Annotated in this window: 106 protein-coding genes and 7 pseudogenes (2 of these 113 cut by a window edge); 52 read left to right on the top strand and 61 right to left on the bottom strand. The window is 71.5% G+C overall.

The features are described 5' to 3' along the window. A protein-coding gene (locus ACRAS8_RS06020) for a lysostaphin resistance A-like protein (protein ID WP_438484736.1) crosses the window boundary here: on the top strand, positions 1-563 show its 3' portion. Its footprint begins 187 nt before the window's first position; 563 of the gene's 750 nt are visible here — the last part of the coding sequence; its start codon lies off the left edge, out of view; it ends in the stop codon at positions 561-563. 120 nt (positions 564-683) lie between these two features. On the opposite strand, the gene ACRAS8_RS06015 is transcribed toward ACRAS8_RS06020, so the two are convergent. Further along, on the bottom strand, positions 684-1,721 hold the full coding sequence (locus ACRAS8_RS06015; RefSeq protein ID WP_438484735.1) for a polysaccharide deacetylase family protein: 1,038 nt from the start codon (positions 1,719-1,721) through the stop codon (positions 684-686). 282 nt (positions 1,722-2,003) lie between these two features. On the opposite strand from ACRAS8_RS06015, the gene ACRAS8_RS06010 reads away from it, so the two are divergent. Then, a complete protein-coding gene (locus ACRAS8_RS06010) occupies positions 2,004-3,593 on the top strand; it encodes a putative glycoside hydrolase (protein WP_438484734.1) in 1,590 nt (529 codons plus the stop codon). A gap of 102 nt (positions 3,594-3,695) precedes the next feature. Here ACRAS8_RS06010 and ACRAS8_RS06005 read toward each other — a convergent pair whose 3' ends face one another. Further along, positions 3,696-4,595 (bottom strand): DUF4436 family protein, encoded by a 900-nt coding sequence (locus ACRAS8_RS06005; protein WP_438484733.1) that lies wholly within the window; start codon positions 4,593-4,595, stop codon positions 3,696-3,698. A gap of 88 nt (positions 4,596-4,683) precedes the next feature. On the opposite strand from ACRAS8_RS06005, the pseudogene ACRAS8_RS06000 reads away from it, so the two are divergent. Then, a pseudogene (locus tag ACRAS8_RS06000) lies at positions 4,684-5,941 on the top strand (cation-translocating P-type ATPase); the annotation flags it as partial. A 39-nt stretch (positions 5,942-5,980) separates the two neighbouring features. On the opposite strand, the gene ACRAS8_RS05995 reads toward ACRAS8_RS06000, so the two are convergent. Beyond that, positions 5,981-6,343 (bottom strand): DUF488 domain-containing protein, encoded by a 363-nt coding sequence (locus ACRAS8_RS05995; protein WP_438484732.1) that lies wholly within the window; start codon positions 6,341-6,343, stop codon positions 5,981-5,983. 196 nt (positions 6,344-6,539) lie between these two features. Here ACRAS8_RS05995 and ACRAS8_RS05990 point away from each other — a divergent pair, with 196 nt between their 5' ends. Continuing rightward, the gene (locus ACRAS8_RS05990) at positions 6,540-7,334 is read left to right on the top strand and encodes a uracil-DNA glycosylase (protein ID WP_438484731.1); all 795 of its coding nucleotides are present in this window, start codon (positions 6,540-6,542) and stop codon (positions 7,332-7,334) included. 16 nt (positions 7,335-7,350) lie between these two features. On the opposite strand, the gene ACRAS8_RS05985 is transcribed toward ACRAS8_RS05990, so the two are convergent. The 9 genes from ACRAS8_RS05985 to ACRAS8_RS05945 form a co-directional block, all read right to left on the bottom strand. Next, complete coding sequence (locus ACRAS8_RS05985) at positions 7,351-7,599, bottom strand: hypothetical protein (RefSeq protein WP_438484730.1); 249 nt, start codon at positions 7,597-7,599, stop codon at positions 7,351-7,353. Positions 7,600-7,607: 8 nt separating this feature from the next. Further along, complete coding sequence (locus tag ACRAS8_RS05980) at positions 7,608-7,790, bottom strand: hypothetical protein (protein ID WP_438484729.1); 183 nt, start codon at positions 7,788-7,790, stop codon at positions 7,608-7,610. Next, positions 7,780-7,962 carry a hypothetical protein gene (locus ACRAS8_RS05975; protein ID WP_438484728.1) on the bottom strand — a complete coding sequence of 61 codons (183 nt, stop codon included), beginning with the start codon at positions 7,960-7,962 and terminating at the stop codon, positions 7,780-7,782. The genes ACRAS8_RS05980 and ACRAS8_RS05975 overlap by 11 nt, the downstream gene beginning before the upstream one ends. A 153-nt stretch (positions 7,963-8,115) precedes the next feature. Beyond that, positions 8,116-9,264, bottom strand: a complete 1,149-nt coding sequence (locus ACRAS8_RS05970; protein ID WP_438484727.1) for an amidohydrolase family protein — start codon at positions 9,262-9,264, stop codon at positions 8,116-8,118. A 62-nt stretch (positions 9,265-9,326) separates the two neighbouring features. After that, positions 9,327-10,769, bottom strand: coding sequence for an MFS transporter (locus ACRAS8_RS05965; RefSeq protein WP_438484726.1), 1,443 nt, complete (start codon positions 10,767-10,769; stop codon positions 9,327-9,329). Then, on the bottom strand, positions 10,766-12,061 hold the full coding sequence (locus tag ACRAS8_RS05960) for an ATP-grasp domain-containing protein (RefSeq protein ID WP_438484725.1): 1,296 nt from the start codon (positions 12,059-12,061) through the stop codon (positions 10,766-10,768). Before ACRAS8_RS05960 ends, ACRAS8_RS05965 begins: the two co-directional genes overlap by 4 nt. Next, positions 12,058-12,840 (bottom strand): creatininase family protein, encoded by a 783-nt coding sequence (locus ACRAS8_RS05955; protein ID WP_438484724.1) that lies wholly within the window; start codon positions 12,838-12,840, stop codon positions 12,058-12,060. Before ACRAS8_RS05955 ends, ACRAS8_RS05960 begins: the two co-directional genes overlap by 4 nt. Next, positions 12,837-13,718, bottom strand: a complete 882-nt coding sequence (locus ACRAS8_RS05950; protein WP_438484723.1) for a dihydroorotate dehydrogenase — start codon at positions 13,716-13,718, stop codon at positions 12,837-12,839. Before ACRAS8_RS05950 ends, ACRAS8_RS05955 begins: the two co-directional genes overlap by 4 nt. 19 nt (positions 13,719-13,737) lie before the next feature. Next, positions 13,738-14,253 carry a hypothetical protein gene (locus ACRAS8_RS05945; RefSeq protein ID WP_438484722.1) on the bottom strand — a complete coding sequence of 172 codons (516 nt, stop codon included), beginning with the start codon at positions 14,251-14,253 and terminating at the stop codon, positions 13,738-13,740. A gap of 693 nt (positions 14,254-14,946) precedes the next feature. On the opposite strand from ACRAS8_RS05945, the gene ACRAS8_RS05940 reads away from it, so the two are divergent. The 8 genes from ACRAS8_RS05940 to ACRAS8_RS05905 are packed head-to-tail and all read left to right on the top strand — an operon-like array spanning position 14,947 to position 21,316. Further along, a complete protein-coding gene (locus ACRAS8_RS05940; RefSeq protein WP_438484721.1) occupies positions 14,947-15,216 on the top strand; it encodes an acyl carrier protein in 270 nt (89 codons plus the stop codon). Then, positions 15,213-16,598, top strand: a complete 1,386-nt coding sequence (locus tag ACRAS8_RS05935; RefSeq protein ID WP_438484720.1) for an aminotransferase class III-fold pyridoxal phosphate-dependent enzyme — start codon at positions 15,213-15,215, stop codon at positions 16,596-16,598. Before ACRAS8_RS05940 ends, ACRAS8_RS05935 begins: the two co-directional genes overlap by 4 nt. Then, complete coding sequence (locus ACRAS8_RS05930; RefSeq protein ID WP_438484719.1) at positions 16,595-17,143, top strand: acyl-CoA thioesterase; 549 nt, start codon at positions 16,595-16,597, stop codon at positions 17,141-17,143. The genes ACRAS8_RS05935 and ACRAS8_RS05930 overlap by 4 nt, the downstream gene beginning before the upstream one ends. Before the next feature lie 7 nt (positions 17,144-17,150). After that, a complete protein-coding gene (locus ACRAS8_RS05925) occupies positions 17,151-17,534 on the top strand; it encodes a 3-hydroxyacyl-ACP dehydratase FabZ family protein (protein ID WP_438484718.1) in 384 nt (127 codons plus the stop codon). After that, on the top strand, positions 17,528-18,637 hold the full coding sequence (locus ACRAS8_RS05920) for a beta-ketoacyl synthase N-terminal-like domain-containing protein (protein ID WP_438484717.1): 1,110 nt from the start codon (positions 17,528-17,530) through the stop codon (positions 18,635-18,637). Before ACRAS8_RS05925 ends, ACRAS8_RS05920 begins: the two co-directional genes overlap by 7 nt. Continuing rightward, the gene (locus ACRAS8_RS05915) at positions 18,634-19,152 is read left to right on the top strand and encodes a beta-ketoacyl synthase N-terminal-like domain-containing protein (protein WP_438484716.1); all 519 of its coding nucleotides are present in this window, start codon (positions 18,634-18,636) and stop codon (positions 19,150-19,152) included. The genes ACRAS8_RS05920 and ACRAS8_RS05915 overlap by 4 nt, the downstream gene beginning before the upstream one ends. Continuing rightward, positions 19,149-20,507, top strand: coding sequence for a class I adenylate-forming enzyme family protein (locus ACRAS8_RS05910; protein ID WP_438484715.1), 1,359 nt, complete (start codon positions 19,149-19,151; stop codon positions 20,505-20,507). Before ACRAS8_RS05915 ends, ACRAS8_RS05910 begins: the two co-directional genes overlap by 4 nt. After that, positions 20,504-21,316 (top strand): TIGR03619 family F420-dependent LLM class oxidoreductase, encoded by an 813-nt coding sequence (locus ACRAS8_RS05905; protein WP_438484714.1) that lies wholly within the window; start codon positions 20,504-20,506, stop codon positions 21,314-21,316. The genes ACRAS8_RS05910 and ACRAS8_RS05905 overlap by 4 nt, the downstream gene beginning before the upstream one ends. Before the next feature lie 86 nt (positions 21,317-21,402). On the opposite strand, the gene ACRAS8_RS05900 is transcribed toward ACRAS8_RS05905, so the two are convergent. The 6 genes from ACRAS8_RS05900 to ACRAS8_RS05875 all read right to left on the bottom strand — a co-directional run bounded on the left by ACRAS8_RS05900 (position 21,403) and on the right by ACRAS8_RS05875 (position 27,011). Continuing rightward, positions 21,403-22,587 (bottom strand): MFS transporter, encoded by a 1,185-nt coding sequence (locus ACRAS8_RS05900; RefSeq protein ID WP_438484713.1) that lies wholly within the window; start codon positions 22,585-22,587, stop codon positions 21,403-21,405. A gap of 104 nt (positions 22,588-22,691) precedes the next feature. Next, positions 22,692-24,179, bottom strand: coding sequence for an FAD-dependent monooxygenase (locus ACRAS8_RS05895; RefSeq protein ID WP_438484712.1), 1,488 nt, complete (start codon positions 24,177-24,179; stop codon positions 22,692-22,694). Between the two features lie 277 nt (positions 24,180-24,456). Then, entirely contained in the window at positions 24,457-25,404 is a 948-nt protein-coding gene (locus ACRAS8_RS05890; RefSeq protein WP_438484711.1) for a LysR family transcriptional regulator, read from the bottom strand. A 79-nt stretch (positions 25,405-25,483) separates the two neighbouring features. Further along, a complete protein-coding gene (locus ACRAS8_RS05885; protein ID WP_438484710.1) occupies positions 25,484-25,975 on the bottom strand; it encodes a cupin domain-containing protein in 492 nt (163 codons plus the stop codon). Between the two features lie 96 nt (positions 25,976-26,071). Continuing rightward, positions 26,072-26,383: a YciI family protein gene (locus ACRAS8_RS05880; protein WP_438484709.1), complete on the bottom strand. Its 312-nt coding sequence runs from the start codon at positions 26,381-26,383 to the stop codon at positions 26,072-26,074. 160 nt (positions 26,384-26,543) lie between these two features. Next, on the bottom strand, positions 26,544-27,011 hold the full coding sequence (locus ACRAS8_RS05875; RefSeq protein ID WP_438484708.1) for a hypothetical protein: 468 nt from the start codon (positions 27,009-27,011) through the stop codon (positions 26,544-26,546). Between the two features lie 178 nt (positions 27,012-27,189). Between ACRAS8_RS05875 and ACRAS8_RS05870 the strand changes: the two genes are divergently transcribed. The 6 genes from ACRAS8_RS05870 (at position 27,190) to ACRAS8_RS05845 (ending at position 33,251) form a co-directional block, all read left to right on the top strand. Further along, positions 27,190-28,437: a sensor histidine kinase gene (locus tag ACRAS8_RS05870; RefSeq protein WP_438484707.1), complete on the top strand. Its 1,248-nt coding sequence runs from the start codon at positions 27,190-27,192 to the stop codon at positions 28,435-28,437. Further along, on the top strand, positions 28,434-29,078 hold the full coding sequence (locus tag ACRAS8_RS05865) for a response regulator (protein ID WP_438490357.1): 645 nt from the start codon (positions 28,434-28,436) through the stop codon (positions 29,076-29,078). Before ACRAS8_RS05870 ends, ACRAS8_RS05865 begins: the two co-directional genes overlap by 4 nt. 255 nt (positions 29,079-29,333) lie before the next feature. Next, entirely contained in the window at positions 29,334-30,062 is a 729-nt protein-coding gene (locus tag ACRAS8_RS05860) for a restriction endonuclease (RefSeq protein WP_438484706.1), read from the top strand. A 54-nt stretch (positions 30,063-30,116) separates the two neighbouring features. Beyond that, positions 30,117-30,716 (top strand): helix-turn-helix domain-containing protein, encoded by a 600-nt coding sequence (locus ACRAS8_RS05855; protein ID WP_438484705.1) that lies wholly within the window; start codon positions 30,117-30,119, stop codon positions 30,714-30,716. 234 nt (positions 30,717-30,950) lie between these two features. After that, positions 30,951-31,949 (top strand): DMT family transporter, encoded by a 999-nt coding sequence (locus ACRAS8_RS05850; RefSeq protein ID WP_438484704.1) that lies wholly within the window; start codon positions 30,951-30,953, stop codon positions 31,947-31,949. 9 nt (positions 31,950-31,958) lie between these two features. Next, positions 31,959-33,251, top strand: a complete 1,293-nt coding sequence (locus ACRAS8_RS05845) for an MFS transporter (RefSeq protein ID WP_438484703.1) — start codon at positions 31,959-31,961, stop codon at positions 33,249-33,251. Here ACRAS8_RS05845 and ACRAS8_RS05840 read toward each other — a convergent pair. From ACRAS8_RS05840 to ACRAS8_RS05830, 3 genes are all read right to left on the bottom strand, one after another. Beyond that, the gene (locus ACRAS8_RS05840) at positions 33,169-34,044 is read right to left on the bottom strand and encodes a class I SAM-dependent methyltransferase (RefSeq protein ID WP_438484702.1); all 876 of its coding nucleotides are present in this window, start codon (positions 34,042-34,044) and stop codon (positions 33,169-33,171) included. The genes ACRAS8_RS05845 and ACRAS8_RS05840 overlap by 83 nt on opposite strands. A gap of 181 nt (positions 34,045-34,225) precedes the next feature. After that, entirely contained in the window at positions 34,226-34,912 is a 687-nt protein-coding gene (locus ACRAS8_RS05835; RefSeq protein ID WP_438484701.1) for an SDR family NAD(P)-dependent oxidoreductase, read from the bottom strand. 243 nt (positions 34,913-35,155) lie between these two features. Beyond that, positions 35,156-36,556, bottom strand: coding sequence for an MFS transporter (locus tag ACRAS8_RS05830; protein ID WP_438484700.1), 1,401 nt, complete (start codon positions 36,554-36,556; stop codon positions 35,156-35,158). 192 nt (positions 36,557-36,748) lie between these two features. Between ACRAS8_RS05830 and ACRAS8_RS05825 the strand changes: the two genes are divergently transcribed. Then, positions 36,749-38,167: an amino acid permease gene (locus ACRAS8_RS05825; RefSeq protein WP_438484699.1), complete on the top strand. Its 1,419-nt coding sequence runs from the start codon at positions 36,749-36,751 to the stop codon at positions 38,165-38,167. 106 nt (positions 38,168-38,273) lie between these two features. Here ACRAS8_RS05825 and argG read toward each other — a convergent pair whose 3' ends face one another. The 3 genes from argG to ACRAS8_RS05810 all read right to left on the bottom strand — a co-directional run bounded on the left by argG (position 38,274) and on the right by ACRAS8_RS05810 (position 40,805). Then, on the bottom strand, positions 38,274-39,731 hold the full coding sequence (gene argG / locus ACRAS8_RS05820; RefSeq protein ID WP_438484698.1) for an argininosuccinate synthase: 1,458 nt from the start codon (positions 39,729-39,731) through the stop codon (positions 38,274-38,276). A gap of 88 nt (positions 39,732-39,819) precedes the next feature. Then, positions 39,820-40,359, bottom strand: coding sequence for a hypothetical protein (locus ACRAS8_RS05815; RefSeq protein WP_438484697.1), 540 nt, complete (start codon positions 40,357-40,359; stop codon positions 39,820-39,822). 209 nt (positions 40,360-40,568) lie between these two features. After that, entirely contained in the window at positions 40,569-40,805 is a 237-nt protein-coding gene (locus ACRAS8_RS05810) for a hypothetical protein (RefSeq protein ID WP_438484696.1), read from the bottom strand. Between the two features lie 1,328 nt (positions 40,806-42,133). On the opposite strand from ACRAS8_RS05810, the gene ACRAS8_RS05805 reads away from it, so the two are divergent. The 4 genes from ACRAS8_RS05805 to ACRAS8_RS05790 all read left to right on the top strand — a co-directional run bounded on the left by ACRAS8_RS05805 (position 42,134) and on the right by ACRAS8_RS05790 (position 45,467). Continuing rightward, entirely contained in the window at positions 42,134-42,640 is a 507-nt protein-coding gene (locus ACRAS8_RS05805; protein WP_438484695.1) for a hypothetical protein, read from the top strand. 296 nt (positions 42,641-42,936) lie between these two features. After that, entirely contained in the window at positions 42,937-43,215 is a 279-nt protein-coding gene (locus ACRAS8_RS05800) for a hypothetical protein (protein WP_438484694.1), read from the top strand. A 683-nt stretch (positions 43,216-43,898) separates the two neighbouring features. Then, entirely contained in the window at positions 43,899-44,726 is an 828-nt protein-coding gene (locus tag ACRAS8_RS05795) for a hypothetical protein (protein ID WP_438484693.1), read from the top strand. A gap of 462 nt (positions 44,727-45,188) precedes the next feature. Beyond that, positions 45,189-45,467 carry a hypothetical protein gene (locus ACRAS8_RS05790; protein ID WP_438484692.1) on the top strand — a complete coding sequence of 93 codons (279 nt, stop codon included), beginning with the start codon at positions 45,189-45,191 and terminating at the stop codon, positions 45,465-45,467. 931 nt (positions 45,468-46,398) lie between these two features. Here ACRAS8_RS05790 and ACRAS8_RS05785 read toward each other — a convergent pair. Beyond that, positions 46,399-46,671, bottom strand: a complete 273-nt coding sequence (locus ACRAS8_RS05785; RefSeq protein ID WP_438484691.1) for a hypothetical protein — start codon at positions 46,669-46,671, stop codon at positions 46,399-46,401. A 320-nt stretch (positions 46,672-46,991) separates the two neighbouring features. Further along, positions 46,992-47,231, bottom strand: coding sequence for a hypothetical protein (locus tag ACRAS8_RS05780; RefSeq protein WP_438484690.1), 240 nt, complete (start codon positions 47,229-47,231; stop codon positions 46,992-46,994). A gap of 743 nt (positions 47,232-47,974) precedes the next feature. On the opposite strand from ACRAS8_RS05780, the gene ACRAS8_RS05775 reads away from it, so the two are divergent. Together ACRAS8_RS05775 and ACRAS8_RS05770 are read left to right on the top strand one after the other, a co-directional pair. Beyond that, the gene (locus ACRAS8_RS05775; protein WP_438484689.1) at positions 47,975-48,589 is read left to right on the top strand and encodes a hypothetical protein; all 615 of its coding nucleotides are present in this window, start codon (positions 47,975-47,977) and stop codon (positions 48,587-48,589) included. Between the two features lie 132 nt (positions 48,590-48,721). Next, complete coding sequence (locus ACRAS8_RS05770) at positions 48,722-49,072, top strand: hypothetical protein (protein ID WP_438484688.1); 351 nt, start codon at positions 48,722-48,724, stop codon at positions 49,070-49,072. Positions 49,073-49,245: 173 nt separating this feature from the next. Here ACRAS8_RS05770 and ACRAS8_RS05765 read toward each other — a convergent pair whose 3' ends face one another. Beyond that, positions 49,246-49,533: a hypothetical protein gene (locus tag ACRAS8_RS05765; RefSeq protein WP_438484687.1), complete on the bottom strand. Its 288-nt coding sequence runs from the start codon at positions 49,531-49,533 to the stop codon at positions 49,246-49,248. 375 nt (positions 49,534-49,908) lie between these two features. Between ACRAS8_RS05765 and ACRAS8_RS05760 the strand changes: the two genes are divergently transcribed. Together ACRAS8_RS05760 and ACRAS8_RS05755 are read left to right on the top strand one after the other, a co-directional pair. Next, a complete protein-coding gene (locus tag ACRAS8_RS05760) occupies positions 49,909-50,088 on the top strand; it encodes a hypothetical protein (protein ID WP_438484686.1) in 180 nt (59 codons plus the stop codon). Between the two features lie 385 nt (positions 50,089-50,473). After that, positions 50,474-50,704: pseudogene (locus tag ACRAS8_RS05755) on the top strand (chaplin); the annotation flags it as partial. 461 nt (positions 50,705-51,165) lie between these two features. Here the strand turns inward: ACRAS8_RS05755 and ACRAS8_RS05750 are convergent. Beyond that, positions 51,166-51,795, bottom strand: a complete 630-nt coding sequence (locus ACRAS8_RS05750; protein WP_438484685.1) for a class I SAM-dependent methyltransferase — start codon at positions 51,793-51,795, stop codon at positions 51,166-51,168. Between the two features lie 118 nt (positions 51,796-51,913). Then, a pseudogene (locus tag ACRAS8_RS05745) lies at positions 51,914-52,018 on the bottom strand (AraC family transcriptional regulator); the annotation flags it as partial. Between the two features lie 213 nt (positions 52,019-52,231). Here ACRAS8_RS05745 and ACRAS8_RS05740 point away from each other — a divergent pair. Further along, complete coding sequence (locus ACRAS8_RS05740) at positions 52,232-52,795, top strand: ArsR/SmtB family transcription factor (RefSeq protein WP_438484684.1); 564 nt, start codon at positions 52,232-52,234, stop codon at positions 52,793-52,795. Between the two features lie 39 nt (positions 52,796-52,834). Continuing rightward, positions 52,835-54,256, top strand: coding sequence for an alpha/beta hydrolase family protein (locus tag ACRAS8_RS05735; protein WP_438484683.1), 1,422 nt, complete (start codon positions 52,835-52,837; stop codon positions 54,254-54,256). 258 nt (positions 54,257-54,514) lie between these two features. Here the strand turns inward: ACRAS8_RS05735 and ACRAS8_RS05730 are convergent. Then, positions 54,515-54,994: pseudogene (locus tag ACRAS8_RS05730) on the bottom strand (sugar O-acetyltransferase); the annotation flags it as partial. 16 nt (positions 54,995-55,010) lie between these two features. Between ACRAS8_RS05730 and ACRAS8_RS05725 the strand changes: the two are divergent. Then, a pseudogene (locus tag ACRAS8_RS05725) lies at positions 55,011-55,115 on the top strand (IS982 family transposase); the annotation flags it as partial. Positions 55,116-55,216: 101 nt separating this feature from the next. Next, positions 55,217-56,092 (top strand): alpha/beta fold hydrolase, encoded by an 876-nt coding sequence (locus ACRAS8_RS05720; protein ID WP_438490356.1) that lies wholly within the window; start codon positions 55,217-55,219, stop codon positions 56,090-56,092. Between the two features lie 190 nt (positions 56,093-56,282). Here ACRAS8_RS05720 and ACRAS8_RS05715 read toward each other — a convergent pair whose 3' ends face one another. Further along, entirely contained in the window at positions 56,283-57,257 is a 975-nt protein-coding gene (locus tag ACRAS8_RS05715; RefSeq protein WP_438484682.1) for a zinc-binding dehydrogenase, read from the bottom strand. A gap of 119 nt (positions 57,258-57,376) precedes the next feature. On the opposite strand from ACRAS8_RS05715, the gene ACRAS8_RS05710 reads away from it, so the two are divergent. Genes ACRAS8_RS05710 through argJ form a run of 3 tightly spaced genes read left to right on the top strand, consistent with a single transcriptional unit; the run spans position 57,377 to position 60,263 of the window. Next, positions 57,377-58,042 carry a TetR/AcrR family transcriptional regulator gene (locus tag ACRAS8_RS05710; protein WP_438484681.1) on the top strand — a complete coding sequence of 222 codons (666 nt, stop codon included), beginning with the start codon at positions 57,377-57,379 and terminating at the stop codon, positions 58,040-58,042. A gap of 46 nt (positions 58,043-58,088) precedes the next feature. Beyond that, positions 58,089-58,991 carry a LysR family transcriptional regulator gene (locus ACRAS8_RS05705; protein ID WP_438484680.1) on the top strand — a complete coding sequence of 301 codons (903 nt, stop codon included), beginning with the start codon at positions 58,089-58,091 and terminating at the stop codon, positions 58,989-58,991. Positions 58,992-59,042: 51 nt separating this feature from the next. After that, the gene (argJ, locus tag ACRAS8_RS05700) at positions 59,043-60,263 is read left to right on the top strand and encodes a bifunctional glutamate N-acetyltransferase/amino-acid acetyltransferase ArgJ (protein WP_438484679.1); all 1,221 of its coding nucleotides are present in this window, start codon (positions 59,043-59,045) and stop codon (positions 60,261-60,263) included. 60 nt (positions 60,264-60,323) lie between these two features. Here the strand turns inward: argJ and ACRAS8_RS05695 are convergent, their stop codons facing one another. Further along, positions 60,324-61,223 (bottom strand): MBL fold metallo-hydrolase, encoded by a 900-nt coding sequence (locus ACRAS8_RS05695; protein ID WP_438484678.1) that lies wholly within the window; start codon positions 61,221-61,223, stop codon positions 60,324-60,326. Between the two features lie 117 nt (positions 61,224-61,340). Between ACRAS8_RS05695 and ACRAS8_RS05690 the strand changes: the two genes are divergently transcribed. Together ACRAS8_RS05690 and ACRAS8_RS05685 are read left to right on the top strand one after the other, a co-directional pair. Beyond that, on the top strand, positions 61,341-61,796 hold the full coding sequence (locus tag ACRAS8_RS05690; RefSeq protein ID WP_438484677.1) for a MarR family winged helix-turn-helix transcriptional regulator: 456 nt from the start codon (positions 61,341-61,343) through the stop codon (positions 61,794-61,796). 165 nt (positions 61,797-61,961) lie between these two features. After that, positions 61,962-63,110, top strand: a complete 1,149-nt coding sequence (locus tag ACRAS8_RS05685) for a HoxN/HupN/NixA family nickel/cobalt transporter (RefSeq protein ID WP_438484676.1) — start codon at positions 61,962-61,964, stop codon at positions 63,108-63,110. A gap of 92 nt (positions 63,111-63,202) precedes the next feature. On the opposite strand, the gene ACRAS8_RS05680 is transcribed toward ACRAS8_RS05685, so the two are convergent. The 3 genes from ACRAS8_RS05680 to ACRAS8_RS05670 are packed head-to-tail and all read right to left on the bottom strand — an operon-like array spanning position 63,203 to position 67,887. After that, positions 63,203-64,774, bottom strand: a complete 1,572-nt coding sequence (locus ACRAS8_RS05680; protein ID WP_438484675.1) for a GMC family oxidoreductase — start codon at positions 64,772-64,774, stop codon at positions 63,203-63,205. Positions 64,775-64,834: 60 nt separating this feature from the next. After that, positions 64,835-66,421, bottom strand: coding sequence for an APC family permease (locus ACRAS8_RS05675; protein ID WP_438484674.1), 1,587 nt, complete (start codon positions 66,419-66,421; stop codon positions 64,835-64,837). Beyond that, complete coding sequence (locus ACRAS8_RS05670; protein WP_438484673.1) at positions 66,418-67,887, bottom strand: aldehyde dehydrogenase family protein; 1,470 nt, start codon at positions 67,885-67,887, stop codon at positions 66,418-66,420. Before ACRAS8_RS05670 ends, ACRAS8_RS05675 begins: the two co-directional genes overlap by 4 nt. 189 nt (positions 67,888-68,076) lie before the next feature. Here ACRAS8_RS05670 and ACRAS8_RS05665 point away from each other — a divergent pair, with 189 nt between their 5' ends. Continuing rightward, complete coding sequence (locus ACRAS8_RS05665; RefSeq protein ID WP_438484672.1) at positions 68,077-68,511, top strand: DUF6314 family protein; 435 nt, start codon at positions 68,077-68,079, stop codon at positions 68,509-68,511. 31 nt (positions 68,512-68,542) lie between these two features. On the opposite strand, the gene ACRAS8_RS05660 is transcribed toward ACRAS8_RS05665, so the two are convergent. Continuing rightward, positions 68,543-69,454 carry a class I SAM-dependent methyltransferase gene (locus ACRAS8_RS05660; protein WP_438484671.1) on the bottom strand — a complete coding sequence of 304 codons (912 nt, stop codon included), beginning with the start codon at positions 69,452-69,454 and terminating at the stop codon, positions 68,543-68,545. 9 nt (positions 69,455-69,463) lie between these two features. After that, positions 69,464-70,207, bottom strand: coding sequence for an ATP-binding cassette domain-containing protein (locus tag ACRAS8_RS05655; RefSeq protein WP_438484670.1), 744 nt, complete (start codon positions 70,205-70,207; stop codon positions 69,464-69,466). A 168-nt stretch (positions 70,208-70,375) separates the two neighbouring features. Between ACRAS8_RS05655 and ACRAS8_RS05650 the strand changes: the two genes are divergently transcribed. Continuing rightward, positions 70,376-70,615: an SAM-dependent methyltransferase gene (locus ACRAS8_RS05650; protein WP_438484669.1), complete on the top strand. Its 240-nt coding sequence runs from the start codon at positions 70,376-70,378 to the stop codon at positions 70,613-70,615. Positions 70,616-70,643: 28 nt separating this feature from the next. Here ACRAS8_RS05650 and ACRAS8_RS05645 read toward each other — a convergent pair whose 3' ends face one another. Both ACRAS8_RS05645 and ACRAS8_RS05640 read right to left on the bottom strand, forming a co-directional pair. Then, the gene (locus tag ACRAS8_RS05645) at positions 70,644-71,552 is read right to left on the bottom strand and encodes a helix-turn-helix domain-containing protein (RefSeq protein ID WP_438484668.1); all 909 of its coding nucleotides are present in this window, start codon (positions 71,550-71,552) and stop codon (positions 70,644-70,646) included. 122 nt (positions 71,553-71,674) lie between these two features. Further along, the gene (locus ACRAS8_RS05640) at positions 71,675-71,917 is read right to left on the bottom strand and encodes a DUF397 domain-containing protein (RefSeq protein WP_438484667.1); all 243 of its coding nucleotides are present in this window, start codon (positions 71,915-71,917) and stop codon (positions 71,675-71,677) included. Between the two features lie 213 nt (positions 71,918-72,130). On the opposite strand from ACRAS8_RS05640, the gene ACRAS8_RS05635 reads away from it, so the two are divergent. Beyond that, on the top strand, positions 72,131-72,658 hold the full coding sequence (locus tag ACRAS8_RS05635; protein ID WP_438484666.1) for an ATP-binding protein: 528 nt from the start codon (positions 72,131-72,133) through the stop codon (positions 72,656-72,658). Between the two features lie 82 nt (positions 72,659-72,740). Here the strand turns inward: ACRAS8_RS05635 and meaB are convergent, their stop codons facing one another. Genes meaB through ACRAS8_RS05620 form a run of 3 tightly spaced genes read right to left on the bottom strand, consistent with a single transcriptional unit; the run spans position 72,741 to position 77,940 of the window. Continuing rightward, a complete protein-coding gene (gene meaB, locus ACRAS8_RS05630; protein WP_438484665.1) occupies positions 72,741-73,772 on the bottom strand; it encodes a methylmalonyl Co-A mutase-associated GTPase MeaB in 1,032 nt (343 codons plus the stop codon). A gap of 11 nt (positions 73,773-73,783) precedes the next feature. Continuing rightward, a complete protein-coding gene (scpA, locus tag ACRAS8_RS05625; protein WP_438484664.1) occupies positions 73,784-76,057 on the bottom strand; it encodes a methylmalonyl-CoA mutase in 2,274 nt (757 codons plus the stop codon). Next, positions 76,054-77,940, bottom strand: a complete 1,887-nt coding sequence (locus ACRAS8_RS05620) for a methylmalonyl-CoA mutase family protein (RefSeq protein ID WP_438484663.1) — start codon at positions 77,938-77,940, stop codon at positions 76,054-76,056. Before ACRAS8_RS05620 ends, scpA begins: the two co-directional genes overlap by 4 nt. 158 nt (positions 77,941-78,098) lie before the next feature. Here ACRAS8_RS05620 and ACRAS8_RS05615 point away from each other — a divergent pair, with 158 nt between their 5' ends. After that, complete coding sequence (locus tag ACRAS8_RS05615; protein ID WP_438484662.1) at positions 78,099-79,385, top strand: DUF4185 domain-containing protein; 1,287 nt, start codon at positions 78,099-78,101, stop codon at positions 79,383-79,385. A gap of 19 nt (positions 79,386-79,404) precedes the next feature. Here the strand turns inward: ACRAS8_RS05615 and ACRAS8_RS05610 are convergent, their stop codons facing one another. The 4 genes from ACRAS8_RS05610 to ACRAS8_RS05595 form a co-directional block, all read right to left on the bottom strand. Continuing rightward, complete coding sequence (locus ACRAS8_RS05610; protein WP_438484661.1) at positions 79,405-79,806, bottom strand: DUF1992 domain-containing protein; 402 nt, start codon at positions 79,804-79,806, stop codon at positions 79,405-79,407. Between the two features lie 97 nt (positions 79,807-79,903). Further along, the gene (locus tag ACRAS8_RS05605; protein WP_438484660.1) at positions 79,904-80,548 is read right to left on the bottom strand and encodes a hypothetical protein; all 645 of its coding nucleotides are present in this window, start codon (positions 80,546-80,548) and stop codon (positions 79,904-79,906) included. Next, the gene (locus ACRAS8_RS05600) at positions 80,545-82,074 is read right to left on the bottom strand and encodes an ATP-binding protein (RefSeq protein ID WP_438484659.1); all 1,530 of its coding nucleotides are present in this window, start codon (positions 82,072-82,074) and stop codon (positions 80,545-80,547) included. The genes ACRAS8_RS05605 and ACRAS8_RS05600 overlap by 4 nt, the downstream gene beginning before the upstream one ends. Beyond that, on the bottom strand, positions 82,071-82,775 hold the full coding sequence (locus ACRAS8_RS05595; RefSeq protein ID WP_438484658.1) for a response regulator: 705 nt from the start codon (positions 82,773-82,775) through the stop codon (positions 82,071-82,073). The genes ACRAS8_RS05600 and ACRAS8_RS05595 overlap by 4 nt, the downstream gene beginning before the upstream one ends. Before the next feature lie 155 nt (positions 82,776-82,930). Between ACRAS8_RS05595 and ACRAS8_RS05590 the strand changes: the two genes are divergently transcribed. After that, the gene (locus tag ACRAS8_RS05590; protein ID WP_438484657.1) at positions 82,931-83,713 is read left to right on the top strand and encodes a polysaccharide deacetylase family protein; all 783 of its coding nucleotides are present in this window, start codon (positions 82,931-82,933) and stop codon (positions 83,711-83,713) included. 157 nt (positions 83,714-83,870) lie between these two features. On the opposite strand, the gene ACRAS8_RS05585 is transcribed toward ACRAS8_RS05590, so the two are convergent. The 3 genes from ACRAS8_RS05585 to ACRAS8_RS05575 form a co-directional block, all read right to left on the bottom strand. Further along, positions 83,871-84,281, bottom strand: a complete 411-nt coding sequence (locus tag ACRAS8_RS05585; RefSeq protein WP_438484656.1) for an SsgA family sporulation/cell division regulator — start codon at positions 84,279-84,281, stop codon at positions 83,871-83,873. 106 nt (positions 84,282-84,387) lie between these two features. Then, positions 84,388-86,019 carry a PH domain-containing protein gene (locus ACRAS8_RS05580; protein WP_438484655.1) on the bottom strand — a complete coding sequence of 544 codons (1,632 nt, stop codon included), beginning with the start codon at positions 86,017-86,019 and terminating at the stop codon, positions 84,388-84,390. After that, positions 86,016-86,534 (bottom strand): PH domain-containing protein, encoded by a 519-nt coding sequence (locus tag ACRAS8_RS05575; RefSeq protein WP_438484654.1) that lies wholly within the window; start codon positions 86,532-86,534, stop codon positions 86,016-86,018. The genes ACRAS8_RS05580 and ACRAS8_RS05575 overlap by 4 nt, the downstream gene beginning before the upstream one ends. Positions 86,535-86,720: 186 nt before the next feature. Between ACRAS8_RS05575 and ACRAS8_RS05570 the strand changes: the two genes are divergently transcribed. Together ACRAS8_RS05570 and ACRAS8_RS05565 are read left to right on the top strand one after the other, a co-directional pair. Beyond that, positions 86,721-87,326 carry a TetR/AcrR family transcriptional regulator gene (locus tag ACRAS8_RS05570; protein WP_438484653.1) on the top strand — a complete coding sequence of 202 codons (606 nt, stop codon included), beginning with the start codon at positions 86,721-86,723 and terminating at the stop codon, positions 87,324-87,326. A gap of 215 nt (positions 87,327-87,541) precedes the next feature. Beyond that, positions 87,542-87,868, top strand: a complete 327-nt coding sequence (locus ACRAS8_RS05565) for a hypothetical protein (RefSeq protein WP_438484652.1) — start codon at positions 87,542-87,544, stop codon at positions 87,866-87,868. A gap of 160 nt (positions 87,869-88,028) precedes the next feature. Here the strand turns inward: ACRAS8_RS05565 and ACRAS8_RS05560 are convergent, their stop codons facing one another. Both ACRAS8_RS05560 and ACRAS8_RS05555 read right to left on the bottom strand, forming a co-directional pair. Continuing rightward, positions 88,029-88,535, bottom strand: coding sequence for a MarR family winged helix-turn-helix transcriptional regulator (locus ACRAS8_RS05560; RefSeq protein ID WP_438484651.1), 507 nt, complete (start codon positions 88,533-88,535; stop codon positions 88,029-88,031). A gap of 120 nt (positions 88,536-88,655) precedes the next feature. Then, positions 88,656-90,914 carry an FUSC family protein gene (locus tag ACRAS8_RS05555; RefSeq protein WP_438490355.1) on the bottom strand — a complete coding sequence of 753 codons (2,259 nt, stop codon included), beginning with the start codon at positions 90,912-90,914 and terminating at the stop codon, positions 88,656-88,658. Between the two features lie 148 nt (positions 90,915-91,062). Here ACRAS8_RS05555 and ACRAS8_RS05550 point away from each other — a divergent pair, with 148 nt between their 5' ends. Then, complete coding sequence (locus ACRAS8_RS05550) at positions 91,063-91,815, top strand: TetR/AcrR family transcriptional regulator (RefSeq protein WP_438484650.1); 753 nt, start codon at positions 91,063-91,065, stop codon at positions 91,813-91,815. Between the two features lie 228 nt (positions 91,816-92,043). Here ACRAS8_RS05550 and ACRAS8_RS05545 read toward each other — a convergent pair whose 3' ends face one another. The 6 genes and pseudogenes from ACRAS8_RS05545 to ACRAS8_RS05520 form a co-directional block, all read right to left on the bottom strand. Next, positions 92,044-92,352, bottom strand: coding sequence for a hypothetical protein (locus ACRAS8_RS05545; RefSeq protein WP_438484649.1), 309 nt, complete (start codon positions 92,350-92,352; stop codon positions 92,044-92,046). A 176-nt stretch (positions 92,353-92,528) separates the two neighbouring features. Further along, positions 92,529-92,723, bottom strand: coding sequence for an acyl-CoA-like ligand-binding transcription factor (locus tag ACRAS8_RS05540; protein ID WP_438484648.1), 195 nt, complete (start codon positions 92,721-92,723; stop codon positions 92,529-92,531). Positions 92,724-92,880: 157 nt separating this feature from the next. Then, positions 92,881-93,039, bottom strand: a pseudogene (locus tag ACRAS8_RS05535) (TetR family transcriptional regulator); the annotation flags it as partial. A gap of 78 nt (positions 93,040-93,117) precedes the next feature. After that, the gene (locus ACRAS8_RS05530) at positions 93,118-93,921 is read right to left on the bottom strand and encodes a DeoR/GlpR family DNA-binding transcription regulator (protein ID WP_438484647.1); all 804 of its coding nucleotides are present in this window, start codon (positions 93,919-93,921) and stop codon (positions 93,118-93,120) included. A 241-nt stretch (positions 93,922-94,162) separates the two neighbouring features. After that, positions 94,163-95,044, bottom strand: a complete 882-nt coding sequence (locus ACRAS8_RS05525; protein ID WP_438484646.1) for a class II fructose-bisphosphate aldolase — start codon at positions 95,042-95,044, stop codon at positions 94,163-94,165. A 170-nt stretch (positions 95,045-95,214) separates the two neighbouring features. Further along, positions 95,215-96,120 carry an SIS domain-containing protein gene (locus ACRAS8_RS05520; protein ID WP_438484645.1) on the bottom strand — a complete coding sequence of 302 codons (906 nt, stop codon included), beginning with the start codon at positions 96,118-96,120 and terminating at the stop codon, positions 95,215-95,217. A gap of 395 nt (positions 96,121-96,515) precedes the next feature. Between ACRAS8_RS05520 and ACRAS8_RS05515 the strand changes: the two genes are divergently transcribed. Continuing rightward, a complete protein-coding gene (locus tag ACRAS8_RS05515; protein ID WP_438484644.1) occupies positions 96,516-97,976 on the top strand; it encodes a sugar porter family MFS transporter in 1,461 nt (486 codons plus the stop codon). 91 nt (positions 97,977-98,067) lie between these two features. On the opposite strand, the gene ACRAS8_RS05510 is transcribed toward ACRAS8_RS05515, so the two are convergent. Continuing rightward, positions 98,068-98,367: a YciI family protein gene (locus ACRAS8_RS05510; protein ID WP_438484643.1), complete on the bottom strand. Its 300-nt coding sequence runs from the start codon at positions 98,365-98,367 to the stop codon at positions 98,068-98,070. A gap of 90 nt (positions 98,368-98,457) precedes the next feature. On the opposite strand from ACRAS8_RS05510, the gene ACRAS8_RS05505 reads away from it, so the two are divergent. After that, positions 98,458-99,180, top strand: coding sequence for an endonuclease V (locus tag ACRAS8_RS05505; protein WP_438484642.1), 723 nt, complete (start codon positions 98,458-98,460; stop codon positions 99,178-99,180). Between the two features lie 324 nt (positions 99,181-99,504). Here the strand turns inward: ACRAS8_RS05505 and ACRAS8_RS05500 are convergent, their stop codons facing one another. Then, on the bottom strand, positions 99,505-100,692 hold the full coding sequence (locus ACRAS8_RS05500) for a saccharopine dehydrogenase family protein (protein ID WP_438484641.1): 1,188 nt from the start codon (positions 100,690-100,692) through the stop codon (positions 99,505-99,507). Positions 100,693-100,941: 249 nt separating this feature from the next. Beyond that, positions 100,942-101,676: an MgtC/SapB family protein gene (locus tag ACRAS8_RS05495; RefSeq protein ID WP_438484640.1), complete on the bottom strand. Its 735-nt coding sequence runs from the start codon at positions 101,674-101,676 to the stop codon at positions 100,942-100,944. Between the two features lie 459 nt (positions 101,677-102,135). On the opposite strand from ACRAS8_RS05495, the gene ACRAS8_RS05490 reads away from it, so the two are divergent. From ACRAS8_RS05490 to ACRAS8_RS05470, 5 genes are all read left to right on the top strand, one after another. Next, positions 102,136-103,272, top strand: a complete 1,137-nt coding sequence (locus tag ACRAS8_RS05490) for a CaiB/BaiF CoA transferase family protein (protein WP_438484639.1) — start codon at positions 102,136-102,138, stop codon at positions 103,270-103,272. Next, a complete protein-coding gene (locus ACRAS8_RS05485) occupies positions 103,272-103,478 on the top strand; it encodes a hypothetical protein (protein WP_438484638.1) in 207 nt (68 codons plus the stop codon). Before ACRAS8_RS05490 ends, ACRAS8_RS05485 begins: the two co-directional genes overlap by 1 nt. A 97-nt stretch (positions 103,479-103,575) precedes the next feature. Next, positions 103,576-104,718: an acyl-CoA dehydrogenase family protein gene (locus ACRAS8_RS05480; RefSeq protein WP_438484637.1), complete on the top strand. Its 1,143-nt coding sequence runs from the start codon at positions 103,576-103,578 to the stop codon at positions 104,716-104,718. Positions 104,719-104,806: 88 nt separating this feature from the next. After that, the gene (locus tag ACRAS8_RS05475) at positions 104,807-106,021 is read left to right on the top strand and encodes an acetyl-CoA C-acetyltransferase (protein WP_438484636.1); all 1,215 of its coding nucleotides are present in this window, start codon (positions 104,807-104,809) and stop codon (positions 106,019-106,021) included. A gap of 33 nt (positions 106,022-106,054) precedes the next feature. Beyond that, positions 106,055-108,250: a 3-hydroxyacyl-CoA dehydrogenase NAD-binding domain-containing protein gene (locus ACRAS8_RS05470; protein ID WP_438484635.1), complete on the top strand. Its 2,196-nt coding sequence runs from the start codon at positions 106,055-106,057 to the stop codon at positions 108,248-108,250. 38 nt (positions 108,251-108,288) lie between these two features. Here ACRAS8_RS05470 and ACRAS8_RS05465 read toward each other — a convergent pair whose 3' ends face one another. Further along, complete coding sequence (locus ACRAS8_RS05465; protein ID WP_438484634.1) at positions 108,289-109,071, bottom strand: MerR family transcriptional regulator; 783 nt, start codon at positions 109,069-109,071, stop codon at positions 108,289-108,291. Between the two features lie 133 nt (positions 109,072-109,204). On the opposite strand from ACRAS8_RS05465, the pseudogene ACRAS8_RS05460 reads away from it, so the two are divergent. Continuing rightward, a pseudogene (locus ACRAS8_RS05460) lies at positions 109,205-109,382 on the top strand (AMP-dependent synthetase/ligase); it runs 1,653 nt beyond the window's last position.

Here is a 109,382-nt window from a genome sequence, read left to right as displayed (position 1 = left end):
GGCTGGGCCGCCGGCGCAACGGCCGGTTCTCGCTGCGCGGAGTGGTGCACTACCTGGACAAGCCGCTCCCGCGCCGGAAACTCGTCGCCCTCGTCATTCCCCTGATCCTTTGGTTCCTGGTGGTGTCGACCGTGCTCACCCCCATGGACGACTTCTTCTACCGGTTGCTGTTCCGGTGGGTTCCGTTCGAGGGGGCGGGCGGTGGCGTCACCGACGTCCTCGGCGGATACCCGCACTCGGTCATGGTCATCTCGCTGGCGGCGTGCGTTCCGATGACCGGGCTGTGCTTCCCGGTCATCGAGGAGCTCTACTTCCGCGGCTTTCTGATGTCCCGTCTGCCCCGGCAGGGCCGGTGGGCGCCGGTGGTCAGCACGGTGCTGTTCTCGCTGTACCACCTGTGGACGCCGTGGGTGTTCCTGTCCAGGGTGATCTTCTTTCTCCCGGGGCCCTGGTGCGTCTGGCGGAAGAAGGATCTGCGGGTGTCGATCGGGATGCACGCCGGCACGAACTTTCTCTTGGGGACGTTGGGCACCGTCGCCCTCCTGCTGAACCTCGTGCCGTGACGCCCGGAGCGGGGGAGATCGGGGGAGGGGGTGCCGTCCACAGTGGACGACACCCCCTCGCGGCCGTCGCCCCTTTGACGTAGGGGGCGGGGCCCGGGCCCGCAGACGGTTCCGTCCGGTTCAGTACGGCCGGGCGGCAGTCCGGTGGGCCGGGGCGAGGTGGGCGGCCTCGGACCTGGGGAAGCTGATCTTCTTCGGGTCGCCGTCCGAGGTGTACCGCCGGACCGTCCCGTCGCGGAGCTTGTCCAGCCAGGCCGTCGAGGTGAACGGGGCATCCGGGCCGGTCGCCGCCTGGGAGCGGATCCGCGGGATGGCCCCCGGGTCGAAGGCGGTCGAGAAGGGGGAGGGGGCCGGGTTGGCTCCCACCAGGTAGACGCCCTGGTGCTGGTAGCGCTCGCCGTCGGCGGCTCCCTTCAGCACCAGTTCCCGGGAGCGGGACATCGAACCGTTGGGAAGTGCCATCGACACCACCGACAAGCCGGGCACGGCTTGGGTGATCGCCCTCTGGTTGTCGGCGATGGCCTGCTGGGCGGTGGCGTCGTCGACCGTCCCCAGCGAGGTGTGCCGCAGGGTGTGGTTGCCGACCTCGAAGCCGTGGGTGACGAGCCAGCCCAACGACTTTCGGCCGCCTGGCTCGCGGAACGGGTCGGCGTTGACGAAGAAGGTCGCCACGGGGCGGAACCCGGGGTGTTTCCGGGCGACGTCCAGCAGGATGCCCACCGAGGTGTCGGCTGCGGGCCGGCCGTCCGTGTTCAGGCGGAACTGACTGGCGGTCGAGTCGTCGAAGGTCAGCACCACAGGATGGGTACCGGCGGGAATGTCGATCCGCCCGCTGCTGAACTCCCGTGCGGTGACCGGTACGTAGCGCTCCCGCGCCAGCCGTTCCAGCTCGGCGCGGAAGTCCTGCGGCGTGCGGTCGTACACACTCCGGGGCTCGGCCACCAGCTGGTGGTACATCAGCACCGGGACCGCACCGAGCTCGTCGGCCCGCACCGTCGCCGGGTCGGCGACCGCTGCCTGCCCGCCACCCTTGCGCGTGCTTCCCCGCGGCCCGTCCGGGCCCCCTTCCGGCCGGGACTGAGCCGCCGAGCAGGCGGTGAGCAGCAGCACGGCCGAGGCGACGATGACCGCGCCGCTGCTTCGGTGGGACTGACGCATGGTGCCTCCGCATGTACACGAGATGCTTCCCGTCGCCTCCAAGCCTGGGACAACCGTGTGACACACACCCCGGCACGGTAGGCCGAACGCATGACTACCCGCTCGAAACCTCTTGGGCGGACGGCGTGGCGGCTATGTCATCACCCGGGAAGTCCTCACCGAACACCCATCACCCAACACCCAGGACAGTCCCCACCCAAGGACTGTCCCCACCCAAGGACAGTCCCGACCCAAGAAAAGCCCCCACCCAAGGAAACGTCTTTCGAGAACGGCAGAGTGGACATGCGCGGACACCGAACCCGAACACGATTCGTCGTCATATCCATTTCCCTCGTGGTCCCGGCCTGCACGGCGCTCGGGGCCTTCGCCCTGCAGTCCCTGTCCCATCAGCTGCGGGTCGAAGGGCTGGGCAACGAGGGCGTGTTGGGCCGCGTCGAGGCCGGCAGCCCGCGCCTGGCGATCAGGGCCAGGGAAGGGGCTGACCTGGCCGGGCTGGAGGTGCGGCTCGACGGGAAGCCGGTGCGCACCCGCCAGGCGAGCGGTCGCCTCATACTCGACGCCCCCGTGCTCGCCGAGGGCGGGCACGAACTGACCGTCAAGTCCCACAGCGGCCTGCCCTTCCTGAACGACATATCCCGGACGTTCACGGTGGACACCACCGCCCCGAAACTGCGCCTGTCCGCCGCCCCTGTCACCAGGCCCGGCGCCCCGGTGACGGTACGCGGCCGGGTCGAGGACGCCGGGCAGGTGAAGGTCTCCGTAGCCGGTGTGCCCGTGCCCGTCGGCGACGACGGCACCTTCTCCCGGCGGCTCGAACGGCCCCCCGCCCGAATCGACGTGGCGGCCACGGACGCGGGCGGCAACACCACCCGCGGGTACGTGAACGCGGTCGCGCCCTATCCCCTCACCCGGGCCGCGCACCTGACCGCCATCGGCTGGGCCTCGTCCGCGGTCCGCGAGCCGGTGCTCCAGCTCATCAAGGACAAGAAGCTCAACGCCGTCGAGCTCGACATCAAGGACGAGAACGGCGAGGTCGGCTACGACTCCGCCGTGCCACTGGCCCGCGAGATCGGCGCCGTGAAGAACCGCTACGACGCACGCACGGTGATCGACACCCTGCACGGCATGGGAGCCCGCGTCGTCGGCCGCATCGTCGCCTTCCGCGACCCCATCCTGGCCCAGGCATCCCACCGCCAGGGCAAGGACCACCGCCTGGTCCTGGCCCCTGACGGCAGCCCGTACGACGGCGGCCACTACGGCAAGCTCTCCTTCACCAACTTCGCCGATCCCGAGGTCCGCCAGTACAACATCGCCCTCGCCACCGAAGCGGCCAGGCTGGGCTTCGACGACGTCCTGTACGACTACGTGCGCCGCCCCGACGGGAAGCTCTCCACCCTGCGCTTCCCCGGGCTGGGCGACCGGACCCCGGAGAGGTCCATCGCCGAGTTCGTCGCCGAAACCCGCAGCCGCGTCCATCCCGAAGGCGCGTACCTCGGCGCCTCGGTCTTCGGTATCGCCGCCACCCGGCCCACCGAAATCGCCCAGGACATCCCCGCCATAGCCCAACAGGCCGACTACATCGCGCCCATGGTCTACCCCTCGCACTGGGCCGCCGGTGAGTACCGGGTCGCCAGCCCGAACTCCAGCCCGTACGACATCGTCAACCGGTCGCTGGCCGACTTCGCCAAGCAGGTCAAGGGCACCGGGGCCACGGTCGTCCCCTGGCTCCAGGACTTCTCCCTGGGCGTCCACTACGGCCCCGGCGAGGTCGCCGACCAGATCAGGGCGGCGGCCGGGGACGGCATGCACTCCTTCCTGCTCTGGAACGCCGGAGCCACGTATCAAGGGGCGGCACTGGCCGTCCTGCGGTGACCGGAGCCCGGATCCCCACGGTCATCCCACGGTCAGAGCACGCCTCCCAGCGCCCCTCTGCCACCTCGTGTCTGTCACGTCGTGCCTGTCACTTCGTGTCTGTTACTTCGTGTCGGCCTTCCACCGACGGTGCTCGACACAGACACCGAACCAGGCCACGCACACCACCGACACCGCGATGATCAGCTCCGCCCAGAAGAACGCGGCGTAGTCCATGAACGCCCCGATCGGTGGCGCACCCGGTGCGGCGTCCCGGAAGCTGACGAGGGCGAAGAGGGTGGCCGCCATCCAGCCCATCGCTCCCCACACCAGACCGCGGCGCTGGCCGACCACGAGCACCGCCGCGCCGAGTACGGCCAGCGCGAGCCCCCAGGCACTGGCCATCATCAGCGCGGCGAGGATCAGCGTCCCGTGCGAGCGGCTCAGCCGCAGCTGTGCTCCCGTGATGCCGCTGCCGGCCTTCACGGGACGCAGCCTGCTCCGGAAGCCCTGGTCATGGTTGGTGAACTCCATGGTGACCGGCACCTCGTGGCCGCCGGTCTCGGCGCTGAATTCGATGTAGGGGTCGTAGTGGTCGAACGGGTAGTCGGCGATGTTGCCGCCGGTCAGGTCGAAGGAGACCTGCTGGAGAGCGATGGGCACACCCGCCTTGTAATGCAGCACACCGATGTGCCGTGACGAGGTGTAGATGTCGAGGTCGTGCTTCGGCACCAGCTCCGATTCATCCGTCGCCAGCGCCCCCAGCGGGGCCGGCAGCACGTCGAGAGTGATCTCGCCGGATGGGGGATTGATCCTGTGCAGGGTGACATCGAGGTCGACGCGGTCGCGCAGCCGGGTGTCACCCACCGTGCTGCTCATCTCCGTCTCTCCCCGGCCGTAGATGCCCAGCAGCGCACCGCCGGCGAGGATTCCGGCGATCACCAGCAGTGCCAGGAGACGCCCGAGTAAACGGACCCGCCCGTCGGCCATCGCCAGGGCTCGACCCGCACGGCCACGCAACATAGCCAAACACTAGGGCTGTCGGAGGAGGGCCGCACCGCGATGCGGGCCACGGCCGGAGGGCCTGGGGCGCATCACGACCCGGGTGCCCGCCGACGCGCTCGGCGAGGCGCTCGACGACCTGGACCTCCTCGGCTACGTCGCTCTGGCCGACACCCCTCGCCCAAGCTCCGCACCACTGGTTTCCGATCTCCGCCGGGCCGGCGTGCGGCCCGTCATGCTCACCGGGGATCACTCGCGGACCGTCGGTGCGGTCGCCGTCCAACTCGGCTGGCCCGCGGACGTACCGGTGGTCCCGGGCGACGAGCTGGCCGCCCGGGACCGCGCCGGCCGGGCCCGCCTGCTGCGCGACTGCGGAGTGGTGGCCCCGCGCCGCTCCGGAGCAGAAACTGCAGGTGATCGAGGCGCTGCAGGCGGCCGGGCAGGTCGTCGCCATGGTCGGCGACGGTGCCAACGACGCCGCGGCCATCCGCGCCGCGGACATCGGCATCGCCATCGCCGCCCGTGGCTCGGCGGCCGCCCGGAACGCGGCGAACCTGGTGATCACCAGCGATGATGTGTCGATACTGCTCGCCGCCGCCGAGGGCCGGGCGCTGTGGCGCAGCGTGGCGGACGCGATCAGCGTGCTGATCGGCGGCAACGCCGGAGAGATCGGATTCTCGGTGCTCGGAACCCTGCTGTCCGGAGCCTCGCCGCTGTCCACCCGGCAAATCATGCTGGTCAACCTGCTCACCGACATGTTCCCCACGATGGCCGTCGCGGTGACACCACGGCGGGACGAAACGACACCGGACGATCTGGACGACCGGGGCGACCCGGGCGACCCGGGCGACGCGACCCACTACCCGGCCCACGACCCGGACGACCCGGATGACTCAGACGACCCGGACGACGAGGTGAGCCGACCGGACGGCACCTCCACCTCCACCCCCACCGGCCTTGCGGCCCTCGGCGATCCGCTGACCCACCAGATCCGCGAGCGGGGCATCGTCACCGCGCTCGGTGCCGGCACCGCCTGGCTGATCGGAACACTCACCCCCGGCTCCGCGCGGCGGACCAGCACGATGGCGCTGTGCGGCGTGGTCGGAGCCCAGCTCACCCAGACGGTGACCGGACGGCGGCACAGCCCGCTCGTGCTCGCGACGGCCGTCGGATCGGCAGCCGTGCTGGCCGTCCTGATCGAGACGCCACTGATCAGCCACTTCTTCGGCTGCCGGCCACTCGGGCCGGTGGCCTGGGCCGGCGTCGCCACCGCGATGTGCGTCGCCATGATCGGCCCGCGGTGGGTACCGGCGTTCGAGGGCCTCATCGAGCGGCTCGAAGCGACCTTCCGCGAAGAGACCTCCTGAGCCTCCGAAGAGACCTCCTGAGCCTCCGCGCCGCTCGGGTCACCGTTTCTTGGACAGCCACTCGGCGAGGACGGCGGCCTGGCTGTGGTCCACGTCCTGGGTGGCGGTCAGCAGCGTCAGCTTGTCGTGCGTGGCGAGGTCACGCAGATGTGCCGCGGCCTCCCGGTGCCCGGTATCGCGGAGTTCGGCCAGATAGCGTCGGCGGAACTCGGTGAATCGGCTCGGCTCATGGCCGTACCACTTCCGCAGATCGCTTGAGGGCGCCACATCGCGCAGCCACTCGTCCAGGTGCGCCTCCTCTTTGCGCATCCCTCGCGGCCAGACCCGGTCGACGAGCACCCGCTTGCCGTCCTGAGGGGAGGTCTCTTCGTAGACTCGTCGGCAGGTGATCTGTTTGACCATGACGGCACCTCCGGACCGATCGGCCGGCCCGACCACGGACCGCGGGCGACCGGCATCGCAACGACACCGCGCGACACCGGTGGGCATGTCCAACTCGACATTTTATCGGTGACGGCCGGTGGGAGCCGACCGGGAACCGATCCCCAGCCGACCGGGAGCCGACCGGAATCCGGACCCCGGGAGAGGAAGAGACGGCATGCGTAGCAGGCGCCCGGAGGCACACGACTTTCCCGCGGTGACTGCTCCCGGGGCGGCCACGGTGCGGGATCTGGACGCGGCGGTGGCGACCTGCCGTGCCTGCCCGCGGCTGGTCGCCTGGCGGGAGGAGGCCGGCCGGGCCAAACGCAAGGCGTTCCGGGACTGGGACTACTGGGCGCGCCCGGTGCCCGGCTTCGGACCACCGGACGCACCACTGGCCATCATCGGGCTGGCGCCGGCCGCGCACGGCGGCAACCGCACCGGGCGCATCTTCACCGGCGACCCGTCCGGCGACGCCCTCTTCGCCGCCCTGTACGACATCGGACTGGCGTCCCAGCCGACCGCCACCGACGCAGACGACGGACTCGAGCTGTACGGGGTCCGGATCACCGTCCCGGTGCACTGCGCACCTCCCGCCAACCGGCCCACCACCACCGAACGCGACACCTGCCGCCCGTGGCTCGCCCGTGAGCTGGAGCTGCTGAGCCCGGCCCTGCGGGCGGTCGTGGTGCTCGGCGCGTTCGCCTGGCAGGCGCTGCTGCCCGTGCTGGCCGACGCCGGATGGCGGCTGCCCCGACCGCGCCCCGCCTTCGGGCACGGTGCCGAAGCGCTGATCGCCGATCCGCGGGACGAGCGGGAGGTGCGCCTGATCGGCGGCTACCACCCCAGCCAGCGCAACATGTTCACCCGCACCCTCACCCCCGCGATGCTCCGCGACGTACTACGCCGAGGCGCCGAGGTCGCCGGACTGCCGACACGTACGGGCCCCAGCTCGAACGCCGCCCAGCCGTAGGCACGGGCGGGGCGGGTCATCGCGCGTCCTCCTGGAGCGGGCGGCGGCCGCGGACGCTGAGCAGCGGATAGGAGTTCACGATGAATGCGGGGTCCTGGAGCAGGGCCCGGAAGCGGTCCAGGTCGCCGTCCGTGATCCCTGCCGCAGCCAGGCGGTCGGCCACCTGGTCGGTGTTGTGGCGGTGCAGGGCGATGCCCGCGCTGCCGCCCGGCCATGCCTCGGCGTAGGTGGTCGCCGCGAGGTGGGTGAGGCCGGCCCGGGCCATCGCCCCGGTTATCCGGGCCCGAAGAGCGGATCAGCCTCGGCCTCCCTGAGCAGCCCTATCAGTGCCGAGTGCACCCGGCCGAAGAGGGCCGCCGCCGTCTCGTCGGGCGCGGCCGGCACGGATGCCCAGTCGCAGTCGAACTCCTCCAAGCCGCCCCCTGGCAACGGGTCGCGGACGATGTCATGCCGCAACCAGCCGCACCTGCGCCGCGCGCTCCCGCCCCGTTGCCCAGCGCGGCTCGATGTCGGTGACCGTGACCTCACCGCCCGGACCCACCCGCTCACCCAGCCAGTCACCCAGCGAGCCGCTTCCCCCGTCGACCTCCAGGCATCGCCGGCCCGCGGCGAGCCCCGTCAGCTCCAACTGACGTTGCGATACGGGGTCATAGCATCTCTCCAGCACGAGAAGCGGCCCCCGGCCTGGTCGGCGACATTGTCGAACAGATAGTGGGACACTCCTGCTCTCCGTGGCTCGTGGCCGCAGGGCGCGATGCGGCGGCGAACAGGTGGTGACCGGTCATGCCAGGGCCTCCAGCCGGTAGACGCGGCGGGCGTTCTCATAGCCGATCATGCGCACCACCCTGAGGGCTTCCTCGACGTCCCACTCGCCGCTCCCGGTCCACGCGGCGAGGGTCCGGGCCATGCCTCGGCGCCACAACAGGGCGCCGAGGTAGTGCAGTTCCGGTGGTCCCCAGGCGTCGGAGGAGAAGAGGATCTTGGCGAAGGGGGCGAGTTCCAGCGATTCGGCGATGACGGCGTCGGAGCGTACGCCGGTGTGGTTGATGCCGAGGCCGACGTCGAAGTACACGTGCGGGAACACCTGGGCGAGGTAGCCCGCGTTGCGCTGGAAGGGGTAGCAGTGCAACAGCAGCAGGTCGGTGCCGTGCGGTTCCACGTTCTTGATGAAGCGGGTGAGCAACAGCGGGTCACAGCGGTGGAGTTCGACGTCCGGGTCGCCGTAGCCGGCGTGCAGCTGGAGCGGCAGGCCGTGGTCGATCCCGCACCACAGGGCGAAGCGCAGCAGCACCGGGTGGGAGACGCGGACGGTGCCGGTGGCTTCGCACCCGGCGAGCCAGTTCCCCGCCGCGGCGATCACCTCCCGCTCGTCCGGGCGGCCGGGGTCGAAGTCGAAGCCGTGGCGGTAGGCGACGATGCTCTTCAGACCGACCGCGGAGGCCGTGCGCGCGGCGAGGGCTTCCCGGAAGCGGTCGGGGAGTTCGGCGGCGGTGATTCCGGCGCGGGCCACGTCCTCCAGTACGGCCTCCAGGCGCACCACCTCGTCGACGGGCCGCCCGGAGGCGGCCGCCATGCCCGGGGGATCGAGGATGTCCGCTCCCTTGTAGCCGGTCTCCAGCAGGTAGTGGTCGATGCCGGAGGCGGTGAGCAGGCGGCGGTTGACCTCGTCGGCGCCGAGGTCGGAGCGCCTGGCCAGGTACGTGTCGGGGTCGGTGTGCGGTGCCAGGTCGAGGACCGGGGCGCACCAGCGGCGGACGGCGAAGCCGAGCTGGGAGTCGAACTGCGTCATCCACGGCGGGATCGGGCGGTCGGACTCGGTGAGCATCCGCTCCAGGGCGGCGCGGTCGGCGTCGTGCCGGAGGGCGCCGTGGACGTGGTGGTCCACGAGGGGGAGCCGTTCGATCTCGGCGCGGAGTCGTTCAGTGGACATTGCGGACCTTCCGAATGCGTGCCGTGTCGTCGCGTGCCGAACACCCGGGTTGAACAGGGTACTTACTCTCGCTCCGCAGGCGGAGCGAGAGTCGCTGGTGGTTTCGGGGTGGCCAGGAAGACCGTGGTCAGGGTGAGGGCGGCGGCCAGCCAGGTGGTGGTGTGGAACGCCTCGGCGAACGCCCGAGCCGTTTCCGGGGAGGAACCGGCGTCCAGGGGGGACGTTGACGTGCCTGGGGGGACGAACGATCGGTAGGCCACCGCGGTGGCCGTGCCGAAGATGGCGATGCCCAGGCCGGCGCCGGCCTCGTAGGAGACGGATTCGATGCCGGCCGCCGCACCCGCCTGGGACGAGGGCGCTGTGGACATGATCAGGTTTGAGGCGACCATCTGGACCAGGCCCTGGCCGAACCCGATCAGGGCCAGGCCGAGCGGGACCACCGTGGCGGATGCGACCAGGACGTACCCGGCAGCGGCGATCAGCAGGCCGGCGGGTACGTCCGCCCGCGGTCGTCCCACACGGGAGAGGACGACTCCGCCCACCGGGCCCGCCACCGTCGCGGCCACCGGCATCGGGATCAGGTACAGTGCGGCGGCCTCCGCCGACAGTCCCTTGACGAATTGCAGGTACTGCACCAGTTGGAGTTCGAAGCCGACCATCACCAGCACCGGCAGCACCGAGGCCACCACACCGGCACGCAGACCGGGTAGCCGGAACAGGGACAGGTCCAGCATCGGGTGCGGCGCGCGCTGCTGTCGTCGGAAGAAGAGGAACAGTGCGGTCAGGCCCAGTACGGCAGGGAGGGCCACCTCCATTACTCCGACGCCTTCGTGGGTGAAGGCGATGATGGCGTAGGCACTGCCCAGGAACCCCGCGATCGAGAGGAGGGGCGAGGTGGCTTCCCAGGGCTGCCGTTCGGACTCGATCTTGTTGTGCAGCAGCAGCGCCACGGCGGGCAGGGCCAGCGCCACGATCGGCAGGTTGACCAGGAAGATCGAGCCCCACCAGAAATGCTGGAGCAGGAAGCCCCCCACCACCGGTCCCAGCGCTGAGGAGCCGGCGGCGACCGCGCTCCACGCCCCGATGGCCACCGCGTGGTCGCGGCCGTTGCCGAAGGTCTGACGGATGAGCGCCAGCGTGGCCGGGATGATCATTGATGCGCCGACGGCCAGGAACGCCCGGGCGCCGATCAGGGCCGGCGGCCCCGGTGCCATCGCGCACAGTGCCGAGGCCGCGCTGAAGACCGCCAACCCGGCCAGCAGCAGCCGTTGGTGTCCGACCCGGTCGCCCAACGGACCGCTCACCAGCACCAGTCCGACCATCAGAAGCGAGTACACGTCCACTGTCCACAGTACTTCGGGCGCGGTTGCGTGCAGTTCGTGGGCGAGGGTCGGGACGGTGATGGTGAGGATGGTGACGTCGATGGCCGCGGGCAGGAAGCACAAGAGCACCACGGCCAGCACCAGCCACCGTCGGGCCCCGGCCGCAGGCAGCGTGCTGGTCACCGGCCGAGGCCCAGAGCCGCCCTCGCTCGGACGATAAGACCGTGCAGCTCGGCCAGGCTTGAGGCGTAGAACATGCAGCTCAGTCTGCCAGTGTGCAGATCCGTCAGCTCGGTGGGCACCACACCCCGTTCGGCGTGTCGGGGCGAGGCCACGAGTCGTCCGAGCCGGCGCAGCACCTCCGGCAGGTCCAGCCCGGCCGGAAGTCCGTAGAAGTCGTAGTTGCCGACCGCGTGGGTGTCGAGGTAGCCGGGGCCGATGAGGTGCTCGCCGAACTCGTGCACATGGCTCGACCCGGTGCGACGGGCGTTGAGGTCGTGCAGGTAGACGATGTCGTCGCGGGCGATCGCGTCGATGCCGAAGCGCCCGCGGTAGCCGCGCCGTTGCATCTCCTCGGCCAGGCGGAGGCCGCCCTCGGTCAGCGGGTGGTACCACCATCGGTCACGCAACTCCCGCGCGGTGACGTTGCCGCGCAGGCGGGTGGCGCCCTCGAACAGCATGTCGGTCGTGTAGCAGAGGTGGGGCGGGGCGTCGGCGGGCACCATGTACTCCACGGACGGGAAGGCGATGTCGCCGTCGAGGAACTCCTCGACCACCACCGGATCTTCGTCGTAGAACGTGCTCGCGGCCAGGCGCTCGGCGACATCGTCGTCGCCCGGCCGGAAGATCAGCAGGCCGAGACTGGCCTCGCCCCGGTCCGGCTTGACGATGCACGGCGTGCCGGTCGCGAGCATGCCCTGCACCGCTGCGGGCACCTCGTGCTTCCCGGAGCAGTGCGTACCGGGCGGGATGCGGCAGGGCCCGCCCGTCATGCCGAGGTCGGTGGCCAGGTCGCGCAGGCCGGTCTTGGTGTCCAGCAGGTCGCGCAGGCGCTGTTGCGGTGTGCTCTCCGGCAATTCGACCGCCACGCCGTACTGGCTGCGCAGGGTCTCGGAGAACCGCCACAGGTCGGTGGTGGTGGTGTGCGGGATCAGCCGGAGCCTGCGGCCCGGCCCCGCGTGGGCGGCCACGGCGGCCATCAGCCCGGGGTCGGAGAGTGCGTCGGCGAACAGCGAGCCGGTGCGGCCGGCGGGGCTGAGATTCACCACACCGTCGAGCTCCAGGAACTTCCGCTGCCAGTCCAGGTCTCCGATCGGTTCGTAGGTGATGAGCATCTTGTCCAGCGGGCCCCAGAACAGGGCCTGGTCCTGCTGGGCGTAGCACTCCGACAGCAGTTCGTCGGCGCGGTCGGTGCGGACGGCGAAGTCGTGCAGGGTGTCGACCGCGTTGCACACGCAGAGGGTGGGCGTGGTCATGTCTTCTCCTCGCGCAGCAGGCCGTTGCCCTCGGACACCAGGGCGACCGCGGCCGCGACCACGTGCCAGAAGAGGTCCTTGCCCAGGGCCGCGGTGGCCTTCGAAGTGCTCGACAGGACACCTTGGTTGGTGGTGCGGTGTACGTCGACGGGGTGCAGGTGGATCCCCGGGCGGGGCGGGTCGGCGTGGTCGGGGCGCGCGGCCGAGACCAGGTCCGGACGGAGATAGAGCATCAGGCTGGTCTCGGTGATCCCCGCATGCTCGGCGTGCCACCCCGGGAAGAGCGGCACCCGCCCGGCCAGCCAGTCCGTGTCGACCAGGCTCCACCAGCTCAGCGCGATGAACTCCTTGCCCGTGGCCGCCGGCCGTCGGCCCACCTCGTCCAGGGCCTCGAACAGGAACGGCTCGTTCTCGTAGTGACCGTTGACGATCAGCAGCCGGTGCCACGGCAGGGCGCACAACGACTCCAGGGTGTCCTCCAGGAAGGCCAGCAGGGACCGCCCGCGGACGTGGACGGTGCCGGGGAAGGACAGTCCGCCGCCGCTCTGCGGCAACGACCGTGCCGCGATGGACTGCGCCGGCAGGGTCAGGGCGTTCAGCTCGTAGGCGATCTGCCGGGCGAAGGCGTCGGCCAGGAGGGTGTCCACGGACAGCGGCAGGTGCGGACCGTGCTGTTCGATGGACCCCACCGGCCACGTCAGGGTCCGCCCGGCGGTGGCTGCCAGGATCTCGGCGCTGCTCAGGTCGCACAGTTGCGGCCCGGCCGAGCGGGGCGTCATGACCGCACCTGCCTGGATCGGTCTGTTCCGGTGACGGGTTCGGTGCCGTGGTCGGCGTGTTCCGATCCGGTGGTCTCGGCCACGATCCGGGTGAGGGTGGAGCTCATGTCGGTGTGCAGTGCGGTGTACACCTGGGCCGCCACCGCGCCGACCCGCAGGTAGTCGTGCACGTCGCGGCCCGACTGGACGCCGCCGGAGGCCAGCAGGGGCAAGGGGAATCCGGCTCTGCGCAGCTTCCACAGTGAGGCCAGTACGAGCGGCTTGATGCCTGGTCCGGAGTAGCCGAACACGCCGCCGAGGCGGAGGTCGCCGGTCTCCGGGTGTACGGCGGCGGCGGGCAGGGTGTCACTGATGGTCACCGCGTCCGCGCCGGCCCGGGCGGCGGCGAACGCCCGGGCATGGAGGCCCTCGCCGCTGGCCAGCTTGACCGAGAACGGCAGCCGGGTCGCGGCGCGGGTGGCCGCGGTGTAGGCGTGCACCCGCGCGGGAGTGTCGTCGAGGCCGTTCTCCTCATTGAGGCAGGAGATGCCGAGCTCCAGCGCCCGGCAGCCCGTCGCTTCCGCCCGGGCCGCCAACTCGGCCAGTTCCGCCGGGGCGTCGGCGTGCAGCGACGCGATGACGGGGAGCCGGTCGCGTGCCAGGTCGCGCAGGATGCCCAGCCAGTGGTCGACGGAGTGTTTGGAGTAGGTGGTGCTGTTGAGCATTCCGGTGGGCAGCCGGACGATGCGCTCGTCCAGGCCGGTCGGTGGGTTGGGGTGGATGGTCTTGGTGACCACCGCGCCGGCGCCGGAGTGCAGCAGTCTGCGGATGTTGCGTTCCTGGTCGGTGAGCAGGCCGGAACCGACCATGACCGGATTGGCCAGGTTCATCGTCAGCACGTGTGTCGCACCTGCCATGTCAGGCCGCCGTCCTGGTCCGGCCCAGCGCCGCGAGCACCTCGTCGACCAGCAGCGCCGGTTCCATGGCGATCTGTTTGGCGGACAGGAACGTGGCGGCGGCGACCTTGCCGAGCCCCTTGAGCAGATGACTGGCCGACTCGGCGAAGGGCTGGTCGGTGATGCCCACGATGGGGCGGCCCAGCGCGCTGGCCCACCCCAGTTCGATGTGTGTGCCGTCCGTGCGCAACAGGGTGCCGTCGAGCACCGGCAGCACCGGCACGAACACATCGCACTCGCGCATCCAGGCGTAGTCGCGCACGGACACCTCTTCGGGGGTGAACGAAGCGGTCTCGGCGCCGAACCGCTCTGCCACGTGTGCGGACAGCACGGTGGCGCCGGCCGCCCGCGACTGGTCGATGGTCAGGCTCAGGAATTCGCGGATCGGCGCGGCCATTCCACCGGGCACCAGGGCGTGCTGGATCGGGCCGCCGACAAACAGGGTGACGCCGCGCAGGGCGTCCGAGGTGACACTCATGACTTTTCGCGGTTCCTTCGAAAGGTTCTGCCGACGACCGGGAAATCGGGCGGACTTCAGCCACCGGAATGGAGGGGAACGAGCAGCGCAAATTCACGGCATGCGCTTTCGGTGCATCACAGGGGGATTTCCGGGCGCGAAACCCGACGGCCTTACCGGGGTGCCCGAGTGCCTACGCGCCCTGCACACGAAGCCCACCAGGTAGGCAAATAGACGACTTAAGGGTAGTCCGGGGCGATTCATCACCACAACCGCTACTCTGCGCCAGAGGGAGAGATGCCATGAATAGGTGCAAAACGTGCGTACCAATTGACCTCAAACGTCGCTCCGTCGCCGCCGGGGACGCTCTTCATGCTGGTTGGCCGACGTGGGCGGCGAACCAGGAGCTTCTGTTCCACAGGTGATTCCATCAGCGAACACGCACGGCCGAAACACCATCGAACTCACGTGCCAGATTCCTGTGGTTGGCGATGCTCGACGGCAGGAATCGAAGAGAGTCGTCGCCCCATTGACAGGCGGTGTGGACCTCACCTAGCTTCAATGAGAATCAATGGCTGGCGTCACCGTGTTTCCGATCGGCGCCGACTCCCTGCGACCCGCCCGTTGTCGCGATCGCATCTCCCTATTTCTTTCTCGAGTGCCGGAAGCCGGCCGTGGCCTTTTGAATGAACCCACCCAGAGGGGAAAATACTGGTGAACTCTTTGCAGACCATCAAACGCATTCTGCGCTCCGATGTGCTGGTGGAGGTGCCGATCGACCAGATGCGGCTCGACGACAGCCTGCGCGAAAGCTACGGCATGGACTCGCTCGGGTTCGTGGAACTGCGCGTGCAGTGTGAGGAGGCGTTCGGCATCGACATCCCCGACGAGGCCGTCGCCGCAGGGCAGTTGTCCACCCTCGGCGATGTACTCGCCCTGGTCGAGCGGCTGTCGGGGGCCGGCCGCCCCCCGGCCGTCCCGTGAGCGCGGCCCCGGTCGCCCGGGACGACCGCACCGGGGAGCCGACCGACGTACTGTCGCGCGGCAGGGATCTGCACCTGAACCACTACGGGGCGGCGCGGCTGCCGTTCGCCTGCGTGGGCGGCCGCGGCCTGGAGCTCGACGTGGTCGACCTGAGCGCGCAAGGCCGGGGCAGAAGGCTGCGGCTGCTGGACGCCAGTGCCGGCTACGCCAGCGCGACCCTGGGCGGTGCCCACCCCGTCGTGCGCGCGGCGCTGACGCGCGGCACCGCCGTCGGCAACGTCACCGACGAACTCGGCTCGCTGGAACGGGCCGAACTCCTCGACCGGCTCTTCGGTTCCGGCGGGCTGTGGACCGATCACTTCCCCGCGGGGCGGTACCACGTCAGCGGACGCAACTCCGGCTCGGAGGGCAACGAGTTGGCTTTGCGGCTTGTGCTGGAGTCCCGGTTCGACGGCCGGCGGCTGCGCCCCCGGCCGGGCAAGGAACGGCGCGACACCATCCTTGCCTTCCAGGGCGCCTGGCACGGCTGGACCGGTGGGATGGTGCCCCTGCTCAACCGCCGGCATTACCGGGCCGGACTGCCCGCGCCGGATGCCGCCGGACCGTACGGCGTCCGGGTCGAGCACATCCCGTTCGGCGACCCCGGCGCCCTGGCGGAGTACTTCGCCACATCCGCCGACCGGCTGCTGGCCGTAGTGGTCGAGCCGATCCAGGGCGACGCCGGCATCCTCCCACCGCCGCACGGCTATCTGCGCGAACTCGCCCGGCGGTGCGCGGCCGACGACGTGCTGCTGGTGGCCGACGAGGTGCTGACGTTCGCCAAGACCGGCCACTGGTTCGCCATGCGTGACGCGGACGGGCCGGTGCCCACCGACATCACCGTCATCGGCAAATTCCTGGGCATGGGCGCGGTATCCACGTCGATGGTGATCGCCCGCAAGGAGCTGACCGTCCGTCCCTCCGGCGCCGTGACCACCTCCGATCTACGGCCGCTGAACTGTGCGGTGATCCGTGACGGCATCGAACACATCGAGAGCGAAGGGCTGCTGCGACGGTCGGCCGACGTCGGCGTGCACCTGGCCGAGCGTCTCGACGCCGCCCTGGTGGGCCGCCACCCGGATGTCTTCACCGAGGTCCGCGGCACCGGGGCCATGCTTGGAGTGGAACTGACCGCCGCGGCCGCGGACCGGATCGGCGAGCTGCGCGGGGAGCTGATCGAAGCGGGGGTGTACGCGGAGTTCATGGCGGGCGCGGGGAAACGCCCCGATGGCCGGCGCTACATCCATCCCACGCTGCGGATCGTGCTGCCGCTGATCGCCACCGCGACGCAGGCCGACGAGATCGTGGACCGGGTGGCGGCCGGCGCCCGGGCAACGCGGTGAGCGCGGGATTCCGCACCCGGATCGAGCACGTCGACACCGACGCGACCGGGATCGTGCACTTCTCCCGCTACACCTCACTGATGGAGACCGCGGGCACGGAACACCTCGAAGCACACCACGCGGGTCTGACGGCCTTCGGCGCGGCGGGCGTCGACCTGGTGGCCGCCGACCTGCGGGTGACCTATCTCCACAGCGCCGTCTACCGCGACGTGATCGTCGCGGACACCCGGGTCGACCACGTCGGCGCGGCCTGGTTCGCCCTCGCGGTGCGTCTGCTGCGCGAGGAGGAGGACGGCAGCCGCACCCCACTGGTGACCGGCGACCTCGTCTTCGCCGCCGTCGACCCAGACACCCGGCGCGCGGTCCCCCTGCCGGCGCCACTGCGACAGACACTGAGAGGAATCGTCCCGGATGCCGCACACCAACGAATCGGCACCCCCTCCCACAGCGGTCCGCACGGCTCGGCCGCTGGGCACCTCGGCGATCGCCGCCCTGGTGCGCGGACGCCATCCCCGACTGTTCATCGACCGGGTTCTCGACCATGAGCCCGGTGTGTTCCTGCGCAGTATGTTCGCCGTCTCGGCCGAGATGGGCGCACTGTCCGGGCACCTGCCCGAGCGCGCCCTGACCCCGGGGGTGATCCTGCCCGGCAGCCACACCATGCAGGCGTTCGCCCAATCCGGCGTGTTGCTCTACCAGTTGAGCAGCGCCCCGCTCGCCGACGACGAGGTGACCCTGGTCGGCACGGTCAAGTCCCGTTTCCTTGCTCCGGTGGTGCCCGGCGACCAGGTCGTGCTCGACGTACGCGCGGACCGGCTGGCCGGTCACACCTTCGCCTTCTCCGCCGCGGTGACCGTGGAGGGCCGGCCGGTCGCCGGATTCCGCGGTGCGATGAGCCGGGTGAAGGCCGCTGCCGCGGGGGCCCGGCCGTGGTGACCCCGGTGATCACCGGACTGGCCTGGGACACTCCGCTGGGCCGGGGCCTGGAGGGGGTGTGGGAGCGGCTGTGCGCGGGTGACTCGGCGCTGGCTCCTGTCGACTCGCCGCACCCGTTGCGCAACACCGACGCCGCCGTCGTCGCGTCGGTGCCGTACCGGACTTCGGCGGGTGAGCGCCAACGCGTGCTCGCCGGGCGGGCGCTGCGCTCCGCGTTCGCGGACGCCGAGCTGGCCACCACCGACCCCGGTGTCGGCCTGGTGCTGGGCACCAGCTTCGGCGCCTCGCTGGACGAGGCCGAGCCGACACTGCACGCCTGGGCCGACGACGCGGCAGGGGCCATCGGGCACCCGGGGACGCCGCTGTGTGTCATGACCGCGTGCTCCGCGGGCTCGGACGCGATCGCCGTCGCGTATGCCCTGGTGCGCTCGGGCAGGCGGCGCGTCTGCGTGGCCGGTGGGGTGGACGTGGTCACCGAGGCCAAGCGGCTCGGGCATTCCGCGCTGGGCACCATGAGCCCCACCGGCCTGCGGGCCTTCGACCGGGCACGCGACGGAACGCTGCTCGGCGAGGGCGCGGCGTTCGTGGTGGTCGAGCACCCCGACTCCGCCCTGGAGCGCGGCGTCCGGCCCTACGCCCGGTTACGCGGGGTCGGCGCGGCCAACGACGCCGCCGGCCTCACCGCACCGGACCCCTCCGGACGCGCCGTGGCGCGCGCGGTGGAACGCTGCCTGGCAGCGGCGGGCGCGGCCCCCGCGGAGATCGCGGTGATCAACGCACACGGGACCGGGACACCGCTGAACGACGAGGTCGAGGCGCGCAGCCTGCTGGAACTCTTCGGAACCGAAGGCCCGTTGACGTTCGCCACCAAGGGGGCGTTCGGGCACAGCCTGGGTGCCACCGGCGCCGTCGAGGCCGTGGCGACGGTACTGGCACTGCGCCACAGACGGGTTCCGCCGGTTGTCGGGCTGCACGACCCGGCGACACCGCTGCGACTGGCCACGGGATCGGCGCAGCCTGTGGGCGACGGCGCCGGACTGAGCCTGACGCTGGGGTTCGGCGGGTTCAACACGTGTCTGCTGTTCGAAGGGGTGAGGGCATGACACCCGTGCCGCCGGGCACACGGGTGCTGGGTTCGGCCACGCTGGTCGCCGAGGACCCGGCCGCCTATGCGAGGAACAAACCGTCCTTCTACGCCGACCCCGCGGCCTGGCTGGTCGCCGAGACCGTGGACCGGGCGCTGACGGACTGCGCGGCGCGCGTACGCGACGCCGCCGACGACACCGCGATCCTGGTGATGAGCGCGACGGGCAGCGAGCGGACGATGCGCCGCATCGCCGGTGCGGTGCCACGGTCCCGGGTCTCGCCGCTGCGCTTCGCCGGAGCGAATCCGGGGGTGCTGGCCGGGCTGCCCGCCCTGCGCCACGGGTTGCGCGGGCCGTCGCTGCTGCTGGCGGCACACCCGGACACGGCCGCCCCCGTGGCGTTCACGGTCATCGACGGATGGCTCGCGGACGGCCACGCCCGGTACGTGATCCTGGTCGGCCTGCAAACCACCTCCGGAGACCGGGAGTTGTGCCGCAGCCTCGTCCTGACCAGTGCCGGAGAGGACCGGTGAACGGCCTCACCCGGTCCGGGGCGGCCGACTTCCTCACCCGGGTCGGCACCACCCGGGGCGGCCGGGACGCCGGCGCGCCGGCCGGTGTGGACGACGTGCTGACGGACCTGGCCGGACTGGGCCTGGCACCGGGCGACGCGGTCGTGCTCTGCCTGGCCAACGGCGTGGAACTGCTGCGCTTGCTGCTGTCCTCGCTGCTCCTGGGCCTGGTGCCGCTGGCCGTGCCGCCCAGCACGCCGTGGCAGCGGGTCCGCGCGCTCTCCGGACACGTCGGGGCCGGCACGGCGGTGACGACGCGGCCGACCGGCGCGACGCCACAGAGGCCGGTGGGCGGCGCGTTCGCCGTACCGACCGGGCACCCCGCCACGCCGTACCGGCCGGGCGAAATCCTGCTGTCCACCTCCGGCACCTCGGGGATGTTCAGCGCGTGCGTGCACCAGGTGCCCGCACTGCTGCACAACGCCCGCCTGCACGCCGCCGCCACCGGCATCACCTCGGCCGACACCCTGCTGGTCAACCTGCCGCTGTACTACTCCTACGCTCTCGTGGCCCAGACGTTCGCCGCGTACGTGACCAAGGCCCGACTGGTCCTCGACGGGCCGCCGTTCTCGCCGGTCGCGTACCGCGACACGGTCACCGCGCACGGGATCACCCACTCCGCGGTGACACCGACGATCGCCCGACAGCTGCTGGCCGACCCCGCACGCATCCCACGTGGTCTGCGGGCCCTGGCCGTCGGCGGGGACCGGCTCGCGCCCGCCGAGGTGGCGGACCTGCTGGACGCGCGACCGTCCGCGGAGCTGTATCTGACCTACGGGCTCACCGAGGCCGGGCCGCGCGTGTCGACCCTGGCCGCGCACGCCGAGCCCGCGCACCGGTACGGCTCGGTCGGCCACCCGCTGTCCGGGGTGCGCGCATCGCTGCGCGAAGTACAGGGCGAAGTGGGCGAATTGGTCGTCGAATCCGACACCGTACTGCTGCGACGGGTCGGGGACGGAAGCCGCAGAGTCCTCCTGGGACCGCGGACCATCGCCACCGGGGACGCCTTCTCCATCGACGACGGCTATCTGACCTTCCACGGACGCCTGTCGGACTTCGTGGTGCTGCGCGGTGAGAAGGTCTCACTGCACACCGTCCGGCAGGCCGCCCACACCATCCCGGGAGTGGTGCACTGCGTGCCCAAGGTGGTGAACGAGGACGGCACCCAGGTGCTCGACGTCCATCTGTCCGTCACCGACTCCCCGCCCGGCGGGGAGAAAGCGGTACGACGTCTCCTCAACTCCCAGTTGCTGCCCGCCGAACGCCCGCGCGCGGTCTTCATCTCGACCGCCGACCCGGAGACCTTCCGCAAATGACCCTGCGCCTCGGCTGGACCGTTCCCACGACCCTCACGCCCGCCGGGCTCCGTGAATTCGCCGTGACCGCGGAACGACTCGGATACCACCACCTCTCCATCCCCGAACGCCTGGTGTCCCGCAGCCCCACCTATGAGAGCCTGACGCTGGTGGCGTTCCTGGCGGCGGTCACCACCCGCATCGAACTGGCCACCGCGATGACGATCCTGCCGCACCGCCCGGTGGTACTCGCCGCCAAGCAGGCCGCGCAACTGGCCCACCTCAGCGGCGACCGGCTGCGACTGGGCGTCGCCATCGGATCCGATCCCGCCGAGTCCGCCGCCCTCGCCGTCGCTCCGGAAACCCGCGCGGCACTGTTCGAGGAACAGGTCCGTGCGCTGCGCCTCCTGTGGACGCGGCCGGAAGCGGAATTCGCCGGCGAACACGTCACGTTCTCCGGCGTCACCCTCACCCCCCGGCCACGCCGGATACCCCTCTGGATGGGCGGCGGCACCCTCCGCACCGGAGGCAGACCGGGCGCACTGCGCCGGATCGCCACCCTCGCCGACGGCTTCACCATGTCCGGCCTGCTCGCCAACCGGGTCAACCGCGGCGCCGCACTCATCGCCGAGCTCCGCACAGCGGTCACCGAAGCCGGCCGAGACTGGACCGCCTTCGGCACAGAGGCCCGCCTCCGCCCAGACCCCGGCCGGCCGGACACCTGGCGCTCCCTCGCCGATGCCTGGCGCTCCGCCGGCGCCACCCACCTCACCCTCACCACCGACGACCTCTCCCTGCTGGCACCAGCGCATGCGGCGTTGACCGGATAGTGCGAGTCGACCGGTATCGGACTGTGGACCATCCTCTCCCTGTGGGTGGTGGCCGGCGGTGTCGCCACCACGCGCACCAGGCGAGGCTATGCCTGACTTCGGCGGCCGGAGGCCGTGCGGCGGCGCGAGGCCGCGGTGACGATGGCGGCCTGGACGAGCCCGAGCAGGGCGAGGGCCGCGCCGAGCCAGACCGGTGCCGTGTAGCCGAGGCCGGCTGAGAGGGCGAGTCCGCCGAGATAGGCGCCGAGGGAGTTGGCGATGTTGAATGCGGACTGGACGGCGGCGGAGATCAGCGAGGCGCTGCCCGGGGCCTTGCTCATGGCGTAAGTCTGCATGATGGGGCCGAGGCTGAAGCCGGTGACGCCGGTGGCGAACAGACCGACGACCGCGGCTGCCTTGACGGGTACAGCCAGGGCGAACAGCACCAGTACGACGGCCAGCGCCGCCAGGGCCGCGTACAGACTGGGGATCAGGGCACGGTCGGCGGCGCGGCCCCCGAGGATGTTGCCCACCGTCATTCCCACCCCCAGCAGCACCAGGAGCGAACTCACCGAGGTGGGGCTGAAGCCGGCAGCCTCGGTGAGCAGCGGGGCGACGTAGCTGTAGACGGTGAAGACACTGGCGAAGCCGACGGTGACGGTGCCGAGCGCCAGCCATACGTCGCCCCGGCGGAAGGCGGCGAGTTCGTCGCGGACGCCGGTCGGGACCGCTGCCCTCTCGTGCGGCTCCCGCCGGGGAATCATCAGCGCGATGGCGATCACGCTGAGCGCACCGATCGCGGCCACGACCACGAACGTCCAGCGCCAGCCCAGTGTGGTGCCGAGATACGTGCCGAGCGGGACGCCGGCGATATTGGCCAGGGCGAGTCCGAGGAACATCATCGATACTGCCTTGGCGGTGCGGTCGGCGGAGACCATGCCTGCCGCGACGACGGCGCCGACGCCGAAGAAGGCCCCGTGCGGCAGCCCGGCCACGAACCGCGTCACCAGCATCACCGCCGCGTTGGGGGCGAGCGCGGTGGCGACGTTGCCGAGGGTGAACAGGCCCATCAGCGACAGCAGCGTTGTCCTGGCGGGCAGCCGCCGGGCGGCCAGGGTGAGCAGCGGGGCGCCGACGACGACCCCGAGGGCGTACGCGGAGACCAGGTGGCCGGCGTCGGGGATGGAGACGTGCAGGGCGTGCGCGAGGGACGGCAGCAGACCCATCACGACGAACTCGGTGGTACCGATTCCGAAGGCGGCCAGGGTGAGGGAGAACAGTGCTGGGGGCACGGGTGGGGTACTCCAGGAGGATAGTTATGAGGGCGATCGGCGCGCGCCAACCAGGCACAGAAAAGCAAAGATTGACGTGTCGTCAGTGGCGTGGCCCAGGGCAATCAGGCGCGGGCTGGGCCGAACCAGTCGGTCAGGGCGGTGCGCAGGTCCTCGTCGTAGACGGGGGCGTCGCCGGCCCAGGCAAGGTAGCCGTCGGGGCGGATGAGGAGGACGGCGGCCTCCGCGTCGGCGTCCAGGGCGGCGACGGTTCGTACCCGGTCGGCCCAAGGGTCGGCGGTGCGTACGGCCGTGGACGTGCCCGTGAGGTCCAGCAGCAGTGGGCGTCCGTCGCGCAGCAGTTCTGCCAGGCGTGTCGGCCCGGAGTCGGTCTTGAGAGGGCGGTCGGCGACGAAGCGGCCTACGCGCGGGTCGGCACTGTCGCCGTAGCGGACATCGGTGCCGTAAATGGCGTTGGTCAGAAGGTCGTTGACCGCATCGAAATCCATGAGTTCGGCGAACAGGGCACGTAAAGCGTCGACTTGAGGGCCGGGGCGCATCAGCGCGGCCTGGGCGTGGGTGTTGAGCAGGACGCGCTCGGCGACCGGGCGCCGCTCGGCCTCGTAGGTGTCCAGCAGACCGGGACGGCCCTGGCAGGCGGCGGCGAGCTTCCAGCCCAGGTTCACCGCGTCCTGGAAGCCGAGGTGGGCCCCCTGGCCGCCTGCGGGGAAGTGCACATGTGCCGCGTCTCCGGCGATCAGGACGCGACCGGCCCGGTACTGCGCGGCCAGTCGGGTGCTGTCGGTGAAACGGGAGACGAAGCGTACGTCGGTGAACTGGATGCGTTCGCCGGTGACGCGCTGGACGGAATCAACCAACTCGCCAACGCTGACCGGGGTCTGTGGGACGCCGCAATCCCATTCGGCGGTGGAGATCCGACCGTCGGGCATCCGCATGAACCAGCCGTGTTCGTTCCGCTGCCAGCCCATGGGGAGGCGATCCGGGCCGGTGAGCGACCCCAGTCCCATCCGGCTGACCAGTTGCGGTTCGGTGCCTGGGAAGTCGATACCGGCGTGCCTGCGCACGGCGCTGCGTCCCCCGTCGCAGCCCACCACGTAGCCGGCCCGGATCACCGTGCTGCCCCGTGCGTCCTTCACCGTGACGGCCACGCCGTCGGCGTTCTGCGCAAGCCCGACGACCTCGGCGCCGTGGCGGACGACGGCCCCGGTCCTGGTCGCACGCCGGGTGAGAATGGTCTCCATGGTCTCGCGAGGCAGCAACAGCTCGCGGGGCTGTTCGGTGACGACGGAGCCCCGGCCGAGTACGAACATTCCGGCGAAGTGCCCCCGGGCGGAGGTGTTTTCCAAACGGCGGCGGTACTCGTCCAGACCGGCCGTTCGCTCTTCGGCTGCGACGAAATCCGCGAGCAGGTCGCGGCGGTCCATGATTTCCAGGGTGCGGGCGTGCATCGTCAATGTCCTCGGCTCGTTGGCCCCGGGCGCGAGACGCTCCACGACCAGCGTGGATACCCCGTACATCCGCAGCTCACAGGCGAGCATCAGACCGACCGGCCCGCCGCCGGCGATGAGGACGTCGTAATCGTTGCTGCGCATATCAGGCACCAGCTGCCCTTCTCGTTTCGAACTTCGAGGCCGCGCAGGTGCATTCCGGAGACGCATGGCTGGAATGGAACGGAATGGAATGCAGGAACGGAACGGAACCGCCGCGGCATCTCGCCAATAAAGCAGGATCGATTTCCACGGTATCCGTGAGTCCGGCGAGCACAAAGGGCAGTTTTGATAAGGCATCGTTGCCGTTTGCGGCAATGCACGGACCGACTGTGGCGGTACGCGGCCACCGACGACTCCGACGGCGACTGTTGGCGTTTGCTCAGGCCGGCTCGTCGGGGTCGTGTCGTGTGGTGGTCCGGCCGTCGGCGTCCCAGCTTTCGAAGACGCTGCGGACGCAGTGCCGGAACCAGGTGTGGGTGGGGTCGGCCTGGTGCCGGACGTGCCAGGACTGGGCGATGACGATCGGGGGGAGCCGGAGCGGAATGCGCACGGTGCGCAGGCCGAGCAGAGAGACGGCCTGGCGGCTCAGTTTCTCGGCGGCCAGTCCCACCAGATCGCTCTGCGCGAGCATGTGCCAGGAGGCTGCCCAACTCGGCACGACGGAGGCGACCTTCCGGTGCAGCCCGTGCTCGGCGAGATGGTCGTCGATGGGTCCGGTGAGCCGGCCGCGCCGGGAGACGCTGAGATGTTGGGCCGCGGCGAACCGCTCGCGGGTCACCTCGCCGCGCAACAGCGGGTGGCCGGCGCGCACCACGGCCCGCACCCGGTCGACGATGAGCCGTTCACTGTTGACCTCCGTGGAGGTGGCGTCGGCGACGCCCACCACCAGGTCGACAATGCCCTCGCGCAGTTTCGGGGCGCTGTCGCCGGAGTCCTCCGGCACGAACCGCACCGTGACGTTGGGTGCCTGGCGGTGGACGGTGCTCAGCAACGGCTGCGCCAGCGCCCCGATCACCATGTCGTTGGCCTGCACGGTGAAGGTCGTGGCCAGCGAGGCCAGGTCCGGCGCCCCGGTTTCCAGGAACATCCCGGTCGCCTGCTCGACCAGGGAACGCACCTGGTCACGGAGTGCCAGGGCGCGGGGCGTCGGCACCATCCGGCGGCCCGCGCGGACCAGCAGCGGGTCGCCGAAGGCCCGCCGCAAACGGGCCAGCGTCCGGCTCATGGTAGGTGTCGAGGTGCGCATCCGCTCCGCGGCTCCGGTGACGCTGCCCTCCTCCAGCAGGGCGTCGAGAGCGATGAGGAGGTTCAGGTCGACGGACTTCATCTGGCGCAATCTCTGATGGGGATGGGGCTGGTCATCCAGGTGATGGGTGCTGCCTGGAGAGTCTGGGGCGCCAGAATGCCTAGGGCTTGCTCGGCGGAGCCGGGTGGGAACTGGTCCGATAGCGGCTGCGGAATTCCGCGAGGAGTTCGTCGGTTGCCTCGGCGCCGGCGCTCACCGCGGCGTGCACATCGCGGAAGTAGTTCTCGTAGCCGGCAGGCGTGTAGAGGCACAGGGCGCGTGCGGGGACGGAACCCGCGTTGCGGAAGCCGTGCGGGGTGCCGCGCGTCGCGGCGAGCAGATGGCCGGGGCCGGCCGTCATCTCGCCGTCCCCGGTGTGCAGTGTCAACTCACCCTCCAGGACATAGAAGTACTCGTCATGCCCCTCGTGCACGTGCGGCCTGGCGCCGATGACGCCGGGGGCGAGGCTGAACTCCTCGAAGGCGAAGTGCCCGTCGGTGTGTTCGCCGGTCAACCGGAAGAAGTGCGCGACACCGGCTACGTCTATGAGCTCACCGTCCTCGGGACGGCGCAGCAGCGGACGCCCGGGGGCCTGGGCCTGGTTGTCTGTCATGGGGGCATTGTGGCCTGTGCGACGTCGGGGGACGCGGGAAAGCTGCCAACGCGTGATCAACGGCACTGGCCGGGAAGAAGACCCTCGCCCCCGCTCTCACCGCCGTCCCAGTGCCTCCAGGAACGACGGTCCGGCCTGGCACGGTTGGACCTGGATATCGGCCCACACCCCGTCCGTCACATACGGCTCCGTCTCCAGCCAGGCATCGAAGTCCGCGCGGGTGGGGAACTCCATCACCAGCATGGAGCCGATCATCCGGCCCTCGTCGTCGAGGATCGCGGTACCGAAGAGGGCCTTGCCCTCGGCGATCAGTGCGGGGCCCTGGGCCAAGTGGCGTTCACGGGCGGCCAGTCGCCGCTGCTGTGCCTGTTCGTCCTTGGCGTCGTACGCGATCAGCAGGAACTGCATGCCTTCTTTCCCGGTGGTCTGCGGTCTGTGGAGTCAAAACGGTGCGGGCCGCCAAATCCGATGGATCCGGTAGATCCGATAGCGCAAACGGCATGATGACGGCATGGTTGCAGGAGCCGGCACGGTTCAAGCGGCCGAAGGAGCCAGAATAGTGCGGGCCTCACAGCGGCCGCACCAGCCCCCGGCGCGCTGCGAGCCAGACGCACAGGGCCGCCAGCGGGAGTTCCGCGGTGAGGGCCATGCCGGTGGCGGCGGCCAGTTCGGAGCCCGGGGCGGCGGTGGCGAGGTCGATGCAGGCGTCGGCGAGGAGGAGGGTGGCCGCGGCCGCCGCGGGGGCGCGATGGCGGGGGTCGGTGCGCAGCAGGCGGGTGCCGGCGGTGAGCAGCGCGGCGGCCTCCAGTGTGTCGAGGGCGCCCCAGGCGGCCGCCTCGGCGGGCGGCAGGGTGCCGGCGAGGTAGCCGAGCCAGGGGAGCAGGGCCAGGCCGGCGGCCGTGAGGACGCGGCCCGTCCAGCGGCCCGTCCAGCGGTGCCCGCGGCCGGTGCGTCGTACGGGCCCGCGGTGGTGGCCGACGCCGGGACGGGCACAACTTCCCTTGTCCACAAGAGGGTTGAAGGCGGCGAGGGCCATGGCGACGGAGATCCTTCCGGGGTCACGAGCCCGGCCGTCGGGCTCGTCACCAACTCTCCGGTCTCCACCGTTCCCGGTCAGTAACACCGCTGTCCGACTTGGGGTGGCACCAGCTATACCCCGCTTCCGGAAGCAGGCGTGATAGCCCCGACTGACCTGGGCGTTTACCGTCGTGTCCATGACCCGATCCGACCGGTGGCCGCCAGGCCGCCTGGCCCGTGCCCGAGCGCGGGCCGCCTTCCTGTGCACCGGCGTCCTGCTGCACGGTGCCGCCTTCCTGCTGTGGGTGTGGTTCAGCCTCACCGTCGTCTACGCCCCCGGCGGCGCCGTCGTCCCGCTGATCTTCGCTGTTGCGGGCGCGATGTCGGTGACCTGGCTCCAGCGCCGCCGGTTCGCGGCGTACGCGGACACCGGCATCCCGCGCACCCCGCCCGTGCAGGAGGGCAACGACCTCCGGCGGGCCTGGGGCCGGCTGCGCACCGGCGCGTACTGGCGGCAGCTCGCCTACCACCAGCTCGCCGGCCCGGTGCTGGGCGTCGTGGAGGCCGTGGCGCTCGCCCTGTGGGTGGGCAGCATCGGCGGCATCACGTACTACGGCTGGTACTGGTTGCTGCCGCGGCACTGGGCCTTCGTCCAGTGGTCCGATGTCGACGGGTGGAAGATGGCCGTGATCGGGCTGGTCGTCCTGCCGTTCCTGCCGCGGCTGACCGGCGCGCTGATACGGATGGAGTCGTTGATCGCCCGGCGCCTGCTCGGGCCCAGCCGGGCCGAGGAGCTGGAGCGGCGGGTCGAGGACCTGGCCGAGCGCCGGGCCGAGACGCTGGCCGCCGCGGACGCCGAGCGCCGCCGCATCGAACGCGATCTGCACGACGGCGCCCAGCAGCGCCTGGTGTCCCTGGCGGTCAACCTCGGCCTGGCCCGGGCCACCCTGCCCGACCTGCCGCCCGAGGTCCGCACCGTCATCGACGAGGCGCACCGCGAGGCGAAGGAGGCCCTGGAGGAGCTCAACCAGCTGGTACGCGGCCTGCACCCGCACGTCCTGGACGACCGGGGACTGGACGCGGCGCTCTCCGGCATCGCCGCCCGCGCCCCGCTGCCCGTCCACGTCAGCGTCGACGTGCCCGAACGGGCCGCACCCGCCGTCGAGGCGGTCGCCTACTTCGTGGTCTCCGAGGCGCTCGCCAACGTCACCAAGCACGCCCGGGCGAGCCGCGCCGAGGTGGCGGTGGTCCGGGCCGGTGACACGCTGCGGGTGCGGGTCACCGATGATGGCAGGGGAGGGGCCGACCCCTCCGGGGGAACCGGCCTGACCGGGCTCGCGCACCGCGTGGCCTCGGTGGACGGCGCCCTCGCCATCGACAGCCCCCCAGGGGGCCCGACCGTCGTCACCGTGGAGTTGCCGTGCACGCTGCCAAGCGCGCTGTGATCGCCGAGGATTCCGTTCTGCTCCGGATCGGGTTGGTCAGGGTGTTGGAAACGGCCGGGTTCGAGGTGGTGGCCGAGTCCGGCGACGCGGACGGGCTGCTGCGCGCCGTCGAGGAGCACCGCCCGGACGTCGCCGTCGTCGACGTCCGTATGCCGCCCGGCTTCACCGACGAGGGCGTGCGGGCCGCGCTGGTCATCCGGCAGCAGTGGCCGGACACCGCCGTCCTGATGCTCTCCCAGTACGTCGAGGAACGCTACGCCGCCGAACTCCTCGCGGCGAACACCAGCGGCATCGGCTACCTCCTCAAGCAGCGGGTCGCCGACGTCGAGGAGTTCATCGAGGCGCTGCGCCGGGTCGCGGCCGGCGGCACGGCCCTGGACCCGCAGGTGGTGGCGCAGCTGCTGGTACGGCGCCCCAGCGACCCGCTGGAGCGGCTGACCGAGCGCGAGCGCGAGGTGCTGGCGCTGATGGCCGAGGGCCGTTCCAACGCGGGGATCGCGGCCCAACTCGTCGTCAGCGAGAGCGCGGTGGCCAAGCACATCAACAACATCCTGGCCAAGCTCGACCTGCCCAAGGCGGGGGGCGACCACCGGCGCGTACTGGCCGTACTGCGCTTCCTGGGCGTGGGCCTGGGCGGGTAGCGGACGCCGAGGGCGGCGGACGCCGACGCGGGATGCCCCACTCGACGCGCGGGGTGCCCCACCCGACGCGCGGGGCGTCCCACCCCACGCCCGGTACGTGCGTTTCACGCCAAACCTCCACAACCGCCGTACAAGTCAACCGAGTTCGGACTACACAGGAGGTTGGGTTGGGACGGGCTCCGGCTCGCGCGCGGCGGCCGGCGACCGGCGGTCGGGTGGCGCGCGGACCGGACACTGAACGGAGGGACGCCCCACATGGCCACGCGAGCTTGGCGACGACACCCCACCACCCGACGCACCGCCACCCGCCGCGCCACGCGATCTCCCGCCCGCCGCCCCGCGCGACGTCCCACCCGCCGGCCGCGCGGCCGGGCCGCCCGGCGACGCGCACGCGAGCGGGCCCTCACCCGTCTCGCCCTCGCCGCCCTGGCCCTCGGCGCGGTCGTCGCGGCCGCCCGCGCGTATCCCGTCACCACCCTCGTCCTCGGCGTCCTCGCCACCGCCGCAACGCTGCTCCTCCTCGCCCGAACCGGCCGCCTGCACCTTCCCGGCCTCGCCCGCGCCTGGTCCCACCAGAACGTCACCCACACCCTCGCCGCGTACCGCCACATGACCGGCCCGCAGTTCGAGCACGCCGTCGCCGACCTCGCCCGCCGCGACCCCGCCGTCCGCTCCGCCACCGTCTCCGGCGGCGCCAACGACCGCGGGCTGGACGTCCTCGTCGTCCTGCACGACGGCCGCCGCATCGCCGTCCAGTGCAAGCGGTACGCCGAAGGCAACCGGGTCGGCGCCCCCGCGATCTACACCGCCAACGGGACCTACCGCGCCTACCACCGCTGCGACCATGCGGTCATCGTCACCACCTCCCGCTTCACCCGCGACGCCGAACTCGCCAACGCCTCGCTCCCCGAACCACTCCGCCTGATCGACGGCCGCGGCTTGGCCCGCTGGATCGGCGGCGGCCGCCCGCCCTGGGCCGCCTGAGGGCGTACCGCCCGGCGGACCCCGGCGGACGCCCGGCGAACTAGAATGCCGTTCATGACCGACGCGGCCCCCTCGACACCTCCCGCGGCGGCTCGCCGGGACCCGGAGCTGGGCTTTCCCTCCCCCGGCGAGGTGCTGCGCAGGCTCCGTACCCAACGGGGCATGTCGCTGCGTCAGGTGGCCGCCGAGTGCGGGCTCTCGGTCTCGTTCCTGGCGGCGTTGGAACGGGGCGAGACGGACATCGCACTGGAGCGACTGGCGAGACTGGCCCGGGTCTTCGGCCATGACGTCGGTTCCTTCCTGGGGTTCACCCAGGGCCGCGCCGCGCCGTCGATCTTCCCGTTCGCCGACCAGGAGGTCATCGAGCGGGCGCCGGGCGTCGACTACCGCGTGCTGCGCGCGCCCGAACTCGGCTACCAGGTGGTCCAGGGCGACTTTGCACCGCACTCCGCACTGGGCGAGGACCTTCAGCACGAGGGCACCGACCTCATCATCGTGACCCAGGGGACGCTGGTGGCCCGCTACAACGGCGTCGACCACACGCTCCACAAGGGCGACTGCGTCCGGTGGTCCGCGGGCCACCCCCACACCTTCCGCAACGACACCGACGAGCCCGCGCGCATGGTCGCGATGCTCTTCAACAGCCTGTACTGAGCGGCTGCGACAGCCTGTACTGAGTGGCTGCGACGCCTGTACTGAGTGGTTGCGACCGCTGCCGGTCTTCCTTCCAACTCCCTGCCTTGGGTGCCCGCGAGCGTGCCCGCAACCACAGCCCACGACGGTCGCGCTGAACGTTATTTTGCACTAACGTGCTTTTTAACGCACGTCCGCATGCGCCCACGACGGATGTGTGCAAGCAAGGGCTCGCAACAGAACGGGGGAAGCGTCATGCAGTCGAAAGCGAATGTGCAGATCACCAAGGCCGGTTCCACTTCCTCGACCGGCGGTGATCCGGGAGACGGTGAGGCCGAGGCCCAGCCACAGGCCCAGACCCGGACACAGGCCCAGACCCGGGCTCATCGCCACCGGGCCCGCGACCTGCTGGCCTGCGCGCTCCTGGTCATCGTGTGGAGCTCCGGCTTCATCTCCGGCAAGCTCGGCCTGCGGCACTCCGCTCCGTACACCTTCGCGACGCTGCGATTCGCCATCGCCGGGAGCGTGCTGCTCGCCATCGCCCTGGTGCGCCGCGAAGCCTGGCCGGGCCGGCGCCTGTCGGGGCACCTCGCCGTGGCCGGTGTCTTGGTCCAGGCCGTGCAGTTCTCCAGCATCTACATGGGCATGGAGCTCGGGGTGCCGTCCGGGTTGGCGGCCCTGATCATCGCGCTCTACCCGCTCACCGCCTCCCTGCTGGCCGTGCCGGTCCTGCGCGAGCGGGTCACCCGCGGCCAGTGCCTGGGACTGGTGTTGGGACTGGGCGGGGTGGCGCTCGCGGTGAGCGAGAACCTCCACCTCGACGGCGGCTATCTGGCCGGGCTCGGCTTTCTGGTGCTCGCCCTGCTGGGCATCTCCGCCGGCACCGTCTACCAGAAGCGGTTCTGCCGGGGCATGGAACCGGTGACCGGCAACGCCGTGCAGTTGCTCGCCGCCGCGGTCGCGACGGTACTGCCCGCCCTCTTCGCCGAGGGGTTCGACGTCGTCTTCACCGCCGACTACTGGCCGGCGCTGCTCTGGGCGTCCGTCGTCAACTCCATCGTCGGAGTGGGGTTGTTGTACACGCTGCTGCAGCGCCACGGCACCAGTCAGGTCAGCAGCCTCTTCTATCTGGTGCCCATGGTCACCGCGGCCTTGGCGGCCCTGCTGCTCGACCAGGGACTGGGCCCGCTCATGCTCGGCGGCCTGGCCATGGCCACAGCCGGCACGCTGCTCGCCCATCGCATACGGAATTGAGGGACGGAATTGAGCGAACGATTCGAAGCCCTGGAAGCCCCGGAAGCCCCCGGAACGCGCCTGCGCTGGGCCCTCAGTCTCTTCTTCGCACTCGACGGTTTTGTGTTCGCCGGTTGGGTCGTCCGCATCCCCGCCATCAAGGAGCAGATAGGCGCCTCGGCCGGCGCCCTCGGACTGGCCCTGCTGGGCCTCTCGGTGGGTTCGGTCACCACGATGCTGCTGGCCGGGCGGCTGTGCCGTCGTTACGGCAACCATCAGGTGACGGTGGCGACCGCGGCCCTGCTGTCGTTGTCCGTCGCCCTGCCGCCGCTGACGCGTTCGCCGCTCCAACTCGGCCTGGTCCTCCTGGTGTTCGGAGTCGCCTACGGCGGCCTGAACGTCGCCTTCAACGCCGCGGCCGTGGACCTGGCCGAGGCGATCCGGCGCCCGATCCTCCCCTCGTTCCACGCCGCCTTCAGCGCGGGCGGCCTGGCGGGCGCCGGGCTCGGCGGCATCCTCGCCCCGCACCTGAGCCCGCTGTCCCATCTCCTGCTCCTCGCCGGGGCCGGACTCCTGGTCACCGCCTGCGCGGGGCGGGTACTCCTGCGGGCCCCGGCGCCGCACCCCGTAGGGAGCACGGGAACGGTCCCCGGCAACGGTCGTCCCACCCGCACCCGCACCCCCACCCGCCCCCGTACCCGCCTCCTCATCACCGCCTTCGGGCTGATCACCCTGTGTACCGCCTACGGGGAGGGCGCCTTGGCCGACTGGGGCTCACTGCACCTCGCGCAGGACCTCGGCGCCGGACCGGGCCTGGCGGCCTCCGGCTACGCCGCGTTCGCGCTCATGATGACGCTTTCCAGGGCGGCCGGCACCCGGCTCCTGGAACGACTGGGCGCCACCCCGGTCCTGGTCACCGGTGCCGCCCTCGCGGCGGTGGGGATGTTGCTGGGGGCTCTCTCGCCACAGACCTGGCTGGTGTTCACGGGCTATGCCCTGACCGGGCTCGGCCTGGCCAACGTGTTCCCCATCGCGGTCGGCAGCGCCGGTGCGCTCGGAGGCACCGGCGGGGTGGCCGCCGCATCGGCCCTCGGCTACTCCGGAATCCTGCTCGGTCCGCCGTCGATCGGCTTCCTCACCGAGGCGTTCGGACTGCCGGCGGCACTGACCACCATCGCCGCCCTGGCCGCCGTCGCGGCGCTCCTCGGCTACGCGGTCCGCACCAGGCCGCCGGCGCCACCTACGGCTGCCGACGCAGGTCCGGCAGACGCAGCTCCGATCGACCGGGTCCGGCATCCCTCCGGCCCAGGAAAAGACTTGTGAGCACCTTCACTTGGGCCCGTCCGCCGTGTTCTTCGTTCACGATGCGGGCCACCTCGTCGAAGAGCCGTTCCCGCGGCCGGGGCGGAATCGCCCGGTAGCCGCCGAAGGAGGTGAGCAGGTCGAGCAGCGCCGAGGTGGAGCGTTGGTGCACGGAGGTATAGAGGCGGTGGGTCGGGTCGACGAAGCTGGCCGCCGTCATATCGCGCCACTGGCGGGCCTCCGGGCCTCGGTGCGCGGGGCGGGGACGGGGGTCGAGAAGGGTGTCCGCCGGTACCTCGATGCCGCGCCGGGTGTGGGCGGCGGTGAGCCGTTCGGCCAGTTCGCCGCTGTCGAGCGTCCAGTGGTTCCAGAAGAGGGCGATCGCCCCGCCGGGCGAGAGCGCGGCCCGTGCGCGCGCCCAGCGCACGGCCGGGTCGACCCAGTGCCATGCCTGTGCGCAGTACAGCAGCCCGTAGCGGCGCGCGGGACGCCAGGCTTCGAAGTCGGCGACCTCGATGGTGACTCGGGGCAACTCCGCGCACCGGCGGCGCAGCACCCGGGCCATCCGGACGTCCGGCTCCACGCAGGTCACAGCTACGCCGGACCGTGCGAAGGGCAGCGTCGCCTTGCCCGTTCCGGCACCCACCTCCAACGCCGCCTCGGCCGCGGCCAGGGAGGCGAAGTCCAATACATCCTGGGTGAGTTGGGGCGGGTATCCGGGTCGGGCCGTATCGTACTGCTCGGCGTCGTCGCCGAAGATGTGGCGGCGCGACCGCGTCGAGGCCGGTTCACCACCGGAAGTCCCGTACGGCATGGCCGCCACGGTAGGCGACACACCCCGCGGACGGGAGAGCGCCCGTCACAAGCCGGCCAAGCCGCCGAACCGGCCAAGCAGCCAGGCCGCCGAACCGGCCAAGCAGCCAGGCCAGCCAGCGGGCCACGCCGGGCCGGCGCACCACGCCGACCGACCGGCCCCGTTGCCCGCCCCCCGCTCGCTACCCGACGCCCTCCACCGCACCATGCGCACCGTCCGCACCGTCGAGCAGAACGTCCTGCTCCCACTCCTCGGCCGACTGGCGGGCGACCCGTACGTAGTGCTCGGCGATCCGCTCGGGGTCGAGCGCGGAGCCCGGGGCGACCGGGCCGCCGACGGTGATGGTGGCGATGTGCACGCCCTGCGGCCCGAACTCGTCGGCCAGCACCGAACGGGCCGCGCGCAGCCCGGCCTTGCCTATGGAAAGGCTCGTCGCCGCGGCGCGAGCCCTCGGCATCCCGGAGGTGAGCAGCACGGTGCCACCACCGGCCGCCGCCATCCGCGGCGCCAGGTGCGTCACCGCGCTCACCGCGCCGACGACGCTGACCTGCAGCGACGCGGTCAGTTCCGCGGCGGACAGGCCGCCGGGGCGGTCGTAGCGGACCCAGGCGGCGTTGTAGACCAGCACGTCGGGGACGCCGAGCCGCTCGACGGCGGCGTCCAGCCCGGAGCGCAGCGATGCCTCGTCGGCCGCGTCCGCCGTCAGGCCGAGAGCCTTGCCGCCGGCCTGCTCGACCGCGGCGACGGCCCCGTCGACGGTGGACCGGGAGCGGGCCAGCACCGCCACCGGCGAGCCCTCCCGGGCGAAGCGCCGGGCCACCGCCCGGCCGATACCGGGCCCCGCGCCGATCACGAACGTTCCAGCCATGATGCGTCAACTTCCTTTCGCTGACTTCCTTTCGGTGGCGCCGGGGCACTCGACTGCCGCCGATCAGGTCCGCCGCAAAGGGAACACCGACCGGTCGCCTCCCTATTCCTCACCCCGCGCCCCCGGCTGAATTCCTCACCCCGCGTCCCTGGCCGGCCGCCCCAACTCGCCGCGCCCCCACGCCAGTCAGCACCCTCGACCGCCCGTTCCCGCATGCCCGTCACCCCCGTAGGGCCGCGCCCGTCACCCCCGTAGGGCCCCGCGGTGGTCGTCGCCCCTCAGGGTCGCGAGGGCGAGGGCCCCGAGCGCGCAGGTGACGACCACGTAGTAGGCGGGGACGTCGGGGTCGCCGGTGCGGTGGACGAGTTCGGTGATCAGCAGGCCCGCGCAGCCGGAGAAGACCGCGTTCGCCAGCGCGTAGGCGACGCCCAGGCCGGTGTGCCGGGCCCGGGTGGGGAACATCTCGGCCAGCATCGCGGGGCCCGGACCGGCCAGCAGACCCACCAGGGCACCCGCGAGCGCCACCGCGCCGCACATCAGCCACACGGGGGAGCGGCGGTCCTGCACCACATGGAGCAGCGGCAGTGCGGACAGCGCGGCCAGGACGGCACCGGCGACCATGACCGGCCTCCGGCCCAGCCGGTCGCTGAGCCGGCCCGCCGGCAGGATCGTGGCGGCGAAACCGAGGTTGGCGACCACCGTGGCCAGCAGTGCCTGGCGCGGGCTGCGCCCCACCGTCTGCTGAAGGTACGTCGGCAGCACCACGAGGAACGTGTATCCGGCCGCCGACCACGCCATGAGCCGCCCGCATCCCAGCACGACAGCGGCCACCGCAGTCGCCCCGCGCCCGTCCCGCCGCCCTGCGGACGTGCCCTCCGCCACCTCTGCCCGCCGCCCCACGGACGCAACCTCAGCAACCCCAGCAACGTCAGCAACCTCCGCCACCCGCGCCCGCCGCGCCCGCAAGAACGCCGGGGACTCCCCCAACCGCAGCCGCAGCCGCAGCCACAGCGCGCCCGCGCCCATCGGCAGCGCCGCCAGGAACGGCAGCCGCCACCCCCACGCCGCGATCTGTCCCTGCGTCAGCAGGGCCGTCACCAGCGTCGCGGCCGCGGCCCCCATGAGCAGCCCGAGCGCGACGGTGAACGACTGCCACGCGCCGTACGCCCCCCGTCTTCCCGTCGGTGCGCACTCCGTCATCAGGGCCACCGCGCCGCCGAACTCCCCGCCCGCCGACAGGCCCTGCACGATCCGTAACGCCGTCAGCAACCAGGGCGCGGCGGCGCCGACGGTGGCATACGTGGGCAGCAGGCCGATCGCCGCCGTCGCCGAGGTCATGGCCAGGACCGCGACGACCAGCGCCGGCCGTCGCCCGAAGCGGTCACCGAACCGGCCGAGGAGCAGCGCGCCCACCGGCCGGAAGAAGAACGCCAGCGCGAACGACGCATACGTCCTGACCAGCGCCTCCGCGGCGCCGCCGCCCCGCGGGGTGAAGAAGTCGGCCGCGATGACGGTGGCGAAGTACGCGTAGACGCCGAACTCGTACCACTCGATGAGGTTGCCGACCGCACCCGCGACCACGCTCCGGTGTGTGAGCGCCGCCCCGGCCGTCCCGCTCCGCGGCCCCTCCGTGTAGGTCGTCATGACAGGAAGCCTTCCCCGCGCCTGCCGAGCCGACCGGCCGGTGCACCACCGGACCGAACCCTGCCGCGTCCGTGAGCGCACCCTCACCACCGGTGAGCACGGTGTCCGAATAGCGGGCGTTCACTCCGGACCCGCACCCTTGCCGACCAGACTCGTCAGGCTCATCGAACGTCCCACTGAACAGGCACGACCATGACTCGGACTCTTACCCGGTCACCCCAGGGTTCCCCGCAGGCCGTGCAGGACGACGCGCCTGTCCTGTCGCACGGACTCAAACAGCGCCATCTGTCGATGATCGCGCTCGGCGGAGTCATCGGCGCCGGGCTCTTCGTCGGCTCCGGAGTCGGCATCGCCGCCGCCGGTCCGGCCATCGTCCTCCTCTTCGCCGCCACCGGCGCACTGGTCATGCTGATCATGCGGATGCTCGGCGAGATGTCGGCGGCCCGGCCCTCCACCGGCTCGTTCTCCGTGCACGCCGAGGAGGAACTCGGCTCCTGGGCGGGCACCACCTCGGGCTGGATGTACTGGCTGATGCTCTGCGCCGGCGTGGCCGCCGAGGCCACCGCCGCGGGCGCGATCATGCACACCTGGGTGTCGTTCATCCCCGCCTACGGCTGGGTGGCGATCTTCATGGCGTTCTTCTGCGCCAGCAATCTGACCGCGGTCAAGAACTTCGGCGAGTTCGAGTTCTGGTTCGCGGCCATCAAGGTGACCGTGATCGTTGCGTTCCTGGTGCTGGGCGTGCTCGGCATCCTCGGCGTGTTCGGCACGGCGCCCGGCACCACCCACCTCACCGGCCACGGAGGTTTCTTCCCGACCGGTGCGGCCGGCCTCGCCGCCGGTCTGCTGACCACCATCTCCGGCTTCGCGGGCCTGGAGACCGTCACCATCGCGGCAGCGGAGTCCGACAAGCCCAGCCGCAACGTCGCCCGCGCCGTGCGCACCGCCGTCTGGCGCATCGCCGTCTTCTACATCGGCTCCATGGCCGTGGTCGTCACCCTGGTGCCGTGGAACGACCCGAAGGTCGCCACGGCCGGCCCCTACGTCACCGTGCTCGACCGGCTCGGCATCCCCGCCGCCGGCACGATCATGCAGATCGTGGTGCTGATTGCGCTGCTCTCCGCGATGAACGCCAACATCTACGGCTCGTCGCGCATGGCGTACTCCCTCGTCAGCCGCGGCCAGGGTCCGCGCTTCCTGGGCAAGGTCACCCGCGGCATCCCGGCGGCCGCGGTGCTGGCCTCCTGCGTCTTCGGCTTCGCCGCGGTGATCGCCGGCATCGTCTGGCCCCACACCGTGTTCGCCTGGCTGCTGAACATCGCCGGCTGCTCGGTGCTGGTCGTCTGGTCGATCGTCTGCCTCACCCAGGTGCGGATGCGCCGCCGCCTGGAGCGCGAGGCGCCCGAGAAGCTCATGGTGCGGATGTGGGGCTTCCCGTATCTGACCTGGCTGGCGCTGGCCGCCATCCTCGGCGTCTTCGCCGTCATGGCCGGCAGCACGGACGGCCGACACCAGCTCATCGGCACGGCCGTCGTGGTGGCCGCGCTGGTCACCGCCGACCGCCTCAAGCGCCGCCGCGCCCGCCGGCGCACCGACACCGCTCAGCCGTAGGCCGGACGACAACTCGTCCCCCTCGCCACCACCACAGGCCACCACCCCGGCCGACGGAAAGGCCGGCCCGACGCTCCCACGCCGGGCCGGCCTTCCGTTTGCCGGCTCAGTCCGTACCGAACTCCATCGCCGCGCGGTCCAGCATCTCCTCGTCACCGGAGACCTCGCCGCGGGAGGCGATGGCCTCGGCGCCGCCCTCCGGCAGCGTGCCGATCAGCCCGGTCGCGGCTGCCTGGGCGGCGCCGATGGCGCCCCCGAATGTCGCTGCGGCGGTGCCGATCAGGCCGAGACCGGCGTACTGCTCCAGCTTGGCGCGCGAGTCGGCGATGTCGAGGTTACGCATCGTCAGCTGGCCGATCCGGTCCACCGGGCCGAACGCCGAGTCCTCGGTGCGCTCCATGGACAGCTTGTCCGGGTGGTAGCTGAACGCCGGACCCGTGGTGTCCAGGATCGAGTAGTCCTCACCGCGCCGCAGCCGCAGCGTGACCTCGCCGGTGACGGCGGCACCGACCCAGCGCTGCAGCGACTCCCGGATCATCAGGGCCTGCGGGTCGAGCCACCGGCCCTCGTACATCAGCCGGCCCAGGCGCCGGCCCTCGACGTGGTACTGGGCGAGGGTGTCCTCGTTGTGGATCGCGTTGACCAGCCGCTCGTACGCGGCGTGCAGCAGCGCCATGCCCGGCGCCTCGTAGATGCCGCGGCTCTTGGCCTCGATGATCCGGTTCTCGATCTGGTCGGACATGCCCAGGCCGTGCCGGCCGCCGACGGCGTTGGCCTCCATCACCAGGTCGACGGCGGAGGCGAACTCCTTGCCGTTGATCGTCACCGGCCGGCCCTGGTCGAAGCCGATCGTGACGTCCTCGGGGAGGATCTCCACCTCGGGGTCCCAGAACCGCACGCCCATGATCGGCTCGACGGTCTCGATGCCGGTGTCCAGGTGCTCCAGCGTCTTGGCCTCGTGGGTGGCGCCCCAGATGTTGGCGTCGGTGGAGTACGCCTTCTCGGTGCTGTCCCGGTAGGGGAGGTCGTGGGCGAGCAGCCACTCCGACATCTCCTTGCGGCCGCCCAGCTCGGTCACGAAGTCCGCGTCCAGCCACGGCTTGTAGATCCGCAGGTTCGGGTTGGCGAGCAGACCATAGCGGTAGAACCGCTCGATGTCGTTGCCCTTGAACGTCGATCCGTCGCCCCAGATCTGCACGTTGTCCTCAAGCATCGCCCGGACCAGGAGCGTGCCGGTGACCGCGCGGCCGAGCGGCGTGGTGTTGAAGTAGGCGCGCCCGCCCGAGCGGATGTGGAACGCCCCGCAGGTCAGCGCCGCCAGGCCCTCCTCGACCAGGGCCGCGCGGCAGTCGACCAGGCGCGCGATCTCGGCACCGTAGGTCTGGGCCCGGCCGGGCACCGAGGCGATGTCGGGCTCGTCGTACTGGCCGATGTCGGCGGTGTACGTGCACGGGACGGCGCCCTTGTCACGCATCCACGCGACCGCGACGGAGGTGTCGAGGCCGCCCGAGAAGGCGATGCCGACGCGCTCGCCGGCGGGGAGGGAGGTGAGGACCTTAGACATAGGAAGATTATGCATAACAACGCATGGCCATGCAACCCTCCTGCCTCTCAGGAACCGAGCCGATGTCCGGCGCCCGCCGGCACCCCGCTCACTCCAGCCCCGCCGCCCAGGCGGCCGGCACCCCGAAGTCGTCCTCGGTCAGCCCGACGCGGGGATCCATCCGGTGCAGAAGTGCAGGGCCACGATGCCGGTTCCGCACCCAGGCACGGTCCGTATCGGTGATCTCGTCGTCCACCCAGGCGAACGCACGCCCCGCCACCCAGGCGACGATCTCCGGCGTCTTCCAGAACACCCCGCCCCCGGGCTCCGGCCGCGGCACGGACCACGAGACGACAGGCAGACTGGGCAGCCCCAGAATCGGCGCGACGAACTCATTGGCCTCGTCCTCCCAAGTCGTCGCCCGGACCAGGTCGAAGGGAAGCGCACGCAGCGCCGGACCGTGCGCAGGGTTCAGCCACACCCGAAGCGGCTTGACCCGCCTGTCCGGTATACCCCACGCGGCCGGCCGCCGCCGCTCGGCTTCCTCCCAACGGGGCGTCAACAGCCGGTGAGTCCGGTAGCCATGGGGCCGTCGTTGCGGTTTCGCGGCATACGGATTCAGCGGACCATCCACGTCCACCAACAGCAACGGGCGCAGCCAGCCACCCCCTCCCACCCGCAACGTATCGCCCGACCCCCAACCCAACCAGCGGAATTCCGGCAGACGACACCTCATCGTCGGCCCGTTACGGGACCCACGCGCCCCGCGGGGACGGGCAAACGGCCCCGGCGCCCGAGCTTGTTGCCCTGGCGTCGAGGCCGTTGCAGGTAATTTACGCGGCTGATGGCACGAGTTGCCTACTTGCCACAGTTGCCCATGCTGGTGCCCTGACCGCCGGGGCTGCCCTCACCGTTGATCAGGTTGGCCAGCAGGCCGTTGAGGATTCCCACCTCGCCGAGGATGTCGATGTTCAGCTCGTGGTTGTGGCAGCCGCCGTGCTCCCCCATGCCCTGGGCGTAGGCGGTACCGGAGCCGAGCAGGCTGACGCTACCGATCACGGCAACCACCGCGGCAGCCTTGCGAAACTTGTGCATTTCTCCTCCAGAGAATCGAAGTCGAGTGGGCATCAAAGATCCACTTTGCGCTGATATCGGAGGCTAATGCGATCTGCGCCATCGCGCTCTTCGGCGCTGGCATCCGGGGGGTGAGGACGTTACGGCCCGCGCGTGTTGCACTGCGCGATCGGCCTACCGTTCGCCCGAAGTGACAACCCCTCAACCTCCCGAACCGTCAGTGTCTGTTCCCTGCAACGGTGTCGGTGGGGAATCGCCGGACGGCAGAGGCTGCGTCGACGTCGGCGAAAGGACGGAAGGCGCGCCGTGAGTGCCGCGTTCTTCGTCTGCCAGGGGGTGTGTCTGTGAGCGGGGAGACCCTTTGCCGCGGACGCCGCCGATTGTTCAGGCGGGTGCTGGCGGTGGTGCGGGCGGGGACGGAGAAGGACTTGTCGGGCGACGGCGGCGATGGATCGACTGCGGGAGAACCGGCGTTCGTTGGGTTCCCGGACGACGGTGTCGACGAAGCCCAGGCCGGCCACCACGCTCAACGCACCGATCCACACAGAGAGGTTCTGCCTGAAAAGCCCGCCGTGCTCCCTTGGACGGACGCCCGGCGGGGAACGGGCATCCGCTCGGCACGCCACACACAATCAGCCCGATCGGAATCCGCGGAGGGGCGTGCATCGCGCCCACATCCGGACCCGGCATATCCGAAGTGTCACAACCGCCTACTCGGCGACCGCCACCACACGGAAGCTCCCACCCCAACAACCGCCGGTCGCCCACAAGTTCACCGAGGCGCGACCTGCCGTCGCCGTAACATTCAGCAAACCACCGGCCGTTGAAGGCCCCGACGCATACAAAACGACGTCGAAGCGACGTCGAAGTAACGACCAACTGTGGTCGGCAACGGAACCGAATCCCACCCACAGCGTCGCCACACCTTCCACGAAGGAAAGGAATCCGGCACTCCAAATGATTCATACCGGTGGGCAAACGGGTGACCCTGCATTGATTCCCGTGACCCGCCCGGACGATGAACCGTTCCCCGCTGGGAGAGAACAGTGAACGGGCCTACGGGCCGCCGGCCGGGACCCTCTCTCGTCCCTGGCGCCGGAGCGGCCCGCGGCAACGATTTCGACATGCCGTCCGAAGCGGATCAGAGGAGGGGCGATGGACCGCGCCATCGAATCCGAGACGCCGTGGACGGCTTTACGACGTGCGTTGCCGCGGCCCTGCGGGAGGCTTCGTCCGTCGTTCGACACGAGGTGCGCAAGATGCGAAGCCCGGGGTCATCTCTGTCTGCGCACTCAAGACATCGATAAGTAATCGGATTTCCATACAGGTCATGAAGGGCCGAGGGTTTCATGCGCAAGCTTCATCAGGTCGCGCTCGCCGTCGCAGCGGCTGGCGGTCTGTCCACCATCGGCGCCAGCGCCAGCCAGGCCGACGCTCCTGCGGGGTACAACGGCGCCGCCCCGCCCACCGCTACGCAACCGGACACCCCTCAGGCCGAAGCCTGGACGGCCTCGGGGGCCACTTCACACACCTACGGATCGCACGGCGGCCCGCAGCAGGGTGCCGCGCCGCAGCAGGCCGCGGCCCCGCAAACGCTCGCTCCGCAGGCCGGTCCGGAGGTGTCGCCGCAGTTCAACCCGCAGTTCAACCCGAAGCTCTCGCCGCAGGTCTCGCAGGTCGCGCCACAGTCCGGTCCGCAGGACCAGAACAACCTCTTCCGTCCGTACCAGGAGTGCAGTCCGCAGTCGCTGCTCGACGCCAACGTCCCGATCGGGCTGCTGGCCACTCCTGAGACCAGGGGCTTCAGCTGCGCGCAGACCAATTCCCAGGCCAACGCCCACGCCACATCGAAGTAGCGAGGCCGCGACGGTCGTCAGGCCCTTCGAGGGGTATCCCTCGAAGGGCCTTTGTGCCTGCTCTCGGTGAGCAAGTCCCGCGCCACGGTGGCCGCGGCGGACGAGCCGCGACGACGCAGTAATCCGTTCCGTTCTCAACGACGCCTGAACTGTTCAGGTTCCGGGCTCACTTCCAAAATCTTCAGTCGCATAATCCGGCGCGTCGCTCAAGTGCGGTGGATATTTCGTATTAGCCTCCACAACTGTACGAAGTCTGTACACCGCAGATCACATCGGCTCAAACTTCCGGAGAAGAAATGCGCAAGCTTTACAAGGCGGCCGTCCTGGCTGCCGCCATCGGTAGCGTTGGCTTCCTCGGCGCCGGCACTGCCAATGCCTATGGTGGGCAGGGCGGCGGCCAGTTCGACATCAAGCAGGGCAGCCAATGCCGCTCCCATGACCTGAACGTGGACGTCCTCGGTGAGGTCGGCATCCTCAACGGCCTGCTGGGCAGCGCGCTCAACGGCGAGGGCTCGCCGGGTGCGCAGGCCACCCACATGGGCTCGACCATGGGCTGCAACAACAGCGCATTCTGAGCCGCGAGCAGCCGAGCAGTTCACCCATAGGGTTCTCGACGCCGAGCCGCAAGGCCGGCGTCGAGAACCTTTTTATATTTGAGAAATCCTTTTATCTTTCCGTCGGTTCGCCTCCTGGACGGCTGGCGGCGTATTCGTGTACCACGCCGTGCGCTAACAGCAACGACCACATCCCAACGACCACATCGCCCGGACGAGTTCGGTAAACGATCGATGAGCGACCACAGTTGGCGGATGCGGTACGCGAAGCGGGACCTCTCGGACTTGCCGCCGCCAGCACCGACACCCCAAATGATTCATGCCGCTACGCAAACGGGTGACCCTGTATTGATTCCCGTGACCAGGCCCGGCGATCTGCCGTTCCTCGGTGGGAGAGAACAGCGAAGGGGCTTATGGGCCGCTGATCGGGAGGGCTTCTCCTTCCTGGCGTCGGACGGTCTGCGGCGATGGCGTCGACATGGTGCCCGACGCGAATCGGAGGAGAGGCGTTGCGCTGCGCCATTGAATCCGACGGCCGTTGGGGAGCGCCACGACCGGCGTTGTCGCGGCCCTGCGGGTGGCTCCCGCCGTGCATGTGCACGGGGTGCGCAGGGTGTGCAGCCCGCGATTACCTCCGTTTGCGCACTCAAGACATCGAATAAGTAATCAGATTTCCATACAGGCAATGAAGGGCCGAGGGTTTCATGCGCAAGCTTCATCAGATCGCGCTCGTCGTCGCAGCGGCTGGCGGTCTGTCCACCATCGGCGCCGGCGTGAGCCATGCAGATGCTCCTGCCGGGTACAACGGCGCCGCCCCGCCCACTGCTCCTCAGGCCCCGGCTCCGCAGCAGTACGCTCCGGCTCCGCAGTACGCGCAGCAGCCGGCACCTGCGCCGGCTCCGGCCCCTGCTCCGCAGCAGTATGCCCCGGCTCCTGCGCCGCAGCAGCCCGCCCCGCAGTACGCGCCGCAGGCCCCTGCTCCGCAGTACGCGCAGCAGCCGGCACCTGCGCCGGCTCCGGCCCCTGCTCCGCAGCAGTACGCTCCGCCTCCGCAGCAGGCAGCCCCGCCGCAGCCGGCCCCGCAACCTGCCCCGCAGTACGCGCAGCCGCAGCCGGCCCCGCAGCCGGCTCCGCAGCCGGCCCCGCAGGCTCCCGCTCAACAGCACTACGACGGCCCGCGCGCCACTGCAGCGGTCTCCTCGCAGGGCGCCGCGCAGGCTGCCAGCTCCTCGCCGAGTTCGCAGCAGTCCTCGACTCCGCAGTCCTCGGCCCCGGCCGCGGCCCCGGAGGTCGCCCCCCAGGCGTCCCCGCAGGTCCAGCCCCAGGTCGCACCGCAGGTGGCCGTTCCGCAGGTCTTCTCCCCGCAGCCCTCCCCGCGCGTGGCGCCCCAGGTGAACCCCCAGTTCAACCCGGAGGTCAATCCGCTGGTCAACCCGCTGATCTCGCCGGACGTACCGCACGTGAACCCGCTCGGCATGGGACGACTGGCGGCGCCGCCGCTGGGACAGGTCGACCTGCCCCGGATGGCCTGAGCGTTCGGAGACGCTGCTGAGCGCGGGTCGCGGAACTCGGTGACAGTGGATGCTCAACCGTGTCGACTGTCACCGGGTGACGGGTGACTGGCGGCACAGGTGGCCGCGCGACTGAACGCCCCGGTTCCGTCGGCGAGTTGTGGTTGGAGCTCCACCACAATGACCGGTGTCGGCCCGTCTGCTCGCGCAACAGGCATGTCACTGGCTGTAGTTGCGCGGTGCCGCCGTACCCGCCCGCGCGCCGGGCCGGCTGGCCCCCGGCCATCGATCTGTCGCCCCGTCGCACCACCGACCGGCCGGGCGCCACCGCATTCCCAAGGCACCGCACCTCCGCGCCGAGCGCGTAGGCGTCCTGCCCGTTCGGGCCTACCGATGCCGCACCACGAGGCGTATCCCAGTCGGCCTCCGGGGCGGCACACCCAGTCCACTGCACATCACAACCGCTCAATCACCGGAGAAGACATGCGCAAGTTCCACAAGGTCGCCGTCGTGGCGGCCGCACTCGGCAGTGTCGGCGCTTTCGGCGCAGGCACCGCCTATGCCCACGGCGAGCCGGGTGCCCACGACACCGACCTCACACAGGGAACCGAGTGCCGTTCGCACGACATGAACATCAGTGTCCTCGGGACGGTCGGAGCGCTCAACGGCACGCTGGGCAACGCCCTCAACGGCGAGGGCTCGCCGGGCTCGCAGCCCTCTCACCTTGGCTCGAACTTCCACTGCAACAACGGCGTCTCCTGAACGACCGCCACTGGCACGGAGCTGTCCTCGTCCCGGTGCCGAGTCACGAGCTCGGCGCCGGGACTCGCCTTGTGTCCGGGCCCGGCCCACCCTGCCTGTGCTCCGGACCGCGTGGTGCGGCCCCTGCCGGTATACGGACCGCCAACCAGTCCGTATGACCGGCGGCCCGACGGGGACATGGTGAATGGCCGGACCGATGGCAACGCGGTCCGGCCATTCACTGTAGGGCGGGGTGTTCTCAGCGAACGATCACCCCGTGATCAGGCGGAGTGGGGAAGCAGCCGGCGATGTCGCCCGTTGGGCGGGCGCGGGGCGCCACCCCCGTTGTGCCTGTCGAGGACCGGCACAACGGCTCATCCCTCTGCGCCGTCGCCCGTTTGGGGAGAGCTGCCACTCGCTTGAGGAGAGGCGTCGCCCGTTTGGGGAGAGCTGCCACTCGCTTGAGGAGAGGCGTCACCTGCCTGGGGAGAGCCGCCACCCGATTGGGAAGACGAGTCGCCGCCAGGCACCCGGGCCGAGTTGTTGCAGGTGATGGAGGGACCGACCTGCATGCTTCCCGGGTTGAGGAGACCGTGCGCGGGGATGGAGAGGGGCGACGTCGGCTCGCAGCTCTGCACCTGGTTGACGGAGTATCTGCCGTCCTCGTTGGCGCCGGCAGTTCGCTGGAGACAGGTGACATTGCCCTGGACGTCACGGGTGCAGAGTCCTCTGGGGTCTGCGGCGTGTGCCTGGGGGGCGATGACACAGGCGGTGGTGAGGCCGCCCAGCAGTGCCACGGTGGCTGCGATCTTCTTCCGACTGAACATGTACTACGTCCCTTTGTGATCGATGCTCGGATGCGGCGTTCCGCGAGCGGGCCGCACCCGAGCTCTGAGTGCGGAAGGGGGCCTGGTGCCCGGGCCCGAAGGCCGGACACCAGAACCCCGTCCGGCTACTTGCCGATGCTGTTGTTGCAGCCGATGCTCGAACCCATCGGGGTGGACTGCGCTCCGGGAGAGCCCTCGCCGTTGAGCGCGCTGCCCAGCAGGCCGTTCAGGATGCCGACCTCGCCGAGCACGTCGACGTTCAGGTCGTGCGTGCGGCACTGGGAGCCCTGGCCGAAGTGGCTACCGCCGCCTCCTGAGGCGTACGAGGTGCCGGCGCCGAAGAAACCAACGCTACCGAGGGCGACGGCCACGACAGCAACCTTCTGAAGCTTACGCATTTCTTTCTCCATGATTGTCCGGAAGTGATCGGAGATCGACTGCTTCATGCAGTTGCGGATAGTTAATACGAAAGATCAGCAGTTGCTGAGCGACGCGCCGGATGTTAGAGCCGTCTTGGACGAGCTTGGCGCCTGCAACGATCCCAAGTTCCTGGTTGGTTGGGGGAACAACGGGCCGGGAGCGGCGCGAACGCTGTCTGGCGAACCACTCGTTCGGCCGCACGGTCCGCGCCCCGGTTGCAGGACACAAGAAAGCGGGCCCTTCGGGGAAGAGTCCCGAAAGGCCCGCGCTTGTGTCGGGGTGCGGCTGTCCCGTCGCCTTACTTCTTGGTGAAGGAGTGGTTGAACTGGCCGCAGGTGGTGCCCCAGGTCTCGGGAACGGCGAGCACGCCGAGCGGGAGGTTGGCCTCGGCCACGGTCTGCGGGCTGCACTCCTGGTACGGGCGGAAGAGCTCGTTGTGGGCCTTGCCGCCGTGGGCGTAGGCAGTGCCGGCCCCTGCGCCGACGGCGGACAGACCGCCGGCAGCGGCGACGAGCATGACCTGTTGAAGCTTGCGCATGGAACCCTCGACCTTCGTACCTGTACTTAAGCCCAACTTGCTGGCTGTGACTGCGCGAACACTAGCAGTAGCCAAACTGGGCGTTCCACTCCGTTGCCTGCCTTGTGTCGGACGACTGACGGCCACTCAGCCTGTCTGCGGCAACTGCCTGCCGCTTTGCTCCTGCGAGCAGCGCAATGGCTCGGAGGGAGGGGGCGAGAGCCCTGGATGCAGTGAAGAGGGGCGGGGGAGGCCGGGGCCGGGTGGGAAATTCGGGGTGCCGGACCAGTGCCTGAAGGCGGCCGTTCTCTCTTGTCTTTTCGATGGCGGCCGTGGTGGCGCCACTGGCAAATGGGTGACGATTGACCGGCCCCCGTACCCCTGTTGGGGGTCTGCGTCGTTCCTCTGTCAGAGGGGGCAGAAGGAGGGCGCGATGGGTGCCGTTCCGGATGCCTCAAGTTGTGTCACGTGTGCCTTCGACTCGCCGCGTCGACGCCAAACGGCCTTCTTTGTGGGCCTGTTGGGCGGCTTCCGGCGTGGAGTCGGGGCGATGGGCGCGAGTTCCTCTTTCGAAGTGCGCAATATGGGGGTGCGCCGGGATCGGTCGGTGGCAGCCGTGAGGGGCGGGACTTCGTCTTGCGGGAACGACACGAAGTGTGTAGTGGGGCGAAATCCACGGTTGGCTACTCTGGGTGTGCATATACTCACACTAGGTAATCGCGGCATGTTCATCTCCATCCACGCAATCAAGGATCAAGGGTTCCATGCGCAAACTTCAGAGAGTCGCCATCGTCGTCGCAGCCGTCGGCTGCCTCTCCACCGCCAGTGCCGGGGTCAGCTTGGCCGACGGGTACGGCTCCGGCCCGGAGGTCACCGCCTGGGCCGTCTCCGCCTCGGGCGCCTCCGCCAACGGCGGTGGTGGGCACGGTGGTCCGCAGGCCGCTCCGCAGGCTGCCCCTGAGGCTCCGGCTCCGGCGCCGCAGGCCGCCCCGGCCCCGGCTCCGGCTCCCGCTCCGGCCCCGCAGGCAGCTCCTGCCCCTGCTCCCGCTCCGGCTCCTGCCCCGGCTCCGGCCCCGCAGGCAGCGCCTGCTCCGGCTCCGGCGCCGCAGGCCGCCCCGGCCCCGGCGCCGCAGGCCCAGCAGGCTCCGGTCCAGCACGGCCCGGCTCAGGAGTCTCGCTCCGAGCGCCCTAGCGAGACGGCGGTCCGGCAGAACACCATGTGCCGGTCGCACGACCTGAACGTCAACGTGCTCGGCCAGGTCGGCATCCTGAACGGCGCGTTGGCCAACGCGCTCAACGGCGAAGGCCGTTCCGGCAACCAGGGGACCCGCCAGGGTTCGAACATGGGCTGCGACAACACCACTGCCCTGCGCAAGTAAGTAGGACGGGGTTCTGGTGTCCGGTCCTTCGGGTCCGGGCACCAGAACCCTTTTTCGGCATTCTCCGGGCTCGGGCGCGAGCCCGTTCGTGGTGTCTCGCGCCCGAGTGTCAACCACAAAGGAACGCAGAAGATGTTGAGTCGGAAGAAGATCGCAGCGATCGTGGCAATGATGGGCGGCATCACCGCGGCCTGCGCCATCGCCCCTCAAGCGCACGCAGGAGAAGGGGACCACTGCAGCCGCGGCGAATCAGGCAACAAAGTCTGCGTCCACAAGTACGCGGCCGTCTACCGGACGAAGGACGGCCGGCGCATCATCATCGACCAGGAGCAGCGCTGCGCGACGGCCTCCCGGCAGCGCTTGGTGTGGCCCGAGGAGGGTCTCGTGGGCAGCGAGGGAGAGACGGACATCGGCCCGCGCATGAACTGCTCCAACCACTTCCAGCTCCCCAAGAGCTTCAAGCGGTCCCACTCCGACTTCTGAGTGCGATGTGAGGGCGGAGCCGGCCCGGGCGATCCCGGGCCGGCCGCGATACTGCGGGGTCGGTCCCTTCGACGGGGACCGGCCCCGCATCTGTGTTTGGCTGAGACGGGATGCAAAAAGGGTTCCGGCGTCCGGTCTGTGCGGACCGGACGCCGGAACCCGTGCCCTGGCGGTTACTTGTTGAACGCGCCGTTGTTGCAGCCCATGGACGAGCCCATGTGCGTGCTCTGTGCACCCGGCGAGCCCTCGCCGTTGAGCAGGTTTCCGCCCAGACCGTTTGCGATCCCGACCTCGCCGAGGATATCGACGTTGGTGTCGTGTGATCTACACATGGCGCTCTGCTTGATGTCGAAGCGGCCCTGGGGGCCGCCCTCGCCGTCGGCATTGGCGGTGCTGACACCGAGAATGCTGACGCTACCGAGGACGGCAGTCACGACAGCGGCCTTGTGAAGCTTGCGCATTTCTTCTCCGGTGAATTGAGCGGTTGAGGTCGTTATGTAACGACTTCGTACAGCTGGGGAGGCTAATACGAAATGCCTCTGAAGTCCCACAGCGACGCGCCGGATTGTATGATGCGAATTTTTTGCCGGTTGACGGGACGTCAAGGGCGGCGGTGGGTTTTCGAGGGGATGTTCCCAGGTGGCGCTTCTCCATACGGATTTCCGTGGTGAATTTCATTATTTTCGGTACGGGGAGTGCTGGAGCCTTCTCTGCGATATTCCTGATCGCGCGATCAGGTGATCGCCTGGCGTGGGCGCGAGGGGCCGTGGGGGTGCGGGTGCCAGGGTGGCCTGAGTCAACCGCACGTCCGCACACGAGATGAAGCAGGAGCAGTCATGCGCCGTGTCCTCGCCGGTCTTCTGGGAGCCCTCACGCTCGCCGGGATTGTCTCTGTACCTGCCCACGCCGGCGGCCTCGGCCCAGGTGGCGCCGGGGTCATCGGCGCCCCGCTGACGGTCGTCAGTGATATCAGTCCGCTGCATCTCGGACGGTTGCCGCTGTTCGGCACGCATTGATCACCCCGTAGCCGTCAGGGCGCCCTGAGGATCTGCCGCAGGGCGCCTTTTCGTGTGTATGTGCCGATTCTCAGGGTCTTGTGGGGTGCGGGAATGGTGGGATTGTGGTGCGGTGGAATCGATGCCCTCGGAGCTTTCCGAGTTCTGCAGATTAGTGCGATCAACGGAGGTGTGCCCGGCCGGCTTCATTTCTGGGGTATTCCGGCGATCGATCATCATGGGAAATTCGTCGCCATACAAGAATAATTAGTATTCTCCGGCCGGAGTGAGTATGCACATCAAGCTGAAAGAGTGATCGAAATGGCGCATTCGGAGCTTTCTGCGCTCGGCGTCGTTGTGTGTTGTGCGGTCCGCGGATGTGGCCGCGCTGTCAAGGAGGAGTCACGTGATCAAAAAGGTCATTGCCGCTTCGGTTGCCACCGGCGGCCTGCTGCTCGCAGGGGCGGGCGCGTCCGTAGCCGACGCCGGGGCTGATGGAGCCGCCGTTGGTTCTCCTGGTGTGCTGTCCGGGAACCAGGTTCAGGTGCCCGTTCACATCCCGGTGAATGCGTGCGGAAACACCGTGGACGTGGTCGGGGCGCTCAATCCCGCGTTCGGCAACGACTGCGTCAACAGTTCGAAGGGCCACGAGCGGCGCCACCACAAAATGCAGGGGCACAAGCCGCAGGTGCGCCACGAGCGTCCGGCACCGCACCACCGGGCGTCGGCCGCTCCGGCCCCCGCGCCCGAGCACCGGGTCCACCAGCACCAGCATCAGCACCACCGCAACATCCCCGCTCGCCCGCAGCTGGCGAAGACCGGTGAGGCGGAGACCGGTATGGCGATTGCGACCAGCGCCGTGCTGCTGATGGGCGGCACCCTGCTGTACCGCCGGGGTCGGCGCGCCGCTCGCAACTGAAAAGGGATCGGCGGCCGTTTCCGGGCCGTAGCCGGTCTTTCTCGGCAGTTCACCGTCTCCGGCGGTGGACTGCCGGATTGCAGGTGCTGCAGTTGTGCTGTGGCGCGGCTGTCTCCCGCGCCAGGCACTGTTCGTGAGCCGCCAGGGGGCCTCAGGGAGGCCGGGCTTGGCGCCTGGTCTCAGGTCTCGTTGTGGAAGACCAGCAGGTAGCGCCAGAAGAGCAGGCGGCGGATGCGGGATCCGGGCAGCAGGGCTGCGGCCCGGTGGCGGATTTCGGGCAGGAGTATGGTGGGTTGTTTCACCGGTGCCTTGGTCCGCGGCCGGCGGGGTGACGCGGTGGGGCGGGCCGTTTCGGTGGCGGCGACGGCGAGGCGGATGAGGGCGTTGGTGGGTGCGGCTGCCAGGCTCCAGAGGCCGTCGCTGAGGCCCTGCTCGCGATAGCAGCCCAGGACCACCAGTACTCCGCCCGGCGCGAGTGCGTTACGCAGCCTGGTCACCGTGTCGAAGGGCATGTGGTGGAGGCTGGCCAGGCACGAGATGAAGTCGTAGTGACCGGGGGGAAGTTCGACGGCGATGGCGTCCGCTTGGCGGAAGTCCGGGGGCCGGTGGGCACCTGACCGTTCCGAGAGGGCGCGGGCCTGGGCGATGACCTGCGCGGACGGGTCGATCGCGTCGACCTCGACGCCCAGGCCGGCGAGGCGCCGGGCGAAGCGGCCGGTGCCGCAGCCGACGTCCAGTGCGGTGCCGCAGTTCCGCGGCAGGTGGCGCAGCAGTAGGCGGTGGTAGTGGTCGTTGTGGTCGAACGGCATGTGCTGACCCTGCCACGGGGACGCGGCGCCGTCGCGTGCGCGCGTGTCTCCTGACTCGTTCTCATCGCCTGCTCGCCTCCCGTTCGTTTCCCTATCCGGTCGTGGTGGGTGAGGCGGGTCATGCGGAGTGTCGGAAGCGGTTGCGGTATGCCGTCGGGGTGGTGTTGAGCTGGCGGCGGAAGGCGCGGATGAGGGTGTCCGTGGTGTGGAAGCCGCAGGCGGACGGCGGCCAGTAGGACGTGGCAGTCGGATGGGTCGGCTGTCTCCCGTCGTAACAGGGCGAAGACCTCCGGGGCCGGTGACGTCGAGCAGGTCGATGCCGTCGAAAGTGCGTGGCGCCCACGGCGTCGGGTGCGTTCCTGCGTGGCGACCGGCCCACCGTGGAGGGTTGCAAAACTTGCTTGCAAAGGGTGTTTGCAACTTCTAGGCTGCCGGCATGGGCGAACAACCGTCTGTGCAGGAGATCGTCGACGTCGAGGCGTTGCGCGTGCTTGCGCATCCGATGCGGCAGCGGATCGAGCAGTGTCTGCGTGCGGGGCCGGCCAACTCGGCCGCGCTCGCCAGGCAGCTCGGTGAGAGCACCGGGCTGGTCAGCTACCACCTCAGGCGGATGGCGAAGCACGGCTTCGTCGAGGAGGTTCCGGAGCTGGCCAAGGGGCGGGAGCGGTGGTGGCGGGCGGTGCCGGGGGACCGGCGGTTTCCGCCGTACAGCCGGCAGACCCCCGAGATGCGCGAAGCCCTGACGGAGATGCACCGGCTCAACTTCGCCGAACTCGCCGATCTGGTACGCCGGTTCGAGGAGGAGCGCGACACGCTCGGGCCCTGGGCCGACGCGGCGCTCTTCTCCCGGTCGACGCTGCGACTCAACCCCGAGCAGCTGCGTGCGTTCTTCGAGGAGTACATCGCGCTCCTGTACCGCTTCTCGCCGGCGGAGGGCGAGGTCGCGCCCGACGCGCGGGCCGTGCACATCCGGCTGCTGGGCATACCCGAGGGCAACTGACCCGTTCTGCGGGCGTTTTGGGAAGAGGGGGCAAACGCAGTGCAGTTCTTTGTCAGATCGTTCCTGCGGGCCTGTCTGGCTCTGGTCTGTGTGGTGGCCGCCGGGCTGCTTGTCGCGCCACGGGCCGGTGCGGAGGCGCCGGGCGGTGGCGGACTGGTCCGGGAGGAGGTCACCTTCCGCGGCGGTGGGGGGCTCGTCCTGCACGGGACGGTACTGACCGCCGCGGGGGCGCGGGGCAGCCGCCCGGGCATCGTGCTCATCGGCGGTTCGGGGCCCGGTCCCAGGCAGGAGTACCGGCAGGAGGCGGAGGCGTTCGCGCGGGCGGGGATCACCACGCTCGTCTACGACAAGCGGACGGCCGGGTACTCCCGCACCCACCGCGACTTCGGGGCGCTGGCCGAGGACGCGCTCGGCGGAGTGCGGCTGTTGCGGAAGTGGCCGGGCGTCGATCCGCACCAGGTCGGGATGTGGGGGTTCAGCGAGGGTGGTTGGGTGGCACCGCTGGCCGCGTCGCGGTCGTCCGACGTGGCGTTCGTGATCACCATCGGCGGGTCGGGGTATGACGTGTTGCGGACGCAGGCATGGAATCTCACCACGCATCTGATGCATCGGGGAGCCGGTGCGACGTTCACCGGTGTGGTCGCCGGTCCGGCGGCCCAACTCGTCGCTGCCACCGGCCGGTTCCCGGGCGCGGACTACGATGCGTTGCGGGTGCTGGGGCGGCTGCACCGGACGCCGGTGTTGGCCCTGTGGGGTGCGCACGACATGCAGGTGCCGCCCGGGGAGAGCGCTCGGGTCTTCCAGCGGGCGCTCGGCCGGGCCGGCAACCCGCACGCGGTCATCCAGTTCGTCCCCGGTGCGGCGCACAACGGGCATCGGACGTCGGACGGCTTCGACCGTCTGGGCGGCCCGCTCTTTCACGGCAAGCCGTTGGGGGAACTGGCCCCCGGCTATGCGGAAACCATGACCTCGTGGGTGCGGGCGGTGGCCGCCGGGCACCCACCCGTGAGCGCCGTGGCGCCCGCGCCGCCCCAGGTGGCGTCCAGTACGCCGGTGCCTGGGGACGCCTGGTACGCGTGGCTGGCTCCGCTACTGCTTCTGGTCGGCTTCGCCGGCTACCCCGTGGGTGCCGTGCTGCGGCGCGGGCCCGTGGTGCGTCCCGTGCGCCGGCTGGCAGGGCTGGGGTTGGTCGCGGTGGTGGGAGCGGTGGCTTGTCCGCTCGCGGTCTATGTGGTGGGGGACGGGGTTGCGGTGCCTGAGGTGTGGGGGCGGCCGGTGGTGTGGCTGGCGGTGCAGTTGGTCGGTGTGGCCGTCATCGTGGCGGGGGTTGTGGCGGTGGTTGCTGTCTGGCGGCGGCGTCGGGCGTGGGGCGGGGGTGCCTGGCTGCGGCTGGCGCCGGTGCTGCTGGCGGCGGTGGGGTTTGTGCCGTGGGGGGTTTGGTGGGGGGTGTGGCGGGTTTAGGTGTGGTTTGCGCGAAGGGACCGGGGGCTTCAGGGGCTGAAAGGCTCTGGCCGTGGCCCGTCGGGCAGGCCCTACTTGATCAATTCCAAGGGGTCGGTGATCGTACGGGGTGAGCGAGCGGAGGGGTGTTGTGCCCCTGGAATGGGGCCAGTTGCCTTGAGGGAGGGGTGCCAGGCTTCCGGTGTGGTGTGGATGATTCCCCGTAGTTGGGGGGCTCGGCGGGGCCCTGGTGTGGGCGTCACCACTGTCGGTGCACGGTTTGCTGCCGGTCACCAGGGTTGCCGGCGGCACGTCATCGGCCACGATCGCGCCGGCGGCGAGCACGGCATCACGGCCGATGCTGACGCCTGGCAGGATCGTGGCACCGGCGCCGATCCACACGTTCTCCGCGACGTCGATGGGTGCGCCGGTGAGGTACAGCCGCCGCTCCTCGGGATCGACCGGGTGGCCGCTGGTGATGAACGTGACCTTCGGGCCGACCAACACGCGTTCGCCGAGCCGGATGCCGGCGTAGTCCAGGAACGTGCAGTTCTGGCTGATGAACACGCGCTCGGCGAGGTCGAGATGGAGACCGTGGTCCGTGTAGAAGGGCGGATAGATCGTGACTCTCGACGGCAGCGGCTTGCCGAGGATCTGCTCGAACAGTTCCGCCTTGCCTGCTTCGTCCTCGAAAGGCAGGACGTTCAGGCGGGAGGTGAGCTCGGTGACCCGCCGGACCCTCTCGGTGGTCAACTTCAACGGGGCGCCGGCGGAGACACCGGAACCGGCGCCCTGGCGGCCGGCCGTGGGGGTCGCGTCGCAGCTCAGCGATGCCGAGCTGGTCGCGCTGGCGATGATGCGAGCCATGTCCGGCTACACCTGGACTGCACCTTCCAGGGCCTGCTCGCAGAAGTCGCACCCACCGCCGCGATCGGTGAAAGTCGGGTGCGGGACATCCTGTCCATGGCCATGATGTTGATCATGACTGGATATGTTGACGTTCCTGCCCGGCTTGGTGAGTGTGCGCTGTCTGATGGACGGTTGCTCGGCTGGGCCGAGTGGGGGCCGTTGGACGGGGTGCCGGTTCTGTTGTGTCCGGGCGCAGCTACGAGCCGGTGGCTCGGGTTCGGTGCAGGCGTTGTTGAGGCGCTTGGAGTGCGTCTTGTCTCTGTGGACCGTCCGGGGCTCGGTGTCTCGACGCCCGCCCCCGGGCGGACCTTTTCCGACTTCGCAGGGGATATGCGTCAGCTCTGTGCGCTGCGGGGGCTGGGGCGCCCGGTCGTGGTCGGGAACTCGCAGGGCGCGCCATTCGCTCTTGCGTGTGCTGCGGAGGGGGGTGCCTCGGCACTGGCTGTCGTCTCCGGTGCGGACGAGGTCGCCGCGCCGGAGTTCGCTTCTGTTCTGGATGCGGACCTGCGGGGCCTCGTCGAGCGGGTGGCATGCGATCCGGCCGGCGCCGAGGAGTTTTTCGCGGGCTTCACCGCGGATGCGATGTGGGACATGGTCATGGCCGGGAGTCCAGGGTGCGACCTTGCCGTGTACCAGGATCCTGATTTCGCGGCTGGTTACCGCAGGGCCTTGAACGAGGCATTTGCTCAAGGTGCTGCTGGTTACGCCCGCGACACGGTCCTGGCGATGGGGCGGTGGCCGTTCGCCCTCGACGAGATCACCGTCCCGGTCGACATCTGGTACGGCGCGCGGGACACCAGCCACTCGCCCGACAACGGAGCACTGCTCGCTGCCCGTATTCCCGGTGCACAACACCATGTCGTGCCGGAATTCGGCGGCGCCCTGCTCTGGACACATGCCGAGTCGATCCTCACGTTGCTCCTTGAGAAGGCCATCACCGGCAGGTAGACGACCGGCACATGGGTTCCGAGGGCCAGTCCCAGCCCCGTCCCCGTCGCGACGGGGACGGAACCGGACGGGCCGGCCCTGCCGGTCGGTGAACTCGATGACGGGCGTCGAATGATCGTCCGCCGGTGCATGCTCCTGGCTCACCACCACCCCCTCGGCGTGCAGCCCGTAGTCAACCGAGTCAGCGCAGTCAACTGATCAGGCGTGGCAGGCTCGCTGACCCACCGGGCACGCCCTGGTCGAGGTCGAGTACGGCCTTGCCGTGGAGGCGGCGTTCGAGGAGGGCGTCGATGGCGTCGGGGGCGTCGGTCCAGGGGCCGCGCCAGGAGAGGTGCGGGGCGAGGGTGCCGGCGGCGACCTGTTCGGCGAGCCAGGTCAGGTCGCGGGCCAGTCCGGTGCAGGCGAGCAGGAAGAACGTGGTGAGGGTGCGGTCGTGCCGGCCCTGGTCGCCGTAGAGGGCGCCGTAGGGGAAGGTTTCGTCCTCGTGTGCGGAGTGGCCGACCGCTACCAGGGTGCCGCCTTCGGCCAACTTGCCGTAGGCAGCTACGAGTTGACGTCCGCCGATGAGGTCGATGACGCCGTCCACGGGGGTGGTGAGGTCGTGGGGGCCGGTCACCACCTCGTGGGCGCCCAGGCTGCGCAGGCTCTCGCCGTGCCGGTCCGGGGATCCGGTGGCGGCGACGACGTGTGCCCCACCGCGCCGGGCCAGTTGGACCGCGTAGCGGCCGGTGCCGCCGGTGGCGCCGGTGATCAGGACGCGTCGTCCCAGGAGAGGGCCGAGGCGGTGCAGGGCGCGGAGCGCGGTGGCGCCGGCCACCGGGATCGTGGCGATCGCCCCGGGGTCGGCGCCGGGCGGCACCACGCCGATCAAGTCGGTGTCCACGGCGCGGAGTTCGGCCCAGCCGCCGTCCGGCCCGAGGGTGACGACGGGGGTGCCGGCGGCCGGGCCGGAGCCGTCGGCCGCCGCCCGTTCGACGACCCCGGCGGCGTCCCAGCCCGGGACCGCGCCGTCGGCGCTCTCCTGGAGGCCGATGCGTACCTCGCCGTAGTTGAGGGAGGTTGCCGCCACCCGCATCAGGGCCTGGTGCGGGGCCGGTTGGGGGTCGGGGGCCTGGGCGAGGCGGAGGCCGGCGGGGGAGGAGCGGTCGACGAGCAGAGCACGCATGGCGCGGTGCACCCCTTCGGTGGACGGTGGAGCGAGGGTTGTGGGTTGTGTCAGACATTTATGCCACTCAGTGGCATGTGCGTGCAAGTGGCGTTTACCCCTCGGGTACGCTGTCCGGCATGGAGAGTCCACGCCCCTCGCCCGACGCCGCAGAGCGACTTCCGCTGCGGGAACGCAAGAAACTGCGGACGCGGGAGGCGCTGGTCGACACCGCCCTGCGCCTGTTCAGCGAACGCGGATTTCAGAGCGTGACCCTCGACGAGCTCTGCGACGCGGTGGACACCTCCAAGCGCACGTTCTTCCGGCACTTCACCAGCAAGGAAGACGTGGCGATGGCGCCGCTGCACGATCTGTGGCGGGCCTTTCTCGCGGACCTGGAGACCCGCGAGCCGGCCGACGGTCCGCTCCTGGTGATGCTCCAGGAGGTCGTGCTCGCCTCGCTGGACGGGATGACCGCCGCTGACTGGCCCGAACGGGTCCGGCTCAACCGCCAGTTGGCCGCCCGGACGCCGTCCATGGAGGCACACGGGCTGCGCTTCTGCCAGGACACCAGCCGTGCGGCGGTCGAGGTGCTCCAGCGCCGGTTCGGCCTCGCCGGTGCGGAGGATCTGCGGCCGCGGCTGGCGATGGAGGTGCTCGTTGCTGCCTGGCACTGTGCGTTGGATGCCTGGGCGGACCGGTCGGACACGCCTACCCGCGAGGCGCTGGCCGGCCGCTTCCGCGATGCCTGTGCGGCGCTTCCCGGCTGTCTGACGCTGCGGGCGGGTGCGGGCGCGGGGGACTGAGGCCGGGGGTGTTGCCTCGTCGGCGTCGCGTGAAGAGGGGTGGGCGATGGATCTGTTGCAGTTGCGGTATTTCCAGGTCGTGGCCCGTTATGAGCATGTCAGCCGGGCCGCCGAGGAGTTGCGGGTCGCCCAGCCGTCGCTCAGCCGCGCCATCGCCCGGCTCGAAGCGGAGCTGGGCGCACCGCTCTTCGACCGGCAGGGGCGGCGGATCCGGCTCAACCAGTACGGTGCGACGTTCCTGCGCCATGTCGAGCGGGCGCTGAGCGAACTCGACGACGGGCGGCGCGCTGTGCGGGACGCCCGCAGCCAGGTCCTTGGCCGGGTCTCGGTCGCCGCCGAGACGCTGTTGACGCTCACCGGCCTGCTGGCCGGCTTCCGTACCGCCCATCCCCGGGCCGAAGTCCGGCTCTTCCAGTCGACCGCGGAGGAGATGGAGCGCCAACTGCGCGCCCGCGAGGTCGACTTCTGCATCGCCTCGCAGGCGCTGACCGGAGCCAACCTGAACGTCGTCGAGCTGGCGCGCGAGGAGGTGCTGCTGGCCGTACCGCTCGGGCACCGGCTCGTCGGCCGGGAGAGCGTGACGATTGCCGAGTTGGCCGATGAGCCGTTCGTCACCACACGCACGGGGGCGTGGCCGCGCGCCCTGCTGGATCGGCTCTTCGCGGCGGAGGGGCTCACCCCGGTCCTCTCCTGTGAGGGCGACGAGCCGGGCGCCAGTGGGGACTTGATCGGTGCCGGTCTGGGTGTCGGCCTCGTGCCGGCCATGTCGCGCGGGGCCGGTCGGAGTCCGCTGGGTGCCTGGCTGCGTATCGACGCCCCCGACTGCCATCGCGTGCTGAGCCTGGTGTGGCGCGAGGACGGCTATCTGTCCGCGGCCGCCCTGGCCTTCCGCGAGTTCGTGACCAGCCGTCCCTTCCTGCCGAGTTGGCTGCCGGGAGGGAGTGGGTGAGAACGGGAAAACGGTCGACGGCTCGGCTCGTGGTATGTAAAAGTATGCGTCATGACGAATAATGATCCGGCCGGTGTTGGTGTTGGTGCTGGTGTCGGTGGTGTCGGTGCGGGGCTCGTGTGGCCCAAGGGGTTTCGGGCGTATACGGGGCATGGTGGGTTGCGGGAGCGGGGTGATGACATCTCGATCGTGGCCTCGGAGGTGCCGGCCGTGAGTGCCGCGATGTTCACCCGGAGTCTCTTCGCCGGGCCCGCGGTGGTTCTCAGCCGGACGCACGCTGCCGGGCGGCGGCTGCGTGCCGTCGTCACCCTGGCGCAGAACGCCAATGTCGCCACGGGCCGGCAGGGTGCGGAGAACGCCGCCGAGGTGGTGGGGAGGGTCGCCGGGCTGCTGGGGGTCCCGGACGACGAGGTGCTCATCGGGTCCACGGGCGTGATCGGGCGGCCGTTGCCCATGGATGCCATCCGGGAGCACTTCGAGCGGGCCGCGCGACGCGGCGCCGGCGCGTTCGCCGCGGCGCCGCTGGACGTGGCGCGGGCCATGATGACCACCGACACCCGTCCGAAGACCGCGGTCCGCACGGTCGGCGGCGCCCGGATCGTCGGTGTCGCCAAGGGCGTTGGCATGCTGGAGCCCAACATGGCCACGATGCTGGCCTATGTCGTCACCGACGCCGGGATCGGGGCGGCGGACCTGGACGGCGCGCTGCGGGCGGCCGTGGACCGGACGTTCAACTGCCTGAGCGTCGACACCGACACCTCCACCTCCGACACCGTGGCGGTGCTGGCCAACGGTGCCGCCGGCCCGGTCGATCCGGCGGAGTTCGCCGCGGCCCTCGCCGACCTGTGTCTGGACCTCACCCGGCAGCTCGCGAGTGACGGCGAGGGGGCCACCAGACTTCTGCGGGTCACCGTCTCCCGGGCGCGCGACGCGGCGCAGGCCAGGCGGATCGCCAAGAGCGTCGTCAACTCCCCCCTGGTCAAGGCGGCCGTGCACGGCGCCGATCCCAACTGGGGGCGGGTCCTGATGGCCATCGGCAAGAACACCGAGGACGACGACATCGTCCCGGCCGATGTCACGGTGGCTTTCGGTGACATCGAGGTCTATCCGGCCGAGCCGACCGCGGACGTGCTCGACGCGCTCGCCGAGACCATGCGCCGCGATGAGGTCGAGATCGCCATCACGCTTGGCCTGGGGGATGGCGAGGCGACCGTGTTCGGCTGCGATCTGTCCGCCGAGTACGTCCGGATCAACGCGGACTATACGTCGTGACCCGGTAGTGACCGCGGTGGCTGTGGCGGCTGTTGGCGACTGTGGTGACTACGGGGCGGGTCAGGCGTCGAGGTCGTCGAGGGGGTGCCAGGCCGGTCCGTCCGGGCCCGGGCGGACCTCCCCGAACGCCACGTTGGCGAAGTGGATGCCGAAGCCGATGGTGTGCGGCTCCTGGAGTTCGGCGACCAGCCGGCGGCGGATGTCGGCGGCCTCGGCGGGGTCGTGGTCGGGGGCGGCGGACCACTCCGGGTGGCCGATCTGGATCGGCGAGTGCAGGGCGTCGCCGAAGGCGATCAGGTGCCGCCCGCCCGAGGTGATGTCGTAGACGGCGTGCCCGGGAGTGTGGCCGGGCAGGAAGCGCACCCGCACGCCGGGGAAGACCTCTTCGCGGTCCGCGATGGTCCGGACGTACGGGGCCAGGGCGGTCAGCACCTCCGGGCCGGTGCCGTGTGCTTCGAGGAGGTCGCGGTGGGTCCATTCCGGTTCGGCGACCAGGTAGGGGGCGTGTGCGAAGGCCGGGCGGTCGCTGCCGGGGGCGGGCTGCCAGGCCCAGCCGAGATGGTCGACGTGGAGATGGGTGAACGCCACCGCCTCGATGTCGGCCGGTGCGCGGCCGAGGGCGGCGAGGCTGTCCAGCAGGGCGCCGCCGCGCACGATGCCGCGTGGTTCGCCGGGGGCGGCCGGCAGCGACCGCGGGCCGATGCCGGTGTCGATCAGCAACGCTCGCTCGCCCCGCTCCACCAGGAGTCCGCCGACGCCCGCCGCCAGATTCCCCGTGGCGTCCAGGTATGCGGGATGCGCGGCCCAGGTCTCGTCGGTGGTGGCGGGCAGCCACCCGCGCGGGGACAGCGGTACGCCGCCGTCAGGGACGTACGACACGGTGAGGTCGCCGAGTTGGAGCGAGCGGAGGGTGGCGGGGCGGGTCAGGCGTGCGTCGATGCCGGGCGCGGCGGTGCTCATGTTGCTCTTCTTCCGAAAGGCGGGGTGGGTGGGGCGTGCGTCCGCAACCATAAGCATCAAGCTTGAACTATTCAAGCTCGGAATATTTAGGCTAGCTGCACTTGCTACGATGGGTTCATGACGACCGACCCGGAGGCGCAGGCTCGTGCGGAACGCCAGGTGTGCGGGCTGGTGAACGGGCTGGCCGCGCGGATCTCCGAGCACATCCGCCGGCGCGCGGTCACCCTGGGCCTCACCGCACCCCAGGCCACCGCCCTGCGCGAACTGAGCGCACCGATGACGATGCGGGAGCTCGCCGAGCGGATGAGCTGCGAGCCCTCCAATGCGACCTTCGTCGTCGACAAGCTCGAAAAGCAGCAGCTGATCGAGCGTCGGCCGCATCCCGGCGATCGCCGCGCCAAGCAGCTCGTCCTCACCCCGCAGGGCGTCGAGCTGCGGGAGCGGCTGCTCGTGCTCCTCGGTGAGGGCTCCCCGCTCGCCGGGCTGAGCCAGGAGGAACAGGGGGAGCTGCAGCGGCTGTTGGAGCGGGCCATGGCGCGGCCAGTGGGGGCGGAGCGGCCGGCGCGCGGGTGACCGCGGGGGCCGCGGTGGCCGCCAGGTGGGGTGGAGTGACGACCAGCGCCGGAGACCAGGTGCGAGCTTTACTGCACATTGGTTGCAAGTAAAAGCAATGAGCGAGAATGCTTGAGGGGCGTCCCGGTAGAGGCCGGGGCGGAACGGAAGAAAGCAGTGTCACGCATGCCTACGCCCCCCTCTCCGACCCTGGCCGGTCAGGCGCCGCCGTCGCGCCGGCAGCGGATCGCGCGGTCGATGACCCGCGCCGAGTGGGGGCGGATGGCCGGTATGGCCGGGTTCATTCTCGCGCTGCATGTGATCGGCTGGTTCACCCTGGTGGCGATCGTGGCCCCGGAGCACTACAACCTCGGCACCAAGAGCTTCGGTATCGGGATCGGGGTGACCGCGTACACCCTCGGCATGCGGCATGCCTTCGACGCCGACCACATCGCCGCCATCGACAACACCACCCGGAAGCTGATGCACGAGGGGCAGCGGCCGCTCTCGGTCGGTTTCTGGTTCTCGCTGGGGCACTCCAGCATCGTCTTCGGGCTGGCGTTCCTGCTCTCGCTCGGCGTCAAGGCGCTCGCCGGCCCGGTCAAGGACGACAACTCCCAACTGCACGCGGTGACCGGCATGATCGGCACCACCGTCTCCGGCGTCTTCCTCTACGTCATCGCCGCGATCAACATCGTGATCCTGGTCGGGATCTGGGGGGTCTTCCGGCGGATGCGGGCCGGCGACTTCGACGAGGCCGCGCTGGAGGAGCAGCTGAACAACCGCGGCCTGATGAACCGCCTGCTCGGCCGCGTCATGAAGTCGATCACCAAGCCCTGGCAGATGTACCCGCTCGGCCTGCTCTTCGGCCTCGGCTTCGACACCGCCACCGAGATCGCGCTGCTGGTGCTGGCCGGCTCCGGCGCCGCCTCCGGGCTGCCGTGGTACGCCATCCTCTGCCTGCCGGTCCTGTTCGCCGCCGGGATGAGCCTGCTGGACACCATCGACGGCTCGTTCATGAACTTCGCCTATGGGTGGGCGTTCTCGAAGCCGGTCCGCAAGGTCTACTACAACCTCACCATCACCGGCCTCTCGGTCGCCGTGGCCCTGATCATCGGGACGGTGGAACTGCTCGGCCTGCTCGCCGACAAGCTCGGCCTGCACGGCGCCTTCTGGGACTGGGTCGGCGGCCTGGACCTGAACGTCATCGGCTTCGCCATCGTCGGGATGTTCTTCCTCACCTGGATCGTGGCGCTCGTGGTGTGGAAGCTCGGCCGCATCGAGGAGAAGTGGACGGCCCACGTCCGTCCGGCGGAGACCCCTGCCGCCGACTGACCGCCCGTCCTCGGGGGAGAACCGAGCGGCCCCGGCGCTCCCCGAGATCACCCACCCCGGATCCGAGGGATTACTCACCCCTGATTCGAGGATCACTCACCCCGGATCAGGTCCGCGCACTTCTCGCCGATCATCATCGTGGTGATGCACGGGTTGACCGCGGTCAGGAACGGCATCGCCGAGCCGTCCGCCACCCGCAGCCCGCACGTGCCCTTGACCCGCAGCTGCGGGTCAAGCGGTGTGGCCGGGTCGTCGGCAGCGCCCATCGCGACGGTGCACGCCGGGTGGTAGACGGTGTTGTGGGTGGTGCGGATGTAGTCCAGCAGGTCGGCGTCGGTGCGTACGTCCGGTCCTGGGGCCAGCTCCGCGCCCGCCCACTCGGCCATCGGGGCCTGGGCGATGATGTCGCGGGCCAGCCGGAGCCCGTGGGTCATCACCCTGATGTCGTGCTCGTGGGTGAAGTAGCGCGGGTCCACCCTGGGCTTGTCGCGGAAGTCGCGGGTGCGCAGCCGGACCGTGCCGTGCGAGCGGGCGCGGGTGACGTTCGGGGTGAGGCAGAAGGCGTTCTCGGACGTCGGGTAGCCGCGGCGGTAGGTGTTCATGTCGAACGGCACCTGGCCGTAGTGGAACATCAGGTCCGGCCGGTCCAGGGCCGGTTCGGTGTCGTAGAAGATGCCGATCTCCCACCACTGTGTGGAGGTGTCCACCATCGGCTGCCTGGCGTCCCACATGATGACGCCCTCCGGGTGGTCCTGGAGGTTGGCGCCGACGCCCGGCGCGTCCACCAGCGGCGCGATGCCCAGGGCGCGCAGATGGTCGGCCGGGCCGATGCCGGAGAGCATCAGCAGCTTGGGGGAGTCGATGGCGCCGCAGGAGACGATCACCTCGCGGCGGGCGGTGACGGTGCGGGTGTGGATCAGGTCGGGGGAGAGGTAGTCCACGCCGGTGCACCGCCGGTCGCCGTCGAAGTTCAGCTGTCTGGCCTGTACCCCGGTGCGGACGTCGAGGTTCCGCCGGCGGCCCATGACGGGGTGCAGATAGGAGACCGAGGCGGAGGAACGGGTGCCGTCCGGGCGGCAGTTGATCTGGAACCAGTTCGCCCCGCGGACCACGGTGGTGCCGGTGTTGAACGGGGTGGTGGGGATGTCCACCGCGGCGCACGCCCGGAGCAGCGCCGCCCCGCACGGGTCCTTGGGCGGGACGCCGCGCAGGGTGACCGGCCCGGAGCGGCCGTGGTGCTCGCCCGGTGCGTCGTTGCTCTCCAGCCGCTGGAAGAGCGGGAAGCACTCGGCCGCGCTCCAGCCCGTGCAGCCCAGCGCCGCCCACTCGTCGAGGTCCTCGGCGGGCGCCCAGAAGGCGATACAGGAGTTGTGCGAGGAGCAGCCGCCCAGGACCTTGGCGCGGGCGTGCCGCAGGAAGCTGTTGCCGTTCTCCTGCGGCTCGACCGGATAGTCCCAGTCGTAGCCGGACGCCAGCAGCCCCATCCAGCGGTCCAGCCGCAGAATGTTCTCGTCCCCGACGTCCGAGGGGCCGGCCTCCAGCAGGCAGACCGCGACGGACGGGTCCTCGCTGAGCCGGGCGGCCACCACCGCGCCGGCCGTACCGCCGCCGACCACGACGTAGTCGAACGAATCGGTCTGCTCCACGTGCGTTGCGTCGGACATGGCGCTGTCTCCAAGTCGGAACGGGACGGGGTGGGTCGGGACCGCTTGGGACGGTCGGGGTCAGGGCGCGGGGGTGGTGGCGTCGCCGGAGTCCGCCTCCTGTGCGGCGTGCGAGGCCAGTACGCCGGTGCGGTGCCGCTGGACGAACCAGTAGTAGGCGAAGCCGCCGAGCCCCACCACGCCGATGAAGAGGAAGGCGCCCCAGCGCAGATACCAGTGCTGCGGGCCGGTGGCGTTGTAGACCGCGGCGCGCGGCCAGGCGAGGTTGACGGACATCGCCAGCCCCCACAGCACCGCCAGGACGTTCACCGGCAGACCGAACCGCCCCAGCGAGAAGGCGCCCTGCCGCGTCGTCCACCTGCCGCGCAGCCGCTGCACCAGCATCGGCAGCGTCACCATCAGATACGCCAGGTAGATCATGATGATCGCGATGCTGGTGATCACCGAGAAGATCTGCGGCTGGTTGACGTTGATCAGCAGGACCGCGATGCCGACCAGCCCGATCACCACCGCGGGCACCACCGGCGTCTGGAACCGCGGGCTGACCCGGGCCAGCTTCGAGGACGCCGGGAGGTTGTTGTCCCGGGCCATCGCGAACGCCAGCCGGATGGCGGCGGTGTGCACCGCCAGTTCGCAGACGGTGATCGCGATGACCACGCACCACAGGACGATCTGCCCGACCGTCGACCCGAGGGTGGCCAGGACGACGTACTGCAGACCGTCCAGCGAGAGCCGTTTGTCGTGCAGATCGGGGACGGCGAGCAGCGCGAACAGCAGGATCAGCCCGCCGATGAGGAACGAGGCGATCAGCGCCCGCAGGATCGCCCGGGGCGCGTTGCGGGCCGGGTCCTTGGACTCCTCGCCCAGCGAGGAGGCGGTGTCGAAGCCGTACATGACGTACGCGGAGGCGAGCGAGGCGGTCAGGAACGCGCCGAGGTAGCCCAGGCTCTCGCCCTGCCCCTTGCCGAAGGTGTCGGTGAGCGCGGTGGCCGGGCCGCGGCTGGTGTGCGCGGCCAGCAGCAGGATCAGCACGATCGCGGCGATCAGCTCGATGGCCACGCCGGCCGAGTTGATCCGCGCCATCAGCTTCACGCCGAAGGCGTTGACCAGGGTGGTGAAGGTGATCAGGACGCTGCCCAGCAGGACGGCGTTGGCGGCCGCGTCGGTCTGGCCGGTGCCGGTTCCGATGACCTGGAAGAACGACGAGATCTGCGGCAGCGTCACCTGGTAGGCCAGCGCCACCGCGGCCAGCGAGACCATGGACGCGGTGAGCATCATCCAGCCCCCGAGCCAGCCCACGTGCGGACCGCCCAGCTGCTTCGCCCAGTTGTAGATCGACCCGGCCACCGGATAGCGGCAGGCCAGCTCGCAGAAGCACAGCGCGACCATCAGCTGGCCGCCGAAGACCATCGGCCAGGACCACCAGTAGGCCGGACCGCCGTGGCTCACCCCGAAGTAGAACAGCTGGAAGGTGCCGGTGAGGATGGAGATGTAGCTGATGCCGGCGGCGAAGGTGTGGAAGTTGCCGAGGGTGCGCTTGAGTTCGGGCTTGTAGCCGAGCTCGGCCAGCGCCCCGTCCTCGTGCTCGCCGTCGTCGGCGGGACCGCCCGCGGCGGGGCCGGAGGGACCGGAACCGGAAGGCGTCACTCGAACCACCTCTGCGGACGCGGCGCCGTGTTCCGCCAGATGTGCTTGGCCTCCTGGTACTCCGCCAGCCCGGCCGGTCCCAGCTCCCGGCCGATCCCGGACTGCTTCATCCCGCCCCACTCGGCCTGCGGCACATACGGATGGAAGTCGTTGATCCACACCGTGCCGGCCCGCAGCCGGCCCGCCACCCGGTGCGCCCGCTCGCCGTCGCCGGTCCACACCGCCCCCGCCAGCCCGTACACCGTGTCGTTGGCCAGCGACACCGCCTCGTCCTCGTCGCGGAACCGCTCCACGGTCAGCACCGGCCCGAACGACTCGTCGCGCACCACCGACATGTCCGGGGTGCACTCGTCGAGCACCGTCGGCAGGTAGTAGAAGCCGTCCGCCAGCTTCGGGTCGTCGGGCGGTGCGCCGCCGCAGCGCAGCACCGCGCCCTCCGCCAGCCCCGCGGCCACGTACGCCGCGACCTTCTCCCGGTGCGCCGCGGAGATCAGCGGGCCGGTGCGGGCCCGCTCGTCGAACGGGCCGCCGAGCGGGATGCGTTGGGCGCGGGTCACCACCTCCGCCACGAAGCGGTCGTGCAGCTCTTCCTGGACGAGCAGCCGGGCGCCCGCCGAGCAGACCTGCCCGGAGTGCAGGAAGACCGCGGTCAGGGCGTAGTCGACGGCGGTGTCGAAGTCGGCGTCCGCGAAGACGATGTTGGGGTTCTTGCCGCCCAGTTCGAGGGCGATCTTCTTCACCGTGGGGGCCGCCGCGGCCATGATGCGGCGGCCGGTGACCAGCCCGCCGGTGAACGACACCATGTCCACCCGCGGATCCTCCGTCAGCGGCGCCCCCACCGACGGGCCGGCGCCCAGGACGAGGTTGGCCGCCCCGTCCGGCACCCCGGCCTCCACCAGCAGCCGCATCAGGTGGATGGCGGTGTGCGGGGTCAGCTCGCTCGGCTTCAGTACGAAGGTGTTCCCGGCGACCAGGGCCGGCGCGACCTTCCAGGCGGTCTGCAGCAGTGGGTAGTTCCACGGCGTGATCAGCGCGCAGACGCCGACCGGCTCGTGCCGCACCGTGCTGTCGGTCTCGGGCGCGCCGGCGTCCACCACCCGGTCGGTGCCGCCGGCCGCCCCGAGGTTGCCGAAGTAGCGGAAGCAGTTCGCGATGTCGTCCATGTCGTAGCCGCTCTCCACCAGCCGCTTGCCGGTGTCCAGCGACTCGGCCCGGGCCAGCGCGTCCCGGTCCCGCTCCAGCAGCTCGGCGACGCGGAGCACCACCCGGCCGCGCTCGGCGGCCGGGGTACGCGGCCACGACCCGTCGTCGAAGGCCAGCCGGGCGGCGGTGACGGCCGTCGCCGCGTCCTTGGGGCCGCCCTCGTCGACCGTCGCGACCAGCGTGCCGTCCGCCGGGCAGCGGATCTCCCGCACCTGCCCGTCGGCCGCTGCGGTCCACTGACCGCCGATGAACAGCTCCGGCATGGGTGGGCCTTTCGGTGTCGTCTCTTGGCGGTTCGGTGCGTCTCTGGGCGGTCTCTCTCGGTGGTGATCTCGATACCGAGCGTAAGTCGGGTGCCGGGGTACCGCACGGTGCGCGGCGCCGGTGCGCGCGGGCGGGGCGGACCGTGGGGCCGATGGGGTGAGCCCCGGGCGCTGCCCGACAATGGGGGCATGCACCTGGTCCCCGACGCCGCCGCGTATCTCGCCGGCCGCTGGCGCATCGAGCGCGCCGTCCACGACCTGCGGGCCGGCCGCGTGGGCAGCTTCCGGGGCACCGCGGACTTCCGGCCGGACGGCCCCGACGGGACGCTGTGCCACACCGAGGAGGGCGAGCTGACGTGGGACGGCGTGGTGCATCCGGCGACCCGCACCCTGCGGCTGCGGCCGTGTCCGGACGGCACCGCCGAGGTCACCTTCGCCGACGGCCGCCCCTTCCACGACCTCGACCTGCGGACCGGCCGCTGGACCGCCGTCCACCCCTGTGCCGCGGACCGCTACGAGGGCACCTTCACCGCCGTCGCCGCGGACCGCTGGCACCTGGAGTGGCGGGTCACCGGCCCGGCCAAGGACCAGCTCCTGCGCTCGGTCTACCGCCGCAGCGGCTGACACCGGCGCGCACCGCGCCCCGCTGCGTCGGCTATGGCTGCGCAGGCTTGACCGCCCGCACCGCGTACAGCAGCGGAATGATCGGCTCCGAGTCGGGCAGCCGCCACCAGCCGTCGGCGTCCGGCACCATCGACGGGAAGCGCGGCCACGGCAGCGCCTCGGTCTCCCGGATGCCCCGCAGGCTCAACCCGGCCCCGATCAGCGCGTTGACGACCTCGCCGACGCCGTGCCGCCACTCGTAGCTCGTCGTGGCGCCCTGGAGCGGCGGGCCGTCGGTGTAGGTGGTGGGAGTGTCGCTGCGCAGGGCGCCCCGGCCCGCCAGATAGTCGTGGCGGAGCAGCAGCGGCGGGGTGTCCGGGTCGGCGGGCGGCGTCGCGCCCAGCGCGTTCAGCAGCGGATGGAACTCCACCAGATAGCACGTTCCGCCCGGGCGCAGCAGCGTGGCGACGGTCTCCGCCCAGGCGGCGAGGTCCGGCAGATAGCAGACCGCGCCCTTGCCGGTGTAGATCACATCGAACCGGCGGTCGCCGAGCGCCGCCACGGCCCGGTAGACGTCCGAGCGCACGAACTCCATCTCCCGGCCGGTCTCCGCCGCCAGCCGCCGCGCCTGCGCCACCGCCTCGGCGGAGAAGTCCAGCCCCACCGCCCGCGCGCCCCGGTCGGCGAAAGCCGCCGTCTCGGTGCCCAGATGGCACTGCAGATGCAGCACATCGCGCCCGGCCAGCTCCCCCAGGTCGGCCCATTCGAACGGCGCGAACCAGTCGTCGGGCCGCCGCGACCCGTCCAGGCCGTAGAACGCACTGGCCACATGGACCGGGGTGCGGGCGTCCCAGTTGGCCTCGTTGGCGCGCACCATCTCCTCGACGCCCGGCGGCGCCACCGGGCCGCCGGCGGGCGCACCGACCGGCGCCTGCTCCCTGGACTCGCTCTGCTCTGTGGTCATGCCCCTCTTCTACCGCCCCGCGCCACGTGGACACCACGCGTCCGTCCCGCCCCGACCGGAACCGGCCACCCGGCCCGCGGCGACCATCCGGCCCCCGGCGAGCACCAGCCGCCGCGCCGCCCGCCCGGCCAGCGCCTCGTCGTCCGTGGCGACGACGCAGGTGAGCCGGTGCGCGCCCCACACGCGCACCAGCAGCTCGGTGAAGTCGGCCCGGGCCGACGGCGGCAGACCCTCGGTCGGCCGGTCCGCGAGCAGCACCGTGGGCCGCTTGACCAGTGCCCGGGCGAGCGCGGCCCGCCGCCGCGCGTACGGATCCAGCTCCGCCGGCAGCAGCTCCCCCTGATCGGTCAGCCCGACCTCCGCCAGCGCGTCCCCGGCCAGCTCCCAGCGGTCCGCGGGCCGCAGCCGCAGTGGGGCCAGCGCGGCGGCCACGCTCTGCCGCACGGTCAGCCCCGCGGCCAGCTCGGGCCGCTCGCCGTCGTCCGGCCCGAGCAGCCCGATCGACTCGGCCCGGATCCGGCTCAGCCGGCACGCGGTGACGGTGGCCAGATCCGTACCGTCGAGCAGCACGCTGCCGCCGGTCGGCCGCTCCAGCCCGCCGAGGATCCGCAGCAGCGTCGAACGGCCCGCGCCGGGCGACCCCTGGACGGCGAGCACGGTGCCGTCCGCGACCGAGAACCCGACGCCGTCCAGGGCCCGCACCAGCTCGCCACCGCGTCGGTAGTGCTTCGTCACGCCGGTCAGGTGGTACACGGTGCCCTCTCCTCCGGCCGCCGGATCGCGGCCCGGCACCGACCGTAGGCACCCCTTGTGACGGGCCCATGAGCGGACCGTGAGAGGCCGATGAGAACCGCCCGGCCGAGCGCGGCCCGCCCGTCGACCACGGCTCCGGGCTGCCGGCCCAGGATGGTGTGTCAGCTGGTGAGCGAGGACGCCGCGACGCGGGACTTCGTCACCGAGTTCATGCGGGTGAGCACGCAGGGGCACTGGGGCCGGGGGCGGCAGCAGCACGAACTGAGGGCATTCCTGGACGGGTTGGAGATTCAGGAGCCCGGACTGGTGGAGGTCTCCACCTGGCGGCGACCCGTCCGACGCCGGGCCCAGGCAGCTGACGCAGGAGTGGATCGCATACGGGGGTGTGGCGCGCAAGCCCTGACGTGACCCGTGCCGTGCCCGTACCGCGGCCGGTTCAGCGGGACTGTCCCAGCAGTCCCTCCAGCATCGCGACCGAGTTCCGGGGCGACTCGGCCTGGGCGCTGAGCCGGTCCATCACCGCCAGGTAGTGGTCGACGTCGGTGCGCTTGTCCAGATAGAGCGCGCTGGTCAGCTGCTCCAGATAGACGATGTCGGGGAGATCGGGCTCCAGGAAGCGGAGGATGGTGACCGGGCCGCCGGCCGCGGCGAGGCCGCCGAGGGCGAACGGCGCCACCTGGAGGGTGATGTTGGGCATCCGCGCCATCTCCAGCAGGTGCTTGACCTGACCGGCCATCACCTCCGGCCCGCCCAGCGGGCGGCGCAGGCATGCCTCGTCGACGATGGCCCACAGCCGGGGCGGGTCGGTGAGCGTCAGCAGCCGCTGGCGCTCCATCCGCAGCGCGACCCGCTGTTCGGTCTCCTCCGGAGTGGCCCGCGGGTTGCCCAGCCGGGCCACCGCCCGCGCGTAGTCCGCGGTCTGCAACAGCCCCGGAATGAACTGGACTTCATAGGTGCGGATGACCGAGGCGGCCGACTCCAGGCCGAGGTGGGTCTCGAACCAGCTGGGCAGCACGTCGTTGTACTGGTGCCACCAGCCGGGGCTGCCGGTCCGGCGGGCGAGCGCGAGGTAGGTGGCGCGGGCGGCGCTGTCGGTGACGCCGTAGAGCGTCAGCAGGTCGGTGATATCGCGCTCCTTGCAGCTCACCCGGCCCAGTTCCAGGCGGCTGATCTTGGCGTGCGAGGCGCGGATGGCGTCCCCGGCGGATTCGCGGGTGATGCCGGCGGCCTCCCGCAGCCGGCGCAGCTGAGTGCCCAGCACGATGCGCAGGATGGTCGGCCCACCGCGTGGATGGTCCAGATAGCGGCGCAGGGACGGGTCGCTGCTCGGCTGCGCGGCGCTCATGCTGACTCCCCTGAGTGGTCGGGCCGATGCCCAGTGTCCCATTGCCCCGCGGGGGCGTACACCTACGCCGACTATCCGGCCGACATATGCCTCAGTTATTGCCTCCGATGGCGGCCTTCCGGTCAGTCGCGGACGAACAGATCATCGAACTCGCCGTCCTTCGCGCCCTGGAGGAACGCGACCATCTCGGCGCGCGGATAGACCAGCGCCGGGCCCGCGGTGTGCCGCGAGTTGCGTACCGCGACCCCGTCGCCCGGAAGAAGCGCCAGCTCAACGCAGTTGCCATTGGGGTTGCTGCGGCGGCTCTTGCGCCAGTCCGCGTTGCCGATTGCGGTGGCCGGCATTCCGTTGGTCATCGACTCCATCACAGCTGCTCCCTTGGTGGGGGGTGCTCGGGACCGGTCCGGGGCCGTGATCACGGTTGGCGTGATCCGGTCCCTGGGCTGCCGTCCTTGTCGGTGTAATTGCAGATGCACTTGCAGCGATGGACGGCCGACGAGGATATTAGCCCTCCGGGGCGGCCCCGCCCAGACCGTCCCGGACGCGCCCAACCCGTATGCCCCTCCGCGGAGATCGTGATGACCACACACCCGGCACAGTCCGAGCGCGACGCCCTCCGGGAAGGAGGGGAGCCAGCGGCCGCCACCGGCCGGGATGCGTGGTGCATGCCGGGGCCGGACGGCTTCGCGGCCTGTGCGCTCAGCGGCGCGGAGTGCACCGTGGCCGAGGCCCGCCGCTTCACCCGGGCCACCCTCGAAGCCTGGCGGATGTGCCCCCATCTCGCCGACAACGCCGTCCTGGTCGTCTCGGAACTGGTCAGCAACGCCCTCCGGCACGGCGCCGCCGACCCCCTCGACATGGGCTTCAACTTCCTTACCAAGGAACGCTTCTGCCATGCCTGGCTGGCGCTGACCCGGCAGGAGCGCGGGGTGCTGTGCGCGGTCTCCGACGGCGGGAACCGGGCGCCCGTGCTGCGGCCGCAGGAGGATCTGGCCGAGTCCGGGCGCGGACTCCACCTCGTCAACCAGCTGAGCGACTCCTGGGGTTGGACGCAGCCGGACCACTCCGGCAAGACCGTGTGGGCCACGGTGGTCTCGCGCGGCTGAGCGGCGGTGCGCGGGCGGCGCCGCGCGAAGTCCGCGTCATGGGCGCCCAGTTGACGTTGCCCGTAACGGGTTTGATCCTGCGTCAGGAGTGCTTGTCGGCGCCCCCGGTCAGGCACTCGGCGAAGTCCTCGCCCAGGCCGAACGCCGACAGCAGCCGCTCCGCCGCCAGCGTCGCGGTGATCTCGCCCGCGCGGACCGCCCGTTCGACCTCCGGCCCCAGCCGGCGGACGTCCGGATGCTCCTGGAGGCGGTCGATCAGCCGGTCCCGGACCATCGACCACGTCCAGTCGACCTGCTGCGCGCGGCGCCGCTCGGCGAGCGCGCCGGTGGACTCCAGCAGCGTGCGGTGCTGCTCCACCCGCTCCCACACCGTCTTCAGCCCGGTGCCCTCGCGGGCGCTGCAGGTGAGGACGGGGGGCGTCCACGCCGCGTCCGCAGGCTGCAACAGGCGTAGCGCGCCCGCCAGTTCGCGGGCCGCCGCGCGGGCGTCCCGCTCGTGCGGCCCGTCCGCCTTGTTGACCGACACCAGGTCCGCCAGCTCCAGGACGCCCTTCTTGATGCCCTGGAGCTGGTCGCCGGTGCGGGCCAGCGTCAGCAGCAGGAAGGTGTCGACCATGCCCGCGACGGTGGTCTCCGACTGGCCGACGCCGACCGTCTCCACCAGCACCACGTCGTAGCCCGCGGCCTCCATCACCACGATCGACTCCCGGGTCGCCCGGGCCACCCCGCCCAGCGTGCCGGACGTGGGGGAGGGGCGGACGAACGCCGCCGGGTCCGTCGCCAGCCGCTCCATCCGGGTCTTGTCGCCCAGGATGGAGCCGCCGGTCCGGCTGGAGGACGGGTCGACGGCCAGCACCGCCACCCGGTGCCCCATACCCGTCAGCAGCGAGCCGAGGGCGTTGATGAAGGTCGACTTGCCGACGCCCGGCACGCCGCTGATGCCCACCCGCCGGGCCGCACCGGAGTACGGCAGCAGCCGCACCAGCAGCTGCTGGGCCGCCGCCCGGTGATCGGCGCGGGTGGACTCGACCAGGGTGACCGCGCGGGCGATCCAGGCCCGGGAGCCGGCCCGCACCCCCTCGGCGTACCGGTCGACATCGATCCTCGCAGGCATGCCCCTCCGCCCTACAGCTCGTGGCCGAGGACCGAGGCCAGGTCCCGCACCAGGTCGTGGGCCGCGTCCGGGATGACCGTGCCGGGCAGGAACACCGCGGCGGCGCCCATGTCCCGCAGCGGCTGGACGTCCTGCGGCGGGATCACCCCGCCGACCACGATGGTGATGTCCTCCCGGTCCTCCGCCGCCAGTGCCTCCCGCAGCGCCGGTACGAGGGTGAGGTGACCGGCCGCCAGCGAGGAGACGCCGACGATGTGCACATCGGCCTCCACCGCCTGCCGCGCCACCTCGGCCGGGGTCTGGAACAGCGGGCCGACGTCCACGTCGAAGCCCAGGTCGGCGAAGGCCGTGGCGATCACCTTCTGCCCCCGGTCGTGGCCGTCCTGCCCCATCTTGGCCACCAGGATGCGCGGCCGGCGGCCCTCGGCACGCTCGAACGCGGCCACCAGCTCCCGGGTGCGCTCGACCCCCGACGAGGGGCCCGCTTCGTCTCGGTACACACCCGAGATGGTACGGATCTGCCCCGAGTGGCGTCCGTAGACCTCCTCCAGGGCGTCCGAGATCTCCCCGACGGTCGCCATCGCACGTGCCGCGTCCACCGCCAGCGCCAGCAGGTTGCCCTCAAGTCCCGGGCCCGGCGCGGACTTCGCCGCGTCCGTCAGCGCCCGCAGCGCCCGCCGGCAGGCGTCCTCGTCGCGTTCCGCGCGCAGCCGCTTGAGCTTCTCGATCTGCTGGGCCCGTACCGCGGAGTTGTCGACCTTGAGGACCTCGATCTCCTCGTCGGTCTCCACCCGGTACTTGTTCACGCCGATCAGCGCCTGCCGGCCGGAGTCGATCCGCGCCTGCGTACGGGCCGCGGCCTCCTCGACGCGGAGCTTGGGGATACCGGCGTCGATGGCCTTGGCCATGCCGCCGGCGGCCTCCACCTCCTCGATGTGCGCCCAGGCCCGGCGCGCCAGATCGTGGGTGAGCCGCTCGACGTAGGCGCTGCCGCCCCAGGGGTCGATCACCCGGCAGGTGCCCGACTCCTGCTGGAGGAACAGCTGGGTGTTGCGGGCGATCCGGGCCGAGAAGTCGGTGGGCAGCGCCAGCGCCTCGTCCAGCGCGTTGGTGTGCAGGGACTGGGTGTGGCCCTGGGTCGCGGCCATCGCCTCCACACACGTCCGGGTGACGTTGTTGAACACGTCCTGGGCCGTCAGCGACCAGCCGGAGGTCTGCGAATGGGTACGCAGCGACAGGGACTTGGGGTTCTTCGGCTCGAACTGCGAGACCAGCTTCGCCCACAGCAGCCGGGCCGCCCGCAACTTGGCGATCTCCATGAAGAAGTTCATGCCGATCGCCCAGAAGAACGACAGCCGCGGCGCGAAGGAATCCACGTCCATCCCGGCCGCCATGCCCGCGCGGAGGTACTCCACCCCGTCGGCGAGGGTGTACGCCAGCTCCAGGTCGGCGGTCGCGCCCGCCTCCTGGATGTGGTAGCCGGAGATCGAGATGGAGTTGTAGCGCGGCATCTTCTGCGAGGTGTACGCGAAGATGTCGGAGATGATCCGCATCGAGGGCTGCGGCGGATAGATGTAGGTGTTGCGGACCATGAACTCCTTGAGGATGTCGTTCTGAATGGTCCCCGCCAGCTTCTCGGGCGGTACGCCCTGCTCCTCGGCTGCCACGATGTAGAGGGCGAGAACGGGCAGCACCGCGCCGTTCATCGTCATCGACACCGTCATCCTGTCCAGCGGGATGCCCTCGAAGAGCTGCCGCATGTCGTAGAGCGAGTCGATGGCCACGCCCGCCATGCCGACGTCACCGGTCACCCGCGGGTGGTCGCTGTCGTAGCCGCGGTGGGTGGGCAGGTCGAAGGCGACCGACAGGCCCTTCTGGCCGGCGGCGAGGTTGCGCCGGTAGAAGGCGTTGGACTCCTCGGCGGTGGAGAAGCCCGCGTACTGCCGGACCGTCCAGGGCTGGTTGACGTACATCGTCGGGTACGGGCCGCGCAGATACGGCGCGATGCCCGGGTAGGTGCCCAGGAAATCCAGGCCGTCGAGGTCGGCCGCGGTGTACAGCGGCTTGACGTCGATGCCCTCCGGCGTCTCCCACGTCAGATCCGCGACGCTCTTGCCGGTGGCCTGCTGGACCGCGTCCGCCCAGCGCTCCGGGTCGCCGGGCGCCGCAGGACCGGGCACCTCGCCCAGCTCCACCGTGCTGAAGTCCGGGATGGCGCCGGACCGTCCAGGGGTGCCGAGCGGCGGTTCGCCCAAGGCGCCAGCCTGTTGTGCCGTCTCCTTCATGCCGCCACCTCCGTGACATCCAGGGCCGAGGACAGCACCCCGGCCGCATCGCAGCCCGCGAACACGAACGTGTCCACCCCGGCCGCCGCGAACTCCTCCCGGCGCTCACCCGGCCTGCCCGCCAGGTGCACCCGCACCGCACCCGCCGCCTTCAGCGCCGCGGCCACCTCCGCCGCCTGCTCCGCGTACACCGCGTCGCTGGCGCACACACACGCGATCCGGGCGCCGCTCGCCGCGAACGCCGCGGCCACCGACGCCGCCGTCACCTGCTCCGCCACCGTCTCGATCCCGCCCGCCTGGAAGAGATTGGCGGCGAACGTCACCCGCGCGGTGTGCGCCGCGACCGGGCCCAGCGCCGCCAGGAACGCCTTCGGCCGTGCCCCGTGCGCCGCCAGGTGCGCGTCCGAACGCGCCCGCAGCGCCTCGAAGGCGTCGTCCCGGCGCACCCGCGGCAGCCCACCGCCGGCCGGCACGGGGGCCGGCTCGCGCTCCAGCGGGGCCTCTGCGAGGTTCGGGAACTCGCTGACACCGGTGATCGGCTCCCGGCGGTGCGCCAGATCCTCGCCGCGCCGCCGCCAGGTCCGCGCCAGCCGCTCGCCGATCATCCCCGACCGCAGCGCGGCGGCCTGCCCGCCCGCACCCTCGATCTCCTGGAAGAACGCCCAGCCCGCCCGGGCCAGTTCGGCCGTCAGCCGCTCCACGTACCAGGAGCCGCCCGCCGGGTCGATCACCTGCGCCAGATGCGACTCCTCCAGCAGCACCGACTGGGTGTTCCGGGCGATCCGCCGGGCGAACGCGTCCGGCAGCCCCAGCGCCGCGTCGAACGGCAGCACCGTCACCGCGTCCGCGCCGCCCAGCCCCGCGGACAGCGCGGCAACGGTCGTACGCAGCATGTTCACCCACGGATCCCGACGCGACATCATCACCGTCGAGGTCACCGCGTGCTGGCGCTGCGCGGCCGCGGCCGGCGACGCCCCGCACACCTCCGCGACCCGCGCCCACAGCAGCCGTGCCGCCCGCAGCTTGGCCAGCGTCAGGAACTGGTCGGCCGTGGCGGCGTAGCGGAACTCCAGCTGCCGGCAGGCCGCGTCGATGCCCAGGCCCCGCCCGTCCGCGGTCAGCTCCCGCAGATACCCCACACCGGTGGCCAGCGAGGCCCCCAACTCCTCGGCGGCCGAACCGCCCGCCTCGTGATACGGCAGCGCGTCGACTGTCATCGCGCGGATCCGCGGCGCGCTCTCCGCGGCCCAGCCGGCCAGCCGGACCGCGGCCGCCAGCCCCTCGGCCAGCCCTCCGTCGTCCCCGGTACGCGCCAGCAGGCCCAGCGGATCCGCGCCCAGCACGGCCGCCGTCTCCGTCAGCGCCACCCCGGACTCGCGGTACAGCCGCAGCAACTCCTCGACCGCCGACGGGAATTCCCCACCCGCGTCCAGCACCACCGGCGCCAGATCCAGATAGACGCCCCGCAGCGCCTGTGCCAGACCGGACACCGGCACCCCGCCGGCGCCCACGGTCAGCCACACCGAGGTGACCCCGTTCTCCAAGTCGGCCAGCAGCTCCTCGTTGACCCGCCGGGGATCGGTGCCGGTCTGCCGCTGACGTACGTCCCACCCGGACGCGGCGGTGCCCTCCGGCCGGCTCCCCCTTGTGAACGGCGGGAAGCCGGGCAGACCCGCCGCGGACGGCGCGTCCTCGGCGGTATAGAGCGGACGGACACTGATGCCGTCCTGGAGATCGGTGGCGAGCGCATCCTCGGCGGCGGCACCGACGGCGTCGGAAGCGCCCGATTTGCGCAGCACGCCCTCGACGAGGCGCTGCCACTGCTCGCGTTCGGCCGCCGGGAAGGCGGCAGCCAGGGGGAGTTCGGGGGACTCGGCGGTCATGGCAGCAGGCTAGGCGAACGAGCGTTAGCCGGAGCAGGGGGCAACGCTGTGACCTTGCCCTCGTTGAACGGAGCGCCGATTGCCATGTACCGCGCGAACCGTCACGGAAGGGCCCGGCCCGCGCGCTACGGTGGCCCCGCACCCCACCGAGGAGCGGAATGCACCACCCGCCGATCACCCGCACCACGCTCGCCGCCGCCCCGCTCGTCCTCCTGCTCCTGGCCGCCCTCGCAGCCGTACTGGTGCCGGCACCGCATCCGGGCGCCGACCGCGCCTCCTGCACGGGCCGCACCCTCGCCTCCTGGACCACGGACCCCGCCACCACCGAGGCGTTCGCCCGCTACGGCGACGACAACACCCGCACCGACGACTGGACCGGCGGCGACGGCACCCACTCGGTGCGCCTCCCCGACGGCCGGACGCTCTGGCTGTTCTCCGACACCTTCCTCGACCGGGTCCACCCGCCGCCCAACCCCCAGGGCGCACCCCGCAGTTGGCGCACCACCGACACCGGCGGCACCCCCTACCTCCGGCACAACTCCCTCGTGGTGATGTCCCCGTCGGGCACCCCGGAGCGCACCCTCACCGGCGGCACCCCGGCCGCGCCCGGACCGTTCTTCCCCGACCCGTCCGGCGGCGGCTGGCGCTGGCCCGTCCAGGCGGCAGTGGAGCCCCGCGCCCCCGGCTCATCCGACCGGGTCGTCCGGGTGCTGCTGTGGAACCGCCTCCCCGGCACCGGCCCGTGGGTCTTCGGCATCCCGCACGGCACCGACGTCGCCACCCTCTCCCTGCCCGGCCTCCGGCTGGAGTCGATCGCCCCCGTCGCCGACCAGAGCACCGTCCCCGACCCGGCCCGGCGCGTCCTCTACGGCACCGCACTGGTCCGCGACGGTGACCGGACCTATGTCTTCGGCGGCGACGACCCGCCCTCGTCCCCCGCCGGCAGCGGCTATCTGGCCCGGGTCCCGGCCGGCCGGCTCGCCGACCGGGCGGCCTGGCGGTACTGGGACGGCGCCCACTGGCGGCCGGACGCCGGGCGGGCCGCGCCGGTGCTCCGAGGCGGAAGCCGGCGCGGCGTCGGCAGCGCCTTCACCGTCGTCCGCGACGGCGGGACCTGGGTGCTGCTCACCATGGACACCGCGGCCGGCGGCACCGCCGGACTGCGCACGATCACCGCCTACTGGGCCTGCGCACCCCAGGGCCCCTGGCACGGCCCGTCCGGCCGGATCACCCCACCCCGCCCGTCCGGCCCCGACCCCGCCCACGTCGCGGCCTACAACCCCCAGGCCCACCCGGAGTTCACCACCGACGCGGGCCTGCTGCTCAGCTACGACGTCAACTGGCTGGGCCCGCCCGGGACCCCTGCCGACCCCATGGTCAACGGTGACGTGGAGCTTTACCGACCGCGCTTCCTACGGGTCCGGCTGGCGCCGACGGGGCCCTGACGCGCCGCGCGCCGTACCCTCAACTGCGATGCCTCTCCCGCCACTTGCGGGCCTCTTCCTCGATGTTGTACGGGACGAGGTTCAGCGGTGGACCCTCCTGCGGGGCGGCCAGTGCCGTGCGGATCCGGTCGTTGATCTCGGTCAGGATGCGGCGGAGCGCGGCCTCGCTCGGGGCGTCGGCGGCGGCCTGCAGGGCGTCCTCGGCCTCCTTGCGCAGGACGAGGGTGGGCGGGAGGAAGGACATCTGCTCCCGGCTCATCTTCTCCTTGATCCACCACGTCTCGTCGTACGGCCGGTCGAGGTGGGGGAGGGGCTTGCCGAAGCCGGGCAGCTGCTCGAAGCCGCCGCGCTCGGCCGACTCGCGGATCTGCTTGTCGACCCAGCTCTCGAAGCTGACGCCGGGGGGTTTGCGCTCGGTCATGGGATTCTCCCGAGGTGCGGGCCGGACGGTCCTCGTCCCTTCACCGTAGCGCAGCGCCCTGTCCGGCCCGGGGCGCGGGCCGGACAGGGCGGCCGGGTCAGTCTCCTCCGTCGGCGGTGTCGGCGGCGCTGGTCGGGGTCGCCTGGACCAGCGGGAAGGCGTTGCTGCCGCCGCACACCATGGGGCCGACCTGGACCCCGTGGCCGACCAGCGTCACCGTGACCTGGCCCGGCGGCCGGTCCCCGGGGACGCGGGCGTTGGCGGCGGTGCACACCAGCTGGTTCAGCGAGGCCGGGTCCAGCAGCTTGGCGTTCACCGGCAGGGTGATCGCGACCCGGCCGGGCCCGGTCGTGGCGGTGAGCGGAGCGGGGAACTTGGGCACGACGCTGGAGAGCCCCCGCATCCGCTCGGCGTGGTTGGGCCCCTGCATCAGCAGGTTGATGGCGGCCTGCGGGTCCAGCGGTTCCTTCGCCGGGCGGGTCGCCGGGTGGAGCCCGTCCGGCCCGTAGAAGAACAGCTGCACATCGGCCGGCGGTTTGCCCGGGGCCCGTACCCCGGACGCCGGCTCCCCGGCGTCGATCACATCGGTGGTCTCGATGCCGCAGCCGGCCAGGGTGGCGGTGAGCGCGCCGGCCAGGGCGCCCAGGGCTGCCCGGCGGACGGGACGGCGGACGGCGGCGGCAGGGCGCGCGGCCGTCCGGCCCGTGGTCTGCCGGCGCGTGGTCTGCTGGCGGACGCTCATACGGCGTCGCCTCCCTTCCCGGTGGCCGAGGGCTTCCCCGCCGTCTCGTCCGCGGTCCCGTCGGCCGGTGCCTCCTCGTGCCGCAGCGGCAGCTCCACGGTGAACACCGCACCGCCTTCCGGGGCGTTGGCGGCGCGCAGGGTGCCGCCGTGCAGCCGGACGTTCTCCTGCGCGATGGCGAGCCCCAGCCCGCTGCCCTCGGAGCGGGCGCGGGCCGAGTCCGCCTTGTAGAAGCGGTCGAAGACATGGGGCAGCACCTCGGGGTCTATCCCCGGGCCGCTGTCGCGGATCTCGATCAGCAGGGTGGCGTCGCCCGGCTCCGGCGCGCGCAGCACCACCCGGACCGGCTCGCCGCCGTGATGCAGGGCGTTGCCGACGAGGTTGGCCACCACCACGTCCAGTCGGCGCGGGTCCAGCCGGGCCCGGACGTCGTCCGGCAGCTCCGCGGTCACCCGCTGCTGCCAGGCACGGGCCTGGAGCGTCTTGCGGATCGTCTCGGCGACGTCCACCTCGTCCAGGTGGAGCGCCGCGGCGCCCGCGTCGAACCGCGAGACCTCCATCAGGTCCTCCACCATCCGCGCCAGCTTCCCGGTCTCCTGGCTGATCAGCCGGACCGCCGAGGCGGTGTCCGGGTCGAGGGAGTCGGCGTCCTCGTCCAGCACGTCGGTGACCGCGGACATCGCCGCCAGCGGCGTCCGCAGCTCGTGCGAGACATCGGCCGCGAACCGCCGGGAGTTCGCCTCCATCCGGCGCAGCTCCGCCATGCTCTCCTCCAGCTTCGCCGCCATCTCGTTGAACGTCCGCGACAGATCGGCGAGTTCGTCGGCGCCCTTGAGCTCCAGCCGGGTGTCCAGCTTGCCCTCGGCGATCCGCCCGGCGGCCTGCCGCAGCCCCCGGACGGGCCGCAGCACCCCGCGCGCCGCGACCAGTGGCAGGATCACCGCCAGCGCGAAGGCCGGCAGCGCCCCGCCGCGCGCGGCGGTCACCAGCGCCTCCACGTTGGCCTCCTCCGCACGCAGCGGCAGCTGTGCGTAGACCGTCAGCGCGGACGGCCGGCCGTCGGTCTGCCGCACCGGCATCCCGATCAGCAGCCAGGGCGAACCGTCCCGGTCGATGCGCTGGAAGGCCGGCACCCGGCGCTTCTCCACCGACGACTTGAAGTCGGCCGGCACCACCATGTCGCGCCGCAGCCCGCTCGCGTCGTCGTCCGGGACGCCGTTGTAGTGCACCGAGATGTCCCAGTCGCGGGACTTGCCGGAGCGTTCCAGCTTCACCCGGAAGAAGTCCAGGTCGGACCGGGACGGCGGCACCGCCAGCTCCGGCGCCAGGGAATTCACCTGGGCCCGCAGGTCGTTGACGGCGGTGTCCTGGGACCGCTGGAGGATGGCGTTGCGCGCCTCGCGGTAGGTCAGCCCGGCGGTGGTCAGCGCACTGACCGCGGCCACCAGCAGGAACGCCACCACGAGCCGGGCGCGCAGTCCGCGCACCGCGGAGACGCCCGGCAGCAGGCGGCGGAGCCGGCTCACAGCGGTCCGAAGCGGTAACCGAAACCGCGCACGGTCTGGACGTACCGGGGGCTGCGCGGGGTGTCCTCTATCTTCGTCCGCAGCCGCATCACACAGGCGTCCACGAGCCGGGCGTCGCCGTGGTAGCTGTGCTCCCAGACGTGCTCGAGCAGCTGCTGGCGGCTGAAGACCTGGCCCGGGGTGGCGGACAGGAACAGCAGCAGCTTCATCTCGGACGGCGCCAGCGCCAGGTCCTCGCCGCCCTTGCTGACGACCAGCCCGGCCCGGTCGATGGCCAGTGCGCCGTAGGTCTCGACCGGCGCGGGCCCCGGCTCACCGGCCGGGGCACCGTCGGGCGGCAGCGCGGTGCGCCGCAGCACCGCCCGGATCCGGGCCTCCAGCACCTCGCCACGGGCCGGTTTGACGATGTAGTCGTCGGCACCCGCCTCCAGCCCGAGGACCACGTCGAGGTCGTCGCCGCGGGCGGTGAGCATGATGATCGGCAGCTGTCGCTCGGCGCGGATGAGCCGGCAGATCTCGAAGCCGTCCTTGCCGGGCAGCATCAGATCCAGCAGCACGATGTCGGGGCGGAAGGACGGCAGCGCCGCCAGCCCTTCCTCGCCGCTGGCCGCGGCCGCGACGTCATGGCCGCGCCGCCGCAGCGCGAGGGACACCCCGTCGCGGACGGCGGCGTCGTCCTCGATCAGCAGTACACGTGGCATGGGTCCAGTATCAATAAGTTTCATGATGGATCCGTAACAGGAGCATCCCGCCCCGAGTCCTGTGCATCTGAGGGGGTGCGGGCGGCGTCCGTGTAAAGAGGCACACCAGGCCGCCGGCAGGAATACCAGCAGAGCACATGAGGGGCGGGTTCGACATGGCACGGCGCTTCGGCACGGGACGGCGCTTCGGCATCGAGGGCGGGATCATCGGCGTGACCACCGCGGCGGTGGCGTCATTGGCGGTGGCGGGGGCGTTCGCGTTCCTCCAGCCCAGCGCCGAGGCCGACCCGGTCGACCACGCGCGGAAGCCGGCCCAGCCGCCGCGCACCGCTCCGGTCGACCCGTCCATCGTGCACGCCTCCGACCGCCCCGGCCGCAGCCTGAACATCACCATTGACGACGGCCCGGACCCCGTCTGGACCCCGAAGGTGCTGGAGGCCCTCAAGGAGAACGACGTCAAGGCGACCTTCTGCATGATCGGCCCGCAGGCCGCCGCCCACCCCGACCTCGTCAAGAAGGTGGTGGCCGGCGGACACCGGCTCTGCGACCACACCATCGACCACAACACCGCCATGGACCACCGCTCCGAGGATTACCAGTCCCGGCAGGTCCTCGACGCCCAGAAAATGATCGAGGACGCGGCGGGCGGCGCCAAGGTCGAGTACTACCGCGCCCCCGGCGGCGCCTTCACCCCCTACAGCCGCAAGCTGGCCGCCGAGCACGGCATGCGCCCGCTGGGCTGGAACGTCGACAGCAAGGACTTCGAGGGCGGCAGCGTCGCGCACATCGAGTCGACCGTCCGCGGCGAGCTCCGCAACGGCCCCACCGTCCTCTTCCACGACGGCGGCGGCAACCGCGCCCGCACCGTGCAGGCGCTGAAGCGACTGCTGCCGTGGATGAAGCAGCAGGGCTACGGGTTCGGTTTCCCGAAGCGGTAGCTCCGCTACGTACGCCCCTGTACGCCCCGTACCCCCCACACACACAGCTGAACGGGCCGGTTACCACCGGCCCGTTCGTCGTCTCCAGTTTGTGCGCGTCCCGCCCGTTCGCTTCCCGTCCGTGCGCGTTCGCTTCGCCGCGGCGCCGTCGTCGCCCTCACGCCGTGCCGAACAGCTCCGCCAGCCCCCGCTCCACGCCCAGGTACTCGTGCTCCCGTCCGGCCGGCACCGCCTCGTACGAGCGGGCCAGGAACTGCCGGACGTCCTCGGTCCGCAGCTGGACCATGGCGATGCCCTCATCGGCGTGGAACTCCATCACCGTGCGTTCCGGGCCCGACGGCCGCACCCGCACATCGCCCCGGCCGGCCGCCCCGTGCAGCCCCTCGGCGAGCAGGTCCCGGGCGAACGCCCAGTCCACCGCCGCGCCGTCGAGCGAGATCTCCGGCGGGAAGGCCATCCGCACCGCCAGCGGATCGGTCCGCAGGTAGCGGAGCACCGCCGGGACCGCGTGACCGACCGACGTCGCGAGGAGACGGACCTGGACGGCTTGGTCGATGGCGGTGTGCATCGCGGCGGCTCCCTCACAGCGAGTCGGCCCGCGGAACGCGGGCGTGGTCATCCTGTAGGACGGTCTGCCCGGCCCCGCCGTGCACAGTCGTGGGGTGTGATCTACGTCATGTCGCCGGCGCCGAATCCCCGTTCCGTTGCGGGTGGGTGAGGAACTCGTCCAGGAGGCCCGGGGTCGCCGCCGCGGCGAAACCGGGCGCGGCGCCCTCGGCGAGATCCGGGATGCGGTAGCCCTCCTCGCCCGCCGCCACCGCCGCGGTCAGCGACACCAGCCCGGCCCGCCGGGTGAACGGCGAGGTGGTGAACGTCCAGGCGGCGACCGCCTCGCGCCGCAGCACCAGGGTGTCCCGGCTGAACGTGCCCGAGCGGGCGACCAGATGGCGGCCGGCGATCCCGTGCCCCAGGTTCCGGTACGCGTCCCGGGCCAGCCACAGCACCACCGGGGTGGCGATCACCGCGTAGATCCACGCGGCGTGCAGCAGCACCGGGGTGAACGCCGCCCCCAGACCGGCCAGCAGCGCCGTGCCCGGCAGCACGCCGAAGAGCATGCCGCGCACCCGCCGCCGGCGCAGCGCGACCCGCGGATGCCGCGCCAGTTGACCTTCCTGACGCTCCGTCATCTTTATGGCGGGAAAGGGGGATTGGAGTGCTCCGCCGGCCACCTGTACCGCCTCCCGGCGGGGTGCCGGCGGCAGCAGTCCGCTGCGCTTGCGGTTCTCCTCCTTGTTGCCCAGGCCGCCCGCCACCGCGCGCACCGTCGCTCCGCCGCCGGCCCGCAGCAGCAGCGGCTCGCGCAGCACCACCCCGCGCAGCCGGGCGCGCTCGATGGTCACCGAGCGGGTGGTCAGCAGCCCCCGGTGCACCCGCAGGGTGCCGGCGTCCGCCCACTCCAGGCGGTAGTTCCACCAGTTCTCGACGTACAGCGCGACCGCGCCCACCGAGCCGAGCGCGATCACCGCCAGCAGGGCCGCGGGGATGGTCAGCCACAGCATGCCGTTGCCGAACTCCTCGAACGCCCGCCGGACGAAGCCGAGTTTCCAGGGCTCGATGCCGATCTCGTGCAGCACCCGGTAGGCCGAACCGCCCGCGGCGAAGACCCCGCCGACGACCCAGAAGGTCAGCGGCGCGTACCGCAGCCAGCGCCAGTTGATCCGCGCCAGCACCGGATCCTCGGCGATCGTCCCGGTGGCCGCGCGGGCCAGCAGTTCGGTGCGCAGCCGCTCGCCCTCGGCCACGGGGAGGGCCTCCAGCGAGAGTTCGCCGCGGCCCTCCCCGGAGCCCGCGGTGCCGGCCCGCAGGACCGTGACGCCGAGCAGCCGGTGCAGCGGGGACGCCGTCAGGTCGACGGTGCGGATCCGGTGCAGCGGCACGCTCCGCACCCGCCGGGTGAGCAGCCCGCTCCGCACCTCCAGGCTCTCGCCGGTGACCCGGAAGCCGGTGCGCGCCCACCGGACCAGCCCGGCCCCGGTGAGCACGGCGAACGCGGCGGCGATCGTGGCCAGGGTGAGCCAGGCGCCGCCGGTGATCCGGCCGCCGGTGGCCAGTGCCGTCAGCGCCAACGAGCCGAGCGGCGCGCCCAGCCAGCCGCAGTGCACCAGCAGCGTGCGGGGGCTCAGCCGCCGCCACTCCGGCCGGTCGGCGCTCGCGGGGCGCTCCTCGGCGTGCTCGGGACAGGGGGCGGGGGTCGGCGTGCCGCCGTCTTGGGGGGCGTCTGCGGGGCCGTTCCAGGGGGTGCTCATGCGGCATCCCCCGGCACGTCCTGGGCGACCTCGCCGATCCGCCGGGACAGCGCCTCGGCGTCCGCGTCCGAGAGGCCGGCGATCTTGATGTCACCGGCGGTCGAGGCGGTGGTGACGGTCACCGTCGCCAGCCCGTACCGCCGCTGTATCGGCCCGCGCAGGGTGTCCACCGTCTGCACCCGGGACAGCGGCGCGATCCGTCGCTTCTGCCAGAACCAGCCGCCCGCCGCGTAGACCGCGCGCTCGCCCAGCTCCCAGGCGTGCACCGCGTACCGCATCCGCGGCATCACCACGAGGTAGCCCACCGCCGGCAGGACCAGGACGACGAGCAGCAGTGGGCCCAACCACGTCAGCGCGCCCGGGAAGAAGAGGAGCGACAGCACCGCCAGTGCCAGCGCGGTCAGCAGCATCGGACCGCTGAGCGTGAGCAGTGCCTGGGTCCGCCACCAGGCGCGGGCGCGTGGATCGACGCGGTGGCGGGGCGGGCGGAGGAGCGGTGCGGCGTGCTCGGGCATGAGGGGGTCACCGTTTTCCAAGTCAAACGTATTGTGAGGCGGTACGTTATAACGGTACGAGCGACTTGTAAAAGTCGGCCGCTCAGTGGCCTGTATGACAGCCCAGAGGAAGCCCGGGGCGCCCCAGAGGCAGTGCAGAGGCAGCGCAGATGCAGTACGGCAGTACGGATGGAAGGGGCACCGCTCGTGCCGAAGAAGGTGGATCACGAAGCCAGGCGCCAGGAGATCTCCGCGGCGCTCTGGCGGCTCGCGAACACCCGGGGCGTGGACGGCGTCAGCCTGCGCGATGTCGCCGCCGAAGCCGGTATCTCGCTGGGCCGGATCCAGCACTACTTCCGTACCAAGGACGAGTTGCTGCTGTTCGCCCTCCGGCGCATCAACCACGAGGCCACCGCACGCATCACGCAGCGGATCCAGGCGCTGAAGGAGGAGCCCACGCCGCGGGCGGTGCTCCGCGCCTGCTGCGCCGGGATGCTCCCGCTCGACGCGGAGAGCCGCGCCGGCCTCCTGGTCGCCGCTGCCTACTACTCCCGCGCCGTCCACGACCCGGCCCTGGGCGCGGAGGCGCGGGACGGCATCCCCAAGCTCCGCGACTTCTTCGCCGACCAGCTGCGGCTGGCCGCCGAGCGCGGCGAACTCCCGCCCGAGCGCGCCACCGAGGGCGAGGCCATGCTGCTGATCGCCCTCTCCGACGGCCTGGCCTCCTACGTCCTGCTGGGCATCCACGGCCCCGAGCAGGCGCTCGCCCTCCTGGACCGACAGCTGGACAACCTGTTCGGGACGGAGCGGTAAGCCTGGTCGGTGAGCGCTGACGTCGATGATGGATGACGCCCTGTCAAATACTGGCTATGGAACGGACATTGGTCGGCCTTCCGCGCTTTCTCGCCATCGCCGCTCGGCCCGGTCGCGCGCTCTGCCATTCTGTCGTCCGACCGTCGCGCAGGAGCGCCCCACCGCACTTGGCGGGGTGCTCCCGCGCGTCACAGCGTGACCAAGGGGAGGCGGCAATGCCGTACATCGGGGAGACCTGGCGGGTGGAACGGGGCGCGGACGTGATCGGCGAGATCACAGTCACGGAGGCGGACCTCCCCTGGTTGAACGGTCGCTTCACGCCTGGCCCGGCCTTCGCCGAACTGCGGCCGCACTTCGCCCGCGAGCTGGCCCTCATCGACACCGTCGACGACGACCTGGCCGCCTGGGAGGACGCCTACACCCGTGCCAGCGACGGCGTCCGGCTGATCGCTCCGGACGGGCCGGTGGCGGAGTTCCTGCTGCACATCGAGGACGACGCGGCGTGGTTCCGCTGGAGCGACGAGCCGTTTCCGGGGGAATGAGGGCCGTTGCCCGGGGGTGAGGTGCGGGGCGGGCGCCCCGGGGGGTGAGGTGCACGCCGCACTGAGGGGAGCCCTCACCCAGAGGCCCCGGGGTAAGGGCCCTCTGGGCGAGGGAGGCCGCCCGCCGTCTCCGCCGCCCGCCGTCCTGGCGTCGCGGCCGTCAGTCCATCAGGCTCGCCAGCCGCCCCTCCAGCACCACCAGCAACTCGCTCAGCGCCGTGGAGAGTTCCTCCTGCCGTGCCTGTCCGATTCCCACCAACAGTGCGGCCTCGTACCGCAGTTGCTCGGGAAGCAGCCGGTCGATGGTCTCCCGCCCCTCGTCGGTGAGCGAGAGATGGGTGACCCGGCGGTCCCGGTCGTCCGGCCGGCGGCTGACCAGCCCGCGCTCCTCCAACTGCCGGACGCGCTTGGTGACCGCCGCCCCCGAGGCGAAGGTCTCCCGCGCCACCCGGCCGGGCGTCAGCTCACGGTCCATCCGGCGCAGCGTGCCGAGGATGTCGAACTCGGGCCGGGTCAGCCCCGCCCGCCGCAGCGGCGCATCGGCGGCCTGCTGCAGCAGCGCGGAACAGCGGTTGAGCCGTCCGATCACCGCCATCGGGCCGGTGTCCAGCCCGGGGTGCACCTGCTGCCACTGGCGCATCACCCCAGCGACGATGTCCTCGGTCACCCGCACTCTCCTCTCGGCCCATCCATCCGTCCGGCCGGTATCCCGGTCGCCTACAGTCCTCATTGTGCCTGCCCAGGGCTGGGCCGAACGTGCCCGCTCAGGGCGGGACCGAGCAGCGCGTCAGGCGGCCAGGGCGGGCGCGGCGAGCCGCCGGACCAGGGCGGCCAGCGTCCGATGACCCTGCTGCTCGGCGTGGGCGATCCGCTCCTCGGGGAGCGCCCGCTGCCACCACTCACCGGCCGCCACCTCCACGGCCTCCCGCAACTCGACCAGGGCCCCGCCGAGCCGGTCCCGCGCCCACCCGGCCTCATGCGCCCAGCCGACCCACTCGGCCTCATCCACCCAACCGGTCTCGTGTGTCCAACCGGCCCCTCGTGCCCAACCGGCGTCGCGTACCTCGGTTGCTTCCTCCACCCCGACAGGCTCGTCCGCCCATCCTGTTCTGTTCACCCCGTCGTCCCCGGCTTCCCTGTCCATCCCAGCTACCCCAGCTACCGCGGCTACCCCGTTCATCGTGCCCACGCCCGACCACCGTCCGGACTGCCCGGACCTCCTGGACCGCGTCCCGTGCTGCGCCTCGGACCGCGCCCCGGGCCCAATGGCCAGCAGCCGGGACGCTGCCGCTTCAGCCTCCCCGACACGTTCCAGCGCCAGATCGATCCGGTCGGCCGCCCGCCGGTTGGTGACCAGTACGCAGCAGAACAGCCCGACCACCGCACCCACCACGGTGTCCAGCCACCGGTCGGCGATCAGCGTGCCGGCCGGCAGCGGCCGGCCGAACTCGGTCAGCAGCAGCGCCATCGGCGTCACACACACCGAGCCGAGCCAGTAGTTCCGGGTGATCGTGGCCTCCGCACCGAGCTGGAACGCCAGCGCCAGCGCGATCATCACGCCCGGCCCGATGTGGATCACCGGCAGCAGGGCGGTGAACAGGAGCAGCCCCAGCAGGTTGCCGAGGGTGCGCTGGAAGGCGCGCTCCCAGGAGAGGGTGGTGTTGGCCTGGTAGATCGACGCCGCGGTCACCACTGCCCAGTACGGATGCCCGACTCCCGCCGCCAACGAGGCCCAGCCCGCCAGGACGCACCCCACCGCGACCCGCGCCCCGATGGGCAGCAGCGGCGAACCGGGCCGGAGCCGCCCGACCACCGCCCGCACGCCCCGCGGCCGCCCAGGCACCGGCCGCCGCAGCCCACGCCCGCCCGCCCCCCGACCCTGTCGGCCGCCACGGGACTCCACTCCCGTCCGCGGACGGCACTCCTCCGCCGTCGCGGCACGGCGTCCCTCTGCCCCCGCCGCACGGGTCGTCGCACTCGGCTGCCGCAGAGCCATGCCGGGCTCCAGCGAAGCCCCGAACTCCCAGGCCACGCCGGCCAGTTCCGAGGCTTCCGCAGCGGTCAGTGTCACCTCGGGCAGCGGGCGTCCGCTCCGCAGCTCCCGCGCCCAGCCGCCGAACCGGTCGGCCTCCGCCGCCGCATTCCGAGGGACCCCGCCCAGCGCGGACTCCGCCCGCACCAGCAGCCGCTCCAGCCCCGCCCGTGCCGCGGCCTTCGCCGGCGTACGGGCCGGAACCAGGAAGAGCGCGTGCCAGGCCGCGTTCACCGCCGCCGCGGTGGCGTGCCGGGCATGCGCCACCCCGGCCGGCTCCGGGGCTGCGGGGGGCTCCGCACGCCCGGCCGGTCCTGGACGCCCGGCCGGTCCCGCACCCCCGGCCGGTCCCGCGCCCCTGGCCGGCGTCCCGTCGCTGGTCGAGGCCGTGCCCCCAGCCGGCCGCGCGGCCACCGCCTCCGCCTCCGCCTCCGCCCGCGCCCGCAGCAGCCCGGCGGCGGCCTCCAGCGCCCGCGCGGTGGCGATCCGCTCCGGCCCCTGCGGCCGTACCAGCGCCGGCGCCATGCACACCAGCCACGCGAACGCCCCGGTGGCCAGCGCCAGCCCCGTATGCGGCAGCACCTCCGCCGGCCGCTGCGGCACGAAGAACGCCGAGGCCGCGATGAACGTCAGGATCAGATTCCCCGGCGGCCCGATCCGCGTCGCATCGCACAGCACCTTGTGCAGCGCGGCGACCAGCGACGCCAGGACCACCAGCGCCGCGGCCGAGGTGATCAGCGACGCCGCGGTCAACGCGACGGCGACGCTCGCCACCATCCCGAGCACCACCCACGGCAGCGTCCGGGCCCGCGCCGCGTACGGCAGGCCGTGCGCGTACAGCGCGCACATCGCCCCGGCGGAGGTGTAGAGCACCAGGTCGAGCCGCCCCAGGCCGAGCAGCACCAGATCCGGGACGCCCAGCGCGACCACGGCACTGAGCGCCGGCTTGTGCCAGATGTCGACGGGCCGCCGCAGCCGCACCGTGCTCCGGACCGGCAGCGGCCGGAACCGCACCGCGGCCGCCCCGTCCGTCCCGCCCGGCCCCCTGACGGTCGACCGCGCCGTCCTTGGCCGTCGCCCGGTGCCCCTGACCTGCTTCGCGGCGTGCTTGGCATGCTTCCCCATACCAAAAACATTAGCAGGTGTTTTACAAGTAAAAGATATGCGCCGGATCACCCCGCCGACGCGCGACAATGTCCCCGTGCCAACCGCCAAGAACGCCAAAAACACCAAGCACGAGAAGAGCGCTGAGGGCGCCGAGAGCGCCGAGAGCGCCACCAGGAGGGGCAAGGGCGCCAAGAGCTCCGGGAAGGCGGAGTCGGCCACCGCGTCCACCTCACCGGACCGCCGCCGCGAACTCCTGGACACCGCGGCGGAGGTGTTCGCCGCGCAGGGCTACAACGCGACCACCGTCCGCCAGATCGCGGACGCGGCGGGAATGCTCGCGGGCAGCCTCTACTACCACTTCGACTCCAAGGAATCGATGGTCGACGAGATCCTCGCGACTTTCCTGGACGAGCTGTGGGCCGGCTACGACGCGGTGCTGGCGGCCGGCCACGGGCCGCGGGAGACCATCGAGGCGCTGGTCACCGAGTCGTTCCGGGAGATCGACCGGCACCGTGCCGCGGTCGCGATCTACCAGAAGGAGGCCCGGTACCTCGCCACCCAGCCCCGCTTCGGCTATCTGACCGAATCCCGGCGGAAGTTCGAGCAGCTGTGGCTCGGCGTGCTGGAACGCGGCGTGGCCGCGGGTGTCTTCCGCGGCGACCTCGACCTCCGGCTGGCCTACCGCTTCCTGCGCGACACGGTCTGGGTCGCCGCGAGCTGGTACCGCCCGGAGGGCCGCCACACCCCCGAGGAAATCGCCCGCCAGTACCTCGCCATGGTCCTGGACGGCATCGCCCTCCCGGAGTGACCTGCCGGGTTACGTGCACGGGCGCTGCCAGGCCGCCCGGCCGACTGGCAGCCCCCGCCGTGCAGCCTGGCCCGGCCCGAGGAGCGCATCACTGCCCGTCATGCTTGACTACTGGCTGCCTTGCTGCCTTGGCGCCTTGCAGCCTTGCTGTCTTGCTGTCTTGCCCAGAGGCCGCTGTGGCCGGCGGCAGGCGCGGCCCTCAATAAGAGCCGCTCTTGTTCTCGACGGTCAGCAGGAGACGTTCTTGACGTACAGGGCCCGCGGGCCGGCCGCCGAGCCGTATCGCACGTCCTTCGTCGCTCCCTTGGGGAGCTGGCCGCGCCGATCCGCCTGGTGCGGGATGACGATCGAGTAGCAGGCCGGCCGCTGGGCGCACAGATTCATCAGCCGGACGTAACGCTGACCGCCCGAGGTGAAGTACTTGAGCACCTTGGCGCACCGCGGCACCTGGTCGGCTACCGCCTGCGTCGCGGTGGCCAGCGTCAGCGAGGCCCCGCACACCGCACCGGCGAGCGCTATGGACGTGATCTTCCGCATCTGTTTTCCCCCGTTCAATGCGCGGCCGCGGTCCGCCTTGTCCGGCCGTCATGCGACGACCGGGTCGGCCCCGCCCCAGCGCTTCGGTCTTCTTCGCGGCCTCCGCCGCCCCAGCTGTCATGGCTCGCCGAGCCCTGCCCGGCTCCGCCCCATTCTCCACACCCGCACCCTGGATTTCAGCCCCGGGTCGCCGCCTGGAGCTCGTCCACCTGTAAACAGGCCAAAGCCTGCCACGTGAGCTCCGTCACATCGCCCGGCTCGTCCTGCCCCGCCCAGTGCTCCACGGCGACCGACACTGCATCGATCAAGGCACAGGCCAGCAGCCGTACTTCCATGCTGTCCTCGGCCGCTCCGGTGCGCGCCGCGAGCACCGGGACGAACTGGTCCTGTATGTCCCGCCCGGCGGCCGGCCACCGCATCCGATCGCCGGCACGCTGCCCATGACCCGGATCAGCCGCCGCGCCTTCTCCGGGTCGGCCGGCCTGCGCCCCACCGCCGAGTCGTCGAATGCCGCCCGCACCGCGGTGGTCAGCGGTCCGTCGACGAGCCGGTCGGCGAGCCGCTCGACGCGGCCCCCACGCTGGAGGTCAGTACCGGCGTGAGTGCGTCCTCCTTGGCCGCGCAGTAGCGGTAGAAGGTCCGCAGCGAAATCCCCGCCGCCGACACGATGTCCTCGACGGTCGTCGCCTCGTACCCCCGACCGGTGTCCTACCCCTGGACGCCCGCCGATGCCTGGCTGATCTCGGTGAGGCCGGCGTCCCCGTCTCATTCGTTCCCGGTCGGGCGCGCCGCCACCACCTTCAGCCCGCGCTCGGCGAACTCCCTGCGGGTCTCCTCCGCCACCGCGCCGTCGGTGATGAGGGTGTCGAAGACATCCGCATCACCGACCCTCGCGAAGCACCGTTCACCGATCTTCGACGAGTCCGCGACGACCACGGCCCGGCGGGCCCGCTCGGCCATGAGCCGGTTGATCCGCGCCTCCGCCTCGTCGTGCACCGTGGCCCCCATCACCGGGTCCACGCCATTGGCCCCGATGAACGCGATGTCGATGGAGATCTGCTGGAGTACCAACTCGCTGAAGGGTCCCACCAGTTCATAGGAACGGGAGTGGGCCACACCGCCCGTGAGCACGATCTTGATCTGCGGCCGGACGGCCAGCTCGTTGGCGATGTTGAGTGAGTTGGTGACGATGGTCAGATCCGGCTGCGGACCCGCCTCGGCGAAGTCCGGCCGGGTGGCGAGCACCCGCGCGATCGCGGTGGTCGTCGTCCCGCCGCTCAGCCCGACCACGTCCCCGCGCTCCACCAGCCGCGCGGCCGCCTTGGCCACCGCCTCCTTCTCCGCCGACCGGTGCCCCTGCTTGTAACGGATCGGAAGGTCGTACGCCACCGAGCTCAGCACCGCCCCGCCCCGGGTGCGGACCAGCAGCTGCTGCTCGGCGAGGGCATCCATGTCGCGCCGCATCGTGGCGGCGGAGACCTCCAGTGCGGTCGCCGCCTCCTCGACATCCACCCGGCCCCGGTCCCCGAGCAGCTCGAGCAGTGCGTTCATTCGTTCATGGCGCTTCATGGCGCGAGCCTAATTCGTTCCCCGGCCTGAAGTGCTTCCCGGCCCATGCTCCCGGCCTCACCTCGCTTTCTCAGTCTTTTCGTGCGTCCCCCGATCTCCTCATCGCCTCCTCATCGCATCCTCGTCCCCGCCGCGTGCTCGGGCGCCGCAGAGCGGTAGTTGTCGCGCGTCCCGGAACCTCCTTCCCGGTGGCCCGGTGGCCCGGTGGCCCGGTGGCCCGGTGGCCGGCGTCCCGTTGGGCTCAGCCCCGCACCGTTGCCTCCGCAGCCTGGAGGTCGGGGGCTGCAACCGGAGTGTTCAGTACCTCCAGCAACCGGGCGGCCTCCTGCGCCACCGCCTCCCGGGCCGGCTTGACGTACTTCCGGGAGTCGACCAGCGCCGGGTCCGAGGCCAGCGTGTGCCGTATCGAGCCGGTGAAGACGGAAACCAGATGCGTGGAGATATTGATCTTCGTCATGCCCGCGGCGATGGCCCGCCGGAGCTCGTCGTCCGGCACTCCGGACGAGCCGTGCAGAACCAGCGGCACCGGGAGAGTCCTGCGAAGTTCCGCGATCAGGTCCTTGTCCAGCTCGGCGGTGCGCTCCCGCATCGCATGGGAGGAGCCGACGGCGACGGCGAGCGCGTCCACCCGGGTGGCTCGGACGAAGGCCAGGGCTTCATCGGGATCCGTACGCGCTCCCGGCGCATGGACCCCGTCCTTCCCGCCGACCTCGCCGAGCTCCGCCTCGACATAGGCGCCCCGCTCATGGCACCAGGCGGCAAGCGCGGCGGTGGTGGCGACGTTCTGTTCGTAGGGGAGGGCGGAGGCGTCCACCATCACCGAGCGCACGCCCGCGGCGATGCCCTGGTGGACCAGCTCGGTGTCGGTGATGTGGTCGAGGTGGACCGCGATCCGGGCCGTCGACTCCTCGGCGAGGGCCAGCGTGGCCCTGGTGAGGGGGAGCAGACTGCCGTGATAGCGGATGCAGTTCTCGCTGATCTGGAGGATCAGCGGGATACCGGTGCGCTCGGCGGCGGCGACCAGCGCCTCGGCGGTTTCCAGATGGATGACGTTGAAGGCCGCGGTACCGACCCGCGCGGCACGCGCGGCATCGACGATCGACGCGGTGGGAACGAGGGGCATGGTGACCTGACTCCCTTGCGGACGGGGTGAGTTGATGTCGAGTGGGTGCGCTGGAGGAGGGGTGGGGAGGAGAAGGGGAAGGGAGGGGAGGGTCGGTCGTGGTGAGGGGGGTGGTGGGTCGGCCGTACGGTGGGTCATGGCCGGGTCACCGCTGGTCCGCCGGAGCGGTCCTAGGACACGGCGGCCTCCTGGAGCATCACCGAGCGGGTCAGGCTGCGCGGACTGTCCGGGTCCAGGCCCCGTGCGCGGGCCCGTTCCAGAGCGACCCGCTGGACCAGCACCAAGTCGGCCAGCGGATCCCGGGCGTGCGACACGAAGCGCGCTCCGGTCCGTGCCACATCCCCCTCAAGTCCCTCCGGCGCTCGACCGAAGAGCCAGGTCACCCGGCCGGGGGCGGCTATCGAGATGGGGCCGTGGCGGTATTCCATCGCCGGGTAGGACTCCGTCCAACTCTGCGACGCCTCCCGCATCTTGAGCGCCGCCTCGTTGGCCAGGCCGTACGTCCAGCCGGTGCCGAGGAACGCGAACTGCTCGGCGTCCACCCACTCCTTCTCCACCGGCGCCGCGAGTGCCTCCTCGGCGTCGGCCACCGCCCGTGCGACGTCCTCGCCCAGGTGGGCACGCAGCAGCGTCAGCGCCGTGGTCGCGAAGCGGGTCTGCACCACCGACCGCTCATCGGCGAACGGCAGCGCCACCGTCTCGTCGGACAGCTCGACCGCCGGCGTGTCGGGGTCGCCGAGCACCGTCACCGTCGGGATCCGGCCCTTGACCGCGTCCAGTACTCGCAGCACCTCGGTCGTGGTGCCCGAGCGGGTGATCGCCACCACCGCGTCGTAGCCGCGGTCGGTGCCGAGGAACGCCTCCGAGGCCGGGAAGGGATCCGTGACGCCCAGTCCCGCGCTCTCGCGCAGGGCCGCGTAGGACTGCGCCATGAACCATGACGTCCCGCACCCGACGACGGCCACGCGCCGGCCGGCCTTGGGCAGCGGCCCGCCGGTGGCGCCGATCCGCGCGGCCTCCCGCCATGTCTCCGGCTGGCTGCGCAGTTCCTGCTCCATGTACGACATCTCGCTCATGGGACGCCCTCCCGTGGTCCGTGACCGGCGACCGAGGCTGCCGATCGATTGCTCTGAGGTCTGAGAATGCACCTGGTCTGCAATTTTTTGCTTCGTTGGATCTGACTCTACGCATTTTCGCGCAGTCGTTCCATCCCTCGTGCGGGTGATGGTGAGTGCGTGGCCACTCCGTGGGTTGGCGGAAACAGGCCGCTGTGCGGCGAGAAGTGAGCGTGGCGCGCAGCGAAAATAGTGGGTAAGTGACTGTTGACAACTGCGTGAAATGTGCCCGATATTCGCAAGATCGGTCATGAGCGCCCGGCTCCGGTGGGTCCGGTCATGGCCGAGGGCGCGGTGCCTCGGCACCCGTCACGCAGTCACGTAGCAATGACGCTCCGTCGCACAAAGGACTCCCCATGTCCACTGCCCCGCTGTCCGCACCGCGCCCCTCACTCCCGACGCCCCGCCGCGCAGGCCGGTGGTTCGCGCTCACCGGCGCCGTCGTCGGCGTCATCTACGGCTACGACACCGGCAGCATCTCCGGCGCCCTGGTCTTCCTCAGCAAGGACTTCGGCCTCACCGAGACCGAAAAGGGGCTGGTCAACAGCATCTTGGTACTCGGGTCGATCCTGGGTGCGCTGATCGGCGGCAAGCTCGCCGACGCCCTGGGCCGCCGGATCACGATGCTGATCGTCGCCGGCTCCTACGCGGTCTTCGTCGCGCTGTCCGCCGTCGCCCCCAACATCGAAGTGCTCGACGCCGTCCGCTTCCTGCTCGGTGCCGCCATCGGCATCTCGATCGTCGCGGCACCCCTCTACGTCGCCGAATCGACGCCCGCCCGGATCCGGGGCGCCTCCGTCGCCTCCTACCAGGTGGCCACCGTCGTGGGCGTCGTCCTCACCTACTTCGTCAACTGGGGCCTGTCCGGCGGCGGTCACTGGCGCTGGATGCTCGGCCTCTCCGCGATCCCCGCGGCGCTCGTCGCGATCCCGCTGCTGCGCCTGCCGGACACTCCCCGCTGGTACGTCCTCAAGGGGCGTACCGAACGGGCCGTCGAGGTCATGGCGGCGACCGATCCGGACGTCGACCCGCACGCCGAGGTCGCCGCGGTGCGCGCCGCGCTGGCCGAGGAGAGCGGCGGCTCGGTGCGCTCACTGCTGCGCAAGCCGTACGCCCGCGCCGCGTTCTTCGTGGTCGGCCTCGGCTTCTTCTGCCAGATCACCGGCATCAACGCCGTGACGTACTACAGCCCGCAGATCTTCGAGGAGATGGGCTTCACCGGCAACGGCCAGAACTTCCTGCTGCCGTCCTTCGTCGAACTGGCCTCTCTTGCCGCCAGCGTGCTGGCGATCCTCATCATCGACCGCCTCGGCCGCCGGGTGGTGCTGCTCTCCGGGATCGGCACGATGGTGGCGATGCTCGCGGTGCTGACCGCCGTCTTCAGTGCGGGGAAGCTTCAGGGGGCCACCACCTGGGTGGGCTTCGTCGCGATCCTCCTGTTCACCGCCGCCTTCAACTTCGGCTTCGGATCGCTGATCTGGGTCTACGCGAGCGAGGCGTTCCCCGCCCAGCTGCGCTCCACGGGGGCGTCGGTGATGCTCACCGCCGACCTGGTCGCCAACCTCCTGATCGCCCAGTTCTTCCCGTCGCTGATGGCCAGGGCCGGTGCCGCCGCGACCTTCGCCGGCCTGGGCGTCCTCGCGCTCGCCGCCCTGCTGTTCGCGGCGTTCACCGCCCCCGAGACCAAGGGCCGCCAGCTGGAGGAGATCCAGGACTACTGGCGCAACGGCGGCCGCTGGCCCACCACGGCCACGCCCGGTCCCGTCGCCGCAGGCCCGCTCGGCGACTCGGCCGCATCTCCGGCGTCGCCCTCCTAGGCCGCCCGCCGAGCCAGTAAGGAGCGCGCGCAGCGCAAGGCCCGGCCTGCCGGATGCGTCCGGCGGGCCGGGCCTTGCGTGCGACGAGGGCTCAGGAGGGGAGCTGTTCCTTGTACTCCACCAGGGCCGGTGCCGTCTTGGTCGCCGCGAACTCGGTGATCCGGTACTCGCAGACCCCGGCGCGGACGAACGGGTCGTCGGCCGTGATCTTCTCGGCGGTCGCCCGGTCGATACCGGCGGCGATGATCACGCCCCCGTCCCGCGGGTTCTTCCGGCCGGACGCGAGGAAGTGGCCGGCGGCGTACCCCTCCTCCAGCCACGCCACATGGTCCGGGAGGGCGGCGTCGACGCGGTCGAGGGGGGCGATGTAGGTCAGTTCCAGTACGAACATGGCTGCAATATAGGGGAGCGGAGGTGGCTCGCGGCGGTCGGTATGCGGCCAGCGGCGCCGGCGCGGCGGTTCGGTAGCGTTGCGGGCACCATGGACACTTCCGGAATCATCTCCCGCGCCGACGAGCTGCGGCACTGGCCGACGGACGAGGCCGCGGCCCGCGCGGTCCAGGACCGGCTGCGCGCCCACGTACGGCTCGACGAGGCAGGCCCGGAGCCGGGCTTCGAGGGCACCGTGGTCGGTGTGGACGTCGCCTACGACGACGAGCGGGACGTGGTCGCGGCGGCCGCCGTCGCCCTCGACGCCCGTACGCTCGCGGTGGTAGACGAGGCCACCGCCGTCGGCCCGGTCTCCTTCCCCTACGTCCCCGGCCTGCTCGCCTTCCGGGAGATCCCCACGGTCCTCGACGCCCTGGATCGGCTCGCCCGGATACCCGACCTGGTCGTCTGCGATGGCTACGGGCTCGCCCACCCGCGGCGGTTCGGTCTCGCCAGCCACCTCGGAGTGCTGACCGGCCTGCCCACCATCGGGGTCGCCAAGACCCCCTTCACCTTCCGGTACGAGGCGCCCGGACCGGAGCGCGGCGCCACCGCACCGCTGTGGGACGACCGGCCGGCGGACGGCGGGCCCGAGGAGGTGGGACGTGCCCTGCGCACCCAGAGCGGCGTCAAACCGGTCTTCGTCTCCGTCGGCCACCGGGTGGACCTCGACCGGGCCTGTGCGCACACGCTCCGTCTGGCGCCGGCGTACCGGCTTCCGGAGACGACCCGGGCCGCCGACTCGCTGTGCCGCAGGGCGCTGGCGAACGCCTGACGGCCCGGCCCTGGGGCGCGCCGAGCGCCGGGCCTAGCAGGCGCCCTTCGGACCGGCCTGCCAGCGCCTGTGTCGGAAGTCCCGCCTGCCCCCCCGACGCCCGGCACGCGCACTCGCTGTGTTGTCGGACCCGCCTCGATACGCCCAGTATCGGGACGACCCTCCGGCTTGCGATTGGCTCGGCTTCCGGGGGCGGCTCCAAGGAGCCGAGACGGAGCGAGCGAGGGGGTACCTCCCGCGCCCTTTAGGCGTGGGGGAGAGTGGAGTGCACCGGACGCCGCGGGGCCGCCCTTCGGGCGAACGACGGGACTACCGACACAGGCCCTAGGCCCGGACCACCCGGAAGGTGATCCCGGCGTCCTGGAGGCGGCGGGTCAGTGCGTCCCCCATGGCCACGGCCGTCGTCACCTGGCCCGCGGTCTCCGGGAGGTCGTCGAAGGCCAGGCTCAGCGCGCCCTCGGCGAGCATCTTCGCGGTTTCGTCGTAGCCGGGATCGCCGCCCGCGACCTCGGTGACCAGGCGGGTGCCGCCGCCCGAGGCCACGAACCGGACCGCGAACCAACTCCGCGCCCGCCGCTCCTGATTCGGCCCCTCGCCCGGTTGCAGCCGGCCGGACATCCAACGACGGGCGGGCGGTACCTGGGCGAGCGCGCACAGCGCCCCCGCTCCCAGCACGCCGGCCACCGCCGTCGGCAGCCGGCGCACCCCCGCGTAGTGGCGGTAGCGGAAGTCCGGCCCGTAGTGGTCGAGGGCGGCGGCGGAGCGGGCGACGACGCGCGGGTCCAGGGTCGGCAGGGGCACGCCCCAGGTGCGGGTCTCCCGGCTGCGGACGGGCGGGCCGAACGGGGCGCGCACGGTACGGCCGGCGGGCGGCGGTTCGGTCCGTCGGCGGGCCCGGGCGGCCCGGGCCATGGTGGCCGGACGGGAGACCGCGGTCAGCGCCGAGGCGAGCGTCCCGCCGGAGAGCGTGGCACGGGTCCGCACGAAGCCGTCGATGCGCAGCGGGACTCCCTTGGGGAGCAGCCCCACCGTGTAGTGCACCCCCAGGTCGTACGGGACGGAGTCGAAGCCGCAGGCGTGGATGAGCCGTGCCCCGGTGGCCCGGGCGGTGGCGTCGTGGCGCAGGTACATCCGGTCGACGAACTCCGGCTCGCCCGTGAGGTCCAGGTAGTCGGTGCCGGCCGCGGCGCAGGCCGCGACCAGCGGCTCGCCGTGCAGCAGATAGGGCCCGACGGTGGTGGCCAGGACGCGGGTGGCGGCGGCGAGGCCGCGCAGCGAGTCCGGGTCGCCGCTGTCGGCCCGGAGCAGTGGGAGGTCCGCACAGGCCGGGTTGACGGCCGCCAACCGGTCGCGCAGCCGCTCCAGTTTGGCCGTGCTGCGTCCGGCCAGTGCCCACCGGCAGCCCTCGGGGGCGTGCCGGGCCAGGTATTCCGCGGTGAGCGCGCCGGCGAATCCGGTCGCCCCGTACAGAACGAGGTCGTGGTCCCGTCCTGAAGTGTCCTGCCGTGGCATCTGCGTCCTCTCTGGTCCGGGGTCCGGACCTTAAGGAGCGGTCGACGTTACGTCAATGAACGGGTGGGGCGTCAGGTGCCCGGCGACCTGCTGGTGTCGGGGCCGCGGCGCGACGCCGGCGCGGAGGGTGGGGCGGATGTCGCGCGAGGGGACTCTTCGTCCGGGGCTGGGTAGCGAGGGGACGGGCGGCAGGGCAGTGTGCACGGGGGAGGGCGTTTCTACGTCAACGCTGATGTGGCCGCCGTCGGGTCACTCCGTGCTGTCGCCGTGCCGCCCCAGTGCGACCCCACGGACGCCGTCCATTTCCGTCAGGGCCTCCACCAGAGGGTGTGCCGATCCGCTGCCCTCCAGACGGAGCAGCACCTCGGCCGCCGTACGGGCCTCGTCCGTGCCGGTCTCCACCTGGACGTCGACGACCCGGAAGCCGCTGCCCGTGCACAGCTCCAACATCCGGCCCAGCAGCCCGTGTTGTGCCTGATAGGTGAGGTGCAGTTCGACCCGGTCGAAGGAGGGGCCCGAGGTGATCCGCTCCGACACCACGGAGAAGCCGCGCACGATCAGGAAGTGCGCCGCGGTCGCGCCGATTCCGAGCAGCGGCAGCCCGCCTCCGCAGGCCATGCCGATGGCGCAGGTCAGCCAGATGGTGGCGGCCGTCGTCAGGCCCCGGACCGCGTCCCTCCGCACGAAGATCAGTCCACCGCCGATGAAGCCGATGCCGGAGACGACCTGCGCGGCGACCCGGGACGGGTCCAGCGCCACGCCGTCGGTGCCCAGCAGTGCGCCGAAGCCGTGGATCGACACTTCCATGAACAGGGCGCTGCCCACCCCGACGAGGGTGTGGGTGCGCAGTCCGGCGCTTTTCTGTCGGGCCTCGCGCTCCAGCCCGATGAGTGAGGACAGCAGCAGGGCTATGGCCAGCTCGGCGAACTGACGCAGTCCCTGACCGGCGTGGATGTCGAACAGTGCGGCAGCGAGATGAGACATGACGGCATTGTCCCTCCGCCGGCCCGGCCTGCGGCGCTCCGCGGGCCGTTGTCAGTGGTCGCGGTTAGCGTTGAGGGCGATGGGCGGCGCGGCGGTCGCGCGGCCCGCCGGTGGCATCGCGGGCGGTGCCGGACGGGGGAGCGGACGTGGAGGACGGCATGACGAAGACGGCAGCGCGCGGGACGGCAGGGGCGCGGGCGAGGGTCTGCGTGCCCGGTCGCCGGATAGCCGCCGGTCTGCTCATCGACCGGCTCGGCGGGGGATAGCGGCGCGGCGGCAGCAGGCGCGCGAAGGCCCGTGGCGGCGATGGCAGTTGAGCATCGTCGGCGCGGGCCTTGTTCGTTGACGGCCACTTGGCACGGGGGGTTGTGGAAAGTGGAACACGTTCTTAACATCACGAGTGTTACATCAGAAGTGTCACAGTGCGGAAGTGTCACGGTGCGGAAGGCATGGGGCGCGATGACGCAGTCAGGGAACGGCCCGCTCGGCGGGGTGCGGGTGGTGGAGCTCGCCGGCATCGGCCCCGGCCCGTTCGCCGCCATGCTGCTCGCGGACCTCGGCGCCGACGTCGTGCGTGTCGACCGCCCCGGCGGCGCCGGACTGCGCATCGACCCGGCCGCCGACCTCACCAACCGCAACAAGCGCTCGGTGCTGGTGGATCTCAAGCAGCCCGCCGGCGTGGCGCAGGTCCTCGACCTGGCCGAGCGCGCCGACGTCCTGATCGAGGGGTACCGCCCGGGGGTGGCCGAGCGGCTCGGCGTCGGCCCCGAGCCCTGCCTGGCGCGCAACCCCCGCCTGGTCTACGGCCGGATGACCGGCTGGGGGCAGCAGGGCCCGCTCTCCGCCACCGCCGGCCATGACATCGCCTATATCGCCATCACCGGCGCCCTCGGCATGATCGGCCCGCCCGACGGCCCGCCCGCCATCCCCGCCAATCTGCTGGGCGACTACGCCGGCGGCTCGCTCTACCTCGTCATCGGCGTCCTCGCGGCCCTCCAGCACGCCCGCGCCGACGGCGGGGCGGGCCAGGTCGTGGACGCCGCGATCGTCGACGGCACGGCCCATCTGACGGCGATGATCCACGGCATGCTGGCGGCCGGCGGCTGGCAGGACCGGCGCGGTGCCAATCTGCTCGACGGCGGCACGCCGTTCTACGGCACCTACGAGACGGCCGACGGCGGCTATATGGCCGTCGGCGCGCTGGAGCAGCGGTTCTACGCAGAGTTCATCCGCCTGCTCGGCATCGAGGACGAGGTCCCCGGCCGGGACGACCTCGCCGGCTGGGGCGAGCTCCGCACCGCCATCGCCGCCCGCTTCCGGACCCGTACGCGGGCGGAGTGGACCGCCGTCTTCGAGGAGTCCGACGCCTGTGTGGCGCCCGTGCTCTCGCTGCGCGAGGCACCCGGGCACCCGCATCTGGCCGCCCGCGGCACCTTCACCGAGCACGCCGGCCTCACCCAGCCCGCGCCCGCACCCCGCTTCTCGGCCACGCCGGGCACGCTCCGCAGACCTCCCGCCCGCCCCGGAGCGGACACCGAAGAGGTCGCCCGCGACTGGTGCGTCCCCAGCCTGGAGCGGAAGGAAGCGGCCCGCTGATGGAGCTCTCCACCACCCTCCCGTACGCGGCCGATCCGCGCCGCGCCGCCGAAGAGGCCGCCGCGCTCGAACGCGCCCGGATCGGTTCGGCCCTCCTCCGCGAGAGGATCGCCGTGTACCGGGAGGCCGGCGTGACGATGCTCAACGTGCAGTCCATAGGCCCCGATCCCGTCAAGCTCGTCGAGACCGTCAAGAACCGGCTCTGAGGGGACCGGGCAAGAGGAAGCGCCCACCGGGGGACACCCCGGGCCCCGGCCGAGCAGCCCCGCCGACCACCCAGGACATCCCCGAAGGGACAGCAGAGTGAAGCGCCAGATCTTCACCGAGGACCACGACGCCTTCCGCGAGACGGTGCGCACCTTCCTCGCCAAGGAGGTGACGCCGCACTACGACCAATGGGAGAAGGACGGCATCGTCAGCCGGGACGCCTGGCGGGCCGCCGGCCGGCAGGGGCTCCTGGGCCTGGCCGTGCCCGAGGAGTACGGCGGCGGAGGCACCACCGACTTCCGCTACAGCGCCGTCCTGGCCGAGGAGTTCACCCGCGCCGGCACCCCCGGCTTCGCCATCGGACTGCACAACGACATCGTCGGCCCCTATCTGACCTCGCTCGCCACCGAGGAGCAGAAGCGCCGCTGGCTGCCCGGCTTCTGCAGTGGCGAGACCATCACCGCCGTCGCGATGACCGAGCCCGGCGCCGGCTCCGACCTCCAGGGCATCCGCACCACCGCCGAGGACCGCGGCGACCACTGGGTCCTCAACGGCTCCAAGACCTTCATCTCCAACGGCATCCTCGCCGACCTCGTCATCGTCGTCGCCAAGACCACCCCCGAGGGCGGTGCGCACGGCCTGAGCCTGCTGGTCGTCGAGCGCGGGGCGGACGGCTTCGCACGCGGCCGCAACCTCGACAAGATCGGCCAGAAGTCCCAGGACACCGCCGAGTTGTTCTTCAACGACGTGCGGGTCCCCAAGGAGAACCTCCTCGGCGAGCTCAACGGCGCGTTCGTGCACCTGATGACCAACCTCGCCCAGGAGCGGATGGCGATAGCGGTCGCCGGGATAGCCGCCGCCGAGCACCTGCTGGAGATCACCACCGGATACGTCAAGGAGCGCGAGGCGTTCGGCCGGCCGCTCGCCAAGCTCCAGCACATCCGGTTCGAGATCGCCGAGATGGCCACCGAGTGCGCGGTCACCCGCACCTTCCTCGACCGCTGCATCGCCGATCACTCCGAGGGCACCCTCGACGCCGTGCACGCCTCCATGGCCAAGTGGTGGGCCACCGAACTCCAGAAGCGGGTGGCCGACCGCTGCCTCCAACTCCACGGCGGATACGGCTACATGACCGAATACCCCGTCGCCCGGGCCTTCACCGACGGCCGCATCCAGACCATCTACGGAGGGACGACCGAGATCATGAAGGAGATCATCGGCCGCTCCCTGCTCGGCTGATCCTCCCCGACCGTGTCCTCCCGGGCCGTGACATCAGCGGCTGACGCCGCGGGCCCCCGCCTCCCCCGGCCGACAGAAAGGCTTTTCAGTGAGCACCGAAGCGTATGTGTACGACGCGATCCGCACGCCCCGCGGCCGCGGCAAGGCCAATGGCGCGCTGCACGGCACCAAGCCGATCGACCTGGTCGTCGGCCTGATCCACGAGGTGCGGCGGCGCTTCCCCGACCTGGACCCGGCCGCGATCGACGACATCGTGCTGGGCGTCGTCGGACCGGTCGGCGACCAGGGCTCGGACATCGCCCGGATCGCCGCGATCGCCGCCGGCCTGCCCGACACCGTCGCCGGCGTACAGGAGAACCGCTTCTGTGCCTCCGGCCTCGAAGCCGTCAACATGGCCGCCGCCAAGGTCCGTTCCGGCTGGGAGGACCTCGTCCTGGCCGGCGGCGTCGAGTCGATGTCGCGAGTTCCGATGGCCTCCGACGGCGGCGCGTGGTTCGCCGACCCGATGACCAACTTCGACACCGGCTTCGTCCCGCAGGGCATCAGCGCCGACCTCATCGCCACCCTGGAGGGCTACTCCCGCCGCGATGTCGACGAGTACGCCGCGCTCTCCCAGGAGCGGGCCGCCGCGGCATGGAAGGACGCCCGCTTCGAGCGCTCCGTCGTCCCCGTCCTGGACCGCAACGGCCTGGTCGTCCTCGACCACGACGAGCATCTGCGCCCCGGCACCACCGCCGACTCGCTGGCGGGCCTGAAGCCGTCGTTCGCCGCCCTCGGCGACGCCGGCGGCTTCGACGCGGTCGCCCTGCAGAAGTACCACTGGGTCGAGAGGATCGACCACGTCCACCACGCCGGCAACTCCTCCGGCATCGTGGACGGCGCGGCCCTGGTCGCCATCGGCTCCAAGGAGGTCGGCGAGCGCTACGGCCTGACCCCGCGGGCCCGCATCGTCTCCGCCGCGGTCTCCGGCTCCGAGCCGACGATCATGCTCACCGGGCCCGCACCCGCCAGCCGCAAGGCCCTGGCCAAGGCCGGCCTGACCGTCGACGACATCGACCTGGTCGAGATCAACGAGGCGTTCGCCGCGGTCGTCCTGCGCTTCGTCAAGGACATGGGCCTCAGCCTGGACAAGGTCAACGTCAACGGCGGCGCCATCGCCCTGGGCCACCCGCTCGGCGCCACCGGCGCGATGATCCTCGGCACCCTCGTCGACGAGCTGGAGCGCCAGGACAAGCGCTACGGCCTGGCCACCCTCTGCGTCGGCGGCGGCATGGGCGTCGCCACCGTCGTCGAGCGCCTCTGACCCCTCGTCCCGCCCCACTACGGAGTACCGACCATGAGTGAATCCACCACCATCCGCTGGGAACAGGACGAGACCGGCATCGTCACCCTGGTCCTGGACGACCCCGACCAGTCCGCCAACACCATGAACAGCGCCTTCAAGGCTTCCCTCAGCGCGGTCGCCGACCGCCTGGAGGCCGAGCAGGACGGCATCCGCGGCGTCATCTTCACCTCCGCCAAGAAGACCTTCTTCGCCGGCGGCGACCTGCACGACCTGATCGCCGTCACCCCCGAGCACGCGCAGCAGGCGTTCGAGGCGGGCAACGGCATCAAGCGTGACCTGCGCCGGATCGAGACGCTCGGCAAGCCCGTCGTCGCCGCGATCAACGGCGCCGCGCTGGGCGGCGGTTACGAGATCGCGCTGGCCTGCCACCACCGCGTCGCCCTGGACGCCCCCGGCACCAAGATCGGCCTGCCCGAGGTCACCCTCGGCCTGCTGCCCGCCGCCGGCGGCGTCACCCGCACCGTCCGGCTGCTGGGCATCACCGACGCGCTGCTGAAGGTCCTCCTCCAGGGCACCCAGTACAACGCCACCCGCGCCAAGGACAACGGGCTGATCCACGAGGTCGCCGAGACCCCCGAGGAACTCCTCGCCAAGGCCCGGGAGTTCATCGATGCCCACCCCGAGTCCCAGCAGCCCTGGGACGTCAAGGGCTACAAGATCCCCGGCGGCACCCCGGCCCACCCGAAGTTCGCCGCCAACCTCCCGGCGTTCCCCGCCAACCTCAAGAAGCAGCTGGCCGGCGCGCCCTACCCGGCGCCGCGCAACATCCTCGCCGCCGCCGTCGAGGGCTCCCAGGTCGACTTCGAGACCGCCCAGACCATCGAGGCGCGCTACTTCGTCGAGCTGGTCACCGGCCAGGTCTCCAAGAACATGATCCAGGCGTTCTTCTTCGACCTCCAGGCCGTCAACGCCGGCCGAAACCGCCCCAAGGACATCGCGCCGCGCACCGTCCGGAAGGTCGGCGTCCTGGGCGCCGGCATGATGGGCGCCGGCATCGCCTACGCCTGCGCCAGGGCGGGCATCGAGGTCGTCCTCAAGGACGTCACCCCGGAGGCGGCCGAGCGCGGCAAGGAGTACTCCGCGGGGCTGCTCGCCAAGGCGCTGGCCAAGGGCCGGACGACGGAGGCCAAGCGGGACGAACTGCTGGCGCGGATCACGCCCACCGCCGAGCCCGCCGACCTCGCCGGCTGCGACGCGGTCATCGAGGCGGTCTTCGAGGACGTCGCCCTCAAGCACAAGGTGTTCAAGGAGATCCAGCACATCGTCGCGCCCGACGCGCTGCTGTGCTCCAACACCTCCACCCTGCCCATCACGCTGCTGGCCGAAGGCGTCGAGCGGGACGACGACTTCATCGGCCTGCACTTCTTCTCGCCGGTCGACAAGATGCCCCTGGTGGAGATCATCAAGGGCGAGCGGACCGGCGACGAGGCGCTGGCTCGCGCCTTCGACCTGGTACGCCAGATCAACAAGACCCCGATCGTCGTCAACGACTCGCGCGGCTTCTTCACCTCCCGCGTCATCGGCCAGTTCATCAACGAGGGCGTGGCGATGATCGGCGAGGGTCTCGACGCGGCCTCCGTCGAACAGGCCGCCGCCCAGGCCGGCTACCCGGCCAAGGTCCTCTCCCTGATGGACGAGCTGACCCTCACCCTCCCGCGCAAGATCCGCAACGAGACCCGGCGCGCCGTCGAGGAGGCCGGCGGCACCTGGGAGCCGCACCCGGCCGACGCCGTCATCGACCGCATGGTCGACGAGTTCGGGCGCACCGGGCGCAGCGGCGGTGCCGGTTTCTACGAGTACGGCGAGGACGGCAAGCGGGCCGGTCTGTGGCCGGGGCTGCGCGAGCACTTCCAGCGCGTGGGCGCCGCCGTCCCGTTCGTCGACATGCAGGAGCGGATGCTGTTCTCCGAGGCGTTGGACACCGTCCGCTGCCTGGAGGAGGGCGTACTGACCTCCGTCGCCGACGCCAACATCGGCTCCCTCCTCGGCATCGGCTTCCCCGGATGGACCGGCGGCGTGCTGCAGTACATCAACGGATACCGGGGCGGGCCCGGACGGGAGGAACTCGTCGGCCTGCCCGGGTTCGTGGCCCGTGCCCGGGAGCTCCAGGCGGCCTACGGCGAGCGGTTCGCGCCCTCGCCGCTGCTGGTCGAAAAGGCCGAGCGCGGCGAGAAGTTCGCCGACTGAGCAGGGCTGGCGGGGGCGGGCCGTGGTGGCCCGCCCCCTCACCGCCCGCGCGGGCCGCCGTCCTCGCCGTGGCCCGCGTGTTCCGCCCGGCCGCCGTGTCCGCCCCCGCCGAGCCACTCCCGCAGCTCTTCCTTCATCGATCGCTGGAAGGCGGTGACCAGTGCCTGGACCACCATCGGCTGCATATGGGCCGACAGCGACTTCATCCGCGCCATCTCCTCCGCGTCCGGCCCGCCGTCCCGGTACGGCCCCCATACCTCGTCCTTGAAGAGCCGGCTGAGCTCACGGGCCGCCGAGCGGGTGTGCTCGATGACGACGGTGCGCGCCGCCAGGATCGTCTCCAGGGCGATCGGCACGTCGAGCAGGCGCGTCCCCAGGTGCAGCAGCCCGGGATCGACCTGGAAGACCTTCGGATCCTCGGTCCGCACCAGGACGTTCATCGCCGCCAGCCGGTCGAGGTCCTCCTCGGTCAGCTCCCGGCCGACCCGCCGCTCCAGTTGCTCCCGGGTGGCGTCCTCCGCCTGGTCCGGGATCCAGCTCGCCACCAGGGCGCGGTGGATGGCCAGGTCCTGGGCGCTGAGATCGGGCGGCAGCTGCGCCAGATAGCGTTCGATGGCGGACAGGGTCAGGCCCTGGTGCTGGAGTTCCTCGATGAGCGCGAGCCGCGAGAGGTGGTCCGGTCCGTAGCGGCCCACCCGGCGCGGGCCGATCTCGGGCGGCGGCAGCAGACCGCGGGTGCTGTAGAAGCGGATCGTGCGGACCGTGACGCCCGCGCGGGCGGCGAGTTCGTCGACGGTCAGGCCGGGGGCGGACTCCATCATGTTCAACAGTATTGCTGTCTCACCAGTCCTGTGAAACCTTCCGCACCGCTCAGCGCGCAGCCAGGCCCCCTTCGGGCGGGGCCTGGGTCCTCCGTACGGTCCGCAGCTCAGGCCCACACCTCGGGAGGCCGCCATGACCACGCTCCTGCGTATGCCCGCCGCACCGGACGAACTCACGCTGCCCGCCCTGCTGTTGCGCAACGCCGAGGACCACGGCGAACGGCCGGCGCTGTCCTGGCGGGCGCCGGACGGTGGCCGGCGGACGCTCGGCTGGGCGGCGGCCCGCCGGCGGATCGCCGAGCCGGCCGCCG

The organism is Streptomyces sp. S186, assembly GCF_051603415.1.
In the GTDB taxonomy this organism is placed as follows: Bacteria; Actinomycetota; Actinomycetes; order Streptomycetales; family Streptomycetaceae; genus Streptomyces.
The sequence above is the reverse complement of the archived record's forward strand: the minus strand, read 5'-3'. Positions and strand labels throughout refer to the sequence as shown.

What these genes read in the sequence shown, in the direction of transcription:
- ACRAS8_RS05830 (WP_438484700.1), bottom strand. Translation starts at nt 36,556, where the DNA reads ATGACGACCTACACGGAGGGGCCGCGGAGCGGGACGGCCGGGGCGGCG.
- ACRAS8_RS05715 (WP_438484682.1), bottom strand. Translation starts at nt 57,257, where the DNA reads ATGCGTGCTCTGCTCGTCGACCGCTCCTCCCCCGCCGGCCTCCGCCTC.
- argG (WP_438484698.1), bottom strand. Translation starts at nt 39,731, where the DNA reads ATGTCTAAGGTCCTCACCTCCCTCCCCGCCGGCGAGCGCGTCGGCATC.
- ACRAS8_RS05635 (WP_438484666.1), top strand. Translation starts at nt 72,131, where the DNA reads ATGACCACACACCCGGCACAGTCCGAGCGCGACGCCCTCCGGGAAGGA.
- ACRAS8_RS05860 (WP_438484706.1), top strand. Translation starts at nt 29,334, where the DNA reads ATGGCCACGCGAGCTTGGCGACGACACCCCACCACCCGACGCACCGCC.
- ACRAS8_RS05895 (WP_438484712.1), bottom strand. Translation starts at nt 24,179, where the DNA reads ATGCGCAGCAACGATTACGACGTCCTCATCGCCGGCGGCGGGCCGGTC.
- ACRAS8_RS05870 (WP_438484707.1), top strand. Translation starts at nt 27,190, where the DNA reads ATGACCCGATCCGACCGGTGGCCGCCAGGCCGCCTGGCCCGTGCCCGA.
- ACRAS8_RS05945 (WP_438484722.1), bottom strand. Translation starts at nt 14,253, where the DNA reads ATGAGTGTCACCTCGGACGCCCTGCGCGGCGTCACCCTGTTTGTCGGC.
- ACRAS8_RS05905 (WP_438484714.1), top strand. Translation starts at nt 20,504, where the DNA reads ATGACCCTGCGCCTCGGCTGGACCGTTCCCACGACCCTCACGCCCGCC.
- ACRAS8_RS05805 (WP_438484695.1), top strand. Translation starts at nt 42,134, where the DNA reads ATGCGCAAGCTTCATCAGGTCGCGCTCGCCGTCGCAGCGGCTGGCGGT.
- ACRAS8_RS05885 (WP_438484710.1), bottom strand. Translation starts at nt 25,975, where the DNA reads ATGACAGACAACCAGGCCCAGGCCCCCGGGCGTCCGCTGCTGCGCCGT.
- ACRAS8_RS05580 (WP_438484655.1), bottom strand. Translation starts at nt 86,019, where the DNA reads ATGAGCACCCCCTGGAACGGCCCCGCAGACGCCCCCCAAGACGGCGGC.
- ACRAS8_RS05690 (WP_438484677.1), top strand. Translation starts at nt 61,341, where the DNA reads ATGACGACCGACCCGGAGGCGCAGGCTCGTGCGGAACGCCAGGTGTGC.
- ACRAS8_RS05685 (WP_438484676.1), top strand. Translation starts at nt 61,962, where the DNA reads ATGCCTACGCCCCCCTCTCCGACCCTGGCCGGTCAGGCGCCGCCGTCG.
- ACRAS8_RS05490 (WP_438484639.1), top strand. Translation starts at nt 102,136, where the DNA reads ATGACGCAGTCAGGGAACGGCCCGCTCGGCGGGGTGCGGGTGGTGGAG.
- ACRAS8_RS05780 (WP_438484690.1), bottom strand. Translation starts at nt 47,231, where the DNA reads ATGCGCAAGCTTCAACAGGTCATGCTCGTCGCCGCTGCCGGCGGTCTG.
- ACRAS8_RS05740 (WP_438484684.1), top strand. Translation starts at nt 52,232, where the DNA reads ATGGGCGAACAACCGTCTGTGCAGGAGATCGTCGACGTCGAGGCGTTG.
- ACRAS8_RS05500 (WP_438484641.1), bottom strand. Translation starts at nt 100,692, where the DNA reads ATGCCACGGCAGGACACTTCAGGACGGGACCACGACCTCGTTCTGTAC.
- ACRAS8_RS05585 (WP_438484656.1), bottom strand. Translation starts at nt 84,281, where the DNA reads ATGCACACCGCCATCGACCAAGCCGTCCAGGTCCGTCTCCTCGCGACG.
- ACRAS8_RS05765 (WP_438484687.1), bottom strand. Translation starts at nt 49,533, where the DNA reads ATGCGCAAGCTTCACAAGGCCGCTGTCGTGACTGCCGTCCTCGGTAGC.
- ACRAS8_RS05825 (WP_438484699.1), top strand. Translation starts at nt 36,749, where the DNA reads ATGACTCGGACTCTTACCCGGTCACCCCAGGGTTCCCCGCAGGCCGTG.
- ACRAS8_RS05705 (WP_438484680.1), top strand. Translation starts at nt 58,089, where the DNA reads ATGGATCTGTTGCAGTTGCGGTATTTCCAGGTCGTGGCCCGTTATGAG.
- ACRAS8_RS05565 (WP_438484652.1), top strand. Translation starts at nt 87,542, where the DNA reads ATGCCGTACATCGGGGAGACCTGGCGGGTGGAACGGGGCGCGGACGTG.
- ACRAS8_RS05485 (WP_438484638.1), top strand. Translation starts at nt 103,272, where the DNA reads ATGGAGCTCTCCACCACCCTCCCGTACGCGGCCGATCCGCGCCGCGCC.
- ACRAS8_RS05465 (WP_438484634.1), bottom strand. Translation starts at nt 109,071, where the DNA reads ATGATGGAGTCCGCCCCCGGCCTGACCGTCGACGAACTCGCCGCCCGC.
- ACRAS8_RS06005 (WP_438484733.1), bottom strand. Translation starts at nt 4,595, where the DNA reads ATGTTGCGTGGCCGTGCGGGTCGAGCCCTGGCGATGGCCGACGGGCGG.
- ACRAS8_RS05590 (WP_438484657.1), top strand. Translation starts at nt 82,931, where the DNA reads ATGGCACGGCGCTTCGGCACGGGACGGCGCTTCGGCATCGAGGGCGGG.
- ACRAS8_RS05850 (WP_438484704.1), top strand. Translation starts at nt 30,951, where the DNA reads ATGCAGTCGAAAGCGAATGTGCAGATCACCAAGGCCGGTTCCACTTCC.
- ACRAS8_RS05835 (WP_438484701.1), bottom strand. Translation starts at nt 34,912, where the DNA reads ATGGCTGGAACGTTCGTGATCGGCGCGGGGCCCGGTATCGGCCGGGCG.
- ACRAS8_RS05800 (WP_438484694.1), top strand. Translation starts at nt 42,937, where the DNA reads ATGCGCAAGCTTTACAAGGCGGCCGTCCTGGCTGCCGCCATCGGTAGC.
- ACRAS8_RS05645 (WP_438484668.1), bottom strand. Translation starts at nt 71,552, where the DNA reads ATGAGCGCCGCGCAGCCGAGCAGCGACCCGTCCCTGCGCCGCTATCTG.
- ACRAS8_RS05720 (WP_438490356.1), top strand. Translation starts at nt 55,217, where the DNA reads ATGACTGGATATGTTGACGTTCCTGCCCGGCTTGGTGAGTGTGCGCTG.
- ACRAS8_RS05620 (WP_438484663.1), bottom strand. Translation starts at nt 77,940, where the DNA reads ATGACCGCCGAGTCCCCCGAACTCCCCCTGGCTGCCGCCTTCCCGGCG.
- ACRAS8_RS06015 (WP_438484735.1), bottom strand. Translation starts at nt 1,721, where the DNA reads ATGCGTCAGTCCCACCGAAGCAGCGGCGCGGTCATCGTCGCCTCGGCC.
- ACRAS8_RS05605 (WP_438484660.1), bottom strand. Translation starts at nt 80,548, where the DNA reads ATGAGCGTCCGCCAGCAGACCACGCGCCGGCAGACCACGGGCCGGACG.
- meaB (WP_438484665.1), bottom strand. Translation starts at nt 73,772, where the DNA reads ATGCCTGCGAGGATCGATGTCGACCGGTACGCCGAGGGGGTGCGGGCC.
- ACRAS8_RS05530 (WP_438484647.1), bottom strand. Translation starts at nt 93,921, where the DNA reads ATGAAGCGCCATGAACGAATGAACGCACTGCTCGAGCTGCTCGGGGAC.
- ACRAS8_RS05515 (WP_438484644.1), top strand. Translation starts at nt 96,516, where the DNA reads ATGTCCACTGCCCCGCTGTCCGCACCGCGCCCCTCACTCCCGACGCCC.
- ACRAS8_RS05525 (WP_438484646.1), bottom strand. Translation starts at nt 95,044, where the DNA reads ATGCCCCTCGTTCCCACCGCGTCGATCGTCGATGCCGCGCGTGCCGCG.
- ACRAS8_RS05510 (WP_438484643.1), bottom strand. Translation starts at nt 98,367, where the DNA reads ATGTTCGTACTGGAACTGACCTACATCGCCCCCCTCGACCGCGTCGAC.
- ACRAS8_RS05960 (WP_438484725.1), bottom strand. Translation starts at nt 12,061, where the DNA reads ATGACCACGCCCACCCTCTGCGTGTGCAACGCGGTCGACACCCTGCAC.
- ACRAS8_RS05665 (WP_438484672.1), top strand. Translation starts at nt 68,077, where the DNA reads ATGCACCTGGTCCCCGACGCCGCCGCGTATCTCGCCGGCCGCTGGCGC.
- ACRAS8_RS05995 (WP_438484732.1), bottom strand. Translation starts at nt 6,343, where the DNA reads ATGGTCAAACAGATCACCTGCCGACGAGTCTACGAAGAGACCTCCCCT.
- ACRAS8_RS05970 (WP_438484727.1), bottom strand. Translation starts at nt 9,264, where the DNA reads ATGTCCACTGAACGACTCCGCGCCGAGATCGAACGGCTCCCCCTCGTG.
- ACRAS8_RS05545 (WP_438484649.1), bottom strand. Translation starts at nt 92,352, where the DNA reads ATGCGGAAGATCACGTCCATAGCGCTCGCCGGTGCGGTGTGCGGGGCC.
- ACRAS8_RS05890 (WP_438484711.1), bottom strand. Translation starts at nt 25,404, where the DNA reads ATGAAGTCCGTCGACCTGAACCTCCTCATCGCTCTCGACGCCCTGCTG.
- ACRAS8_RS06010 (WP_438484734.1), top strand. Translation starts at nt 2,004, where the DNA reads ATGCGCGGACACCGAACCCGAACACGATTCGTCGTCATATCCATTTCC.
- ACRAS8_RS05670 (WP_438484673.1), bottom strand. Translation starts at nt 67,887, where the DNA reads ATGCCGGAGCTGTTCATCGGCGGTCAGTGGACCGCAGCGGCCGACGGG.
- ACRAS8_RS05680 (WP_438484675.1), bottom strand. Translation starts at nt 64,774, where the DNA reads ATGTCCGACGCAACGCACGTGGAGCAGACCGATTCGTTCGACTACGTC.
- ACRAS8_RS05795 (WP_438484693.1), top strand. Translation starts at nt 43,899, where the DNA reads ATGCGCAAGCTTCATCAGATCGCGCTCGTCGTCGCAGCGGCTGGCGGT.
- ACRAS8_RS05470 (WP_438484635.1), top strand. Translation starts at nt 106,055, where the DNA reads ATGAGTGAATCCACCACCATCCGCTGGGAACAGGACGAGACCGGCATC.
- ACRAS8_RS05695 (WP_438484678.1), bottom strand. Translation starts at nt 61,223, where the DNA reads ATGAGCACCGCCGCGCCCGGCATCGACGCACGCCTGACCCGCCCCGCC.
- ACRAS8_RS05785 (WP_438484691.1), bottom strand. Translation starts at nt 46,671, where the DNA reads ATGCGTAAGCTTCAGAAGGTTGCTGTCGTGGCCGTCGCCCTCGGTAGC.
- ACRAS8_RS05505 (WP_438484642.1), top strand. Translation starts at nt 98,458, where the DNA reads ATGGACACTTCCGGAATCATCTCCCGCGCCGACGAGCTGCGGCACTGG.
- scpA (WP_438484664.1), bottom strand. Translation starts at nt 76,057, where the DNA reads ATGAAGGAGACGGCACAACAGGCTGGCGCCTTGGGCGAACCGCCGCTC.
- ACRAS8_RS05640 (WP_438484667.1), bottom strand. Translation starts at nt 71,917, where the DNA reads ATGGAGTCGATGACCAACGGAATGCCGGCCACCGCAATCGGCAACGCG.
- ACRAS8_RS05595 (WP_438484658.1), bottom strand. Translation starts at nt 82,775, where the DNA reads ATGCCACGTGTACTGCTGATCGAGGACGACGCCGCCGTCCGCGACGGG.
- ACRAS8_RS05770 (WP_438484688.1), top strand. Translation starts at nt 48,722, where the DNA reads ATGTTGAGTCGGAAGAAGATCGCAGCGATCGTGGCAATGATGGGCGGC.
- ACRAS8_RS05955 (WP_438484724.1), bottom strand. Translation starts at nt 12,840, where the DNA reads ATGACGCCCCGCTCGGCCGGGCCGCAACTGTGCGACCTGAGCAGCGCC.
- ACRAS8_RS05575 (WP_438484654.1), bottom strand. Translation starts at nt 86,534, where the DNA reads ATGCCCGAGCACGCCGCACCGCTCCTCCGCCCGCCCCGCCACCGCGTC.
- ACRAS8_RS05750 (WP_438484685.1), bottom strand. Translation starts at nt 51,795, where the DNA reads ATGCCGTTCGACCACAACGACCACTACCACCGCCTACTGCTGCGCCAC.
- ACRAS8_RS05915 (WP_438484716.1), top strand. Translation starts at nt 18,634, where the DNA reads ATGACACCCGTGCCGCCGGGCACACGGGTGCTGGGTTCGGCCACGCTG.
- ACRAS8_RS05760 (WP_438484686.1), top strand. Translation starts at nt 49,909, where the DNA reads ATGCGCCGTGTCCTCGCCGGTCTTCTGGGAGCCCTCACGCTCGCCGGG.
- ACRAS8_RS05610 (WP_438484661.1), bottom strand. Translation starts at nt 79,806, where the DNA reads ATGACCGAGCGCAAACCCCCCGGCGTCAGCTTCGAGAGCTGGGTCGAC.
- ACRAS8_RS05875 (WP_438484708.1), bottom strand. Translation starts at nt 27,011, where the DNA reads ATGGCCCTCGCCGCCTTCAACCCTCTTGTGGACAAGGGAAGTTGTGCC.
- ACRAS8_RS05495 (WP_438484640.1), bottom strand. Translation starts at nt 101,676, where the DNA reads ATGTCTCATCTCGCTGCCGCACTGTTCGACATCCACGCCGGTCAGGGA.
- ACRAS8_RS05520 (WP_438484645.1), bottom strand. Translation starts at nt 96,120, where the DNA reads ATGAGCGAGATGTCGTACATGGAGCAGGAACTGCGCAGCCAGCCGGAG.
- ACRAS8_RS05855 (WP_438484705.1), top strand. Translation starts at nt 30,117, where the DNA reads ATGACCGACGCGGCCCCCTCGACACCTCCCGCGGCGGCTCGCCGGGAC.
- ACRAS8_RS05810 (WP_438484696.1), bottom strand. Translation starts at nt 40,805, where the DNA reads ATGCACAAGTTTCGCAAGGCTGCCGCGGTGGTTGCCGTGATCGGTAGC.
- ACRAS8_RS05840 (WP_438484702.1), bottom strand. Translation starts at nt 34,044, where the DNA reads ATGCCGTACGGGACTTCCGGTGGTGAACCGGCCTCGACGCGGTCGCGC.
- ACRAS8_RS05790 (WP_438484692.1), top strand. Translation starts at nt 45,189, where the DNA reads ATGCGCAAGTTCCACAAGGTCGCCGTCGTGGCGGCCGCACTCGGCAGT.
- ACRAS8_RS05550 (WP_438484650.1), top strand. Translation starts at nt 91,063, where the DNA reads ATGCGCCGGATCACCCCGCCGACGCGCGACAATGTCCCCGTGCCAACC.
- ACRAS8_RS05775 (WP_438484689.1), top strand. Translation starts at nt 47,975, where the DNA reads ATGCGCAAACTTCAGAGAGTCGCCATCGTCGTCGCAGCCGTCGGCTGC.
- ACRAS8_RS05880 (WP_438484709.1), bottom strand. Translation starts at nt 26,383, where the DNA reads ATGCAGTTCCTGCTGATCGCGTACGACGCCAAGGACGAACAGGCACAG.
- ACRAS8_RS05990 (WP_438484731.1), top strand. Translation starts at nt 6,540, where the DNA reads ATGCGTAGCAGGCGCCCGGAGGCACACGACTTTCCCGCGGTGACTGCT.
- ACRAS8_RS05710 (WP_438484681.1), top strand. Translation starts at nt 57,377, where the DNA reads ATGGAGAGTCCACGCCCCTCGCCCGACGCCGCAGAGCGACTTCCGCTG.
- ACRAS8_RS05660 (WP_438484671.1), bottom strand. Translation starts at nt 69,454, where the DNA reads ATGACCACAGAGCAGAGCGAGTCCAGGGAGCAGGCGCCGGTCGGTGCG.
- ACRAS8_RS05985 (WP_438484730.1), bottom strand. Translation starts at nt 7,599, where the DNA reads ATGGCCCGGGCCGGCCTCACCCACCTCGCGGCGACCACCTACGCCGAG.
- ACRAS8_RS05615 (WP_438484662.1), top strand. Translation starts at nt 78,099, where the DNA reads ATGCACCACCCGCCGATCACCCGCACCACGCTCGCCGCCGCCCCGCTC.
- argJ (WP_438484679.1), top strand. Translation starts at nt 59,043, where the DNA reads ATGACGAATAATGATCCGGCCGGTGTTGGTGTTGGTGCTGGTGTCGGT.